Source organism: Comamonas kerstersii (genome assembly GCF_002056725.1).
In the GTDB taxonomy this organism is placed as follows: domain Bacteria; phylum Pseudomonadota; class Gammaproteobacteria; order Burkholderiales; family Burkholderiaceae_C; genus Comamonas; species Comamonas kerstersii.
Genome location: NZ_CP020121.1, coordinates 2,530,518 through 2,642,140, shown reverse-complemented (window position 1 = coordinate 2,642,140; position 111,623 = coordinate 2,530,518). Strand labels below are relative to the sequence as shown.

The 111,623-nt window shown below is 59.3% G+C and carries 111 protein-coding genes, 5 tRNA genes and 3 pseudogenes (2 of these 119 cut by a window edge); 59 read left to right on the top strand and 60 right to left on the bottom strand.

Annotated features, from left to right (window positions below; genetic code table 11):
- The 11 genes and pseudogenes from thrS to B5M06_RS12375 form a co-directional block, all read right to left on the bottom strand.
- Positions 1-1,649, bottom strand: partial view of a threonine--tRNA ligase gene (gene thrS, locus B5M06_RS12420; RefSeq protein ID WP_054067705.1) — the 5' portion only. 271 nt of this gene lie to the left of the window's left edge; only the first 1,649 of its 1,920 coding nucleotides appear in the window; the start codon lies at positions 1,647-1,649; its stop codon lies off the left edge, out of view.
- 273 nt (positions 1,650-1,922) lie between these two features.
- A complete protein-coding gene (locus tag B5M06_RS12415) occupies positions 1,923-2,435 on the bottom strand; it encodes a disulfide bond formation protein B (protein ID WP_054067704.1) in 513 nt (170 codons plus the stop codon).
- A gap of 74 nt (positions 2,436-2,509) precedes the next feature.
- A complete protein-coding gene (locus B5M06_RS12410) occupies positions 2,510-3,637 on the bottom strand; it encodes a sulfate/molybdate ABC transporter ATP-binding protein (RefSeq protein ID WP_054067703.1) in 1,128 nt (375 codons plus the stop codon).
- Between the two features lie 42 nt (positions 3,638-3,679).
- Entirely contained in the window at positions 3,680-4,651 is a 972-nt protein-coding gene (gene cysW / locus B5M06_RS12405; RefSeq protein ID WP_077345588.1) for a sulfate ABC transporter permease subunit CysW, read from the bottom strand.
- Positions 4,648-5,535 (bottom strand): sulfate ABC transporter permease subunit CysT, encoded by an 888-nt coding sequence (gene cysT / locus B5M06_RS12400; RefSeq protein WP_054067702.1) that lies wholly within the window; start codon positions 5,533-5,535, stop codon positions 4,648-4,650. The genes cysW and cysT overlap by 4 nt, the downstream gene beginning before the upstream one ends.
- Before the next feature lie 74 nt (positions 5,536-5,609).
- Entirely contained in the window at positions 5,610-6,611 is a 1,002-nt protein-coding gene (locus tag B5M06_RS12395; protein WP_054067753.1) for a sulfate ABC transporter substrate-binding protein, read from the bottom strand.
- Positions 6,612-6,948: 337 nt separating this feature from the next.
- Entirely contained in the window at positions 6,949-8,148 is a 1,200-nt protein-coding gene (locus B5M06_RS12390; RefSeq protein ID WP_054067701.1) for a zinc ribbon domain-containing protein, read from the bottom strand.
- 162 nt (positions 8,149-8,310) lie between these two features.
- A complete protein-coding gene (locus B5M06_RS12385; RefSeq protein WP_162777468.1) occupies positions 8,311-8,946 on the bottom strand; it encodes a hypothetical protein in 636 nt (211 codons plus the stop codon).
- 65 nt (positions 8,947-9,011) lie between these two features.
- Entirely contained in the window at positions 9,012-9,419 is a 408-nt protein-coding gene (locus B5M06_RS12380) for a hypothetical protein (protein WP_054067699.1), read from the bottom strand.
- 3 nt (positions 9,420-9,422) lie between these two features.
- Positions 9,423-9,485, bottom strand: a pseudogene (locus B5M06_RS17770) (zinc-ribbon domain-containing protein); the annotation flags it as partial.
- A 148-nt stretch (positions 9,486-9,633) separates the two neighbouring features.
- The gene (locus B5M06_RS12375; protein ID WP_054067698.1) at positions 9,634-10,518 is read right to left on the bottom strand and encodes a pirin family protein; all 885 of its coding nucleotides are present in this window, start codon (positions 10,516-10,518) and stop codon (positions 9,634-9,636) included.
- 102 nt (positions 10,519-10,620) lie between these two features.
- On the opposite strand from B5M06_RS12375, the gene B5M06_RS12370 reads away from it, so the two are divergent.
- On the top strand, positions 10,621-11,100 hold the full coding sequence (locus tag B5M06_RS12370; RefSeq protein WP_054067697.1) for a DUF192 domain-containing protein: 480 nt from the start codon (positions 10,621-10,623) through the stop codon (positions 11,098-11,100).
- 66 nt (positions 11,101-11,166) lie between these two features.
- On the opposite strand, the gene B5M06_RS12365 is transcribed toward B5M06_RS12370, so the two are convergent.
- The 4 genes from B5M06_RS12365 to xseA form a co-directional block, all read right to left on the bottom strand.
- Positions 11,167-12,141: a Bug family tripartite tricarboxylate transporter substrate binding protein gene (locus B5M06_RS12365; RefSeq protein ID WP_054067752.1), complete on the bottom strand. Its 975-nt coding sequence runs from the start codon at positions 12,139-12,141 to the stop codon at positions 11,167-11,169.
- Between the two features lie 277 nt (positions 12,142-12,418).
- Positions 12,419-14,656 carry an NADP-dependent isocitrate dehydrogenase gene (locus tag B5M06_RS12360; protein WP_054067696.1) on the bottom strand — a complete coding sequence of 746 codons (2,238 nt, stop codon included), beginning with the start codon at positions 14,654-14,656 and terminating at the stop codon, positions 12,419-12,421.
- A gap of 360 nt (positions 14,657-15,016) precedes the next feature.
- Entirely contained in the window at positions 15,017-15,601 is a 585-nt protein-coding gene (locus tag B5M06_RS12355) for a superoxide dismutase (protein WP_054067695.1), read from the bottom strand.
- Positions 15,602-15,790: 189 nt separating this feature from the next.
- A complete protein-coding gene (xseA, locus tag B5M06_RS12350; RefSeq protein WP_054067694.1) occupies positions 15,791-17,110 on the bottom strand; it encodes an exodeoxyribonuclease VII large subunit in 1,320 nt (439 codons plus the stop codon).
- A gap of 200 nt (positions 17,111-17,310) precedes the next feature.
- On the opposite strand from xseA, the gene B5M06_RS12345 reads away from it, so the two are divergent.
- From B5M06_RS12345 to adk, 6 genes are all read left to right on the top strand, one after another.
- Positions 17,311-17,943 (top strand): MotA/TolQ/ExbB proton channel family protein, encoded by a 633-nt coding sequence (locus B5M06_RS12345; RefSeq protein ID WP_054067693.1) that lies wholly within the window; start codon positions 17,311-17,313, stop codon positions 17,941-17,943.
- 25 nt (positions 17,944-17,968) lie between these two features.
- On the top strand, positions 17,969-18,394 hold the full coding sequence (locus B5M06_RS12340; RefSeq protein WP_054067751.1) for an ExbD/TolR family protein: 426 nt from the start codon (positions 17,969-17,971) through the stop codon (positions 18,392-18,394).
- A 7-nt stretch (positions 18,395-18,401) separates the two neighbouring features.
- On the top strand, positions 18,402-19,421 hold the full coding sequence (lpxK, locus tag B5M06_RS12335; RefSeq protein WP_054067692.1) for a tetraacyldisaccharide 4'-kinase: 1,020 nt from the start codon (positions 18,402-18,404) through the stop codon (positions 19,419-19,421).
- A 21-nt stretch (positions 19,422-19,442) separates the two neighbouring features.
- Positions 19,443-19,625: a Trm112 family protein gene (locus B5M06_RS12330; protein ID WP_054067691.1), complete on the top strand. Its 183-nt coding sequence runs from the start codon at positions 19,443-19,445 to the stop codon at positions 19,623-19,625.
- A 5-nt stretch (positions 19,626-19,630) separates the two neighbouring features.
- A complete protein-coding gene (gene kdsB / locus B5M06_RS12325; protein WP_054067690.1) occupies positions 19,631-20,392 on the top strand; it encodes a 3-deoxy-manno-octulosonate cytidylyltransferase in 762 nt (253 codons plus the stop codon).
- A 403-nt stretch (positions 20,393-20,795) separates the two neighbouring features.
- Positions 20,796-21,452, top strand: coding sequence for an adenylate kinase (gene adk, locus B5M06_RS12320; RefSeq protein ID WP_054067689.1), 657 nt, complete (start codon positions 20,796-20,798; stop codon positions 21,450-21,452).
- A 57-nt stretch (positions 21,453-21,509) separates the two neighbouring features.
- On the opposite strand, the gene B5M06_RS12315 is transcribed toward adk, so the two are convergent.
- Positions 21,510-22,487, bottom strand: a complete 978-nt coding sequence (locus tag B5M06_RS12315; RefSeq protein ID WP_054067688.1) for an asparaginase — start codon at positions 22,485-22,487, stop codon at positions 21,510-21,512.
- A 68-nt stretch (positions 22,488-22,555) separates the two neighbouring features.
- On the opposite strand from B5M06_RS12315, the gene lexA reads away from it, so the two are divergent.
- The 8 genes from lexA (at position 22,556) to B5M06_RS12280 (ending at position 28,453) form a co-directional block, all read left to right on the top strand.
- Positions 22,556-23,227, top strand: a complete 672-nt coding sequence (lexA, locus tag B5M06_RS12310; protein WP_054067687.1) for a transcriptional repressor LexA — start codon at positions 22,556-22,558, stop codon at positions 23,225-23,227.
- 103 nt (positions 23,228-23,330) lie between these two features.
- On the top strand, positions 23,331-23,555 hold the full coding sequence (locus tag B5M06_RS12305) for a hypothetical protein (protein ID WP_054067686.1): 225 nt from the start codon (positions 23,331-23,333) through the stop codon (positions 23,553-23,555).
- Positions 23,556-23,594: 39 nt separating this feature from the next.
- Positions 23,595-23,759 (top strand): hypothetical protein, encoded by a 165-nt coding sequence (locus tag B5M06_RS17045; RefSeq protein ID WP_162777467.1) that lies wholly within the window; start codon positions 23,595-23,597, stop codon positions 23,757-23,759.
- 559 nt (positions 23,760-24,318) lie between these two features.
- Positions 24,319-25,347, top strand: a complete 1,029-nt coding sequence (locus B5M06_RS12300; RefSeq protein ID WP_054067685.1) for an ABC transporter substrate-binding protein — start codon at positions 24,319-24,321, stop codon at positions 25,345-25,347.
- Between the two features lie 60 nt (positions 25,348-25,407).
- Entirely contained in the window at positions 25,408-26,235 is an 828-nt protein-coding gene (locus B5M06_RS12295) for an ABC transporter ATP-binding protein (protein ID WP_054067684.1), read from the top strand.
- A gap of 18 nt (positions 26,236-26,253) precedes the next feature.
- Positions 26,254-27,030 carry an ABC transporter permease gene (locus B5M06_RS12290; protein WP_054067683.1) on the top strand — a complete coding sequence of 259 codons (777 nt, stop codon included), beginning with the start codon at positions 26,254-26,256 and terminating at the stop codon, positions 27,028-27,030.
- A 147-nt stretch (positions 27,031-27,177) separates the two neighbouring features.
- Positions 27,178-28,014 (top strand): urease accessory protein UreD, encoded by an 837-nt coding sequence (locus tag B5M06_RS12285; RefSeq protein WP_054067750.1) that lies wholly within the window; start codon positions 27,178-27,180, stop codon positions 28,012-28,014.
- Between the two features lie 127 nt (positions 28,015-28,141).
- On the top strand, positions 28,142-28,453 hold the full coding sequence (locus B5M06_RS12280) for a hypothetical protein (protein ID WP_054067682.1): 312 nt from the start codon (positions 28,142-28,144) through the stop codon (positions 28,451-28,453).
- Positions 28,454-28,531: 78 nt separating this feature from the next.
- Here the strand turns inward: B5M06_RS12280 and urtE are convergent, their stop codons facing one another.
- The 6 genes from urtE to B5M06_RS12250 all read right to left on the bottom strand — a co-directional run bounded on the left by urtE (position 28,532) and on the right by B5M06_RS12250 (position 34,967).
- Complete coding sequence (gene urtE, locus B5M06_RS12275) at positions 28,532-29,224, bottom strand: urea ABC transporter ATP-binding subunit UrtE (RefSeq protein ID WP_054067681.1); 693 nt, start codon at positions 29,222-29,224, stop codon at positions 28,532-28,534.
- A gap of 282 nt (positions 29,225-29,506) precedes the next feature.
- The gene (urtD, locus tag B5M06_RS12270; protein WP_054067680.1) at positions 29,507-30,379 is read right to left on the bottom strand and encodes an urea ABC transporter ATP-binding protein UrtD; all 873 of its coding nucleotides are present in this window, start codon (positions 30,377-30,379) and stop codon (positions 29,507-29,509) included.
- The gene (urtC, locus tag B5M06_RS12265; RefSeq protein ID WP_054067679.1) at positions 30,376-31,566 is read right to left on the bottom strand and encodes an urea ABC transporter permease subunit UrtC; all 1,191 of its coding nucleotides are present in this window, start codon (positions 31,564-31,566) and stop codon (positions 30,376-30,378) included. The genes urtD and urtC overlap by 4 nt, the downstream gene beginning before the upstream one ends.
- Positions 31,567-31,780: 214 nt before the next feature.
- Positions 31,781-33,322, bottom strand: coding sequence for an urea ABC transporter permease subunit UrtB (urtB, locus tag B5M06_RS12260; RefSeq protein WP_240183918.1), 1,542 nt, complete (start codon positions 33,320-33,322; stop codon positions 31,781-31,783).
- A 173-nt stretch (positions 33,323-33,495) separates the two neighbouring features.
- Positions 33,496-34,767 carry an urea ABC transporter substrate-binding protein gene (gene urtA / locus B5M06_RS12255; RefSeq protein ID WP_054067677.1) on the bottom strand — a complete coding sequence of 424 codons (1,272 nt, stop codon included), beginning with the start codon at positions 34,765-34,767 and terminating at the stop codon, positions 33,496-33,498.
- Positions 34,764-34,967 carry a hypothetical protein gene (locus tag B5M06_RS12250; RefSeq protein WP_130932688.1) on the bottom strand — a complete coding sequence of 68 codons (204 nt, stop codon included), beginning with the start codon at positions 34,965-34,967 and terminating at the stop codon, positions 34,764-34,766. The genes urtA and B5M06_RS12250 overlap by 4 nt, the downstream gene beginning before the upstream one ends.
- A 183-nt stretch (positions 34,968-35,150) precedes the next feature.
- On the opposite strand from B5M06_RS12250, the gene B5M06_RS12245 reads away from it, so the two are divergent.
- Genes B5M06_RS12245 through ureC form a run of 4 tightly spaced genes read left to right on the top strand, consistent with a single transcriptional unit; the run spans position 35,151 to position 38,158 of the window.
- On the top strand, positions 35,151-35,453 hold the full coding sequence (locus tag B5M06_RS12245; protein WP_054067675.1) for an urease subunit gamma: 303 nt from the start codon (positions 35,151-35,153) through the stop codon (positions 35,451-35,453).
- Positions 35,454-35,502: 49 nt separating this feature from the next.
- On the top strand, positions 35,503-36,120 hold the full coding sequence (locus tag B5M06_RS12240) for a HupE/UreJ family protein (protein ID WP_054067674.1): 618 nt from the start codon (positions 35,503-35,505) through the stop codon (positions 36,118-36,120).
- 14 nt (positions 36,121-36,134) lie between these two features.
- Positions 36,135-36,440 (top strand): urease subunit beta, encoded by a 306-nt coding sequence (locus B5M06_RS12235; protein WP_054067673.1) that lies wholly within the window; start codon positions 36,135-36,137, stop codon positions 36,438-36,440.
- Positions 36,440-38,158: an urease subunit alpha gene (gene ureC / locus B5M06_RS12230; RefSeq protein ID WP_054067672.1), complete on the top strand. Its 1,719-nt coding sequence runs from the start codon at positions 36,440-36,442 to the stop codon at positions 38,156-38,158. Before B5M06_RS12235 ends, ureC begins: the two co-directional genes overlap by 1 nt.
- Here ureC and B5M06_RS12225 read toward each other — a convergent pair.
- On the bottom strand, positions 38,143-38,652 hold the full coding sequence (locus B5M06_RS12225; protein WP_054067749.1) for a gamma-glutamylcyclotransferase family protein: 510 nt from the start codon (positions 38,650-38,652) through the stop codon (positions 38,143-38,145). The two genes, ureC and B5M06_RS12225, sit on opposite strands and share 16 nt — an antisense overlap.
- Positions 38,653-38,738: 86 nt before the next feature.
- On the opposite strand from B5M06_RS12225, the gene ureE reads away from it, so the two are divergent.
- The 4 genes from ureE to ureG are packed head-to-tail and all read left to right on the top strand — an operon-like array spanning position 38,739 to position 41,088.
- Positions 38,739-39,392 (top strand): urease accessory protein UreE, encoded by a 654-nt coding sequence (gene ureE / locus B5M06_RS12220; RefSeq protein ID WP_054067671.1) that lies wholly within the window; start codon positions 38,739-38,741, stop codon positions 39,390-39,392.
- On the top strand, positions 39,389-39,715 hold the full coding sequence (locus tag B5M06_RS12215; protein ID WP_054067670.1) for a DMT family transporter: 327 nt from the start codon (positions 39,389-39,391) through the stop codon (positions 39,713-39,715). Before ureE ends, B5M06_RS12215 begins: the two co-directional genes overlap by 4 nt.
- A gap of 3 nt (positions 39,716-39,718) precedes the next feature.
- Complete coding sequence (locus B5M06_RS12210; protein ID WP_054067669.1) at positions 39,719-40,426, top strand: urease accessory protein UreF; 708 nt, start codon at positions 39,719-39,721, stop codon at positions 40,424-40,426.
- Positions 40,423-41,088, top strand: a complete 666-nt coding sequence (gene ureG / locus B5M06_RS12205; protein ID WP_054067668.1) for an urease accessory protein UreG — start codon at positions 40,423-40,425, stop codon at positions 41,086-41,088. The genes B5M06_RS12210 and ureG overlap by 4 nt, the downstream gene beginning before the upstream one ends.
- A gap of 113 nt (positions 41,089-41,201) precedes the next feature.
- Here ureG and B5M06_RS12200 read toward each other — a convergent pair.
- The 6 genes from B5M06_RS12200 to tolB form a co-directional block, all read right to left on the bottom strand.
- A tRNA-Lys gene (locus tag B5M06_RS12200) sits at positions 41,202-41,277 on the bottom strand.
- Positions 41,278-41,342: 65 nt separating this feature from the next.
- Positions 41,343-41,418, bottom strand: a tRNA-Lys gene (locus tag B5M06_RS12195).
- Between the two features lie 86 nt (positions 41,419-41,504).
- On the bottom strand, positions 41,505-42,329 hold the full coding sequence (locus tag B5M06_RS12190) for a tRNA threonylcarbamoyladenosine dehydratase (protein WP_054067667.1): 825 nt from the start codon (positions 42,327-42,329) through the stop codon (positions 41,505-41,507).
- The gene (gene ybgF / locus B5M06_RS12185) at positions 42,329-43,081 is read right to left on the bottom strand and encodes a tol-pal system protein YbgF (protein ID WP_054067666.1); all 753 of its coding nucleotides are present in this window, start codon (positions 43,079-43,081) and stop codon (positions 42,329-42,331) included. Before ybgF ends, B5M06_RS12190 begins: the two co-directional genes overlap by 1 nt.
- A 3-nt stretch (positions 43,082-43,084) precedes the next feature.
- On the bottom strand, positions 43,085-43,603 hold the full coding sequence (gene pal, locus B5M06_RS12180) for a peptidoglycan-associated lipoprotein Pal (protein ID WP_054067748.1): 519 nt from the start codon (positions 43,601-43,603) through the stop codon (positions 43,085-43,087).
- Positions 43,604-43,676: 73 nt separating this feature from the next.
- On the bottom strand, positions 43,677-44,930 hold the full coding sequence (gene tolB, locus B5M06_RS12175; protein WP_077345597.1) for a Tol-Pal system beta propeller repeat protein TolB: 1,254 nt from the start codon (positions 44,928-44,930) through the stop codon (positions 43,677-43,679).
- A 213-nt stretch (positions 44,931-45,143) separates the two neighbouring features.
- On the opposite strand from tolB, the gene msbA reads away from it, so the two are divergent.
- Complete coding sequence (gene msbA / locus B5M06_RS12170) at positions 45,144-46,922, top strand: lipid A export permease/ATP-binding protein MsbA (protein ID WP_054067664.1); 1,779 nt, start codon at positions 45,144-45,146, stop codon at positions 46,920-46,922.
- A 144-nt stretch (positions 46,923-47,066) separates the two neighbouring features.
- On the opposite strand, the gene B5M06_RS12165 is transcribed toward msbA, so the two are convergent.
- The 6 genes from B5M06_RS12165 to mltG form a co-directional block, all read right to left on the bottom strand.
- Positions 47,067-47,747, bottom strand: coding sequence for an ankyrin repeat domain-containing protein (locus B5M06_RS12165; RefSeq protein ID WP_054067663.1), 681 nt, complete (start codon positions 47,745-47,747; stop codon positions 47,067-47,069).
- Positions 47,744-48,553: a TatD family hydrolase gene (locus tag B5M06_RS12160; protein ID WP_054067662.1), complete on the bottom strand. Its 810-nt coding sequence runs from the start codon at positions 48,551-48,553 to the stop codon at positions 47,744-47,746. The genes B5M06_RS12165 and B5M06_RS12160 overlap by 4 nt, the downstream gene beginning before the upstream one ends.
- Positions 48,554-48,623: 70 nt before the next feature.
- Positions 48,624-48,983, bottom strand: a complete 360-nt coding sequence (locus tag B5M06_RS12155; RefSeq protein ID WP_054067661.1) for a PilZ domain-containing protein — start codon at positions 48,981-48,983, stop codon at positions 48,624-48,626.
- Positions 48,984-49,001: 18 nt separating this feature from the next.
- Positions 49,002-50,012 (bottom strand): DNA polymerase, encoded by a 1,011-nt coding sequence (locus B5M06_RS12150; protein WP_054067660.1) that lies wholly within the window; start codon positions 50,010-50,012, stop codon positions 49,002-49,004.
- Complete coding sequence (gene tmk / locus B5M06_RS12145) at positions 50,009-50,686, bottom strand: dTMP kinase (RefSeq protein ID WP_054067659.1); 678 nt, start codon at positions 50,684-50,686, stop codon at positions 50,009-50,011. The genes B5M06_RS12150 and tmk overlap by 4 nt, the downstream gene beginning before the upstream one ends.
- A gap of 65 nt (positions 50,687-50,751) precedes the next feature.
- Positions 50,752-51,699 (bottom strand): endolytic transglycosylase MltG, encoded by a 948-nt coding sequence (gene mltG, locus B5M06_RS12140; RefSeq protein WP_420809985.1) that lies wholly within the window; start codon positions 51,697-51,699, stop codon positions 50,752-50,754.
- Between the two features lie 94 nt (positions 51,700-51,793).
- Between mltG and ygfZ the strand changes: the two genes are divergently transcribed.
- Positions 51,794-52,699 carry a CAF17-like 4Fe-4S cluster assembly/insertion protein YgfZ gene (gene ygfZ, locus B5M06_RS12135; protein WP_054067657.1) on the top strand — a complete coding sequence of 302 codons (906 nt, stop codon included), beginning with the start codon at positions 51,794-51,796 and terminating at the stop codon, positions 52,697-52,699.
- A gap of 74 nt (positions 52,700-52,773) precedes the next feature.
- On the opposite strand, the gene B5M06_RS12130 is transcribed toward ygfZ, so the two are convergent.
- Positions 52,774-53,868, bottom strand: a complete 1,095-nt coding sequence (locus B5M06_RS12130; protein ID WP_054067656.1) for an NAD(P)-dependent alcohol dehydrogenase — start codon at positions 53,866-53,868, stop codon at positions 52,774-52,776.
- Between the two features lie 130 nt (positions 53,869-53,998).
- Entirely contained in the window at positions 53,999-54,160 is a 162-nt protein-coding gene (locus tag B5M06_RS17040) for a hypothetical protein (protein ID WP_162777466.1), read from the bottom strand.
- 16 nt (positions 54,161-54,176) lie between these two features.
- Between B5M06_RS17040 and B5M06_RS12125 the strand changes: the two genes are divergently transcribed.
- The 7 genes from B5M06_RS12125 (at position 54,177) to B5M06_RS12095 (ending at position 58,093) form a co-directional block, all read left to right on the top strand.
- Positions 54,177-54,253: transfer RNA gene (locus B5M06_RS12125), tRNA-Pro, on the top strand.
- Between the two features lie 95 nt (positions 54,254-54,348).
- Positions 54,349-54,699 (top strand): single stranded DNA-binding domain-containing protein, encoded by a 351-nt coding sequence (locus B5M06_RS12120; protein WP_054067655.1) that lies wholly within the window; start codon positions 54,349-54,351, stop codon positions 54,697-54,699.
- Between the two features lie 117 nt (positions 54,700-54,816).
- Positions 54,817-55,608, top strand: a complete 792-nt coding sequence (locus B5M06_RS12115) for a MetQ/NlpA family ABC transporter substrate-binding protein (RefSeq protein WP_054067654.1) — start codon at positions 54,817-54,819, stop codon at positions 55,606-55,608.
- A gap of 155 nt (positions 55,609-55,763) precedes the next feature.
- Entirely contained in the window at positions 55,764-56,036 is a 273-nt protein-coding gene (locus B5M06_RS12110; protein WP_054067653.1) for a (2Fe-2S)-binding protein, read from the top strand.
- Between the two features lie 147 nt (positions 56,037-56,183).
- Complete coding sequence (locus B5M06_RS12105) at positions 56,184-56,927, top strand: energy transducer TonB (protein ID WP_054067652.1); 744 nt, start codon at positions 56,184-56,186, stop codon at positions 56,925-56,927.
- 20 nt (positions 56,928-56,947) lie between these two features.
- Positions 56,948-57,679, top strand: a complete 732-nt coding sequence (locus B5M06_RS12100; protein WP_054067651.1) for a MotA/TolQ/ExbB proton channel family protein — start codon at positions 56,948-56,950, stop codon at positions 57,677-57,679.
- 3 nt (positions 57,680-57,682) lie between these two features.
- Positions 57,683-58,093, top strand: coding sequence for an ExbD/TolR family protein (locus tag B5M06_RS12095; protein ID WP_054067650.1), 411 nt, complete (start codon positions 57,683-57,685; stop codon positions 58,091-58,093).
- Between the two features lie 211 nt (positions 58,094-58,304).
- Here the strand turns inward: B5M06_RS12095 and B5M06_RS12090 are convergent.
- Positions 58,305-59,271 (bottom strand): annotated as a pseudogene (locus tag B5M06_RS12090) (IS30 family transposase).
- Positions 59,272-59,417: 146 nt separating this feature from the next.
- On the opposite strand from B5M06_RS12090, the gene hemP reads away from it, so the two are divergent.
- Positions 59,418-59,621 (top strand): hemin uptake protein HemP, encoded by a 204-nt coding sequence (hemP, locus tag B5M06_RS12085; protein ID WP_054067649.1) that lies wholly within the window; start codon positions 59,418-59,420, stop codon positions 59,619-59,621.
- Between the two features lie 171 nt (positions 59,622-59,792).
- Here hemP and B5M06_RS12080 read toward each other — a convergent pair whose 3' ends face one another.
- Positions 59,793-60,200 (bottom strand): GlcG/HbpS family heme-binding protein, encoded by a 408-nt coding sequence (locus B5M06_RS12080; protein ID WP_054067648.1) that lies wholly within the window; start codon positions 60,198-60,200, stop codon positions 59,793-59,795.
- 215 nt (positions 60,201-60,415) lie between these two features.
- Between B5M06_RS12080 and B5M06_RS12075 the strand changes: the two genes are divergently transcribed.
- A complete protein-coding gene (locus B5M06_RS12075; RefSeq protein ID WP_054067647.1) occupies positions 60,416-61,108 on the top strand; it encodes a Bax inhibitor-1/YccA family protein in 693 nt (230 codons plus the stop codon).
- Between the two features lie 104 nt (positions 61,109-61,212).
- Positions 61,213-61,578: a hypothetical protein gene (locus B5M06_RS12070; protein ID WP_054067646.1), complete on the top strand. Its 366-nt coding sequence runs from the start codon at positions 61,213-61,215 to the stop codon at positions 61,576-61,578.
- A 90-nt stretch (positions 61,579-61,668) separates the two neighbouring features.
- Here the strand turns inward: B5M06_RS12070 and rlmD are convergent, their stop codons facing one another.
- Positions 61,669-63,126 carry a 23S rRNA (uracil(1939)-C(5))-methyltransferase RlmD gene (gene rlmD, locus B5M06_RS12065; protein WP_114070964.1) on the bottom strand — a complete coding sequence of 486 codons (1,458 nt, stop codon included), beginning with the start codon at positions 63,124-63,126 and terminating at the stop codon, positions 61,669-61,671.
- Positions 63,127-63,520: 394 nt separating this feature from the next.
- Between rlmD and B5M06_RS12060 the strand changes: the two genes are divergently transcribed.
- The 5 genes from B5M06_RS12060 (at position 63,521) to B5M06_RS12040 (ending at position 69,417) form a co-directional block, all read left to right on the top strand.
- Complete coding sequence (locus B5M06_RS12060; protein WP_205245386.1) at positions 63,521-63,802, top strand: YtcA family lipoprotein; 282 nt, start codon at positions 63,521-63,523, stop codon at positions 63,800-63,802.
- A gap of 4 nt (positions 63,803-63,806) precedes the next feature.
- Positions 63,807-64,862, top strand: a complete 1,056-nt coding sequence (gene mdtN, locus B5M06_RS12055) for a multidrug transporter subunit MdtN (protein ID WP_054067644.1) — start codon at positions 63,807-63,809, stop codon at positions 64,860-64,862.
- A complete protein-coding gene (locus tag B5M06_RS12050) occupies positions 64,859-66,652 on the top strand; it encodes an FUSC family protein (protein WP_054067643.1) in 1,794 nt (597 codons plus the stop codon). The genes mdtN and B5M06_RS12050 overlap by 4 nt, the downstream gene beginning before the upstream one ends.
- A complete protein-coding gene (locus B5M06_RS12045; RefSeq protein ID WP_054067642.1) occupies positions 66,652-68,265 on the top strand; it encodes a TolC family protein in 1,614 nt (537 codons plus the stop codon). The genes B5M06_RS12050 and B5M06_RS12045 overlap by 1 nt, the downstream gene beginning before the upstream one ends.
- A 75-nt stretch (positions 68,266-68,340) precedes the next feature.
- Positions 68,341-69,417, top strand: a complete 1,077-nt coding sequence (locus B5M06_RS12040) for a linear amide C-N hydrolase (RefSeq protein WP_054067641.1) — start codon at positions 68,341-68,343, stop codon at positions 69,415-69,417.
- Between the two features lie 78 nt (positions 69,418-69,495).
- Here the strand turns inward: B5M06_RS12040 and B5M06_RS12035 are convergent, their stop codons facing one another.
- On the bottom strand, positions 69,496-71,214 hold the full coding sequence (locus tag B5M06_RS12035; RefSeq protein ID WP_054067640.1) for a thiamine pyrophosphate-dependent enzyme: 1,719 nt from the start codon (positions 71,212-71,214) through the stop codon (positions 69,496-69,498).
- Between the two features lie 147 nt (positions 71,215-71,361).
- Between B5M06_RS12035 and B5M06_RS12030 the strand changes: the two genes are divergently transcribed.
- Both B5M06_RS12030 and B5M06_RS12025 read left to right on the top strand, forming a co-directional pair.
- Complete coding sequence (locus B5M06_RS12030) at positions 71,362-72,120, top strand: SDR family NAD(P)-dependent oxidoreductase (RefSeq protein WP_054067639.1); 759 nt, start codon at positions 71,362-71,364, stop codon at positions 72,118-72,120.
- 398 nt (positions 72,121-72,518) lie between these two features.
- Positions 72,519-73,499 carry a Bug family tripartite tricarboxylate transporter substrate binding protein gene (locus tag B5M06_RS12025; protein WP_054067638.1) on the top strand — a complete coding sequence of 327 codons (981 nt, stop codon included), beginning with the start codon at positions 72,519-72,521 and terminating at the stop codon, positions 73,497-73,499.
- A 59-nt stretch (positions 73,500-73,558) separates the two neighbouring features.
- Here B5M06_RS12025 and B5M06_RS12020 read toward each other — a convergent pair whose 3' ends face one another.
- The 3 genes from B5M06_RS12020 to B5M06_RS12010 form a co-directional block, all read right to left on the bottom strand.
- Entirely contained in the window at positions 73,559-74,062 is a 504-nt protein-coding gene (locus tag B5M06_RS12020) for a hypothetical protein (protein ID WP_054067637.1), read from the bottom strand.
- A gap of 83 nt (positions 74,063-74,145) precedes the next feature.
- On the bottom strand, positions 74,146-78,195 hold the full coding sequence (gene hrpA, locus B5M06_RS12015; RefSeq protein WP_054067636.1) for an ATP-dependent RNA helicase HrpA: 4,050 nt from the start codon (positions 78,193-78,195) through the stop codon (positions 74,146-74,148).
- A 93-nt stretch (positions 78,196-78,288) separates the two neighbouring features.
- Positions 78,289-78,648 carry a hypothetical protein gene (locus B5M06_RS12010; protein WP_130932682.1) on the bottom strand — a complete coding sequence of 120 codons (360 nt, stop codon included), beginning with the start codon at positions 78,646-78,648 and terminating at the stop codon, positions 78,289-78,291.
- Between the two features lie 214 nt (positions 78,649-78,862).
- Here B5M06_RS12010 and B5M06_RS12005 point away from each other — a divergent pair, with 214 nt between their 5' ends.
- Entirely contained in the window at positions 78,863-80,035 is a 1,173-nt protein-coding gene (locus B5M06_RS12005) for a metallophosphoesterase (RefSeq protein WP_054067634.1), read from the top strand.
- Between the two features lie 82 nt (positions 80,036-80,117).
- On the opposite strand, the gene B5M06_RS12000 is transcribed toward B5M06_RS12005, so the two are convergent.
- From B5M06_RS12000 to B5M06_RS11985, 4 genes are all read right to left on the bottom strand, one after another.
- Entirely contained in the window at positions 80,118-82,178 is a 2,061-nt protein-coding gene (locus tag B5M06_RS12000; RefSeq protein ID WP_054067633.1) for an FUSC family protein, read from the bottom strand.
- Positions 82,175-82,666 carry a MarR family winged helix-turn-helix transcriptional regulator gene (locus tag B5M06_RS11995; RefSeq protein ID WP_054067632.1) on the bottom strand — a complete coding sequence of 164 codons (492 nt, stop codon included), beginning with the start codon at positions 82,664-82,666 and terminating at the stop codon, positions 82,175-82,177. Before B5M06_RS11995 ends, B5M06_RS12000 begins: the two co-directional genes overlap by 4 nt.
- Before the next feature lie 177 nt (positions 82,667-82,843).
- The gene (locus B5M06_RS11990; protein WP_205245388.1) at positions 82,844-83,419 is read right to left on the bottom strand and encodes a flavin reductase family protein; all 576 of its coding nucleotides are present in this window, start codon (positions 83,417-83,419) and stop codon (positions 82,844-82,846) included.
- 66 nt (positions 83,420-83,485) lie between these two features.
- Entirely contained in the window at positions 83,486-84,694 is a 1,209-nt protein-coding gene (locus B5M06_RS11985; RefSeq protein ID WP_054067631.1) for a serine hydrolase domain-containing protein, read from the bottom strand.
- 149 nt (positions 84,695-84,843) lie between these two features.
- Here B5M06_RS11985 and B5M06_RS11980 point away from each other — a divergent pair, with 149 nt between their 5' ends.
- Positions 84,844-85,791, top strand: coding sequence for an alpha/beta fold hydrolase (locus B5M06_RS11980; RefSeq protein ID WP_054067745.1), 948 nt, complete (start codon positions 84,844-84,846; stop codon positions 85,789-85,791).
- On the opposite strand, the gene phnE is transcribed toward B5M06_RS11980, so the two are convergent.
- The 3 genes from phnE to B5M06_RS11965 all read right to left on the bottom strand — a co-directional run bounded on the left by phnE (position 85,771) and on the right by B5M06_RS11965 (position 89,304).
- Entirely contained in the window at positions 85,771-87,336 is a 1,566-nt protein-coding gene (gene phnE / locus B5M06_RS11975; protein ID WP_054067630.1) for a phosphonate ABC transporter, permease protein PhnE, read from the bottom strand. The genes B5M06_RS11980 and phnE overlap by 21 nt on opposite strands.
- The gene (locus B5M06_RS11970) at positions 87,336-88,142 is read right to left on the bottom strand and encodes a phosphonate ABC transporter ATP-binding protein (RefSeq protein ID WP_054067629.1); all 807 of its coding nucleotides are present in this window, start codon (positions 88,140-88,142) and stop codon (positions 87,336-87,338) included. The genes phnE and B5M06_RS11970 overlap by 1 nt, the downstream gene beginning before the upstream one ends.
- Positions 88,143-88,422: 280 nt before the next feature.
- Positions 88,423-89,304: a putative selenate ABC transporter substrate-binding protein gene (locus tag B5M06_RS11965; RefSeq protein ID WP_054067628.1), complete on the bottom strand. Its 882-nt coding sequence runs from the start codon at positions 89,302-89,304 to the stop codon at positions 88,423-88,425.
- A 415-nt stretch (positions 89,305-89,719) separates the two neighbouring features.
- Between B5M06_RS11965 and B5M06_RS17660 the strand changes: the two genes are divergently transcribed.
- The 4 genes from B5M06_RS17660 to B5M06_RS11950 all read left to right on the top strand — a co-directional run bounded on the left by B5M06_RS17660 (position 89,720) and on the right by B5M06_RS11950 (position 94,856).
- Positions 89,720-89,845: a hypothetical protein gene (locus B5M06_RS17660; protein WP_275886662.1), complete on the top strand. Its 126-nt coding sequence runs from the start codon at positions 89,720-89,722 to the stop codon at positions 89,843-89,845.
- A gap of 165 nt (positions 89,846-90,010) precedes the next feature.
- Complete coding sequence (argA, locus tag B5M06_RS11960) at positions 90,011-91,357, top strand: amino-acid N-acetyltransferase (protein ID WP_054067627.1); 1,347 nt, start codon at positions 90,011-90,013, stop codon at positions 91,355-91,357.
- A gap of 522 nt (positions 91,358-91,879) precedes the next feature.
- Positions 91,880-94,282: an adenosylcobalamin-dependent ribonucleoside-diphosphate reductase gene (locus B5M06_RS11955; protein ID WP_054067744.1), complete on the top strand. Its 2,403-nt coding sequence runs from the start codon at positions 91,880-91,882 to the stop codon at positions 94,280-94,282.
- 247 nt (positions 94,283-94,529) lie between these two features.
- Positions 94,530-94,856, top strand: a complete 327-nt coding sequence (locus tag B5M06_RS11950; RefSeq protein ID WP_054067626.1) for a type 1 fimbrial protein — start codon at positions 94,530-94,532, stop codon at positions 94,854-94,856.
- A gap of 100 nt (positions 94,857-94,956) precedes the next feature.
- On the opposite strand, the gene B5M06_RS17730 is transcribed toward B5M06_RS11950, so the two are convergent.
- From B5M06_RS17730 to B5M06_RS11930, 4 genes and pseudogenes are all read right to left on the bottom strand, one after another.
- The gene (locus tag B5M06_RS17730) at positions 94,957-95,091 is read right to left on the bottom strand and encodes a hypothetical protein (RefSeq protein ID WP_080025370.1); all 135 of its coding nucleotides are present in this window, start codon (positions 95,089-95,091) and stop codon (positions 94,957-94,959) included.
- A gap of 191 nt (positions 95,092-95,282) precedes the next feature.
- A pseudogene (locus B5M06_RS11940) lies at positions 95,283-96,701 on the bottom strand (ATP-binding protein); the annotation flags it as partial.
- A 500-nt stretch (positions 96,702-97,201) separates the two neighbouring features.
- Positions 97,202-97,861 (bottom strand): hypothetical protein, encoded by a 660-nt coding sequence (locus B5M06_RS11935; RefSeq protein WP_054067624.1) that lies wholly within the window; start codon positions 97,859-97,861, stop codon positions 97,202-97,204.
- Positions 97,776-98,897, bottom strand: coding sequence for a hypothetical protein (locus B5M06_RS11930; protein WP_054067623.1), 1,122 nt, complete (start codon positions 98,895-98,897; stop codon positions 97,776-97,778). The genes B5M06_RS11935 and B5M06_RS11930 overlap by 86 nt, the downstream gene beginning before the upstream one ends.
- A 333-nt stretch (positions 98,898-99,230) precedes the next feature.
- Between B5M06_RS11930 and B5M06_RS11925 the strand changes: the two genes are divergently transcribed.
- Positions 99,231-99,911: a response regulator gene (locus B5M06_RS11925; RefSeq protein WP_054067622.1), complete on the top strand. Its 681-nt coding sequence runs from the start codon at positions 99,231-99,233 to the stop codon at positions 99,909-99,911.
- 51 nt (positions 99,912-99,962) lie between these two features.
- On the opposite strand, the gene B5M06_RS11920 is transcribed toward B5M06_RS11925, so the two are convergent.
- The 4 genes from B5M06_RS11920 to B5M06_RS11905 form a co-directional block, all read right to left on the bottom strand.
- Positions 99,963-100,039, bottom strand: a tRNA-Pro gene (locus B5M06_RS11920).
- Between the two features lie 149 nt (positions 100,040-100,188).
- Positions 100,189-100,265, bottom strand: a tRNA-Pro gene (locus B5M06_RS11915).
- Between the two features lie 70 nt (positions 100,266-100,335).
- Complete coding sequence (gene infA, locus B5M06_RS11910; RefSeq protein ID WP_054067621.1) at positions 100,336-100,587, bottom strand: translation initiation factor IF-1; 252 nt, start codon at positions 100,585-100,587, stop codon at positions 100,336-100,338.
- Positions 100,588-100,887: 300 nt separating this feature from the next.
- Positions 100,888-101,979: an HPP family protein gene (locus B5M06_RS11905; protein ID WP_420809984.1), complete on the bottom strand. Its 1,092-nt coding sequence runs from the start codon at positions 101,977-101,979 to the stop codon at positions 100,888-100,890.
- A gap of 243 nt (positions 101,980-102,222) precedes the next feature.
- Between B5M06_RS11905 and asd the strand changes: the two genes are divergently transcribed.
- Positions 102,223-103,071, top strand: coding sequence for an archaetidylserine decarboxylase (gene asd, locus B5M06_RS11900; protein WP_054067742.1), 849 nt, complete (start codon positions 102,223-102,225; stop codon positions 103,069-103,071).
- A gap of 36 nt (positions 103,072-103,107) precedes the next feature.
- Here asd and B5M06_RS11895 read toward each other — a convergent pair whose 3' ends face one another.
- Positions 103,108-103,305 (bottom strand): hypothetical protein, encoded by a 198-nt coding sequence (locus B5M06_RS11895; RefSeq protein WP_240183916.1) that lies wholly within the window; start codon positions 103,303-103,305, stop codon positions 103,108-103,110.
- Between the two features lie 167 nt (positions 103,306-103,472).
- On the opposite strand from B5M06_RS11895, the gene B5M06_RS11890 reads away from it, so the two are divergent.
- The 9 genes from B5M06_RS11890 to crcB all read left to right on the top strand — a co-directional run.
- Positions 103,473-104,468 carry a bile acid:sodium symporter family protein gene (locus B5M06_RS11890; protein ID WP_054067619.1) on the top strand — a complete coding sequence of 332 codons (996 nt, stop codon included), beginning with the start codon at positions 103,473-103,475 and terminating at the stop codon, positions 104,466-104,468.
- Positions 104,469-104,617: 149 nt separating this feature from the next.
- A complete protein-coding gene (locus tag B5M06_RS11885; protein WP_054067618.1) occupies positions 104,618-104,974 on the top strand; it encodes a ComEA family DNA-binding protein in 357 nt (118 codons plus the stop codon).
- Between the two features lie 130 nt (positions 104,975-105,104).
- A complete protein-coding gene (locus B5M06_RS11880; RefSeq protein WP_054067617.1) occupies positions 105,105-108,035 on the top strand; it encodes a monovalent cation/H+ antiporter subunit A in 2,931 nt (976 codons plus the stop codon).
- Entirely contained in the window at positions 108,035-108,400 is a 366-nt protein-coding gene (locus B5M06_RS11875) for a Na+/H+ antiporter subunit C (protein WP_054067616.1), read from the top strand. Before B5M06_RS11880 ends, B5M06_RS11875 begins: the two co-directional genes overlap by 1 nt.
- Positions 108,397-110,103 (top strand): monovalent cation/H+ antiporter subunit D, encoded by a 1,707-nt coding sequence (locus tag B5M06_RS11870; protein WP_054067615.1) that lies wholly within the window; start codon positions 108,397-108,399, stop codon positions 110,101-110,103. Before B5M06_RS11875 ends, B5M06_RS11870 begins: the two co-directional genes overlap by 4 nt.
- Positions 110,100-110,591, top strand: a complete 492-nt coding sequence (locus B5M06_RS11865; protein ID WP_054067614.1) for a Na+/H+ antiporter subunit E — start codon at positions 110,100-110,102, stop codon at positions 110,589-110,591. Before B5M06_RS11870 ends, B5M06_RS11865 begins: the two co-directional genes overlap by 4 nt.
- Positions 110,588-110,866, top strand: coding sequence for a K+/H+ antiporter subunit F (locus B5M06_RS11860; protein ID WP_054067613.1), 279 nt, complete (start codon positions 110,588-110,590; stop codon positions 110,864-110,866). Before B5M06_RS11865 ends, B5M06_RS11860 begins: the two co-directional genes overlap by 4 nt.
- Entirely contained in the window at positions 110,863-111,285 is a 423-nt protein-coding gene (locus B5M06_RS11855; protein WP_054067612.1) for a monovalent cation/H(+) antiporter subunit G, read from the top strand. The genes B5M06_RS11860 and B5M06_RS11855 overlap by 4 nt, the downstream gene beginning before the upstream one ends.
- A gap of 44 nt (positions 111,286-111,329) precedes the next feature.
- Positions 111,330-111,623, top strand: the 5' portion of a protein-coding gene (gene crcB, locus B5M06_RS11850) for a fluoride efflux transporter CrcB (protein WP_054067611.1). Its footprint extends 81 nt past the window's final position; the window shows 294 of its 375 coding nt (coding positions 1-294); the start codon lies at positions 111,330-111,332; its stop codon lies beyond the right edge, outside the window.

Here is a 111,623-nt window from a genome sequence, read left to right as displayed (position 1 = left end):
TGAGAATCGGTGATATTGAGCACGGCAACCTGCTCTGGAGCCAGCCACACAGGCAGCGCTCCAGCAAATTGCTCGATCAAAATACCGATAAAGCGCTCCAGCGAACCCACGATCGCACGGTGCAGCATCACAGGGCGGTGACGATTGCCATCTTCACCCACGTATTCCGCATCCAGACGCTCTGGCATGGAGAAGTCCACCTGAATGGTGCCGCACTGCCACTGACGGCCCAGCGCATCCTTGAGCGTGTATTCAATCTTGGGACCGTAGAAAGCACCATCACCGACAGCAATCTGGTATTCGCAGCCAGAAGCCTTGAGCGCATCAAACAGCGCCTTTTCGGCCTTGTCCCAGATTTCATCAGAGCCAATGCGCGCTTCAGGGCGGGTCGCCACCTTGTAGATGATGTCGGTAAAGCCAAAGTCGGCGTAGACCTTTTGCACCAGCTGGTTGAAGTTCAGCACTTCCTGCTGAATCTGGTCTTCAGTACAGAAGATGTGACCATCGTCCTGGGTAAAGCCGCGCACGCGCATGATGCCGTGCAGGCCACCTGTGGGCTCATTGCGGTGGCACTGACCGAACTCGCCAAAACGCAGAGGCAAGTCGCGATAGCTCTTCACACCCTGCTTGAAGATCAGAATGTGGCCAGGGCAGTTCATGGGCTTCAAGGCATAGTCACGCTTTTCGGACTCGGTCACGAACATGTTGTCGCGGTACTTGTCCCAGTGACCCGTCTTCTCCCACAGGGTCCTGTCCAGAATCTGCGGTGCCTTGACCTCTTCATAGCCATTGTTGCGGTAGACGGCGCGCATGTACTGCTCCACCTCCTGCCACACACGCCAGCCCTTGGGGTGCCAGAAAACGGTACCAGGTGAGCATTCGTCGATGTGAAACAGATCCAGCTCACGGCCCAGACGGCGGTGGTCGCGCTTTTCTGCTTCTTCAATGCGAGTGATGTAGGCCTGCAGGTCTTTCTTGTCTGCCCAGGCAGTGCCGTAGATACGCTGCAACTGCTCGTTCTTGGCATCACCGCGCCAGTAGGCACCTGCCAGCTTGGTCAGCTTGAAGACCTTCAGGAAGCGGGTGTTGGGCACGTGAGGGCCACGGCACATGTCGATGTACTCCTGGTGGTAGTACAGACCCATGGCCTTTTCGTCAGGCATGTTTTCGACCAGACGCAGCTTGTAGTCTTCGCCGCGCTCGGAGAACACCTTGATGACTTCCGCACGGGGCGTCATCTTCTTGATCACGTCATAGTCCTGCGCAATCAGCTCCTTCATGCGCGCTTCGATGGCGGCCATGTCTTCCATGGTGAAGGGACGCTCGTACGAAATGTCGTAGTAAAAGCCCTCATCGATCACAGGACCAATCACCATCTTGGCAGTGGGGTACAGCTGCTTGACAGCGTGACCTACCAGGTGGGCGCAGGAGTGGCGAATGATTTCCACACCTTCCTGGTCCTTGGGGGTGATGATTTGCAGCTGTGCGTCTTGCTCGATCAGATCGCAGGCGTCCACCAGACGGCCATTCACCTTGCCCGCCACGGTGTTCTTTGCCAGACCGGGGCCGATGGACTGCGCCACCTGCATGACAGTAACTGGGCCTTCAAATTCGCGTTGCGAACCGTCGGGAAGCGTGATCTTTAACATGAAATTCCTTAAGTATCTTTGTATGAAACAGGGGCCCGCAGACTGCTTACAAAGCAAAAGCGCGGATCAGTGTCCGCGCTTGAAGATGACCAAGATTCCGGGCAGGCGCGAACGTGCAGCCTCAGCAGCTGCGTAGCATCTCCTGCATCGTCGTTCGCGGTGTCATAACCAAAATGCCTTTCTCGCCCTTGTGAGTGAAATACTGAAATATCGGGATATTTTAACCCTTTGCCAACCACGGCGCAGGGCATCAATCCCGTTGTTCAGAAAAGCTTATGCCCGACGGCGCAGCCCCATGACCAACAGCGCCAGCATCAGCGCCGCAAAGCCTGTAAAGCACAGGAATGACCAGTTGGCGATGGTGCCACCAAGGAAAGTCCAGTCCACTGCCGTGCAATCACCGGAGCCACGAAAGATCATGGGAATGGCGCGGCTGATGGGGTAGTTTTCGATCATGCCGTAAAAATCTCGGCCACAGCTCGCAAACTCTGGCGGATACCACTGCAGCCAGCTCTGGCGTGCTGCCACAAAGGCACCAAAGCCAGAGGCTGCAAGCGCCAACACACTCCACGACATCCACCAGCCTTTTTGCCCTCTAAAGCTTGCCAGTCCTGCGAAGACAGCTACCAAAATCAGCGCATAGCGCTGCACGATGCACATGGGGCAAGGCTCCAGCCCCACCACATGCTGCAAATACATGCCAAAGGCCAGCAAGGCCACACAGCACAAGGCAATCAGCGCCAGCACGCGGCGCGGGGCATCCGCCATCCAATTCAAAACCTGCATATTGCTCTCAAGTAAACCATGCAAAAAGGGCGACCCGAAAGCCGCCCTGCTGTATGAATTGCAAGAAATGGCGTTCAGATACCCGCTGCCTCATCCAAGAATACCTTAGCACGACGCGGTGTAACCACCAGTGTCTCACCTTCACGCAGCCCCATTGCATGGAACTGCTGTGCAGGAATTTGCGCCTCGATCACTTGCTCAGCTTCGGCATCGTGAGATGCTTGAGTCTCTTCGGCCAGAACAAGTTCCAGACGCGCAATCGGCCCGACCACAATTGCACGACTGAGCTGCACCACCAGACCTGTGGTGCGCCCCGTACCATCGGTGTTCTGACCGGGCGAGTAGCGCTCCACTTCCAGATCATGGGGGCGCACATAGGCAAAGGCATTGCGGTCCACCACACCCTCAAGCTCGGAGCAGTCCAGCTGCATGCCGTCTTGCAGCTCCACGCGGCCATCCTTCGCTCGGCCCTTAAACAGGTTCACATCACCCAGGAAGCCATAGACAAAGGGGCTGGCAGGGCTGTCCCACACTTCCTGGGGCGTGCCCTCCTGCTCGATCTTGCCTTGATTGATCACGACCACACGGTCTGCCACTTCCAGAGCTTCTTCCTGATCGTGCGTCACAAAGATAGATGTCACATGCAGCTCGTCATGCAGACGGCGCAGCCAGCGGCGCAGCTCCTTGCGTACCTTGGCATCCAGCGCCCCGAAAGGTTCATCGAGCAGCAGTACCTTGGGCTCCACCGCCAGCGCACGGGCCAGCGCAATACGCTGGCGCTGACCGCCCGAGAGCTGCGAGGGATAGCGATCGGCAATCCAGTCCAGCTGCACCAGCTTGAGCAGGCTCATCACCTTCTCCTTGATCTGGGCTTCGCTGGGACGCTCCTTGCGGGGCTTGACGCGCAGGCCAAAGGCCACGTTCTCAAACACCGTCATGTGACGGAACAGCGCGTAATGCTGGAACACAAAGCCCACATTGCGGTCACGCACATGCACATCGGTCGTATCTTCACCACTGAAGTGGATGCTGCCCACATCGGGCGACTCCAGGCCCGCGATGATGCGCAGCAACGTGGTCTTGCCGCAACCCGAGGGCCCGAGCAAAGCGATCAGCTCGCCCGACTGGATGTTCAGACTCACATCGCGCAGCGCCTGGAAATCTCCGAACTGCTTGCTGACATTGCGAATTTCGATACTCATGGTAGGTCTTCTTCTGTTCTGACTTGGGCGCAGACCCAGGAATTACGGTGTCACACGGGGCGATGGACGCTCAGGCGGCAGGTTTTCTGCAGCCTTGCGCTGGTTTTCCACCTGCCACTCAGCAATCGATTTAATGGCCAGCGTCACCAGTGCCAGCAGCGCCAGCAGCGAGGCAGCAGCAAAGGCAGCCACCGACTGGTATTCGTTGTAGAGAATTTCCACATGCAGCGGAATGGTGTTGGTCTGCCCGCGGATGTGGCCGGACACCACAGACACCGCACCAAACTCACCCATGGCGCGGGCGTTACACAGAATCACGCCGTACAGCAGGCCCCACTTGATATTGGGCAGCGTCACCTTCCAGAAGGTTTGCCAGCCGCTGGCACCCAGCACAATGGCAGCCTGCTCTTCGTCATTGCCCTGCGCCTGCATCAGAGGAATCAGCTCACGGGCAATAAAGGGAAAGGTCACAAACACGGTGGCCAGCACAATGCCGGGCACGGCAAAAATGATCTTGATATCGTGCTCTGCCAGCCATGGTCCAAACCAGCCATGAGAACCAAACACCAGCACGTACATCAGACCCGCCACCACAGGAGAGATAGAGAAAGGCAGGTCAATCAGCGTGGTCAGGAAAGCCTTACCTCTGAAGTTGTACTTGGCAATACACCAGGCAGCAGCCACACCAAACACCAGATTCAGTGGCACGGCAATGAGTGCCGTCAGCAGCGTGAGCTTGATGGCCGACCAGGCATCGGGCTCTTTCAGACCTTCCAGATAGGCATCCAGCCCCTGGCGCAGCGCCTCCGTAAAGACCGCTGCCAGCGGCAGCACCAGAAACAGCAGGATGAAGGTCAGCGCCACACCGGTGATCAGCCAGCGCACAGCACGCGGCTCGGTGGTGGTGATGGGGGTGCGGTGCTGCGTGGCGCGCGGAGCGGTGATCTTGTAGGCAATCAATACCGCAGCCAGCACCAGTACAACGAGGAGCAGCAAAATGGTCCAGGATGTCATATGCGTGCTCCCGAATGGCGACGCTGCCAGGCCTGCAGGCCATTGATAACGAGCAGCATGATGAAGGCAAAGAACAGCATCACAACAGCCACGGCAGTAGCACCTGCATAGTCATACTGCTCCAGCTTGCCAATGATGATCAGTGGCGTGATTTCCGAGACCATGGGCATATTGCCGGCAATAAAAATCACCGAGCCATATTCACCCAGTGCACGCGCAAACGCCATGGCAAAGCCCGTGAGCAATGCTGGCGTGATGGTGGGCAGCAGCACCTTGTAGAAAATCTGCCAGCGCGATGCCCCCAGACTGGTTGCTGCTTCTTCCAGCTCTTTTTCAGAGTCTTCCAGCACAGGCTGCACCGTGCGCACCACAAACGGCAGGCCGATAAAGATCAGCGCAATCACGATGCCATTGGGGTTAAAGGCCAGCTGAATGCCCAAAGGCTCCATGAACTGCCCGACCCAGCCATTGCCAGCGAGCAAGGCCGTGAGCGAGATACCTGCCACGGCAGTCGGCAGCGCAAACGGCAAGTCCACCAACGCGTCCACAATCTTTTTTCCGGGGAACTGATAGCGCACCAGCACCCAGGCAACCAGCAACCCAAACACCAGGTTCACGAAGGCCGCCAGCAAAGAGGCACCAAAGGTCAGCTTATAAGACGCCACCACGCGCGGCGCACTGACGGCCGTCCAGAACTGCTCCCAAGTCAGCTCGAACGTCTTGAAGAACAGCGCCACGATGGGGATCAGCACGATGACGCTCAGATAAAACAGTGTGTAGCCCAAGGTCAGCCCAAAACCGGGCAAAACACGCTGAGCGCCACGCCCACGGCGCACCGGGGTTGCGGCACTCGCACTTGGACTGACGGGGGATGCAGCAGACATGAATTTCCCTGACAGCCTGGTTGTTGTTATGGATTGCGAGCAAGGTGCCCTGAGGCACCTTCTGGATAGCTTGCTTACTTACCTGGGGTGTAGAGTTCGTCGAACTTGCCACCGTCATTGAAGTGCACTTTCTGCGCTTCGCTGAGCGAGCCGAAATACTTGCCCACGGTGAACTGCTGGATGGGCTTGAACACATCAGCGTGCTTCTTCAGCACGGTTTCGGAGCGGGGGCGCAGGGCATGCTTGGCGGCGATTTCCTGTGCTTCGTCCGAGTACAGGTAGTCCAGATAAGCCTTGGCCAGATCACCCGAGCCCTTCTTCTCTACGGTGCGCTGCACCACGGCCACAGGGTTCTCCGCCACGATGGAGGTCGAGGGGTATACGGCTTCTACCTTGCCCTTGCCAAATTCACGCTCCACCGACACCACTTCAGATTCAAACGTGATCAGCACGTCGCCAATATTGCGCTGCAGGAAGATGGCGGTGGCATCACGGCCGCCCTTGCCCAGCACGGGGACGTTCTTGTACAGGTCTTTCACAAAAGCCTGCGCATCAGCTTCTGTACCACCGTTTTCCAGCACCGAGCCCCAGGCTGCCAGATAGGCGTAGCGACCATTCCCACCGGTCTTGGGATTGACCACCACCACCTTGACGTCAGGGCGTGTCAGGTCTTTCCAATCCTTGATGTTCTTGGGGTTACCGTCACGCACCAGGAACAGCATGGTCGACGTGGTGGGCGATGCATCGTGAGGGAACTGCTTGGCCCAGTCTTTGCCGACCACGCCGTTGTTGGCCAGGAATTCAATGTCGGTGGTGGTGTTGAAAGTCACCACATCAGCGGGCAAACCGTCATTGACTGCACGCGCCTGGGCGCTGGAGCCACCGTGCGACTGGTCAATCTTGACATCCTTGCCTGTGGTCTTCTTGTAGTGGTTCACAAAGGCCTGGTTGTAGTCCTTGTAGAACTCACGTGCCACGTCATACGAGACATTGAGCAACTGATCCTGCGCGCTGGCCATGCCACCCGCGGCCAGTGCAATCGTTGCCAACAGCGTCTTGAGCTTCAAAGATTTCATGGTGTTGTCGCCTTTGTTCACACGGTGCAATAAATGGATGCCGTGGATTGTGCGCAGCACACCTTAAAACTCAAAAGAATATATTTTTCTAAATTTATCCGATTTTTGAATATAGAAATCTTGTGCGGCTAAACACATGATCAGCACGCAAAAGATGGAATCTGTCTGCAAGTTGCCGTCAAGCTAGCGTGGCGTACCTTCTGTCTCAACGGCAAAGAATCATGCTTGAAAAAATGGTCTTGCTCTGATCGAGGTCTGCCCAAGCCCTCCCTTGACACAAACACCGGCACAAAAAAGCGCCCTTGCGGGCGCTGACCAAGCATGCATGTAGGATGCATCAAGCCTTCAGCTTGTGTCCGCATTCACAGCAAAATGCATCCTGAGGCAGCACCAGAGCCTGGCAGGCTGGGCAATGCAGCTGCGCAACGGCAGCAGTAGCAACAGGCGGCTCCGACTGCGGAGCAGCGGCAGCAGCGCTATGGGCAGCTCTCGCAGCAGCTGCACGCTCGGCGGCCACCTGCTGGGCACGAGCTGCAGCGGCGACGGCGCTTTCCTTGGCAGTTTCGGCGCGGTGCTTGATGTTGGCCATCACCTTCCCCAGATCTTGGGAAGCTTCTGAGAGGTCAATGCCATTGGCAGCCTGGAGGTACATCAGGTTAAAGCCCATGATCCACACCTGTGCAATCAGCACACCGACCACCATCATCAGCACCGCCATGCCAGCCATGGCACCAGCCAGTGCACCGCCGCCCAGATCAAAACGCCCCATCATGAAAGACATGCCGGTATTCATCAGCATGCCGAAAACATTGAAGAAACTTGAGGGAGACAGAATGCCCGCGGCCATGGAACTCATCAGCGCCGTGGCTGGCACCAGCCCCAGCATCAACAGACCTGCCACCACCATCACAACCAGGTACAGCACGATCAGCATCAGCACCACCTGCACCAGGCGTTTTCTGGCAATCGCAATCAGACTGGTCATGGCCCGACGAAAGCTCAGGCCAGACCACACCGCAGGCGCAAACAAGGGAATCGCCACGAAGCTGACTGCAACCATCAAAAATGCAGTCAGCAGCACCAGTGCCGGATGCACAAAAAACGCCAGCAAAGCACCCAGAAAAGGTATTTTGCACAGCAGATACAGCAAAGTTGCAACCAGCCCTACAGCCAGCGTCAGCACCGCCAGCATCAGCACAAACAACAAGAAGCGGGGAATGCACAGCACGCCCAGCGTCATGGCATCCGTCAGTGAACGCGCAGGCAGATTGCGTGCCTTGTCCATGAGCATGATGCCCACGGCGGAAAAGCCACCAAACATGACGACCAAGGCCAGCAGCCCCAGCAAACCGGCCAGTACCACGCCAAAGAAATTGCCAAGAGCCGCCATGGCTGCGCCACTGATTCCCATCAGCACACCACATAGCAGCAGACTGCCAAATCCCACCAGCATGGGACGCCATTGCGTCAAACCTTCTGTAGCGCGCGCCAATTCACCAAACTCAACGCCATGGGATGCCTTGCTGTGATTACTCATTGCTCACTCTCTCTTTAGGTTGTGAAAAACGCTGCCCGCCTCTCGGCAGCACAGCGTTAGCTCATGAAGCGCCGCCCTGACAGCGCCGAGCGCTCTTCAACTTGCAGCCAGAGAACGCACCGCCTGCCAAGGACGGACCCTCCCAAAAAACACGGTGTGAAATTACAGCTGGCCGCGGATTTCTCCGGCCTTGACCACGTAGCGCTCCATGCCAACAGGCGTATTGCTGTCTGCCTGCTTGCGCACATATACAGGCTTGCCGGAGAGGCTTTTGAGCACTGTTTCTGCAGGATTGGCGCGCCCTGCACTCACATCGGCGGGGTTCTGATAGACGATGACGCTGGAGCTGCCCCGGTTGTCTGCCACCAGGTTGGCAAAGTCCAAAATGGCATTGAACGTAGCCTGGTGTCCAGGCAGGCCTTTGCCTGCCAGCGGCAGATGGACGGCCACCGTATCCAGCGTGCGAATGGATTGCTGCTGTTGCGTCTGGCTGTCTGTAATCAGCACATTGATGGTGTTGACTGCACCTGCCGTAGCGCGCTGGCGCGGGGGCAGGCTGGCGCTGCTGGCAACTGCTTTTTGCTGGGCAGCACGTGCTTGCTCAATTTCCTCATCAAACGCCAGCTGTACACGGTCCCAGCGGCTGGCGTCATTCGCAGCCGATGGCTGCACAGTCGCCTCACAGGGCTGCCCCATCATGCGTCCAAGACTGCACTGCAGGGACTCTCCACCGGTGGTGGCACATCCGGCCAAGAGCGTGGCCATGACCGCAGCCGTTGCCATAGGGAATAAACGCATGCTGTCTCCTTGTTGCTATGTAATGAGTGGGCTAATGAACCGGCCGAAGGCAGCTTCAGCGGCGCTTAATAAATCAGTGCGCGATCACCAGACAAATTCTTCTGGGGCGCAGCAGGTGCTGGCTGTGTCTGCGGAGCTGCGGGCTGTGTTTTTTCCTGCACCACAGGTGCTGCCATTTCTGCAGCGTCAGGCACAGCCGTTTGCTGTGCGGGCACCACAGTGGAAGAAGCCATCTCTGTATGGGATTCCCCCCTTGAGCCATCCAGAGAAAACGGCGTCTCAGAAAGAGTTGGCTGGTGCGCTGGCGTTTTAAACACCTTCGAGGCTGAATCCCGCATCATCAGCCAGGTGCTCACAGCCAGTACGACCAGCAGCGCTACAAAGGCCAGCAACAGCTTTTGCCACAAAACCAAGCCAGCCAGCCCGGTCCTGCGCGGCTGCGCTGGCTGCACATCGTTTTGCATGCTGGTCATGGCAAAGCCACAGTGTCTGCAAAATTTGTCGGTTGCTGAAAGCGCTTGCGCACATTGAGGGCACATCATGTTTTCCTTCTACAGCGGCCAAGCACCTGAGGGTGGCGTTGTGCCAATTTGAAAAATATACAAGAGCCGTCAAGCAATCACCAAGCATGCCAAGCCAGCGTGCAGACACTCTGTGGGTCAGCAGCGGGCTTGCCGAGCAGCGGCCTCAGGGCAGCGCAGGTGCGGCAATTCTGTGCTGCAGCGCCTGCAGCGGCGGGCCAAAACGCACATCGCCCTGCTCCCACTGCGCGCGGTATGCACGTATGGAAACCCAGTCCGCCCCCAGAAAATTCCACCACATGAGCACAGACTCACCCAGTGGCTCGCCACCAAGCACCAGCAGTCGGGTACCCGCTTGCAGCCGGACGTGTACCGCGCTCCCGCCGGGCGGCAGGTACAGGAGTTCATCTGCGGCCAGCGCCATGTTCTCCACGGCAAAGCCGCCTTCCAGCGCCACTAGTCCATATTCAAACGATGCATCCAGGGTCAGCTGCACTTCACAGGTCTCGCTGGCCAGCACTTCCATGCCCAGCAAAGGGCTGAACAGCCGCGTAGGTGCTGTGTGGCCCGCGTAGTGCCCAGCCATGAGCACCCAGTCACAGCCCTGCTCACGCCACTGCGGCACCTGGGCGTAGTGCTCAAACGCGGGAGGCTGATCGGCCACAGCCTGCGGCAGTGCAATCCACAGCTGCACGGCGTGCAGTCGATCGCCATCGCGCACAGTGTCTTCGGTATGCGCAATGCCGTGCCCCGCCGTCATGAGATTGACCTGTCCTGCACGGATCACCTGCTCCGATCCCAGGCTATCGCGGTGCAGGATTTCGCCTTCTATCATCCAGGTGAAAGTCTGCAAGTGTGTGTGCGGATGTGCCCCCACATGCATGCCCTGCCCAGCAGGAAAGGCCACGGGCCCGAGATGATCCAGAAAACACCATGCGCCCACCATGCGCCGCTCGCGCGTGGGCAGCAGCCGCGCGACTTCCACGCCTTCTGCCAGGCGCCCTTTGCGCGCTGCAATACGCTGCCACTGGGGGTGATCTGCTGCTGACATGTTCTGTTCCTTTCACCGGACGGAGCAGGCCGTAGCCCACATTGGGTGCTTTGCAAGCACAATACAGGTCATTACACCGCATTCCTTTTGCACGCTCACCGCATGAATACTGCTTTTTTCCATCGTTGCTCTGTGCGTCTGGCGCTGTCTGCATGGCTGGCTGGCCTGGGACTGGCCCATGCGCAGGCATCTGCTCCAGAGCCCCAGTTGAACCTGCCCCGCACAGAGCTGCGTGCAGGCATGTACCGCATTGATGCGCAAGTGGCCGCCCGTTTTCATGAACGCCAGATCGGGCTGATGCACCGCAAGTCCATGCCCCAGCACGAGGGCATGCTGTTTGTGTTTGAGCAGCCCGGCGTGCAGTGTTTCTGGATGAAGGACACACTGATTCCGCTGACTGCAGCCTTTCTTGCCGATGATGGCCGCATCGTGAACCTGGCCGACATGCAGCCGCTGGACGAGCGCTCGCACTGCTCGACTGAGCCCGTGCGCTATGTGCTGGAGATGAACCAGGGCTGGTTCCAGTCCAAGCACATCAAGCCTGGCAGCAAGATCACTGGCGCGCCCTTTCAGCAGCCGTAAAACCCGCCAAGAAAAAAGGCCTTGCAGTGCAAGGCCTGGTTGTTGCATCACTTTTGATGCGCAGCCTCAGACGCTGGAGGCATTGAGCTGCTTGAGCGCCTCACGCTCCAGCGCTGTGGACTCGCTGGCAAAGGCCTTGTAGTCCGCGCTGTTCATATAGATAGGCAGCATTTCAAAGCGCTTGAGCATGGTCTGGTAGCTTTCCATTTCCATGGCCTGCTTGAAGGCGTCATGCAGCTTGGCCTGCACGCTGGCAGACATGCCCTTGGGGCCGACCAGGCCAAACGGCGAATACTGGGTCGTAGGCAGGCCCAGCTCCATCAGCGTGGGGGTATTGGGCAAGGTGGGCAGGCGCTTTTCGGTCCAGACGTTCAGCGCCACCATGCGCCCTTCGTCCACATAGGGAATCACGGCGCTGGTATCGGCGGCAACCATCACTTCCCCCGCCATGGTCGCGCGCATCAGCTCGGCCGAACCCTTGTAAGGCACATGCACCACATCCAGCCCCAGCTGCTGGGCGATGATGGCGCTGGTCACATGGGGTGAGGTGTAGGTGCCGGTATTACCGATAGTGAGCTTGCCCGGATTGGCCTTGGCCCAGGCCACCACATCATCCCAGGACTTCAAGCCCGACTGGGTGCTGGCCACCATGCAAAACGCGTAGCCGGTGACGTTGAGGATGTAGCTCAGGTCTTCCACCGGGTTCCACTTCAGCCCCGTGGTGAAAGGCAGGCGCATCACGCTCATGGGCAGCTGGGCAATGGTGTAGCCGTCTGCCGGGGTGGACTGCAACTGCGACGCGGGCAAAGAGCCCGAAGCGCCGGGGCGGTTTTCCACAATGATGGGCTGACCCAGAATTTTGGAAGCGTTTTCCGCCAGCTGGCGCATGGTGATGTCTGTGGGGCCACCTGCGGGAAATGCCACCACCAGCTTGATCGCACGGCGGGGAAAGCTGTCATCTGCCCATGCCAGTGCGGGCATGCCTGCCAGTGTTCCGGCCATGGCGGCAAGCCCTGCCTGCAGGCAGGTTCTGCGACGCATTGTCATTATCTTTGTCTCCCATTTCGTCATTGAACGACATTCAGTCTAGGAGCAGACAGGCACAAAACCCTCCCCAAAAAACCCTTAAGGGAAAACCCACCACAGCACAGCCACCAAGGCAAAACACAAAAAAAGAGAGCTGCTTGCGCTTGATTTACAAGGTTTTCAGATACTTTTCGCTCTGAAAACCAGTAAATATCTGCGCAAGCAGCTCTTGTTTTTCATGATCTGCAGCCGGGTCTGGCTACAGATCATGCAGCTTCAGGTGATCAAACGATCAGGCCTTCAGCAACTCCACCACTTTGTTGAAGGTGGTGCTGGGGCGCATCACAGCGTCCAGCTTGGACAGCTCAGGCAGGTAGTAGCCACCGATGTCGGCTGGCTTGCCCTGCACAGCCAGCAGCTCCTGCACGATCTTGGCTTCGTTCTCTGCCAGGTACTTGGCAATGGAGGTGAACTTGGCAGCCAGTTCCGCGTCTTCGGTCTGCTCGGCCAGCGCCTGTGCCCAGAACAGGGTCAGGTAGAACTGCGAGCCACGGTTGTCGATCTGACCCACCTTGCGCGAAGGCGACTTGTTTTCGTCCAGCAGACGGCCGGTAGCCTGGTCCAGGGTCTTGGCCAGCAGCTTGGCGCGGGCATTGTTTTCCTTGATGCCCAGGTCTTCCAGCGACACGGCCAGCGCCAGGAATTCACCCAGCGAGTCCCAGCGCAGGAAGTTTTCTTCCACCAGCTGCTGCACGTGCTTGGGCGCAGAGCCGCCTGCACCGGTTTCGTACATGCCGCCGCCAGCCATCAGAGGCACGATGGACAGCATCTTGGCCGATGTACCCAGTTCCATGATGGGGAACAGGTCGGTCAGGTAGTCGCGCAGGATGTTGCCGGTCACGGAGATGGTGTCCAGACCGCGCACCACGCGCTCCAGGGTGTAGCGCATGGCGCGCACCTGGCTCATGATCTGGATGTCCAGACCGGTGGTGTCGTGATCCTTCAGGTACTTTTCCACCTTCTTGATCAGCTCTGCTTCGTGGGGACGATAGGGATCCAGCCAGAACACAGCAGGCATGCCGGAGTTGCGGGCACGGGTCACGGCCAGCTTCACCCAGTCACGGATGGCTGCGTCCTTGACCTGGCACATGCGCCAGATGTCGCCAGCTTCCACGTTCTGGGACAGCAGCACTTCACCGGTTTCGATGTCCACGATGTTGGCCACGCCGTCTTCGGAGATTTCGAAAGTCTTGTCGTGCGAGCCATATTCCTCAGCCTTTTGTGCCATCAGGCCCACGTTAGGCACGGTGCCCATGGTCTTGGGGTCGAAGTTGCCGTGCCACTTGCAGAAGTTGATCATCTCCTGATAAATACGGGCAAAGGTCGACTCAGGCATCACGGCCTTGCAGTCGTACTGCTTGCCGTCAGCGCCCCACATCTTGCCGCCAGCGCGAATCATGGCAGGCATGGAAGCGTCCACAATCACGTCGTTGGGCGAGTGGAAGTTGGTGATGCCCTTGGCAGAGTCCACCATGGCCAGCGCAGGACGGTGTTCCTGGCAGGCGTGCAGGTCGCGGATGATTTCTTCGCGCTTGGAAGCAGGCAGGGTCTCGATCTTTTCGTAGAGCGTAGCCATGCCGTTGTTGACGTTGATGCCCAGCTCGTCAAACAGCTTGCCGTGCTTCTCGAAAGCTTCCTTGTAGTAGATCTTCACGCAGTGACCGAACACGATGGGGTGCGAAACCTTCATCATGGTGGCCTTCACGTGCAGTGAGAACAGGATGCCAGCTTCCTTGCAGTCTTCCAGTTCCTTTTCGTAGAAGTCGCACAGCGCCTTCTTGCTCATGAACATGGAGTCGATGATCTCGCCATCCAGCAGCGCCACCTTCTCCTTGAGCACGATGGTCTTGCCAGACTTGGTCTCCAGCACCATCTTCACGTTGCGCGCCTTGTCCAGCGTCAGCGACTTTTCGCCGTGATAGAAGTCGCCTTCGTGCATGTGGGACACGTGGGTCTGCGACCATGGTTTCCACTCACCCATGGAGTGGGGATGCTTGCGGGCATAGTTCTTCACCGCGGCAGGCGCGCGGCGGTCAGAGTTACCTTCGCGCAGCACGGGGTTCACAGCCGAGCCCAGGCACTTGGAGTAGCGAGCCTTGATTTCCTTTTCCTGCTCGTTGGTGGGCTGGTCAGGATAGTCGGGCACGTTGTAGCCCTTGGCCTGCAATTCCTTGATGGCAGCAGTCAGCTGGGCCACGGACGCCGAGATGTTGGGCAGCTTGATGATGTTGGCATCAGGCTCCAGCGTCTTCTTGCCCAGTTCGGACAGCGAGTTGGGCACGCGCTGCTCTTCCGTCAGATAGTCTGGGAATTCACCCAGAATGCGCGCAGCGACCGAGATGTCGCTGGTTTCGACATTCACGCCAGCGGTGGAAGCAAAAGCTTGCACAACGGGCAAGAATGCACTGGTGGCCAGACGGGGAGCTTCATCCGTCAGGGTGTAGATGATGGTGGATTGCTGAGTTGTCATCTTCTTGCTTTTGGCTCGATGGATTGCAGGGATGTGGATAGGCACCAAGGCCTGCTCCCGACAGGGTCGCCCGCTGTGGTGCTTGGCTCCTGATTGGCATGAAATGCAAGGTCAGAAATTTCGCATGCTTAAAGCGGACTCCCACTATGCAAAATTCTAACCCTTGATCCACACTTTTTATCAAGTCTTGTACAAGAGTTGATCAAAAACTCTTCTATAAGACTTAGATTGACGCCAGCATGTTTTCATGCTTGCCAGGCCCAATCTACCAGTGACGCAAAAGAAAAGCCCACGGGCTTTCACCAGTGGGCTTGGGCCGACCTCATGATCGGCGTTGACAGCGATCTGTCAGGCAGAGGCTCAGGCTGCGAAGTTTTCTTCCGCGAACTTCCAGTTCACCAGGTTGTTCAGGAAGGCTTCCAGGAACTTGGGACGGGCATTGCGGTAGTCAATGTAGTAAGCGTGTTCCCACACGTCCACAGTGATCAGAGGCTTCTTGCCGTCAACCAGAGGGTTGCCCGCAGCGCCGGTGTTCACGATTTCCACGGAACCGTCGGCGTTCTTGACCAGCCATGTCCAGCCGGAGCCGAAGTTGCCAGCAGCAGACTTGGCAAACTCAGCCTTGAAGTTATCGAAGCTGCCGAACTTGGCATTGATGGCGTCAGCCAGCGCGCCAGCAGGAGCGCCGCCGCCGTTGGGAGTCAGGCACTTCCAGAAGAAGCTGTGGTTCCAGTGCTGGGCAGCGTTGTTGTAGATACCGCCGGAGGACTTCAGAACGATTTCTTCCAGAGACAGGTTTTCAAACTCTGTACCCTTGATCAGGTTGTTCAGGTTCACCACATAGGTGTTGTGGTGCTTACCATGGTGGTATTCAAAAGTTTCTTTGCTGTAGTGGGGCTCCAGAGCGTCGATGGCGTAAGGCAGCTGTGGCAGGGTATGTTCCATTTTTGAATCCTCGTGGTGGTTGAAATTCTTGAAAAGTGACCGCCATACATGGGCGCTTTCGGCAAACAGGCTCAACACGTGTTTTGACCTGGCGCAATGCATGGCTCGTATTCCATTGTAGGAACAAGCCAAGCGCATTGCAGCCTAAAAGGCGTACTTTCTCCAAGCGCTTTGCACGCACGGCAAGGCTTACAGCAGCTTGGGCTGGGTCACGGTCACGTCCAGACTACCATCCGCCACCATGGCTTTCAATGGCGTGCCCACAGGGGCCTGGTCTACGCTGGCCACCACTTTCCCTTCCTGCGTCGTGAGCACGCTGTAGCCACGCTCGAGCACACGCTGCGGATTGAGCAGCTCCATGCGCACGCTCAGCTGCTGCAGCCATTCACGGCTGCGCTCCAGGCGGCGCATGGTTTTTTGCTTCAAATCTCCCTCCAGCGCTTGGTATGTCTGCCCCTGCTGCTGCACTTTCATGAGTAAGCCATGGCGTGTACGCTGCCCCAGCTGTGACAGCTGCAGGCGCTGCTGCGCCAGTTTCTGGCTGGGCCTGCCCAGGCGCTGCGCAGCCACATCGAGGCGCTGTGCGTGCCGGTCCAGCTGACGCAGCAAGGCAGACTGCATGCGCTCTTGCAGCAGATCCAGCCCATCGAGCCATGCCTGGCGTGGCTGCGCCACCAGCTCTGCCGCCGCCGTCGGCGTAGGCGCGCGCAAGTCAGCGCAAAAATCGGCAATGGTGAAGTCGGTCTCGTGCCCCACCCCGCTGATCAGCGGCACCGGGCTTTGCACAATGGTGCGCGCCACCTGTTCATCGTTAAAGGCCCACAGGTCTTCCATGGAGCCACCACCGCGCACCAGCAAGATCACATCGATGTCAGGCACACCGGGCTCGCCCTTGCGCTGTGCCAGTGCATACAGCTGCTGCAGCGCCTGCACGATGGAAGCGGGAGCCTCTGCGCCCTGCACCAGCGAGGGCACAATCAGCACCGGAATATGCGGCACGCGTCGGCGTAAGGCGGTTGCCACGTCATGCAGGGCTGCTGCGCCCAGCGAAGTCACCACACCAATGCCTTTGGGCATGACGGGCAGGGCACGCTTGCGCTGCGCATCAAACAGCCCTTCGGCTTCCAGTTGGGCTTTGAGGCGCAGAAACTGCTCAAACCACGCGCCCTGCCCTGCACGCTGCAGGCTGTCGACGATGAGCTGCAGGTCACCGCGCTGCTCGTACACGCCCAGCTTGCCACGCACCTCCACCAGCTCACCATCGCGGGGCATGAAGTCCAGCGCCATGGCAGCGCGGCGGAACATGGCGCAGCGCAGCTGACCGGCGGCATCCTTGATATTGAAGTAGCAGTGGCCACTGCCTGCGCGCGAAAAGCCAGTGATCTCACCACGCACAGAGACCGGGTTAAAGCGGGCCTCCAGACTGTCAGCAATGGCGCGGCACAACGCACCTACCTCCCAGACGCGGGAGCCAGCCGTCACCGCAGCAGTGTGATCAAAGAAAGACATGAGAGGCCAACCAATTCCCAAATAGTCCACATCGCGCAGACAAGGCTGAAAACAACAACACAGCACGGCAGCAAGCGCTTAAGCTTTGACGCTCGCAAAAGACGCAAAGACGCCAGCGCTGCAATCTCCAAAGGGGTGCAGGGGCTGCGCGATAATGCAAAGCTTGCACGCTCACAACAACACAAGCACGGGAGAAAAAGTTGCTGTCGATCATACAGGCCGCTGGCTGGCCCATCTGGCCCCTTATTGCATGTTCCATCCTCGCTCTAGCCTTGATTTTTGAGCGCTTCATGTCATTGAAGACGGCGCGCGTGGCGCCGCCCCAGTTGTTGGATGAGGCTATTACCGTCTCCAAGGACCGCCTGCCCTCTAACGAAGTGATTCAGCAGCTGGCACAAAACAGCGCACTGGGTGAAGTACTGGCCAGTGGCATGCAGCAGCTCAGCGCCCACCCTCACAGCTCAGAAGAAGACCTGCGTGCGCGCATGGAAGGCGCAGGTCGCGCCGTGGCGCACCGCCTGGAAAAATACCTGGGCGCACTGGCCACCATCGCCTCTGCCGCGCCCTTGCTGGGCCTGCTGGGCACGGTGATCGGCATGATTGAAATCTTTGGCTCACAGGCTGGCGGTGGTGCGGTCGGCACGGGCAACCCTGCACAGCTGGCCCACGGTATTTCCATCGCGCTGTACAACACGGCATTTGGTCTGATCGTGGCCATTCCCGCGCTGATCTTCTGGAAGTACTTCCGCGCTCGTGTGGATGCCTACCTGCTGCAGCTGGAGCTGGCCAGCGAGCAGTTTGTGCGCCACCTCAACCGCCTGCGCAGCAAGTAAAGCAAAGGCAAGGCACACCATGGCCATGAATTTCCGCCCTCGCCGCTCGGAAGCGCCAGAGATCAATCTGATCCCCTTCATCGACGTGCTGCTGGTGATCCTCATCTTTCTGATGCTCACCACCACCTACAGCAAGTTCACGGAGCTGGAGCTGACCCTGCCTACGGCCGATACCACGCAAATGCGTGACCGCCCCCGGGAGGTCATCATCTCCATCGCCGCCGATGGCCGCTACGCCGTGGACAAGACCGCGCTGGAAGACCGCTCCGTGGAAGCTATTGCCAGCGCGCTGGTGGGCGCCGCACCTGCGGGCGCTGAGAGCATCGTCATCATCAGCGCAGATGCATCGGCACCGCACCAGTCCGTGGTCTCTGCCATGGAAGCCGCGCGCCGCGCAGGGCTGACGCAAATCACTTTCGCGACCCAGTCCACAGCAGGCAGCGGCCAGTAAGCCCGGCATGTCCTCCCCTGCACACCACAGCACCAGCTCTGAACGGCTGCGCCGCATCTGGCGCAGCCGCGGCCCTGCTGCCTGGGCTTTGCTGCCACTGGCCGGTCTGTACGCAGCGCTGTCCGGGCTGCAGCGCAAGCTGTACGCCTGGGGCATCAAGTCCGCTGAACACCCGGGTGTGCCCACCATCGTGATTGGCAATGTGATTGCCGGTGGCGCAGGCAAAACGCCCGTTACGCTTGCCACCGTGGAGCATCTGCGCGCCCGGGGAGTGCAGGTGGGCATCATCTCGCGCGGCTATGGCCGCAAGAGCACACAGTGCCAGCAGGCCACGCCCGAGTCCTCACCAGAAGCTGTGGGCGATGAACCCCTGCTGATGGCGCGTAGCAGCGGCGTTCCCGTGTTTGTGGCGCAGCGCCGCATCGAGGCTGCACGCGCCCTGCTACAGGCCTATCCAGCCACACAGGCACTGGTCTGTGACGATGGACTGCAGCACCTGGCCCTGCAGCGCGATGTGGAAGTCTGCGTCTTTAACAACGAAGGCATTGGCAATGGCTGGCTGCTGCCCGCAGGCCCTTTGCGTGAACCGTGGCCGCGCAAGGTATCTGCCGTGCTGCACACCGGCGCACTGCCCGCACACACGCCTGCCAGCACCCCCAGCTTTGGGCTGCAGCGCCAGCTTGCCTCCTATGCCATCAATCAACTCGGCGAGCGCATGCCGCTGGATGCGCTGCGCAGCCAGCCGCTGCATGCCGTAGCAGGCATTGCCCGGCCTGAGGATTTCTTCCACATGCTGCAGGCCGCTGGCTTGTCACTGCACAGCACCGAAGCTTTGCCTGACCACTACAATTTTGAAAGCTGGCAGCGCCCGACTGATGAGCGTCTTGCCGTGATTTGCACAGAAAAAGATGCCGCCAAAATCTGGCAGCATCTGCCCCATGCCTGGGCCGTCCCCCTGCAAGCGCAGGTGGAATCCGGGTATTTCGATCTGCTGGATCGTCTGCTGTGCCTATCATCCACCCATTAAGAACACAACTGCGACACCGCCATGGATCCCAAACTGCTTGAACTCTTGGTCTGCCCCGTCACCAAAGGCCCACTGCGCTTTGACAAAGAACGCCAGGAGCTGATCTCCCAGAGCGCACGTCTGGCCTATCCCGTGCGTGACGGCATGCCCATCCTGCTCGAAAACGAGGCCCGTCCTCTGGAAGACAGCGAGCTGGAAGGGTAAGCGCCATGGCGTTCATCGTATTGGTTCCGGCACGCCTGGCCTCCAGCCGCCTGCCTAACAAGCCGCTGGCAGATATTGCCGGGCTGCCCATGGTCGTGCGCGTAGCCATGCAGGCGCGCCAGAGCGCGGCAGCCCGCGTGGTTGTCGCTGCCGACAGCGATGCCATCGTGCAGGCCTGCGCCGCCCATGGTGTGGAAGCCGTGCTCACGCGCGCTGACCACCCCAGCGGCAGCGACCGTCTGGCTGAAGCCTGCGAAAAACTGGGCCTCAGCGGTGAAGATATGGTGGTCAATGTGCAAGGTGACGAGCCATTGATCGACCCCGCGCTGATCGATGCCGTGGCCCAGGTGCTGGCTCAGGCACCGCAGGCCAGCATGGGCACAGCCGCCCACCCCATCGCCAGCCGGGATGAATACCTGAACCCCAACGTGGTCAAAGTGGTCTGCAACGCTGCGGGTCTGGCCAGCTATTTCAGCCGTGCCCCCATTCCCTTTCACCGCGACCGCGCCAGCGAGCAGTGGTGGAGTGCAGACAGCAGCTTTACCCCGCTGCGCCACATCGGCATATACGCATACAAGGCAGGGTTTTTGCGCCAGTTTCCACAGCTCACGCCTGCGCCCACGGAGCAGACAGAGTCGCTGGAGCAGCTGCGCGCACTATGGCATGGTCACCAGATTGCCGTGCATATCACGCAGCAGGCCCCGGGCGCTGGCGTGGACACACCCGAAGATCTGGAACGCGTACGTGCCCACTTCCAGCATGACTAAGGCTTTCATATTTCAGTAATTTCTGAAATATTCAATTAAAATAGGAGCAGTTACCGCTTGCTGCTTCTATGTTTGCAAAACATTTGTTTTGCAAACCGTGTAAAAACTAGCGCAAGCCGCTCTCTTTTTTGATAGTTGCTTGCCGCTGTCATGGCTTTTCATCGGCGGATGAGAAAACCCTGACCTATACCCGATACGCATCACAGCAAGCACCCCAATGCATAGTTGTCAAGCGCCTGCGATGGCCGCACGAAAACAGCCTGCCCGTGCAAATTGGCCGCGCTGTAAGCCCCTGACAAGGCCGTGCGTGCTATCCTTGAGCGGATAACGTGCGGCTGCCGCCTGCTTTTTCCATCTGAAAAAGCCCCGCTCCGCCAAGAATTTCTACATATCGAGGATCTCCATGAAACTGATTTTGTTGGGCGCACCCGGCGCCGGCAAGGGCACGCAAGCCGCCTTCATCTGCAAGAAGTTCGGCATCCCCCAGATCTCTACCGGTGACATGCTGCGTGCTGCCGTCAAGGCTGGCACTCCTCTGGGCCTGCAAGCCAAGGCCGTGATGGAAGCTGGTCAGCTCGTGAGCGACGACCTGATCATCAACCTGGTCAAGGAACGCATTGCGCAGGCTGACTGCGCCAACGGTTTCCTGTTCGACGGCTTCCCCCGCACCATCCCCCAAGCTGACGCCATGAAGGCTGCTGGCGTGGATCTGGACTACGTGCTGGAAATCGACGTGCCTTTTGAAGCCATCATCGAGCGCATGAGCGGTCGCCGCTCGCACCCCGCTTCGGGCCGTACCTACCACGTCAAGTTCAACCCACCCCAGGTGGAAGGCAAGGACGACGTGACTGGCGAGCCTCTGGTGCAGCGCGACGACGACAAGGAAGAAACCGTCAAGAAGCGTCTGGACGTGTACAGCAGCCAGACCCGCCCTCTGGTGGACTACTATCAGAACTGGGCCAAGGAAGAGCCTGCCAAGGCTCCCAAGTACCGTTCCATCAGCGGCATGGGCAGTGTGGATGAAATCACCGCTCGCGTCTTTGCTGCACTGGACGCCTGATCCTCTGCGTGACACGCATTTGCAAAGCTGCCCTCGGGCAGCTTTTTTCATGCCTGTCTACAGGCTGTGTGGCGCTTGCTGCAGCAACGCCAGCATCAGGCTGATGCGCGCCTTGACGGGGCTGAGTGCCACCACATTGGCATCTCGCTCACCATCGGCCAGCACAATCACACCTTGCTCACAGCGCGTGCAGCGCCACACTGGCACGCCCTGCGCCACGGCGCGCTGCAATGCCTCCAGCAGGCGCTGGTGGATAGAACCATTGCCCGTACCTGCCACCACCAGGCCCTGAACCCCTGCAGCCACCAGTGCATCCACAGCTTCTGGCCGCGCCAGCGCAGTGCTGGTGACGATTTCCACCCACGGCCACTGGGCAGCAGGCCTATCCCAGACTGCAGCCGGTAGAGCCTGCTTCACAGTGCATGCCTGTGGCTGCAGCTCAGAAGCCCAGCGCACACGCCCTTCTTCCACCCAGCCTGCAGGCCCTTGCGCACCCGAGGCGAATGCGTTGACACGATAAGGATGCACCTTGCGCACCCACTGCGCACTGTAAATTTCTCCCACGGCGGTCATCCATACCCCTGCCACACTGCTGGCGGCACAGATCAGCGCATCCCGCAAATTCGCAGGACCATCGGCAGAAAGCGCGGTGGCCGGGCGCATGGCGCAGGTCAGCACCACAGGCTTGGCTGGCTGCAGTGCCAGCTGCAGAAACCACGCGGTTTCTTCCAGCGTGTCTGTGCCATGGGTAATGACGATGCCTGCCACATCCTCCTGTGCCAGCCACTTCTGGCAGGCCTGCGCCAGCTGCTGCCAGGTCTGCACATCCATGTCTTTGCTGTCGAGCTGTGCGACCTGCTCTACCTCCAGCGCAAAGTGCTCCTGCAAGGCCAGCTGTGCAATGGGCTGTAGCAGCTCAGCAACACCAATTTGCCCCGCCTTGTAGCCCACGCTGCCGCCCATGGCTGCGCCCTGGCCTGCAATCGTCCCCCCGGTCCCCAGGACCACGATTTTTCTTGTTGCTAACACTTGCATCCCTTATGGAACTGGTTAAAAATACAGGTACTGGATAAACACACAGTTATCCTTTCTGAAGGACAGGCATGGAGCACACCACACTCACCCCCCGGCAACAGCAAATTTTGGACCTCATCCAGGACGCCATTGCACGCACGGGCGCACCACCCACCCGTGCAGAAATCGCACGCACCCTCGGTTTTAAATCGGCCAACGCCGCAGAAGAACACCTCAAGGCCCTGGCACGCAAGGGCGTGCTGGAGCTGGTCAGTGGTACCTCGCGTGGCATTCGCCTGGTCAGCGACACCGTGCGCCGCATCAATGCCGCACGTGGCACCCACTTTGATCTGCCCATGCCTGAGATGCAGCCCATGCTGCTGCCTCTGGTAGGCCGCGTGGCTGCTGGCTCACCCATTTTGGCGCAAGAACATATTGACCAGAGCTTTGCGGTGGAAAGCAGCATGTTCCCCACCAAGCCTGACTACCTGCTGCGCGTGCGCGGCATGTCCATGCGCGATGCGGGCATCCTGGACGGCGACTTGCTGGCCGTCAAAACCACGCACGAAGCACGCAATGGCCAGATCGTTGTCGCCCGTCTGGGCGATGAGGTCACCGTCAAGCGCCTGCAGAAAACGCCCCATGGCATTGAGCTGCACCCAGAGAACCCGGACTACCCCGTCATCCACGTCCGCCAGGAAGAAAGCTTTGCGATTGAAGGTCTGGCCGTTGGTCTGATCCGCAACAGCCTCCAGCTCTAAACCGCCACCCGCTCCTTTTTCCCGTTTTGCCATGCTGCGCACACGCGCCGCAGGGAGAGTTTTTGCCTGCTCTAGCCTGTCCTCTGCTTCTCAGGAGACCACCATGTCCATGACTTTCTGCCAGCTGCCTATGTCTCGCATCACCACGGCCACCATGGCCAGCAATGAGGCGCACTTCTTGCCTCAGGCGCTGCCCCACAACGTGCGCCTGCTGCGCCGTGCCCACGACCCGGATCGCACCCGCTTTGTCATGAGCGGTCGGCTGTCAGACGTCTGCGCTGCTTTGGAACAACTGGCAGAGCAGGAGCAGCGTAATGTCTGTCTGTAGCGCAGGTACTGTGTGTACCTGACACAAGGAGCTCGCAGCATGAACACGCCAGACACTCCAAAGCCACGCCAGCCCGTGCAACCCAGCACTGGTGGACTGCTGGGCCGCCACTTCACCTACCGCCCCGCGGCACAGACCGATGTCCGCGTGACCTGGGAGCGGGCCAAAAAACAGTCGCCCCACCCGCAGCCGCCTGCACGCTAGCCGTCCTGCACTGCAGGCTGCCAAAGATGTGAGACAGCCGTCTCGGCCTGCCACGCAAGCGCCCACCTCCCCCCTTCAGAACAGCCGTGCGCGCCCATGAGAGCGCTACTGGCGCAGGCGGAACGACCACAACGCAGATCAGGCGCAGATCATCCACACCACCTCACAGCGGGGTTGCACAACTGCTTCAATCAGCCTGCCAACACCTGAATACATAGCAGCCAGCGCCTATGTATGAATGATTTCAGGCTCAAAACTATCTAAAACCCTGTTTTTACGAGCGCTAGCTGCTATTTATTTTTAAGCATTCGCTATCCACAACGGTAAGCGACGTGCACACATACCAGCGCTCCCAAGTATCTGTACCTCCACAGCGCTTCAAAACAGTGCATGCCATCACACTGACTGCACCAGTACAGACCAGCTGCGCAAGCAACATACAAAAACTGCATACAAAAAGCAGGCATAGCTTTTGCTGAATCTGGAGACCCAACACTGCCGCCAGCACCTCCATACCGTGCTGCGGCTGTTTTGACCACCACATACATCGGGAGTCTCCATGCACAAACGCACTTTCTTGCAAGCAACCGCTGCACTGGCGCTGGCTGGCAGCTTTGGCCTCGCTCATGCCCAAAGCACGCCCATCAAGTTTCTGCTGGACTGGCGCTTTGAAGGGCCTTCAGCCCTGTTCCTGCAGCCTGCCGCCAAGGGTTACTTCAAACAGGCGGGGCTGGATGTATCGATTGACGCAGGCAGCGGTTCGGGCGCAGCCGTGCAGCGTGTGGCCTCTGGCACCTACGACATGGGCTTTGCCGACATGGCTTCGCTCATGGAGTTCCATGCCAACAACCCGGATGCACCCAACAAGCCCGTGGCCGTCATGGTGGTCTACAACAACACCCCTGCCGCCGTCATGGCACTGAAGAAAAGCGGCATCCAGACAGCAGCAGATCTGAGCGGCAAAAAAATGGGCGCGCCCGTGTTTGATGCAGGCCGCAAAGCCTTTCCCACCTTTGCCAAGGCCAACCAGGTCAGTGATGTGACCTGGATTTCCATGGACCCACCGCTGCGCGAGACCATGCTGGTGCGCGGTGACGTAGATGCCATCACCGGCTTTACCTTCACCAGCCTGCTCAATCTGGAAGCGCGTGGCGTCAAGGCCGAAGACGTGGTGCTCATGCAGTATGCCGACCACGGCGTCAAGCACTACGGCAACGTCATCATCGCCCACCCCAAGTTGATTGAACAAAACCCGCAGGCGATCAAGCAGTTCCTGGCTGCTTTCACCAAGGGCGCAGGGGAAGTCATTGCCAACCCCGCAGACGCCATCCAGCACGTCAAAGCACGCGATGGCATTGTGAACACGGGCCTGGAAACCCGCCGCCTGCAACTGGCCATTGACACCGTGGTCAACAGCGCCGATGCGCACCAGGATGGCTTTGGCCGCCTGAACCCCGGCCGCCTTGCGCTGATGGCCTCTGAAGTGTCTGACGCCTATGGCACCAAGACCCGCATTGACCCCAAGGTTGTGTGGAACGACAGCTTCCTGCCTGCAGCCGCCGAGCTGGACATCCTGCCCCAGAAGTAAGCCCCTAACCCCGGTCTCCACGTGCCTTGTGCAGGTGGAGACCCTGAGCAAAGAACACGCATGCAAAGCGCTGCCGAACCCTATTTCGTCGATTTCCGTGATGTCTGGCTGGCTTACAACGATGAGCTGCTGGCCCAGAATCACTTTGCCGTCGAAGCCATTGACCTGCAGGTCAGGCAAGGCGAGTTCATCGCCATCGTCGGCCCCTCGGGCTGCGGCAAGTCTACGTTCATGAAGCTGGCCACCGGCCTGCGCATGCCTTCCATGGGCAAGATTGTGATTGACGGCCAGCCCGTCACCGGCCCGCTGAAGATTTCAGGCATGGCGTTTCAGTCGCCCTCGCTGCTGCCCTGGCGCACCACGGTGGACAACGTGCTGCTGCCGCTGGAGATCGTGGAGCCCCACCGCTCCCAGTTCAAGGCCAAGCGCAAGGAATACGAAGCCCGTGCACGCGCCCTGCTGCAAAAAGTGGGACTAGGCGGCTATGAAGACAAATTCCCCTGGCAGCTCTCCGGCGGCATGCAGCAGCGCGCCAGCATCTGCCGGGCGCTGATTCACGAGCCCAAGATGCTGCTGCTCGACGAGCCTTTCGGCGCACTGGATGCTTTCACGCGCGAAGAGCTGTGGTGCATCCTCCGTGACCTGCAGGCCGAGCAGCAATTCAACGTCATTCTGGTCACGCACGATCTGCGCGAATCCGTGTTTCTGGCAGACACCATCTATGTGATGAGCAAAAGCCCAGGCCGCTTTGTGGTGCGCCGTGACATTGATCTGCCCCGCCCCCGTGAGCTGGAGCTGACTTACACCAAGGAATTCACCGACATCGTGCACGAGCTGCGCGGCCACATCGGTGCCATGCGCAAGGCAGGCGCTGTCATCAACCAATAAGCAGCCGGAATTCGCGATATGTACAAGTTCGACAACAAACAAATTGAGCGCTGGTCGCCCTGGATTCTGCTGCTGGCCGTGGTGCTGCTGTGGCAGGTGCTGTGCGCGGCGCTGGATGTCTCACCCTTTATCTTCCCCAGCCCTGCGCTGATTCTCAAAGACTTCATCGAGTACCACAGCGTCATTGCCACCCACGCCTGGCGCACCTTCTGGGTGACCATGGCTGGCTTTGGTCTGGCGATTGTGGTGGGTGTGCTGCTGGGATTTCTGATTGGCAGCTCCCGCCTGGCCTATGCCGCCGTCTACCCACTGATGACGGCCTTTAACGCCCTGCCCAAGGCCGCCTTTGTGCCGGTGCTGGTCGTGTGGTTTGGCATTGGTATTGGCCCGGCCATTCTGACGGCCTTTCTGATCAGCTTCTTTCCCATCACCGTCAATATCGCCACGGGCCTGGCCACGCTGGAGCCCGAGCTGGAAGACGTGCTGCGCGTGCTGGGCGCCAAGCGCTGGGACGTGCTGATCAAAGTCGGCCTGCCCCGCTCCATGCCCTACTTCTACGCCTCACTCAAAGTGGCGATTACGCTGGCCTTTGTGGGCACCACGGTGTCTGAGATGACGGCCTCCAATGAAGGCATTGGCTACCTGCTGATCTCAGCGGGCTCGTCCATGCAGATGGGCCTGGCATTTGCGGGGCTGCTGGTGGTGGGCGCCATGGCCATGGCCATGTATGAACTGTTCAGCTGGGTGGAAAAACGCACCACAGCTTGGGCCCACCGTGGTTCGCAAAATCACTGATGCACGGCCCCACGATGCACAGACACCTGTTTTCGGCGACGTGAACTCCTCGCACCTCGACTTGGGCCAGCCATGCGCTGGCCTTTTTTTGTGTCCAGCATTGCCCAATATTGGTGCATCAGGCGCAGTTTTTGCTTGTATGCAGCCATGCCCTGGCTTGCTCAACTTGAACTGGATTACACCCTCGCCGCAGCGCGCACCCGCCTGCACTTTCGCCATGACGGCCCATTGCGCGTGCTGCGCAGCCTCTACCCCGAAGGCGATGGCATCTGCCACAACGTACTCATCCACCCGCCCGGAGGGCTGGTCAGCGGTGACACGCTGGACATTCGCTGCCGCGTAGGCACTGGGGCCCATGCCCTGGTCACTACGCCGGGCGCCACACGCTTTTACAAAACCGATGCCCAGGGCGCTGTGGCCCAGCAGATCACCCACTTGCAGCTGGAGTCCGGTGCGCGGCTGGAATGGCTGCCCCTGGAAGCACTGGCCTATAACCAGTGTCAGGCCCAGAACCTGCTGCATCTGGACATCGCCCCTGGCGCAGAACTCATGGCCTGGGACATCACCGCCTTTGGCCTGCCCCACGCCCATGAGCCCTTTGTACAGGGCAGCTTTACCCAGCACATGGAGTGGCCAGGCCTCTGGCTGGAGCATGGCACGCTACGCGCCGAAGATGCACGCCTGATGGATGGGCCCCTCGGCCTCGCAGGGCAGCGTTGCATGGCCAGCATGGTGCTGGCCTGCGGCACGCCTTTGACCCGCACCCAGCGCGAACACCTGCTGGACGCCACGCGAGCAGTGCTCGACGCTCATCCGCAGGGCAGCTGGTGCGGAATTACCGCCCCCAACGACCACATGCTGGTACTGCGCGGCCTGGCGCCTGTCGTGGAGCCACTGATGCAGCTGTGGCAACAGGTGCGTGTGTGCTGGCGCAAGGAGCACTGGGGGCTGGAAGGCAGCATGCCGCGCATCTGGAACATGTAGCCGCAGCGCATCCCCGCTGCCCGCTCTGGCAGGCATGGGCATACCTGTGGGTGATTGACTGACAGTGCTGGCACAGCCCTGCTTTTAGACTGGGTGCTCAAGTGTTTCACCACAACCAGGAGACCGCATGCCCGCACCCCGTATTGCAGAAAAAGAATTACTCACCGCTGATGAAATGGCCCTGTTTACGCTGAGCCAGGACAGCGCCAGACTGGCCCAGCACAGCCATGCCCAGCTGCGCGACCATATTGCCCGCGCCCGCAATCTGCGTGACCGGGCACGCGACATGTACCGCCGCCAGGTGGGCCGCACACGCTCAGCCACCGGCAACAAGCGCGGCTTCAGCGGCATGGCCAATGAGCGAACCCGCCAGAAAGGACAAGTGCTGCACGGCGTGGTGGAGCGCTTGGTCGAGGCGCGGGACAAACTCGCGGCTTGAAAGCGCTGCCCTCTCAACAAAAAACCGCGCCTCGAAAGCGCGGTTTTTTTGTGGTTCATCCTGAAGTGAAGGACGTGCTCAAATCGCCACCAGCTTCTGAATCTGCTTTGCCTGCATCTCCGAGCCCGGCCCACGTGCAATCACCTCACCACGCTCCATGACCAGGTATTCGTCGGCCAGCTCTTCGGCAAAGTCGTAGTACTGCTCGCACAGCAGCACGGCCATGCCGCGTTCCTTGGCCAACATGCGGATCACACGGCCAATGTCCTTGATGATGCTGGGCTGAATACCTTCAGTGGGTTCATCCAGAATCAGCAAACCCGGCGCAGGCGCCAAGGCGCGGGCAATGGCGAGCTGCTGTTGCTGACCACCAGACAGGTCACCGCCGCGGCGGTGCAGCATCTGCTTGAGCACGGGGAACAGCTCGTACAAGTCGGCAGGAATGGGCGTGCTGCCGCTTTTGTAGGCCAGGCCCATGCGCAGGTTTTCTTCCACCGTCAGACGCCCAAAAATCTCGCGCCCCTGGGGCACAAAGCCGATGCCCGCGCGGGCACGGTCGTAGGGCGAGAGCTTTTCGATGGGTTTGCCGTTCCATTCGATGCTGCCGCTTTTGATGGGCACCAGTCCCATCAGACTCTTGAGCAGCGTGGTCTTGCCCACGCCATTGCGCCCCAGCAGCACGGTCACTTTGCCTGCTTCGGCTTGCAGGCTGACATCGCGCAGGATATGAGAGCCACCGTAGTACTGGTGCAGGTTTTGAACTTTGAGCATTTTTCGCCTCCAGCGCAGATCCTGTCTGCGCAAGCAGCTCTCATTTTTCAGAGAACTGCTTTTCTATCTTGATAGCTGCCAGCGCTTGTCAATGCTTGATTTCACAGAGAAAACTATCTGAAATCATTGATATTCAAGCGCTAACTGCTATAGCTTCTACACAGATATGCAGATCAGCCAGCACCTCGCAGAGGTGCGTTTGAGACGAGGCGCAAAGCCGCAGACAGTAGCAGCGCTACGGCAAGGCTTTGCAACGACGTATCAAGGCTGATATGCATATCACTACCGTCCTAAGTAGACTTCGATCACGCGCTCATCGGCTTGCACCTGGGCCAGCGTGCCTTCGGCCAGCACGCTGCCATCACACAGCACCGTCACCTTTTCGCTGATGGTGTTGATGAAGGACATGTCGTGCTCCACCACCATCAGGCTGTGCTTGCCCTTGAGCGTGAGGAACAGCTGGGCCGTGCGGGCGGTTTCGTCGTCCGTCATGCCGGCCACGGGTTCATCGAGCAGCAGCAGCTTGGGCTCCTGCATGAGCAGCATGCCAATCTCCAGCCACTGCTTCTGGCCGTGGCTGAGCACACCTGCCTCGCGGTTCACTTCTGCGGCCAGGTGGATGGTGTGCAAGATGTCGGCCAGCCGGTCTTTTTGCGCGCTGTCGAGCTTGAAGAACATGCTGTGCTTGACGCCCTTGTGCGTCTTGAGCGCCAGCTCCAGGTTCTCGAACACCGTCAGCTGCTCGAACACCGTGGGTTTCTGGAACTTGCGGCCAATGCCCAGCTGGGCAATTTCGGGTTCGTTATGGCGCAGCAGGTCGATGGTCGAGCCAAAGAACACCGTGCCTTTGTCCGGCCGCGTCTTGCCGGTGATGATGTCCATCATCGTGGTCTTGCCTGCACCATTGGGTCCGATGATGCAGCGCAGCTCGCCGGGCGCGATGTCCAGGTTCAGGCCGTTGATGGCCTTGAAGCCGTCAAAGCTCACATGCACATCTTCCAGGTACAGGATGCGGCCATGGGTCACATCCACCTCACCGGGCACGGCAATGCGTTTCATGCTGGCGCTGCGGCCGCCGGATTCGGTATTGAGGGCCGCTTTTTCCACGGCCGCACGCATGCGGGCAGCGCCCGCTTCCATCAGGTCCGGGGTCATGCCGCACCTCCTTCCTTGCGCACAGAGGTTTGATTGGCTTCGGTCGCGGTGACTGGCGCCGCTGGCGTCTTCTTGCGGCGCAGCTTGCGCACCAGACCGACGATGCCATCGGGCATCCACAGCGTCACGGCAATGAACAGCGCGCCGAGGAAGTACAGCCAGATCTCAGGCGCTGCCACCGTCAGCCAGCTCTTGGCTCCATTGACGGCAAAGGCACCGACGATGGGGCCAATCAGGCTGGCGCGGCCGCCCACGGCCGTCCACACCGCGATCTCGATGGAGTTGGCGGGTGACATTTCCACGGGGTTGATGATGCCCACCTGCGGCACATAGAGCGCACCTGCCACACCGCACATCATGGCGCTGATGACCCAAATGGTCAGCTTGTACGGCAGGGGCGAGTAGCCCGAGAACATCACGCGCGACTCGGCATCGCGGATGGCCTGCAGCACGCGGCCAAACTTGCTGCGCACCAGCCAGCGCGCCAGCAGGAAAAAGCCCAGCAGCGTGCAGCCGGTGATGACGAACAGCGCCATGCGCATTTCCTGCGTAGCCAGCGGCATGCCGAGGATGCTTTTGAAGTCGGTAAAGCCGTTGTTGCCGCCAAAGCCGGTCTCATTGCGAAAGAACAGCAGCATGGCCGCATAGGTCAGCGCCTGCGTGATGATGGAGAAATACACCCCCTTGATGCGCGAGCGGAAGGCAAACCAGCCGAACACAAAGGCCACGAGGCCGGGCACGGCAAAGATCAGGATGAAGGTGGCGATAAAGCTGTCGGACAGCGCCCAGAACCAGGGCAGCTCCTTCCATGCCAGAAACGTCATGAAGGCAGGCAGCGCATCCGGCCCGGCCGACTGGCGGCTCAGGTACATGCCCATCACATAGCCACCCAGCGCAAAGAACAGGCCGTGGCCCAGACTCAGAATGCCGGTGTAGCCCCAGATCAAGTCCATGGCCAGTGCGCAGATGGCAAAGCACATGATCTTGCCCAGCAGCCGCACGGCATAGTCAGACAGGTGGAGCGCACTGCCCTCTGGCACCCAGAGGTTGAGCACCGGCGCTACAGCGCAGACCACGATCAGCGCCACCATAAAGGCGGACCAGCCCGCCTTGCTCAGCAGCGGCTTGCGATCGGGCAATTCCACCGGCACAAATACGCTGCTCTTTAATGTTGTTGAAGCATTCATAACTTGGTTCCTTCAGCATGCGCATAACGCAACCCACATTCGCCAGAGACAGCGAGCAAGGGCCGCCCCGCAGCGAGGCTGTCGTTCCGCTTCTCGCACAGCGAGAAAGGGGGCTGAGTGCCGCGGCTCCAAGCCTGCCTGCGCAGGCTTGGACGGCAACGAAGAGCAGCCGCCTCTGGTGGCTGCACGTGGGCAAAGCGATTCAGGGGGTGTTTCATGTTTCCGCGCTGCGTCCCTTCATCGCGAAGATGCCTTGGGGCCGCTTCTGGATGAAAGCAATGATGAAAACCAGCACCGCGATCTTGGCCAGCACCGCACCGGTCCAGCCTTCGAGGAACTTGTTGAGAATGCCTAGCCCCAGCGCGGCATACACCGTGCCAGCCAGCTGGCCCACGCCGCCGAGCACCACCACCATGAACGAGTCCACGATGTAGCTCTGCCCCAGGTCCGGCCCCACATTGCCCACCTGGCTCAGCGCGCAGCCCGCCAGCCCGGCAATGCCGCTGCCCAGTGCGAAGGCCATGGTGTCCACGCGTGCGGTGTTCACGCCCATGCACGAGGCAATCGGGCGGTTTTGCGTCACACCGCGCACAAACAGACCCATGCGTGTTCTGGCGATGATGTAGGCCACCCCTGCCAGCACCGCAAAGGCAAAGGCAATGATGATCAGGCGGTTGAACGGCAGTGTCAGATTGGGCAGCACCTGCCAGCCGCCGCTCATCCACACGGGGTTTTCCACGGCCACGTTTTGGGCACCAAAGACGCTGCGCACCAGCTGCATCAGCACCAGCGAAATGCCCCAGGTGGCCAGCAGCGTCTCCAGCGGACGGCCGTAGAGGAAACGCAGCACGCCACGCTCCAGCACCGCGCCCACCAGGGCCGAAGCCATGAAGGCCACAGGCACGGCAGCCAGCAAATACCAGTCAAAAAAATCGGGCAGATAGCTGCGGAATACGCCCTGCACCACAAAGGTGGCATAGGCGCCAATCATCATCAGCTCGCCGTGGGCCATGTTGATCACACCCATCAGGCCGTAGGTGATGGCCAACCCCAGCGCCACCAGCAGCAAGATGGAGCCCAGACTCACGCCGGTGAAAGCAACCCCAAGGCGCTCGCCCCAGGCCAGCTTGTCTTCTACTTCAGCCAGCGCACGCTTGAGGGCTGCCTTGACCTTGTCATCCTGCTCGCTGGATAACTGTTCGTTGAGCAGCAGGCGTGTCTGCGGTGAGGCTTTTTGCGCCAGCTGCACGGCTGCTGCCATGCGCTGCGCTGCGTCGGCACTGCCCAGCAAGGCGGCAGAGCGTGCCAGTTCCAGCTCTGCACGCACCGCTTCATGTTTTTCCTGTGCCAGCGCCTTTTCCAGCGTGGCAAGGCGATCCGGGTTGGCGCCCTTGAGCATGGCGCGCGCAGCTTCCAGGCGCTCGCTGTCTGTGCCCACCCACAAATTCAGTTCTGCCAGCGCATTGGCAATTTCACGGCGCAGGCGGTTGTTGGTGCGTGCGTCTTCTGCCGCCGCAGGCAGACTGGTAGCAGTGCCGCTGACAGGGTCGATGGCCGCACCACCACGCACGATGAAAGCACGGCCTTCGCCATGCTGCACTTCGCCATCACGCAGGGCATTCAGAAACTGCGCCACGCGGGCAGCGTCACCATGGGCGACAGCGTCCTGCATGGCCGCAATACGGCTGTTGTTGTCGCCATCGGCCATGGCCAGGGCTTGTTCCGCCGTGAGCGCATGGGCCGGCAGCTGGCTCATGGCGGCAGCCGCTATGGCAGCTCCCAGCCAGGGCCTGATAAGGCGCAAGAGAGGTAAAAACATAAGCAGTCCAATCAACAAAAAGCCCGTCACTCCGGACGGGCCCTTGCAACAGAGATTCCGGGTCTGACACAGCCTTGCAACAGCTGTGCCAGATTCGGTGTTTGCAGCGCTTACTTTTTCTCTGGCTCGTCCTTCTTCTTGTCGTTGCCTTCAATGAAAGGGCTCCAGGGCTGGGCCTTGATCGGGCCCTTGGTCTGCCACACCACGTCAAACTGGCCGTCAGCCTTGATCTCGCCAATCAGCACAGGCTTGTGCAGGTGGTGGTTCTTGGGGTCCATGGTCAGCACATAGCCGCTGGGTGCCTGGAAGGTCTGGCCCGCCATGGCGGCAATCACCTTGTCCGGATCGGTGCTCTTGGCCTTTTCCACGGCCTGCTTCCACATGTTGATGCCCACGTAGGTGGCTTCCATGGGGTCATTGGTCAGAGGCTTGGTGGACTGGCCAGGCAGGTTCTTGGCCTTGGCGTAGTCGCTCCACTGCTTGATCCAGGCTTCGTTGGTGGGGTTCTTCACGCTCATGAAGTAGTTCCACGAAGCCAGATGACCCACCAGCGGCTTGGGGTCCAGACCGCGCAGCTCTTCCTCACCCACGGAGAAAGCCACCACGGGTACATCGGTGGCCTTCAGGCCCGCATTGCCCAGTTCCTTGTAGAAAGGCACGTTGGAGTCGCCATTGATGGTGGAGATCACCGCTGTCTTGCCACCGGCAGAGAACTTCTTGATGTCCGCCACGATGGTCTGGTAGTCGCTGTGGCCGAAGGGGGTGTAGGCCTCCATGATGTCCTTGTCATCCACACCCTTGGACTTCAGGAAGGCACGCAGGATCTTGTTGGCTGTGCGGGGGTAGACATAGTCTGTGCCCAGCAGCACCCAGCGCTTGGCAGCACCACCGTCTTCGCTCATCAGGTATTCCACGGCGGGAATGGCCTGCTGGTTGGGCGCTGCGCCGGTGTAGAACACATTCTTGCTCAGCTCTTCGCCTTCGTACTGCACGGGGTAGAACAGCAGGGCGTTGTTTTCTTCATAGACGGGCAGCACGGACTTGCGGCACACCGAAGTCCAGCAGCCAAAGGTCACAGCCACCTTGTCCTGGCTGATCAGCTGCTTGGCCTTTTCTGCCGCCAGCGGCCAGTTGGAGGCGGTGTCAATCACCACAGGCTCCAGCTTCTTGCCCAGCACACCGCCCTTGGCGTTGATTTCCTCAATGGTCATCAGGGCCATGTCCTTGAGCGCAGTTTCCGAAATGGCCATGGTGCCCGACAGTGCATGCAGCACACCCACCTTGATGGTGTCTGCCGCCTGTGCAGCCAGACCAGTAAAACCCAAACCTGCAACAGCTGCAGCAGCAGCCAAAGACTTCAAAGTGAAACGACGCTGGGTCATGGAAAGTGCTCCTCAATGGGCTGTATGAAGTATTCGCTGGCCTCCCTGACCAGCTTGCTGCACTTCAAAGCAAGCGGTGTGCCACTTTCAGTCCAATCCATGCAATTCACGCTATTGGTGCGCCCCATCCAGCGATGCACCACAACAGAACGCAGACGCACCAACTGCGCCACGGGCACATCCAGAGCGCGTCCAGTCATGGCACCAAAAAAGACAACGCCACGCACCACAACAGCGCTTGGCACGCCTCTTGCAGATTGCATAGCAAGGGGCACAGATGCCCCACACCAATACGTCTACCGACGAGGGAATCGAAACGATGGAATTAACTCCCCGCGGTCAGTCGGCGCAGCCGACTGCTCGGACCCATTAAGGAAGCTGTAATGGAATTGACGCCAAGAGAAAAAGACAAGCTGCTGATCTTTACCGCAGCCCTGCTGGCCGAACGCCGCAAGGCCCGAGGCCTGAAGCTGAACTACCCCGAAGCCGTGGCCCTGATCAGCGCCTTTGTGATGGAAGGCGCACGCGATGGCAAGACCGTAGCCCAACTCATGAGTGAAGGCCGCACCGTGCTGACGCGTGAGGACGTCATGGACGGTGTGCCTGAAATGATTCCCGACATCCAGATCGAAGCCACCTTCCCAGACGGCACCAAGCTGGTCACGGTGCACGAACCCATTGTTTGATTACAAGCCTTTTTGGCCTCCAGCCCTTATCCCATCTGCGCTAACAGCTATGAAAACTAAACACCTGATTGCCGCTTCCGTTGCCACAGCTGCAGCCCTGCCTCTGACCGCCCTCGCCCATGTGGGCAGTGATGGCGGCGGCCACCATACTTTTCTGGACAGCTTCACCCACGCCATTGCCCACCCCTTTGGCGGTGCCGACCACCTGGCCGCCATGCTGGCAGTCGGTGCCTGGAGTGCACTGGCCTTTGGCAAGTCAGGCAAGGCCTGGGCCGCGCCTGCAGGCTTTGTGGCACTCTTGGTTGCAGGCTGCCTGGCAGGTTTTGCTGGTCTGCAAATCCCTGCGATCGAGCCCATGATTGCTGCCTCCGTGCTGGTGCTGGGGCTGCTCGTGATGGTGCAGCAGAAGATGGCCGCAGGTGCGGCAGCTGGCCTGGTGGGCGTGTTTGCCTTCTTCCACGGCGCAGCCCACGGCTATGAGCTATTTGAAGAGTCCTTGGCCCCTGCAGCGGGCGTCATCGTGGGCATGGCCGCAGGCTCTGCCATCTTGCACCTGGCTGGCATGGCAGTGGGCCACCAAGTCATGCGGCGCTTTCAGACTTTGGCCAAAGTGGCTGGCGGCCTGACCGCTGCGCTGGGCGCCTTCATGCTGACCCGTCTGGCTTGAAGAAAGGGCTTGCCATGATTCCCGGAGAAATCTTGGTCGATGAGGGCGTACACGTCCTCAACCCCGGTCGCCCAACTCTGACGCTGGTGGTCAAGAACGCCAGCGACCGCCCGATTCAGGTTGGCTCGCACTATCACTTTGCCGAGACCAATGCAGGCCTGGAATTTGACCGCCAGGCAGCCCACGGCAAGCGCCTGAACATTGCCAGCGGCATGGCCGTGCGCTTTGAGCCGGGCCAGCAGCGCACGGTGGAACTGATTGATCTGGCAGGCAACCGCAAGGCCTATGGCTTTCGCGGCCTGGTGCAAGGAGATTTGTGATGGCTAGCATGGACCGACGCGCCTACGCCGAAACCTTTGGCCCCACCGTGGGCGACCGCGTGCGGCTGGCAGATACCGACTTGCTGATCGAAGTGGAGAAAGACTTCACCCTGAACGCGGGCGGCTATGGCGAGGAAGTGAAGTTTGGCGGCGGCAAGACCATTCGCGATGGCATGGCACAAAGCCAGCGCTCACGGGAACAAGGCGCCATGGACACGGTACTGACCAATGCGCTGATCGTGGACCACTGGGGCATTGTCAAAGCCGACATCGGCTTGAAGGACGGGCGCATTGCAGCCATTGGCAAGGCCGGCAATCCTGACACGCAGCCGGGCGTGGACATCATCATTGGCCCGGGTACGGAAATCATCTCCTGCGAGGGCAACATCGTCACCGCCGGCGGCATCGACACCCACATCCACTTCATCGCACCCCAGCAGATTGAAGAAGCGCTCACCAGTGGTGTGACCACCATGATCGGCGGCGGCACGGGCCCGGCCACAGGTACTTTTGCCACCACCTGCACGCCTGGCCCCTGGAATATGGAGCGCATGCTGCAGGCCGCGGACGCCTTCCCCATGAACCTGGGTTTTCTGGGCAAGGGCAATGCGGCGCTGCCAGCAGGGCTGCATGAGCAGATTGCCGCCGGTGCCATTGGCCTCAAACTCCACGAAGACTGGGGCAGCACGCCTGCGGCCATCAGCAACTGTCTGGATGTGGCTGAGGAAACCGACACCCAGGTGGCCATCCACACCGACACGCTCAATGAGTCTGGCTTTGTGGAAGACACGGTGGCAGCGTTCAAGGGCCGCACCATCCACACCTTCCACACCGAAGGCGCGGGCGGCGGCCATGCACCGGACATTCTGAAAGTGGTGGGTGAAGCCAATGTGCTACCGTCTTCAACCAACCCCACGCGCCCCTACACCATCAACACGCTGGACGAGCACGTGGACATGCTGATGGTCTGCCACCACCTGGACGCCAGCATTGCCGAAGACCTGGCCTTTGCCGAAAGCCGTATCCGCAAGGAAACGATTGCGGCCGAAGACATCCTGCACGACATTGGTGCCATCAGCATGTTCAGCTCCGACAGCCAGGCCATGGGCCGTGTGGGGGAAGTGATTCTGCGCACCTGGCAAACCGCCCACAAGATGAAGCAGCAGCGCGGCCAACTACAAGGCGACAGCGCGCGGCACGACAACTTCCGCGTCAAGCGCTACATCGCCAAGTACACCATCAACCCCGCAATCGCCCACGGCATCAGCCACGAAGTAGGCAGCATTGAAGTGGGCAAGTGGGCCGATCTCGTGATCTGGAAGCCTGCATTTTTTGGCGTCAAGCCCTTTTGCATTCTCAAGGGTGGCTTCATCGCCATGGCCGCCATGGGTGATCCGAATGCCTCCATTCCCACGCCCCAGCCTGTGCACTACCGTCCCATGTTTGGTGCATTCGGTGGCGCCATTGCCAAGACCTCGCTGACGTTTGTTTCGCAAGCTGGTTTGGCCGCAGGCATTAGGGAACGCTTTGGGCTGCACAAAACGCTGTCCGCCGTCAAAGGCATTCGCGGCGTGCAAAAGCAGCACATGATCCACAACGATCTGGCGCCACGCATGGAAGTGGATGCACAGACTTATGCCGTGCGTGCGGACGGGCAGCTCCTGACCTGTGAACCAGCAAGGAGCCTGCCCATGGCCCAGCGCTACTTCCTGTTCTGAAGTGTGTTGAGCGTAAAGGCCGTACCAGGATGCTGAACACCCTTGCCCGCATACCAGGCCAGCCAGTCGCTGGCAGGCACCACAGGCGCATGCTGCACCGTGGTGGGCAAGGCTTCATAGACCAGCACGGCCATCATCTGTGTGCCGCCACCGGTCAGCGCCACAGGCACGGTCAGAATGCGTTTGGTGTATTCGCCCACATCGGTGGGCCACAGGCCTTCGATGCCATCGAGGGCCTGTTCCAGCGCCGCATCAAGCGGATACACCTCTGCCAGCACCTGCTGCGTGCCTACCAGCTGCAGGCCCGGGTAGTAGCCCAGATCATGCAAAGTGCCTGTGAGCGTGGTGCGCCCTATGCAGGCAATGCCCGGACGCAACCGTGCAATGTCGTTGATGCCACCGGCACGCAAGGTCCCGTACACCGCCACATGGCCCACACCACAAGGCTGCCAGTCCGTTGCAGCCACCGAAGAAAGTGCAAAAGGGGTTGACATGTCTGTCATGCTATCAAGTGATGAAAACCGTGCGAGATGCACGATTCGCGCCAGTTTGTAGCTCCCCTTTTGAAAGTAAGCAACCTATGTTGACCATCAACAAACTCCTTCCCCAGGGCCAGGGCCTGGCCCGCGTGCTGCTCCAGCGTGCTGCCACCGTGGAGCTGGACTGGGATGTGCGCCAGAAATCGCGCTTTGCCGCCACCGACAGCCAGGGCCGTGAACTGGCCATCTTTCTGCCACGCGGCCAGGCCGTGCGCGGCGGCGATGTGCTGGTCGCCGAAGATGGCTCCATGGTGCGCGTGATTGCCGCACCGCAAAAGGTGCTCAAGATCACGGCCTGCGCCGAACACGGCACAGCCTTTGACCTGATGCGCGCTGCCTACCACCTGGGCAACCGCCATGTACCCATTGAGCTGCAGCCCGACCACCTCAAGATTGAACCCGACCACGTGCTGGCCGACATGCTGCGCAGCATGCACATGACGGTGGTTGAGGCTGATCTGCCGTTTGAGCCCGAAGGCGGCGCCTATGGCGGCCATGTGACCAATGATGGTCACAGCCACCACCATCACAGCCACACACACGATCACGGCCATGGGCATGACCACGGACATGCACAACACCAACACGCCCATGACGAAGGCTGCTGCGGCCATGGCCATCACCATGCGCATCTGCATGAGCATGAACACGGTCACTGCTGCGACCACTCCCACGGCAAAGGTTGTGGTGGATGAGCTGGGTCTTTCTGATCGCTGCCGGTCTGTGTGAAATCTTCTATGCGGCTGCCATGCCACGCACGGAAGGTTTCACGCGTCTGTGGCCCAGCCTGTTCTGCTTTGCCTTTATTGCGGCCAGCATGTATTTGCTGTCGCTGGCCACACGCAGCATTCCGGTGGGCACGGCCTATGCGGTCTGGGTGGGCATTGGTGCCGTTGGCACTGCAGCCTACGGCATGCTGGTTCTGGACGAAGACCGCAGCGTGGCCCGCATGGCCTGCTTTGGTTTGATCATCATGGGCATTGTGGGACTGAAGTTCCTCAGCCTGCACGGAGACTGAGACATGCCACTGACCCCTTTGCACCTGACCTCAGGCAGCTTTCTGCAGCTGATGTGGCTGGCCTCTCCGGCGCTGCCCATTGGAGGATTCTCCTATTCAGAAGGCCTGGAAGCAGCGATCAATGCTGCCCTGGTCACTACAGAAGATGAAGCGGCGCGCTGGCTGGTCGATCAACTGCACCTCACCCAGTCACGTGGCGATATGGCAGCCATTGCCCAGGCCATGCCTGCCTGGGCCACGGATGACCACACACGCCTGCAAGCACTGAACACCTGGGTACGTACCACACGCGAGAGCAGTGAACTGCGCCTGCAGACCGAGCAAATGGGCCGCTCGCTCATCGAATGGCTCAAGACCCGCTACGCCGATACGCCTGAAACGCTGGAGCGCGTGCAATGGCTGGGCGCGCAGGACGCCAGCTACCCACTGGCCTTCTCACTGGCCGCCATGCTGGCCGGTGCCACGACACGCGATGCCCTGCTGGCCTATGCCTTTGGCTGGGCCGAGAACATGACGCAGGCGGCCATCAAGGCCGTGCCACTGGGCCAGAGCGCTGGCCAGCGCATCCTGGCACGGCTGACCCACGAAATTCCTGCCGCCGTTGAGCATGCCCTCACCCTGCCCGACGGAGCACGACAAGCTTTTTCGCCCATGCTGGCCATTCTTTCGGCACGGCATGAACACCAATACTCACGCCTCTTTCGTTCATGAGCACTGCACTGCATCACATTCCCAACCGTACCAAGAAACTGCCACCACTGCGTGTAGGCATTGGCGGCCCTGTCGGCTCCGGCAAAACCACCATCCTCGAAATGCTGTGCAAGGCCATGCGCGAGAAGTGGGACCTGATTGCCATCACCAATGACATCTACACCAAGGAAGACCAGCGCCTGCTGACCATCAGCGGTGCCCTTCCGCCCGAGCGCATCATGGGTGTGGAAACCGGTGGCTGCCCGCACACAGCCATCCGTGAAGACGCCTCCATCAATCTGGAAGCCATCAACCGCATGCTGGTGGATTTTCCGAATGCAGACATCATCTTTATCGAATCGGGCGGTGACAACCTGGCAGCGACCTTCAGCCCCGAGCTGTCCGATCTGACCATCTACGTGATCGACGTAGCCGCAGGCGAAAAAATTCCACGCAAAGGTGGCCCCGGCATTACCAAGAGCGACCTGTTCGTCATCAACAAGACCGATCTGGCGCCGCACGTGGGCGCCAATCTGGACATCATGCGCAGCGACACCATCAAGCAGCGCACCACACCCAAGGGGCTCAAGCCCTTTGTGATGACCAATCTGAAGACTTTGGATGGGTTAGAGGAAGTGATTGCGTTTATCGAAAAACAGGGCTTGCTGGTGAGCAACAGCTAATTGCTGCACGACTGCGTGGGGAGCTGCGGCTCCCACTGTACCCTCGTCCAGCGTGACAAAGCACAGAAAAAACAAAAAAGCGCCACAGCTCTTGGAGCTATGGCGCTTGATGGTGGTGGGTCCTGAGGGATTCGAACCCTCGACCAACGGATTAAAAGTCCGCTGCTCTACCGACTGAGCTAAAGACCCGCCCGAAACTTTCAAATGAATAACAAAGCCCTGCTATTTTTACAGTAGCAGGGCTACAAATCTTTTGGTGGGTCCTGAGGGATTCGAACCCTCGACCAACGGATTAAAAGTCCGCTGCTCTACCGACTGAGCTAAAGACCCGACCTACTAATCAGAAAAGCAAGCTGTGCTGATCAGCGAATAAATGAATTGTAGCAGCACTTTTTTGGTGTTTTTGAAAAAACGTGCTACTTTTTCGGGTTCTTCGCAATCTCATCCAGCACCCAGCCCACGGCGCACATGCCAAAGGCGGCGGTCACAGACACCACCGAGCCATAGCCGCTGCAGTTGAGTGTGCCGTCTGCCCCAGACATCTGGCACGATGCATCGGGCTGCATCACGGTCTCGCGGCTGAAGACGGTCACAACCCCCATCTTCTTGCCATCGCGGGGAGCGTTGAATTCCTTGCGCAGGCGATAGCGCAGCTGGGCCAGCAATGGGTCATGCGTGACCTGAGACAGATCATCGACCTCTACCTTATGGGCCAGACGCTTGCCGCCGGCTGCACCCACCGTAATCAACATGCGCTTGTTTCTGCGTGCCCACTGGGCCATGGCCAGCTTGGCCTTGACCTGGTCACAGGCATCAATCACCGCATCTACACCCGCGGGCAGGATCTGCGGCCAGTTCTCAGGCTCCACAAAATCTTCAATGCAATGCACGACACAGGCTGGGTTGATCTGTGCAATGCGCTCACGCATGGCCTCTACCTTGGCCTTGCCCAGTGTGTCAGTAAGCGCATGGATCTGGCGATTCACATTGGACTCGGCCACATTGTCCAGATCAATCAGCGTGAGACTGCCAACGCCACTGCGTGCCAGTGCTTCTGCCGCCCAGGAGCCCACGCCCCCTACCCCGATCACAGCGACATGCGCACCACGGATGCGTGCTGCACCATCTCTGCCGTACAGGCGCTCCAGCCCGCCGAAGCGGCGCTGCAAGTCTGCACCCTCTAAAAAACTGTCGCCAGCAGAACTGGCGACAGAAGCATTCGAATGTTCTGTGGAACTCATTACTTCAAACGTTGCAGACGCTCTTTGGCCACGGTTGCGGCCTCGGTGCCGGGGTAGTTCTTGACCACTTCCCCTAGCGTCTGGATAGCACCCTTGGTGTCTTTCAGCTCCAGCTGGCAGTTCGCAATCGACAGCGTTGCGTCTGCGGCGCGCTCATGCTGAGGGGCAGCTCTGAGCATGGACCTGAAGTTGGCAATGGCTTCCTTATAGTCACGTCCTGCATACTGGGTATTGCCCAGCCAGAAGCGCGCCGAAGGCATGTAGCCACTACCTGGATAGGTATTGACAAAATTCGCAAAAGCCTTGCGCGCGTCTGCAAAGTCACCGGCGCGGAACTTTTCCAGCGCAGCATCAAAATCGCGCTTTTCTGCAGGGTCTGCCGAGAATTCCAGGCCGTCCATCTGCACCTGTACAGGCTCAAACTTGCTCAGACGCTCATCCAGCCCTGTGGCCAGATCTTTCTGACGGCGCTGCAGCTCGGAGATTTCACGTTCCAGCTGTTCCTTGGTGCCTGTGAGCTGCGCAATATCGCGTCGCATGGACTCGATCTGCGCCTGCAGATCCAGCATGCCTCGGCGCATGGCTGCCGTTTCTTCGGCATTGGCATCGAAACGCTGACGCAGCTCCAGAATCGCACGACGAGCTTCTGCATCTTCCAGAAATGCATGTGCAGGCGTCATGAATGCCGTGCACAGGCTGGCGGCAGCCAGTGCACGGACACCCATTCGCAAAGTGAGATTGCGAATGTTCATGCTTTAACGGTAGGAGATTTCAGCACGACGGTTCTGCGAGTAAGCAGATTCGTCATGGCCCACGGAAGCAGGCTTTTCTTCACCATAGCTGACGGCTTCCACCTGGCTGTCGCTCACGCCCAGCAGGTTCAGCGAACGACGCACAGCTTCGGCACGCTTTTGGCCCAGCGCCAGGTTGTATTCACGACCACCGCGTTCGTCGGTGTGACCTTCAACGGTCACCTTGCGCGCAGGATCAGCCTTGATGAAGCGGGCATTGCCTTCCACCAGTGCCTGGTCTTCGGGCTTGACGACAAAGCTGTCAAAGTCGAAGTACACCACACGGCCTACGCCCTTAGGGCCACCGTCTGCGTCGATTTGCATACCGGTCAGATCCACACCGGTCACGCCGCTGGCTGCGCCGGAAGTGGTGTCGCTGCCGTTGGCACCGTTCGCGTTTTCATCCAGCTTCACGCCGGACGAGCAACCGGCCAGCAAAGCCGCAACAGACAGTGCAATAGAAACACGTTTAAAAGTAAACATCATTTTTTCCTCTCCTAGGAATGCTAGGTAAGTCTTGTAACGCGGCGCGATGACAAAGGTTTACCTGTCGCAATCAATATTTTTGATAAGGACCCCAGTCAGGCTCTCGGATTTCGCCGCCTTTGCCTGCCAGACGTGCTTTGATCTTGCCGTCCAGTGTGGTCGTCATCAATGCTTCACGACCGCCTTGCTTGGTCGCATACACAATCAGGCGGCTGTTAGGCGCGAAGCTGGGGCTTTCATCCTCGGAGGTATCGGTGATCGCAGACAGCTGACCGTTTTCCAGATCCATGACGTGCAGCTTGAAAGCTCCACCCACACGCGAGATGTACGCCAGCCAGCGGCCATCGGGGCTGACCGCAGGCGAAATGTTGTAGTTACCGCTGAATGTGACACGCTGCGCGCTGCCACCACTGACGGGCACCTTGTAGATCTGGGGAGAGCCGCCGCGGTCGCTGACAAAGAAAATCGTCTGGCCATCTGCCGAGAATGCGGGCTCGGTATCGATGCCATTGCTCTGGGTCAGACGCTTGGGCTCCCCACCGTGCGAGCTGATGGTGTAGAGCTGGGACAGGCCATCGCGCGTCAACGTCACAGCCAGTGTCTTGCCATCGGGCGACCAGGCTGGCGCACTGTTGGAGCCACGGAAGTTCGCCACCAGACGGCGGCGGCCCGTTGCCACTTCGTGCACATAGATCACGGGCTTGCGTGCCTCAAAAGACACATAGGCCAGCTCTGCCCCGTTGGGTGACCAGGCCGGAGAAATAATGGGCTCAGTGCTCGACAACGCAGACTGGGCATTCTCGCCATCGGCATCGGCCACCCACAGCACATAGCGCTTGCCCGCCTTGGTGACGTAGGCAATGCGGGTGGAGAAGATGCCTTTTTCACCCGTCAGTTTTTCATAGATGAAGTCAGCAATGCGGTGCGCCACCAAACGCAGATCACCCTGCACCACGACAAAGCCCTGCCCGCCCAAGTCCTGGGCCTTGACCACATCCCACAGGCGGAAGCGTACGTCATAGCGGCCATCGGTCAGGCGTGTCACGCTGCCCGTTGCCAGGGCATCAGCGCCACGCTGGCGCCACTCTGCCATGTCAGGACGCGAGGTTTCATCCAGTGCCTGTCCCGTAGCCGGGATATTGCGAAACAGGCCACTGCGTTCCAGGTCGGCGCGAACGATCTCAGAGATCTTCTGCGACACGCCCTCTTCGCCACGGAATGCTGGCAAGGCAATCGGAATCTGCGTCAGACCAACGCCACTGACTTCGACACGGAATTGCGCCAGCGCTGGCATGGCCGGCACAGCCGCCAAAGCCCCGAGCATGGATCGACGCGATGCAAGTGCAGTGCTTGCACTGGAGATAAAAGCTTGGAATGGGTATTCAGTATTCATGCGCAGCCATCATGTGCCGGATTAGGCTCCCGGTGTAATGTGGGAATGTTACACACAGTTCAGTGCCCGCGAGCAAACCATTGCTGTGTCAATGTGTATGACTGCGTAAGCGCCCGAGAGAGCGCACGTAGAATCGGCGGCGACATGCAAAGCAATTCCCCCCATATCCGCATGGCAGCCCCTGCCTCCACTGATTTGCCCCTGCGCCAGCGCCTGGCTCGCGTTGCGCCCTACTTTGGCAATCAGCGCATGGCGTGGAGTCTGGCCATCATTGCCACCCTGGTTGGCTCAGCGACAGAGCCCTTGATTCCCGCCCTGCTGCAACCACTGCTGGACAGCGGCTTTACCAAGGGCACGCTCAACCTGTGGCTGGTGCCCGTATTCATCATCGGGCTTTTTTTCATTCGTGGGCTGGCCCAGTTTGCCGGTCAATATGCACTCTCGCGCATTGCCAATGAAGGCATGCTGCGCCTGCGCAAGGATTTGTTCGAGCGCGTGCAGGTGGCGCAGATGGACTTGTTCTCCAAGCAGTCGGCCAGCGCCCTGTCCAATACCGTGGTGTATGAGGTGCAAACCGGCGCTACGCAGCTGGTGCAGGCATTTCTGGCCATTTCACGCGATGGTTTCACGCTGATCGCGCTGCTGGGCTATCTGCTGTATCTGAACTGGCAGCTTACGCTGGCTGTAACCTTCATCGTTCCCACCGTGGGCTGGATCATGAAGACCCTGTCGCGCCGCCTGTACCGCATCACCAAGAGCAGCCAGCAGGCTACCGATGCACTGGCCTATGTGGTGGAAGAAAATGTGCTGGCCCACCGCATGGTGCGCCTGCATGGTGCACAGCAGTCCCAGACCAACCGTTTTGTGGAACTCAGCCGCCAGCTGCGCAAGCTCAATATCAAGTCCACCATCGCCTCGGCAGCCATGACACCGACCACCCAGCTGATGGCGGCCGTTGCCCTGTCTGCGGTGATCTGCATCGCCTTGTGGCAGGGGCGCAATGAAGACGTTACCGTCGGCAGCTTTGTGGCTTTCATCAGCGCCATGCTGATGCTGATTGCGCCGCTGCGCCGTATGGCCGATGTGGCCAACCCCATCACGCGTGGCGTGGCTGCCCTGGAGCGCGGCCTGGCGCTGATGGAAGACAGCACCGCCGAGCAAGGCGGCTCGCAGCGCCCAGCCAGCGTCAAAGGCAAGATTGAGCTGTGTGATGTCAGCGTCTCTTTTGGCGAAGACAAGCCCCCCGCACTCAGCCGCGTAAACCTGACCGTTCACCCTGGTGAAGTCGTGGCGCTGGTTGGTCCGTCCGGTGCGGGCAAGACCACGCTGGTCAATCTGCTGCCACGCTTTCTCAACCCTACTGCGGGCGAAGTGCGCATGGATGGGCTAGCCCTGCCGCAGTGGGACCTGAACTATCTGCGCCAGCAGTTCGCCATGGTCAGCCAGGATGTGGTGATGTTCAATGACACTGTGGCCGCCAACGTGGCTCTGGGGCTGGAGGTGGATGAAACCCGCGTCTGGTCCTGCCTGGAGGCCGCCAATCTGGCCGAGCATGTGCGCCAGATGCCCAACGGCATCCACACCGAAGTGGGCCACAACGCCACGCAGCTCTCAGGCGGTCAGCGTCAGCGCCTGGCCATTGCACGCGCGCTGTACAAGAATGCGCCGATTCTGATTCTGGACGAGGCCACCTCTGCGCTTGATACCGAGTCCGAGCGTCTGGTGCAGCAGGCCTTGCAGACCCTGATGCAGGGCCGCACCACCCTGGTGATTGCCCACCGCCTGTCCACCATTGAACATGCCAACCGTGTCGTGGTCATGGAACGTGGCCACATTGCCGAGCAAGGCACCCACGCCGAACTGATGGCCATGGGCGGTCTGTACGCCCGACTGCAGGCACACACGGGCAGCCAAGGCAACTAAAGACAGCTCTGAAAATCAAAGCGCCTTGCGCTGATTGCAAGCCACTTTCAATATGAAAACTATCTGAAAGTGAATATGGATCAGCGCAAGGCGCTATTTTTTTATAGAGTTTGAGCTTAAGCTTTTGCTCTGGCCCTGCAGTGCTTACCAGCTGGCCTTGGAGCGGCGTGTGGCCTGGTAGGCCTCATCCAGCATCTTGACCATGAATTCCCGCTCGGAGCGACGGGCAAAGTCCACGGCGCTCAGCCCCTGCTGGTTGCGCAGCTGTACATCAGCGCCCCCATCCAGCAGCAGCTTGACCATGCCCTCCGAGCCATACTGCGCAGCCAGCATCAGCGGCGTGCTCTTGTTGGGTGACTCCGCATCGATGTAGGCATGGTTTTCCAGCAGCAGGCGCACAATTTCCGTGCTGTGCTCGTGGTTGGCGCTGGCGGCATAGTGCAGCGGCGTCCAGCCTGGCTTGTTGACCGAAGCCCCCATGGCCAGCAGCCGCTGCACCAGCGCCAGATTGCCCTTGATGCTGGCGTACATCAGCGCGGTTTCGCCTGAAGGACTGGCCAGATCGACCTTGATCTTGGGGGAATTGAGCAATTCATCCGCCACACGCAGAGACTCCTGCTGCATGGCCTTGACCAGCATGGGCACGCCCTGGCGGTCTCGTGTATTCGGGTCCAGCCCCTGCCGCAGCAAGTCGCGCATGCCCAGATAGTCATCACGAATGACCAAGGTGTGCAAATGCGAGCCCAGATCGGCCGCCTGCACCCATGGCATTGCACCTATCCACACACTGGCACTCAGTGCCTGCAGCAGGGTTCTGCGTTTCATTCCGTCACCACACCTTGAAAGAGTTGGTCAAAGTTCCTACTGGTCAATGCTGCCACGGCTTCCACCGTCATGCCGCGCACTTCAGCGACCTGCTTGGCCACATAGGGGACATAAGCAGGGGTATTGGTCTTGCCGCGGAAAGGTACAGGCGCCAGATAAGGACTGTCGGTTTCAATCAGGATACGGTCTGCAGGCACATAGGCGGCCACTTCACGCAGGTATTGCGCACTCTTGAAGGTGACGATCCCAGAAAACGAAATGTAAAAACCCAGATCCAGCGCCTGCTTGGCCACTTCCATGCTTTCAGTAAAGCAGTGGAACACGCCACCTGCGCTGCCTGCAGAGCCGTCTTCGCCCTCTTCCTTGAGGATGCGGATGGTGTCTTCCTGCGCCGCGCGGGTGTGAATCACCAACGGTTTCTGTGCCTGCTGCGCCGCACGGATGTGGGTGCGAAAGCGCTCACGCTGCCACTCCATATCCGCAATCGTGCGCCCGCCCTTGCGGTCTTCCATGCCGTAGTAGTCCAGCCCTGTCTCACCAATGCCCACCACACGAGGCAGCCCTGCCAACTTGACCAGATCGTCCACACTGGGCTCGGTCATGTGTTCGGTATCAGGGTGCACGCCGACGGTACACCACAGGTTGTCATGCGTGGTGGCCAGGGCATGCACATCCGGGAACTCTTCCATGGTGCAGGAAATGCACAGCGCACGCGTGACCTGCGCCTGTGCCATGGCTTCTTGAATCGCAGGCAGATTGGCAGACAGTTCTGGGAAATTCAGATGACAGTGAGAATCGGTAAACATGAGAAATCAAAGGCACAAAAAACAATGCCGGCCGAGGGTCCCCCTGGCCGGCATCGGAAAGAGAAATGGCTTACACCGTCTGCGTCGCCCGGTCAGAGCCCAGTGACGTGCCCAGCATCTGCTCAATCTTGGCCTTGAGCTGGACAGACTTGTCGTCCTTGGGAAAGCACACACCAATGCCCTGCGCGCGGTTGCCTGCAGCACCTGCAGGCGTTACCCAGCCGACCTTGCCAGCAATGGGGTAGCGCTGAGGGTCATCTGGCAGGGTCAGCAACACATAGACATCGTCGCCCAGACGGAACTGGCGGTTGGTCGCCACAAAGATACCGCCATTGGCAAACAGCGGGATATACGCTGCATACAAAGCCCCTTTTTCCTTCAGGGCAAGCTGCAGAACACTGGGGCGAGGTGGCGACGACTGCATATTCATAAAGTGTGCAACAACAGGTTAATGCCTGGAGTTTAGAACCGTGCACGCCTGCGCCACAAGGGCTTCAGTCATGAGGTTGGCATTAAATGGGTGCTCCGCCGTGCGCGCTTCCTGCGCCAGCGACTTGGCCCAGCGCGCCAGCACCATCACGGAAGGCGCGCGCGGCAAGTCCTGCGCAGCAAAGTAACGTGGGGCCGCGCCCTGTGCCACACACATCAGGTCATGGCAGAGCTTTTGCAGCCACTGCACCACTTCAGGCGGCGACATCTCCGCAAACACGGCCACATCCCCGCTGGCCACTGCCTTGGGCAGACGTGCAAAAACGCCCATGCCTTTGCCGGACTGTGCCATCTGCCAGGCATCAAAAGGCCGACCACCTGCCGCACGCAGGCAGACCTCGGCATCCTGCTGCGAAACGCCCTGCTCCTGCAGCCACTGCAGCATCTGCGCCTGCTGTGGCCAGAGCATGGTGTGGGCCAGACAGCGGCTGCGGATGGTGGGCAGCAACTGGTGCGCCGCTTCCGTTGCCAGCACAAAGCGCACATCGCCCGGCGGCTCCTCCAGCGTCTTGAGCAAGGCATTGGCCGTGACCGCATTCATCTGCTCGGCCGGGTAGACCAGCACCGCCTTGCCGCACCCTCGCGCCGAAGTGCGCTGCGTGAACTCCACGGCATCGCGCATGGCATCGACGCGAATTTCCTTGCTGGGCTTGCGCTTCTTGTCGTCAATTTCAGACTGCGCCTTTTCACTCAAAGGCCAGCCGCGCGCCATCATGTCCACCTCGGGCATCAGCACAAAGAGGTCAGCATGGGCATGCACATCGATGCTGTGACAGCTTGCGCAATGACCACACGCAGCGCCATCGGCACCCGGCTGCTCGCACAGCCAAGCACGCACCAGCGCCATGCCCAGTTCAAACTGCCCCATGCCGGATGGTCCCTGCAGCAGCCATGCATGACCGCGCTGCGCCAACAGACTCTGGCGCTGCTGTGCCAGCCAGGGAGCGAGTGTGCTGGCGGCTGCGCTCACGCTGCAGCTCCTGACTCTCCGGGCAGATAGCCACGCGCCACCAGCACATCGGCCACCTGCTGCCAGACCGCTTCACGGCTGCAATTGGCATCAATGCGCGCAAAGCGCTGGGGAGCAGCCGCACAGCGGCGGGCATAGCCATCAGCCACTGCCGCAAAAAAGTCCTGAGGCTGCGCCTCAAACCTATCAGGCACGCGTGCACCTGCCAGCCGCCCAGCAGCTACGGCAGCAGGCAGATCGAACCAGATGGTCAGATCAGGCTCACGCATCAAATCTGCTTGCGGGGCGCACCCCGTCTGCGCCATACGCTCCAGAATTTGAAGCTTTTCCCAGTCAAAACCACGGCCTGCGCCCTGGTAGGCAAAGGTGGCATCGGTAAAGCGGTCGCTGACCACCACCTCCCCGCGTGCCAGCGCAGGCTCTATCACCTGCACCAGATGGTCGCGGCGTGCAGCAAAGGCGACCAGCGCTTCGGTCAGTGGGTCCATGGCCTCGTGCAGCAGCAGCGCACGCAGCTTTTCGGCCAGCGGCGTGCCACCGGGTTCACGCGTGAGCGTGACCGTGCGCCCCGCGTCACGGAAAGCCTGCGCCAGCGCTGCAATATGCGAAGACTTGCCGGCGCCATCAATGCCTTCAAAACTGATAAACAGGCCGGTTGCTTGTGTATGTGTCAAAACAGAGTCTCAGATTCAGAAAGGCTGGCACATGCTGCCAGCCGGTAGTGCCTCTACCCGTGCAATTACTTACCTCCGCGCTGATAGCGGTTGACGGCACGGTTGTGCTCGTCCAGTGTCGCGCTGAAGTAGCTCGTGCCATCACCGCGCGCCACAAAATAATAAGCCTTGGTCGGTTCAGGCTGCACGGCAGCCATCAGCGACGCCATACCGGGCATGGCAATCGGCGTGGGTGGCAGCCCAGCACGGGTGTACGTGTTCCAGGGCGTGTCCGTCTGCAGGTCACGTTTACGCAGATTGCCATCAAACTTTTCGCCCAGTCCATAAATCACAGAGGGGTCGGTCTGCAGGCGCATGCCAATACGCAGGCGGTTGCTGAACACCCCGGCAATCTGACCGCGGTCGCTCTCACGCCCAGTTTCTTTTTCTACGATGCTGGCAAGAATCAGTGCCTCATACGGCGTCTTCAGGGGCGAATCCGCACTGCGCTGTGCCCAGACTTCGTTCAGGCGTCGCTCCATGGCATGCATGGCACGGCGCAGTACTGCCAGCTCACTGCTGCCTTTGGCATAGGTATAGGTGTCGGGGAAGAACATGCCCTCTGGCGCCACGCCGGGCTTGCCCAGAGCCGCCATCAGTTCAGCATCCGTCATGCCTTGCGTGTCATGCTTGAGAAACTCGTCTCTGGCGATCTGGGCGCGCATCTGACGGAAGGTCCAGCCTTCCACAAAAGTAATGGCGCGCAGGCTTTCTTCTCCGCGCACCAGCTTTTGCAGCAAAGAGCGTGGCGTCACGCCTGCCTCCAGCTCATAGTTACCAGCGCGAATCTGGCGATCCTGGCCAGAGACCCGGAACCAGTAGTACAGCAGGCGTGCATCGGTATCCACCCCAGCAGCGACTACGGCCTGCGCCACACCACGCGGAGAAGTGCCTGCTTCAATGTCCAGCTCCACCGTGGACTGAGCCAGTTTCAAGGGTTGCCCCAGCCACCATGCAGCTGCGCCGCCCCCCATGGCCACCAAAGCCACCACCACCAAGAAAACTACGAGTAAACGTCGCACAACCTTTTTGCGTCCATAGAAAAAGATCGGGCATCATAATTCACCCATGACCGAGACCCTTCAAGGCATTGCTCCTATTTCGCATCTGGGCATCATCCGTGTGCAAGGTGATGATGCTGCCAGTTTCCTCCATGGCCAGCTGACCAACGACTTCGTGCTGCTGGACCAGCAGCACGCCCGTCTGGCAGCCTTCTGTTCGGCCAAAGGCCGTATGCAGGCCAGCTTTATTGGCTTCAAGCGCGCGCCAGACGACATTCTGCTGATCTGCAGCCAGGACCTGCTGACACGCACGCTCAAGCGCCTTTCCATGTTTGTGCTGCGCGCCAAGGCCAAGCTCACGGATGCCAGCGCCGACTTTCAGCTGTTCGGCCTGATCGGCAACGCTGTTCCAGCGACCGAAGCCCCCTGGACGCTGCACACACAGGCTGATGGCAGCCATCTGGTACACCTCTACCCTGCGGCAGGTCAGCCTCGCGCCCTGCTGGTAGCTCCCGTGGGCACACCTGCGCCGCAAGGTACAGTGCTGACACCCGAGCAGTGGCTGTGGACCGAGGTAGCCAGCGGCATCGCCATGGTGTCCGAGCCCGTATTTGAGCTGTTCGTGCCACAGATGCTGAACTACGAATCCGTAGGTGGCGTGAATTTCAAGAAAGGCTGCTACCCCGGCCAGGAAGTGGTGGCTCGCAGCCAGTTCCGTGGCACGCTCAAGCGCCGCGCCTACATCGTGCATGCAGACCAACCATTGAACGCAGGCCAGGAAGTGTTTGCGGCCAGCGACGCCGAACAGGCCACAGGCACCGTGGTGCAGGCCGCCCCTGCCCCACAGGGCGGCTGGGATGCCATTGTCAGCATGCAGATTCAGTCGGCACAGGAAGCACTGACGGCAGGCAGCCCTGAGGGCGTTGCTTTGACGGTCCAGTCCCTGCCCTACGCGCTGCTGGAAGATATCTAAATCTACAGAGCACAAAGCGTCGCATAAAAAGAACGCCACCCGAAGGTGGCGTTCTTGCTGGAGCCGTTACTGCATCAGGGCTTGATGGCGATCTTGAGCACGCCATCGCGCTGGTTGGCAAACAGATCGTAGGCCTCCACGATGTCGTCGAGCTTGCGCTGGTGCGTGACCAGCACACCCAAGTCGAGCCGGTTGCCCTGAATCACATTCATCAGGCGGCGCATACGCTCTTTGCCGCCGGGGCACAGGGCGGTACGGATGGTGTGGTCGCCCAGCCCCGCTGCAAAGGCAGACAGCGGAATCTTCACATCTTCGGAATACACCCCCAGGCTGGACAGCGTGCCACCGGGCTTGATCACCTTCATGGCCTGCTCAAACGTAGCCTGTGTGCCCAGCGCTTCGATGGAGCTGTCCGCGCCCTTACCACCCGTCAGTTTCATGACTTCGCTGATCACATCCACATTGCGGAAGTTCAGCGTCACATCTGCGCCCATTTTTTTCGCAATATCCAGACGGTGGTCATTGCCGTCCACAGCAATGATGGTGGTTGCGCCCAGCAGGCGTGCACCAGCTGTTGCACACAAACCAATAGGACCTTGCGCAAACACCACCACGGTGTCGCCAATCTTGATGTTGGCGTTTTCTGCACCGACAAAACCGGTAGACATGATGTCCGGGCACATCAGCACCTGCTCGTCAGTCAAACCATCAGGGATAGGTGCCAGGTTGGCCTGCGCATCAGGCACGAGCACATATTCCGCCTGGGTGCCATCAATCAGGTTACCGAAGCGCCAGCCTGCCGTGGCCTTGTAGCCATGGCAACCGCACAGCCCGCGTGGCACCAGATAGCTGCCATCCTGGCTGGGATAGCCATCTTGCGCAGCGTAGCTGTTGAAGTTGGGGCAAATCGCACCAGCAATCACGCGCTGGCCTTCCTGGTAACCCTGCACTGCGCTGCCCAGCTTTTCAATCACGCCCACAGGCTCGTGCCCCACGGTCAGACCTTTTTCCACAGGGTATTCGCCCTTGAGGATGTGCACGTCTGTGCCGCAGATGGTCGTGGTAGTGATGCGGATCAGCGCATCATTGGGCCCAACGTCAGGGATGGGTTTCTCGACGATTTCGATGCGACCTTTTTCCAAAAAGGCAGCTGCCTTCATCATTGCCATATCTATGCTCCTTACCGGTATCGACTGCAGCCAGCCGTGCAGTTCATGTGCCAGACACTGTGTCTTGGCTTTACATACTACGGGCTTTGCACCCCACTACACACCATGCCAAAGTTTGTCTTGACTCCTATCAAGAAGCAGACAATTCACCCCAGACCATCCGCTCAGGCTCTGCCATCTCCAGTAAAATAAACAGCTTGTCCAGCGCACTGGCTTGTACGCCACGACTGGGCATGTTGGCCAGAATCCGAAAATTTCCTGCTTGAATTTTTATTAGGCGTTTTTTCGGCATATAATCTAGGTCTTGTCGGCGTGTAGCGCAGCCTGGTAGCGCACTTGCATGGGGTGCAAGGGGTCGCGAGTTCGAATCCCGCCACGCCGACCATTGATATAGAAAAAGGCTAACAGCGTGCTGTTAGCCTTTTTTGTTTTTTCATTTTTATTTTTAGCCCCCACTGGGCTGCGAGAGTGCTATAGAAAATGATTGAAGGTTTGATCACCGGACGCTTGACCACAGACCCTAGCGAGCGCGTAGACCGTTTTGGCAAAACATTCATGGTGGCCCGTATGCGCGCCACAGTTGGTGACGGTGGATTGCGAGCCAATTCGGGCGACGGCCCCAGCAGCCTGTTTGTCAACGTGGTGGCATTCGACCCCGTACCCTGCGCACAGCTGCGCGAACTGATGGAAGGCGATGTGGTGTCGCTTGTTGGCCCCATTACCCCCAAAGTCTGGACTGATCGCCAGGAAATCAGCTACCCCGCGCTCGATGTCGTCGCCTATCGCGTGATGGCCCTTCCCAAACCACGCACACCCGAGTACGACATCTAAGCCCAAGCAAACAGCTACTTATATTCATTTTTGAATATAAAAATAAGAAAATATTCATCCGAAGAATATATTTACCGTATTACATTCTTCGCATCTGCATATTTTTCGTAGACTGAGATGCTCAACAAACGCCTGTTCCTCCAAGCCGCTCTGGCCATTGCCGCTGCTGGCGCATACACCGCACATGCACAAGACGCGATCAAGGTCGGCGTCACAGCGGGCCCTCACGCGCAAATCATGGAGCACGTGAAAAAAGTGGCTGAAAAAGACGGTCTGAAGATCCAGATCATCGAATTCAGCGACTACGTGCAGCCCAATGCAGCACTGTCCTCCGGCGATCTGCATGCCAACAGCTATCAGCACCAGCCCTATCTGGATGCGCAGATCAAGGACCGTGGCTACAAGTTTGTGAAGCTGGCCAACACGGTCAACTTCCCCATCGGCCTGTACTCCAAGAAGTACAAAAACCTGAACGACCTGCCCAAGGGCGCCAAGTTCGGTATCCCCAACGACCCCACCAATGGCGGCCGCGTGCTGCTGCTGCTGCAGGAGCAAGGTCTGCTCAAGCTCAAGCCCAACGCGGGTCTGAAGGCTACGCCTCTGGATGTGGTCGAAAACCCCAAGAAGCTGAAGTTTGTAGAGCTCGATGCAGCCCAGCTGCCCCGCTCGCTGGATGACCTGGATGCCTCGGCTATCAATACCAACTTTGCCATCTCCGCTGGCCTGAACCCCAAGCGTGATGCGATTGCACTGGAGCGCGCAGACAACCCCTACGTCAACATCCTAGTGGTGCGCGAAGGTGAACAAAATGCCCCATGGGCCAGCAAGCTGGTGAAAGCCTACCAGGATGCCTCCACCAAGGAATTTATTGACGTGACCTTCCAGGGTTCCGTCTTCCCCAGCTTCTAATCGCTGAAACACTTGATCCAAAGCCTTTGGCCCAGCCAAAGGCTTTTTTCATGCCATATGCATAACCTGACTGGGAGGAAGTGTTTGCAAATGCGATGAATTCGCATTTATAATTCTCGCATCACATCAATAGCCAGCCACAACTGCCTGTAGCCATGATCGTTTGTGTATGCCACCGAGTTTCTGATCGCGAAATTGCTCGCCACGCCAATGCCGGCATGAGTTTCGACGAAATCCAGTTTGAACTGGGTGTTGCCACACAGTGCGGTCGCTGCGAGACTTGCGCACGCGACGTAGTGGCCAGATGCGGTGCCCATGGGGGCGCTGCGGCCATCTACAACGAAGTCGCTGCCCAGCCAGTTCAGCTTGCCACCCCTATTCTGGAGAGCAAAGCATGGCCTTCTTCTCAGTTGCTGCAGGCAGCCTGATCCTCGTACTCGGTTGTTCCCTGTGGATCTTTCGCAAATAATCTTCGCTTGCGTCTGCCAGATTCACATTCACGATTGCCCCATTCCCAAGGCCGGATGACCTGCACTGGCCAGCCCAGCGCCCCGAAACTGGTTGTCTGATCTTCTATGTCTTTTCCCGAACATTTCGCCCCCGGTGCTCTCAAGCAAAGAGCCATCATCATTGGGGCCGTCCTGGCTCTGCACGCGGCAGCCATATGGGCACTGCAGCATGGGATGAGCAAACCATCTGCACAGCCGCAGATCATTCCCGCAGAAGTCATTGCGCAGTTCATTGCCCCTCCTGCGCCTGAGCCTCCGGCCCCTGCTCCTGCTCCTGCTGCACCACCCACACCTGCGCCTCCAAAGCCTCAACCCAAGCCCAAGCCGCAGCCGCCCAAACCTGCACCCAAACCCGTGCAGAAGGCCCCTCCTTTGCCTAAGGCGATTGCAGACCCCACGCCTGCACCTGATGCCCCCACAGGCACGCTGGAAAGTGAATCTGCACCCGTGGCAGATACCGCACCACCTGCGCCACCCGCTCCAGCACAGGCCGCACCCACGGCTGCAACGCCGTCCGGCGCACCTGAGGTCGTACTGCCTTCAAGCAATGCGTCCTATCTGAACAACCCACGGCCGTCCTACCCTTCGATCAGCCGTCGCATGGGGGAACAGGGCAGGGTCATGCTGCGTGTGCTGGTCAACACCGATGGCCGTGCCGAGCAAATCGAACTGAAAGAGTCCAGCGGTTTTGACCGCCTGGACAAGGCCGCCATCGCTGCCGTCAAGAAGTGGCGTTTCGTGCCAGGTAAACGCAACGGTGTTCCCGAAGCCATGTGGAACATCGTGCCCATTAATTTCGTTCTCGAATAAACAGTTACTCAGGAGTTTTCATGGAATCCCAATTCGGCATTGCCCACGTCTGGGCGCAAGGCGACTTTGTCACCCGTGGCGTGGCCATCTTGCTGCTGCTCATGTCCGTGGCATCGTGGGTAGTCATCATCGTCAAGGCCCTGGGTCTGATGAAGTACAAGAAGTACGCCAATGAATCCAAGGACTTCTGGCACAGCGAAGACTTTGGCAGCGGCCTGACCAAACTCAGCAGCGATCCCGCCAACCCTTTCCGCTATCTGGCACTGGAAGGCCGTGAAGCCATTGCCCACCACCGCAAGACCAGCGCACACCTGCATGACACGCTGGATGTGTCTGACTGGGTCACCCGCTGCCTGCGCAACGGCATCAACGAGTTCACATCGCGCATGCAGGCAGGTCTGGCGATTCTGGCCTCCGTCGGCTCCACCGCACCCTTCGTCGGTCTGTTTGGCACGGTCTGGGGCATCTACCACGCCCTGATCGTGATCGGCACATCCGGCCAGGCCTCCATCGACAAGGTGGCTGGCCCCATTGGCGAAGCGCTGATCATGACCGCCTTCGGTCTGGCCGTGGCCATTCCCGCCGTGCTGGGCTACAACGCCATCGTGCGCGGCAACAAGGGCGTGCTGAACACCCTCAACAGCTTTGCCCACGACCTGCACGCCTACTTTGTGACCGGCGCCCGCCTGACGGTAGACACCACAGGCGCCAACCCTGACAGCAAAGTACTCTCCATGAAGAAAGGCGCCTAAGCCATGTCTTTCGGCACCCAAGACGACAACGATGAAGTCATGAACGAAATCAACATGACGCCCCTGGTGGACGTTATGCTGGTGCTGCTCATCGTCTTCATCATCACCGTGCCCGTGATGAAGCACGCGGTCAACGTGGACCTGCCGCGCGCTTCGAACGAGCCAGAAGTGGTCAAGCCCCAGAACATCAGTCTGAGCATTGATGCCCAGGGCCAGTACCACTGGAACAAGGAAGCCATCAGCGATGAGCAGCTGGTCGAGCGCCTGCAGGCCGAAGCCGCCAAGGACCCTCAGCCAGATCTGCACATCCACGGCGACAAGGAAGTGCGCTACGAACGTGTAGCCAAGGCCATGGCTGCCGCACAGACCTCTGGCATCCGCAAGATCGGCTTCATCACCGAGCCTGAAAAATAAGCGCGGCTACCGCACTCCTGAACCGCCACCAGCCCTGCACGCCTTGCGCCTGCAGGGCTTTTTCATTGCTGAGCTTCTCTTAAAAAAATAGCTGCTTGCGCTTGAATTTTCTTGTTTTCAAATACTTTTATATTTCAAACCATTGATAAACAAGCGCAAGCAGCTCACTTTTTAATGGCGGATTCAAGACCCAAGTGCAACACCCCTAGGTTTAATGAACGAGGGTGGAGTGTTGGGGTGAGTTGATTAACAACTCACGGTACACGGACAGCGGCGATCGTACCCCAAGCCCCTTGCGAGGGCGGTTGTTGGTCCGTGCCTTTGGGCAGGTACTGCCTCACAAGGCCATTGGTGTTTTCGTTGGAGCCTCGCTGCCAAGGGCTGTGTGGGTCACAGAAGTACACCGCCATACCCGTGTTCTGGGTGAGTTGTTTGTGTAGCGCCATTTCTTTGCCTTGGTCGTACGTCATGCTTTGGCGCATGGGCTGGGCAATGCCGAGCAGCTTGTCCGTGAAGGCTTGCATGACGTTGACTGCACTGGCCGGCTGGAACTCAGGGAGTTTGACCAGCATGAGCAAGCGGCTCGTGCGCTCGACCAAGGTCCCCACAGCGCTGGCGTTGCCAGCGCCCTTGATGAGGTCTCCTTCCCAGTGCCCTGGGAACTGGCGGGCTTCAATCTCGGGCGGGCGCATATGGATGCTGAGCATGTCCGAGATCTGGCCACGGCGGTCTTTGCCCTTGCTGCGAGGCAAGCGTTTGTTCTTCGCTTGGCGCAACTCGCCCACTGGCTGAGCATAGATGCAGTTGTAGATGGTTTCGTGTGACACGCGTAGCTCATGGCCTTTGGGATACAGGTGGGACAGTGTCAACGCAATTTGCTCAGGTGACCAGCGACAGCGCAAGAAATGAACGACCAATTGCCATAGAAGGCTTTGCGGATGCAGCTTGGGCTGAGGTCTTGCGCAGCGCCTTCTTTGTTCGCTGCGCTGCTGAGCGGGTGTGCTTGCATATCCTTGCCCAGACACGCTGTTACGAGCAATCTCTCGACTGATGGTGCTGGCACAGCGGCCTAATATTCGAGCAATGCCACGTACGCTATAGCGCTGCTGTAGCAAGCTGGCGATGGTGAGGCGATCTTCGGGTTGGAGTTGGCTGTATGGCGAACGACTTGCAGACATCTGCTGACCTTAACAGTTGCAGGTGTTGCAGTTCAGATTCGAATCCGCCAATAAAACACTGTCAGAGTTATGGACTAAAAAAAGCTTGCACTTCAAATAAGAATCGTTATCATTAACAACATTCAACGCCATCACTGTTTCACACCATGCAAGTCACACTTCCCCTCCCAAGCACACGCCGCGCCCATTCCGCACCGCCTGCTGTGGCAGACAGTGCGCCTGCATCCAAGGAGCTGTGCCTGGACAGCGAAGCCCTGCTGCGCGGCAACAAGTCCGTCTCTATTGCACACAATGGCGCCATCTACCGCCTGCAGGCCACCAAGCTCGGCAAGCTGATTCTGACCAAGTAAACACATTCATTGTTCATCGTGGGGCGAGGCGGTTTTTCCGTCTCGATTGGACCAGCCAACAAGGCATTCATCGGGCATTGCGTAGCCAGTCTCTTTTTTCCACGACACACAGCCAACAAAAAAAGCGACCACCAGGGTCGCTTCTTTGTTTTCAGGCTTGCAGACTGAGGCTTACAGACCCAGTGCCGCAATACCGGCCTGTGCCACCTGTGCATCTTCGCTGGACTTCACACCAGACACACCGACAGCGCCCAGCACCTGGCCGTCCTTGACGATCATCACACCGCCTTCGAGCAGTCCGTCTACATAGGGCACGCTCAGGAAAGCGTTGCGGCCGTTGTTGATCATGTCTTCAAACGCCTTGGTGTCCTTGCGGCCCACAGCAGCAGTGCGAGCCTTGGCGGGTGCGATGTGCGAGGAAATAGGCGCTGCACCATCCAGACGCTGCAGCCACAGCAGATGGCCGCCATCGTCCACGATGGCAATCGTCACCGCCCAGTTGTTCTTCAGCGCTTCTGCTTCAGCCGCAGCAGCGATTTTCTTGACGTCAGCCAGCTCCAGTTCGTACTTGTTTTTCATTGCTCAGGGTCCGTAGTAAGTTACAGCGCCTGAGCATACTGATAAAGTGTGAGCTCGCCTGATCCTTGTGCGCAAAACATTCCATACAAAAATAAACAAGGCAAAACCTGCATTCCGCGCATCAGCAATGACGCCGGAACTTCTTGCGCCGCTCGCCACTCTTAGAATGTGTGCCGAAAGCGCATCGCTTTTTTGCAAACAGGAGAAATCACACAATGAACCACCCTATCAACACTTGGGACACTGCAGGCTACGGCATCTCGCAGCAGCAGCGCCACAGAGTGCTGCGCAACACCTACTGGCTGCTGGCCCTGAGCCTGCTGCCAACCGTGTTAGGCGCATGGGTTGGCGTGGCAACCGGCATTACTGCCGGTCTGACAGGCTTCATGGGCCTGATCGTCTTTATGGTCGGTGCCTTTGGCTTCATGTTCGCCATTGAAAAGACCAAGCACTCCGCCGCAGGCGTGCCCGTGCTGCTGGCCTTTACCTTCTTCATGGGCCTGATGCTCTCGCGCCTGATCGCCATGGTGCTGGGCTTTAGCAACGGCTCGCAGTTGATCATGACTGCCTTCGCTGGCACCGCTGGTGTCTTCTTTGTCATGGCATCGCTGGCCACCGTCATCAAGCGCGACCTGTCCGGCATGGGCAAGTGGCTGTTTGTGGGCGCCATGGTGCTGATGGTGGGCGCCATCATCAACGTGTTTGTGGGCTCCTCCGCAGGCATGATGGCCATCTCCATGCTGGCGATCGGTATCTTCTCGGCCTACATGCTGTATGACATCAAGCAGATCATCGACGGCGGCGAAACCAACTACATCAGCGCCACACTGGCACTGTATCTGGACGTCTTCAACGTGTTCCAGAGCCTGCTGGCACTGCTGGGCATCATGGGTGGCGAGCGCGACTAAGCTGGCGCACATGCACCTGCAAGGCTCCTTCGGGAGCCTTTTTCATGCCATGCACACAACAAAATGCTTAAGTTTTTATTCTCCGCTGCCGATAATTGAGCCACATGCCAAAGATGATTCACTCCATTCGTCCTGCTTTCTTGCTGTTGCCAATGACTGCAGCGCTGCTGGCAGGCTGTATCGAACAAGTCCCAGGCCTGGGCCCGGACCCGCGTACCGTAGTGCGTGAAAACGAAGCCAAAGCCATCGGTGGTGCCTGCCGTCATGCCATGCGTGGAATTGAGGACTGCTATGCCCTGAACCCGCAGGCACCCAAGTCCATGATTTTTACGGGCTGGAAAGAGATGGATGAATACATGCGCGAGCACAAGATAGAAGGTATCCCTTCCGTGCTGCCACCCAAAGCCCAGACCCCTAAGCCTGCCGTCGAAGACGAAATAGAGACTGAGTACAAAAGGTCTCGCAGCTAAAGCGCCGAACTTTTTGCTGCGCAGACAAGCAAAGAAAAGCCCGGAAGGCATACACCTTCCGGGCTTTGCCGTTTCAAATCTCAGAACTGCTTATTCAGCGCGCTCGAAGACGGCCATGGACTCCACGTGTGCCGTATGCGGGAACATGTTCACCACCCCCGCAGCCACGCAGCGGTAGCCCGCCTGGTGCACCAGCAAGCCTGCATCGCGCGCCAGGGTGGCAGGATTGCAGCTCACATAGACGATGCGCTTGGGGAACTGCCAGTTCTCGTGGCCCTCCGGCAATGGCGGCAGCAAGTCAGGCTGTTCTTCAGTAGCCACGCCGGTCTGCTTGGCGCCAATACGGATCTGGTGAATATCTGCCAGCGCTTTGGACAGTGCAAACGCACCTTCGCGGGGTGGGTCTACCAGCCACTTGTCCGCATTGCCGTCTGCCATCAGCAACTCAGGTGTCATATTGAACAGATTGCGGCCCACAAAGGTGGTGGGGGCCAGCTTGTCACCTTCAACACGCTGTGCATTGTTGGCAGCATAGTTTTCGTGCGAACGCTGCACCAGCGCATCCGAGCCCTCAATACCCAGCACTTCGCGCGCCATGGTCGCAATGGGCAGGGTGAAGTTACCCAAACCACAGAACCAGTCGATCACGCGCTCGTCCTTCCTGGCATCCAGCAGACGCAGAGCCTTGCTCACCAGCACACGGTTGATGTGCGGGTTGACCTGCGTAAAGTCCGTGGGCTTGAAGGGCATGGTGATGCCAAAGTCAGGCAGGCTGTACGACAGCTGCGCTGTGGGCGCATCCATCAGGTGCACGGTGTCCGGCCCCTTGGGCTGCAGCCACCACTGCACGTCGTACTGCTTGCCAAAGTCACGCAGGCGCTGCTTGTCTGCATCGCTCAGCGGCTCCAGATGGCGCAGCACCAGGGCCGTGACATGGTCACCGCAGGCCACTTCAATCTGGGGGCAGGTTTCGCGTGCATCCATGCTGGCGATCAACTCGCGCATGGGCAGCAGCATGGCGTCCACATGGGGGGGCAGCACCTTGCAGGTTTCCATGTCGGCGATGTAGCGGCTCTTGCGCTCGTGGAAGCCCACCAACACCTTGCCCTTCTTGATGACATAGCGCACTGCCAGACGGGCGCGGAAGCGATAGCCCCAGGTGGGCCCCTCGATGGGGCGCATCATGGTCTCGGGCTTGACCTTGCCCAGGTGCCACAGGTTGTCCTCCAGCACGCGCTGCTTGATCGCCACCTGGGCGCTGACATGCATGTGCTGCATCTTGCAGCCACCGCAGGCACCTTCGTGCAGCCCAAAGTGGGGGCAGCCTGGCTGTACACGCTGCGAAGACTCGCGCTTGACTTCCAGCAGGCTGGCTGCCTCCCAGTTGTTTTTCTTGCGGTGCACATTGGCCGTGACCAGCTCTGTGGGCAAGGCGCCATCGATGAACACCACCTTGCCATCAGGCTTGCGGGCCACACCCTTGGCCTCCATGTCCATGGAGATCACTTCCAGCCAGCCCTCAGGCAGGCTGGGATCACCAGCAGGCATGTCTACGTAATTCGAATCGGGGGAAAGCTTGTCGTTCTGGTCACTCATGATGGGCAACATTGTCTCAGGCTCAGGGCGCTTGTAGACATTGCCCATCAGGAAAACCTGCTGCCGCGTGACATCAAGCACCGGCACTGCCCACCAACGTGGCATGCAACACCTGCGAGCCATCCGTGTGAAATACATGCCCCTGCTGAAGGCGTGCACAGTGCCTGATCAAGTAAGCTTGGCAGTATCCATACTGCCCTGCCATCGCATGCCTGCTCTTTATTACGCCCTATCCCCTCGCTGCTGAGCGCGCCTTTGCGCCAACGTCCTACCGCTTCAGTCAAAGCCTGAGACGTACAGTCCATGCTGTTTCCATGGGTCAGCCATTGCAAGAATGGGGGATGTCTTGAATAAGAAATTCAAAAAAAAATCGGCCATATACGCCACACTCGTGCCACTTTTTTCTGGATGCACCGGCACAGGGCAGGCACCAGACTTTCTGATACTGAACTCCTACTTTCCAAGCTGGCTCGTCGGAGCCCTTGTGTCCATGGTGATCACGGTCTGCATTCGCGTGCTGCTCATCAAACTGGATCTGGATGACTATCTGCCCTTCAGATTTTTTGTCTACACAGCGCTTTGGCTGAGTATTTCCATCGTATTTACCTATATTTATTCGCCAAGGTGAAGCCATGACCAGCACCACAGAGTCTGCCAGCAAAAAGCCTTTGGCGGCCAAACTCATTGCCGTATTGATTTTTCTGGGCCTGCTAGGAAGTCTGCTCTTTTTCCACCGCCACCAGGAGGACAATGTTTCTTCGGATGATGCGGTCATACAGGCCAATGTCGTCCACATCAGCACAGCCGTACCCGGCAAGATTGCAGAGCTACTGGTGCAAGACGGTGCCCGCGTCAAGCGTGGCGATGTGCTTTTCCGCCTGGAGCCAGAGTTGTACCAGTGGCGGCTGGAGCAGGCACGTGCCGAACTGGCCATTGCCCAGGCTGCGCTGAACACCAAGGGCAGGGTCATCAAGGCCGAATCTGCCAACGCCACCATTGCCCAGGAGCAGATCACACGCGCCAGAACCAACCTGGCACTGGCCAAGCGCACGGTAGAGCGCCTGCGCCCTCTGGTTGCACAAGGCTATGCCACGCAGCAGGAACTGGACATTGCACTGACGGCCGAGCGCGACGCGCAGATCAGCCTGTCCCAGGCTGGTTCACAGAATCAGGCAGCCCAGCATCTGGTCGGTCAGGCCGATGCCGCACTAGCCGCCGTGCAGGTGGCTGAGGCTGCCGTTGCCATCGCCGAAAAAGCACTGCAAGACACCGAAGTCCGCGCCCCGCATGATGGCCTGGTCGTTGGCTTGCGCGTGGCAACCGGAGAACGCCTGCTGCCCGACCAGTCACTGTTCACACTGATTGAGACACAAAGCTGGTATGCCCAAGCGCTGTATCTGGAAACCGAGCTGACCGACATTCCACTGGGTGCCTGTGCATCCGTCTACGTGCTGGCTGATCCCAAGCGAGAGATCAAAGGCAAGGTCGTCAATATTGGCTGGGGGGTGAACAGTGAAGAAGTCATCAACCTGCCACGCAGCCTGCCCTATGTGCAAAAGTCGCTGAACTGGGTACGTGTGGCACAACGCTTTCCGGTACGCATCCAACTGGACAACCCACCTGCTGATCTGATGCGCATGGGTGCGTCTGCCACCGTCACCATTCGTGCACAGCAGACATGCGAATGAGCGGTTCCACACTGCAGCACTTCCTGCGCACGGAACTGGCGCCTTACGAAGGGCGCCTGGCCATGACCTGGCGCACGGCACTGGTCTGCGCCCTGGTAGCCATGGTCTTCATGGTCTACCAGATTCCACTGGCGCCTATTGCCTGCTATCTGGTGCTGTTTGTCGTCAAGCCCAACTCCACCGACAGCCTGCTCATGGGCATAGGCGTCATTGTGCTGGTGGGCATCATGATTCCCATTCTGGTGGGGCTGGCTGTGCTGTCGGTCGACAGCCTGCTGGTGCGCATGCTCATCCTCTGCATTGGCTCCTTTCTCTTCATGTACCTGAGCGTGGCCAGCAAGGTGGGCGAAGTGGGCAGCATCGTGGCACTGGTGATTGGCTTCATCATGACCTTGGTCGGCATTGCGCCCTTTGGTGAACTGCTGACCCGTGCCATCCTGTACGCGGCACTCATGGCCGTGGCTCCCATGGCCATCATGCTCATTGTGCTGGCCATGCTGGGCCCCTCGCCTGCACGTCTGGCACAGCGCCACCTGCTGCGCCGCAGCCAGACGCTGGCAGCCGTTGTCAAAGGCCATGCGCCTGCCACCGAGCTGCTGCCCTTTCTGCGCGAAGGCAATGCAGACATCGACAAGATGCTGCTCTTCACCACGCTGTTTTTCCTGCTGCCCAGGCAGCGCCTGCAGCAGCTCAAGCAGCTTGCACTGAGCCAGTACCAGCTCATGGCGGCCTGGAGTGCACTGCCGCCAGACAGCGTGCCCACCGAACTGCGCACCCGCTGGGGCCAGTATTGCGACCATGTGGCCGATGCTCTGCAGCACGGCCGCTTGCTCGACAAGCCTGCCCACGTGAGCAGCGACCAGCCTCTGCCTGCGCTGCTGCAGGATGTGGAAGCCCGCTTTCAGCATTTGCCAGCCCTGCCGCCCTATGCCATTGAAAAGTCACCACTGCCCAAGGATGGCTTTTTCAACCGTGATGTCGCACACAACAGCAGCTATGCGGAATTCGGCACCAAGGTCACCTTCTGCGCCGTGGTCTGCTACCTGACCTATACCGCGCTGCAATGGCAAGACATTCACACTGCCATGATCACCTGCTATGTCGCTGCACTGGGCACCGTGGGCGAGACCATTCACAAGCTGGTCCTGCGCATCTGTGGATGTCTGGTGGGCGCGGCCATGGGCATTGCATCGATTTACTTTTTGATGCCACACATGACCAATATCGGCCAGCTCATGGCACTGGTATTTGCGGGCTGCATGGTGGCAGCCTGGGTGGCCCAGGGCTCGGAGCGCATCTCCTACGCCGGGGTGCAGATTGGCCTGGCCTTTGTGCTGACCGTGCTGCAGGGCTTTGGACCAGACGTCAAGATTTCCGTAGCCCTGGACCGTATCTACGGCATTTTGCTGGGCAACTTCATGCTGTTTATCGTGTTCACGCAGATCTGGCCCGTCAGCTCGGCCTCACGCGTGATCAAGATGCTGCGCCAGCATATTCGCGGGCTGGACCTGTTCATCCACAAGCCCCAGGCTGCGCTGCAGATGCAGGCTGCATTGCCTGAGCTGCTGCCGCAGCTGCAGACCCTGCGCGAGCAGGTGATCTCCAGCAAATACGAAGCGGCCGTGCTGCACATTCCCGTCTCCGAGCAAACGCGCATGCAGCAAAGCATCAACGCGCTCGAGAGCATTTATCTGCAAACTGCTTTTGGCGAACTATCGCTCGAAGACCCCAAGATTCAAGAACAAGTCCATGCCCTGCAAAACAAAGTCATGGCTGGAGGACTAAGCTGATGCCACTACGCACCTGTTTCCGCTACGGACCTGCAGGCCTTGCTGCCCTGACACTGGGCGCACTGACGGGCTGCACCACACCCGCCGATCTGCGCCTGCCCGAAACACCTGCACAGGCCTGGCAGGCAGACAGCAGCGCCTGGGATCTGCCTGCCCAGTCCAGCACTGTCCACACAGCTGGTGAAAGCCAGGTGTTTACCATCCCTGCTGTTCCAGCGCTGCAGACCTTCAAGCCCAGCGCCATCTACCCCAGCGACACGGCGCTGACCCTGCCGCAGCTGATTGATATCGCCCAGCGCGAGAACCCCAGCACCCGGCTGGCATGGAACCGTGCACGTGAGGCAGCCCTCTCCATCGGCCTGACCGATGCACTGTTTTTGCCTTCGCTGACCGCCAGCGTCATCACTGGCGAGCAGCGCCTGCGCATTCCCGTCAAGCTGCCACTGGAGCTGGGCACGGTGGATGTCGACAACAAGGTCAGCGGCACCACGCCCATGCTGACGCTGACCTGGCTGCTGTTTGACTTCGGTGAGCGCGATGCCATTCGCGAAGGCACGCAGTACACGGCACTGACCACGAATATTCTGTTCAATGCCGCACACCAGAAGGTCATCCGTGACGTCACGGATGCCTACTACCGCTACAACGCTGCGCGCACCAATACGCAGCTGGCGCACAAGTCGCTCAAGCAGCACGAGCATGTGCTGCAGGCGGTCACTGCCCGTCTGGAAGGTGGACTGGCTACCCGCATTGATCTGGCGCTGGCCAAACAGGCACTCGCACAGGGCAAGCTCAATGTCGTCACCCATGAGGGACTGGAGCGCTCCAGCTATCTGGCACTCATGCAGGCTGTGGGGTTGCCGCCCGACACCCAGCTGCAGGTGGCAGCGCCAGGACTGCAGGAACTGCCCGCCTCCTCCGCCCCCCTGACGCAACAGCGCATCGAGCAAGTCATTGCCCAGCGCGCAGATATCGCCGCCGCCTATGCGGCCGTCAAGATTGCCGATGCTGGTCAGCGTGCTGCCAAAGCCGCCTTCATGCCCAAGGTCTACATGGGTGCAGGGCTGGCCAAGAACAGTTCCACCTTCCAGGCCGGCAATCTCTCAGGCCTGGGCGTGCAGAACACAGGGTCTGGCGTGCTGCTGGGTATTTCCATTCCGCTGTATGACGCCGGCCTGCGCTCTACCCAGCTGAGCAAGGCCGAGCTGGCCAAAGAGCAAGCCCAGCTGCAACTGGAGCACCTGCAGATGACGGCCGTGCGCGAAATTGTTGCGGCAGAGCAGGTACTTCAGACGGCACTGCAAAGCCATGAAGCAGCCACAGAGCTGGTGGAAACCGCTAGCGTGGTGCACGATGCCTCACTGGAGGCCTACAAAGTCGGGCGCATCAGCACCGTGCTGCTGACTGAGTCAGCCATCCAGCTCAACAAAGCCAACCAGGCTCTGGCTGAAGCGCAATATGCGGCCGTAGCCGCCGCAGCCAATCTGGCCTTTGTCATGGGCACCATGGTGTCTGCCGATGCCAGCTGGCTACCCACGGCTAGCAGCACCTCTTTGCCAGAGACGCCAACCGCTACCATGCTGCCTGCACTGCCCAGCCGTTCACAGCCATAACTGCCTAGACCCAGCACACCAGCCCTGCCATGCCGCCTTGTTGCGCCATGCACCGATTTCTTTGAGGAGAACACCATGTGCACATCGTTGCTCTACACAGATGCCAACCATGCCCCCTATGCCGGCCGCACCATGGAGCTGCCCATGGAGCTGCCCTACAAGCTGGCCTACTTTGCGCCAGGCTCCGAGTTTCAATCCACGGTCAAAGGCCATGCCCCACTGAACTACCAGTCGAAATACGCCTTCATTGCCGTGACCGTGCCTGACCCTGTCTCCAAGGACCAGAAGGTGGCAGAAGGCATGAATGCAGCCGGCATGAGCTTCAGCCTGCTGGCCTTTGCCAGCACCGAAGGCCCACAGGACCAGCTGGACAAGACACAGTCAGCGCTGGCAGCTATTGATCTGGGAGCATGGACACTCGCCAATTTCGCTACCGTGGCCGAGGTCAAGCAGGCACTGGAGCAAACGCCCGCACTGGTCACCGCACTGCTGCCCTTTGGCGTGCTCAAGACACCATTCCACTACACCCTGCACGATGCCACGGGGGCTTCCATCGTCATCGAGTTCGCCAACGGGCAGCAGAACGTCATCGACAACCCGATTGGCGTGATGACCAACGGCCCGGAATTCCAGTGGCATCTGACCAATCTGAACAACTACACCTTTCTGAGCAACAAGGACCAGTCCAGGCTCACCATCAAAGGCGTGCAACTGCAGCAGCCAGACTCTGGCATCGCCACCGTGGCTCTGCCTTCGTCCAACACCTCGGTCGGTCGCTTTGTACGTGCTGTGTACTACGCCACATTTGCCGAGAAAGCCAAGACGCCAGAGCAGGCACTGGTTACGCTGGCGCATGTGATGAACAACTTCGACCGTCCGCGCGGCATCACGGTGGATGAGCGCTTCAAGGCAGGCCTGCAGGACATGACCGCCCCCGGCGTCACAGGTAGCCCACGCTATATCTCGGAGTACACCTCCTGGACGGCGCTGTCGGATCTGAAGCAGCGCAAGTTCCACATCCGCAGCTACAACGCCTTGAACTACATCAGCATCGATCTGCAGCAGCTGCAGCAATCAAACGCAGCCAGCAAGTACCTGGAGCTGGCCACGTTTGCCACGCAGGCAGGCGACATCACCAGCGCCTTTCAGTAAGCAAGCCTCCGCCATCAAAAAAACCTGCATCGAATACCGATGCAGGTTTTTTTACGAGAAGCACTCGGCAAGCTGCGATTACTTCACATAGTTATCGACCAGCAGATGCTCCACGTCTTCTGCGCGGCCGCTGATCAATGCCTTGGCGGCGTACAGCGTGGTGCTGACCACCTGGCTGGCCTGCACCGTAGGAGGCATGACCAGCTCAAACGGTGAGGTATGCACGCTCAGCAAGCCCGGGCCGGGCTGTGCCAGCAGCTCACGCACGCCGGCTTCCACCTCATCGGCCTTGCGCACACTGTGGCCCCACATGCCCAAGGCCTGCGCCACCGCACCAAAGTCAGGATTGACCAGGTCGGTGTAGTTGTTCAGCAGGCCATCGACCTTTTGCTCCAGCTCCACAAAATTGAGCGAGCCATTGTTGAGCACCACGATCTTGATGGGCAGTTTTTCCTGCAGCGTAGTGAGCAAGTCGCCCATCAGCATGGCCAGACCGCCATCGCCCGACACGGAAATCACCTGCCGCCCGGGGAATGCCTTCTGTGCGCCCAGCGCCTGTGGCATGGCATTGGCCATGGTGCCATGCAGCATGCTGGTGAGCGTGCGGCGTTTGCCGTTGACCTTGAGGTGACGCAGCAGCCAGGCCATGGAAGAGCCGCAGTCGGCTGCAATGATGGCGTCTTCTGCCGCCAGTTCGCTGATCACACGGTAGACATGCTGGGGGTGAATCACATCACCCTTGCCCACGCGCTCCTGTGCCTCCAGCGTCTTGAGCGCATGTTCACGGTGCTTCAGACAGGTCTGCAGGAAGCTGTCATCGGTCTTTTCGGTCAGCAGCGGCAGCAGGGCCTGCAGCGTAGGCACGATATCGCCCACCACACCCAGATCCACCGGATGGCGGCGGCCCAGGTGCATGACTTCCTTGTCCACCTGGATGATGCGCGCCTTGTTCGGGTAGAACTGTGACCAGGCAAAGTCCGCGCCGAGCAGCAGCAGCGTGTCGCACTGCTCCATCATCTCGTAGCCAGAGGAAATGCCCAACAGCCCCGTCATGCCCATGTTGAAGGGGTTGTCGTATTCCACAAAGTCCTTGGCGCGCGAGGTATGGCCAATCGGGGCCTTGAGCTTGCAGGCCAGCGCAATCAGCTCATCGTGCGCACCTTCCACGCCAGAGCCACAGTAGATGGCGACCTTTTTGCCCTCTGTGAGCAGCTGTGCCATGGCCTGCAGCTCGGTATCGGAAGGACGCACCACAGGCTGCGGCACATGCACGTTAAAAGGCAAGCCTTCCGGCACCTCGGCACTGCTCACATCCACCGGCACGACCACCAGCGCCACGCCACGCTTGTTCAGCGCAGCCTGGCAGGCCTGCGTCAGAATGCGGCGCGCTTCGCTGGGGTGGTTGATCTGCTGGGCAAATACCGTGCACTCACTGTAGACCTTGAGGAAATCCACCTCCTGCGGGAACTGCGTGCCCAGCTGCGGCGTGCCCAGCTGGCTGGCAATCAGCACCAGTGGCGAGCGGTTGCGGTTGCTCTCAAAAATACCATTGATAAAGTGCAGGCTGCCTGGGCCACATGAACCCGCACACACCGCCAGCTGCCCTGTCAAAAGGGCATCAGCACCTGCGGCAAAAGCACCTGCCTCTTCATGGCGCATGTGCACCCATTCCAGCTTTTTGCTCTTGTGGATGGCATCTGTAAAGTAGTTCAGCGTATCGCCCACAATGCCATAACAGCGCTGCGCACCTGCCTGCGCCAGAATCTCCACCATCAAATCCGCTACACGTTGGGTCATTCCTGCTCCCTTTGAGTCACTTGTTAAAACCAGTTGCATTGGTTGCCTGACGCATTGATTGTTCAAGCCTGAACTGCTGCAGGCTGTCAGCCAATCCCTGATATGCCAACTGTTTGTACAGCAGGCAGGCGCGTTACGATCCAGCCCATGAAACCTCAGCTCTACATACTTACTGGCGCTTCACGCGGAATGGGTCTGGCCATGGCCCGTCAGATCCTCGAACAGGGCCACCACCTGATCACCATGGCACGCCATCGCAATGACGCACTGGAAGCCGTGGCCCAGACCCACCAGGCCACGCTGCAGCAGTGGCAGCATGATCTGTCTGCTCCCGATACGGCCGCCCAGCAACTGCGCAGCTGGCTGGCTGCACAGGAAGCCAGCCGTTATGCCCGTGTGGTGCTGATCAATAACGCTGGCGTCATTCCCCCCATTGCACCGCTGTCGCATACGGACTGGAGCGCTATCAGCCACGCATTGCGTGTGGGTCTGGAAGCCCCCATGCTGCTGACCTCGGCATTTTTGCAGGCGACGGAAAACTGGAGCATTCCCCGCCGGGTGCTCAATATTTCCTCTGGCCTGGGCCGCCGCGCCATTGCTTCGCAGGCCACTTACTGTGCCGCCAAGGCTGGCATGGACAACTTCTCGCTGTCCGTAGCGCTGGATGAAGCCAGCAAGCCCCATGGCGCCAAGATCTGCTCACTGGCTCCTGGAGTGATTGATACTGACATGCAGTTGCAGCTGCGCAGCGCCAGCGTGGAGGACTTTCCGGGCGTCGGCCGCTTTGCGGACCTCAAGGCCAATGGCCAGCTCACTTCGCCCGAAGCAGCAGGCGCCCGCGTTCTGGCCTGGCTGGAGCGCGAGGACTTTGGCGATCCTGTGATTGCGGATGTGCGACAGGCCTAAACTTGGTTGATTGGCTCTGCTTGATTCGCGCTGCATGGCTTCGTGCGATGCGCACAGAACATCCTGAGCCGATGCCGAATCGGAATGTATTTTTTGCAGCGTTTGACCTTGTACAAACAATTACGGCGCTAACATTCACACATCCCAAGAACCTGTCTGAGTCAAGTGGGCCACACCGCGCTGTGCGATCTGATCGGTCAGCACAGCCCGTGATCATCCCGCAGGCAACCCCTGCGGGCTATATACAGACAGGTTCCATAGAGGAACTCCGCGCCAGATGGTGAACACCCTTTCGCTGTCGACAGGCCCACAAATTTGCTTGAAAGCAGTTTCCGCTCTGCTGTGTGTTGCACAGGGCCTGCTGCTGTTTTAGATACCTGTGTTCTGGAGAGACTCTCATGTACCGCAAACTGATCACCTGCACTGCCTTGGCGTTGACTGCAGGTGTTGCCGCCCCTGCCTTTGCCCAAGACGCTGCAGACTATCCCAGCAAGGCCATTCGTCTGGTGATTCCATTTCCTCCCGGTGGCGGCACAGACATTCTCTCCCGCGTCGTCGCCAACAAGCTGACCGAAGCCACTAACTGGACCGTTGTTCCCGAAAACAAGGCTGGCGCAGGCGGCACCATCGGCATTACGGAAGCTGCCAAGGCTGCACCTACCGGCTATGAGATGGTGATGGGCCAGAAAGACAATCTGGTGCTTGGCCCCTACCTGTACAAGAGCCTGCCCTGGCACCCCGTCAAGGACCTGACCCCTGTGGCACACGTGGCCTATACGCCTGTGATCATCGCCACCAGCGTGAACTCCCCCTACAAGACGATTGCAGATGTGGTGGCTGCCGCCAAGGCCAAGCCCACCCAGATCACCTACGGCTCGCCTGGCAACGGCACCAGCATTCACATCGCTGGCCACCTGTTTGAAAAGGCTGCCGACATCCAGCTGACCCACGTGCCCTACAAGGGCTCCAACCCGGCGCTGATGGATGCCATCGCGGGCAATGTGGACCTGCTGGTGTCTTCCGTGCCATCGGCCATTGGCCAGATCAAGGCTGGCAAGCTGCGCCCCCTGGCTGTAACTTCTGCCCAGCGCGCCACTTCGCTGCCTGATGTGCCCACCATGCAGGAGCAAGGCATCAAGGACTTTGACGTGAGCACCTGGTACGGCCTGTTCATGCCCGCTGGTACACCTGCAGCCATCACCGCCAAGATGAATGCCGAAGTGAACAAGCTGCTGGCCCAGCCCGCCGTGCAGGAAGCCATTCTGGCCCAGGGCGCAGAGCCCAAGGCCATGAGCATTCAGGAGTTTGAGACCATGTTCCGCGAGGACTTTGCCAACTCCGAAGCGGTGGTGAAAGCCTCTGGCGCCGTGATCCAGTAAACACAGGCCACTTGCCTGTCAAACCCCTGCCTCATCCGCAGGGGTTTTTTATTGCCCGCTTAAAGGCCCAATTCTTTCGCCGCTGCCTTGATCTCCGCCAGCTGGAACTCCTGCACCGTGTGCCTGGAAGCAATCGTGCGGTTCTCAGGGCCTGCTACCAGCAGCCAGGCAGTTTCACCCTCTTCCACGGGGTGGGGCATGGCAAACATCAGAAATTCGCAGTCAATGGCCCAGACGTCGTCCACCTCCATGTCCTTGCACTCGGCAGGAATGTGCATATAGGTGACCTGGTGCGAGACAGCGCGCAAAAAGTTGTCGCTTTGCACTTCATCGGCGTCAGCCGCGCCTTCTACAGGGTTGACGTAGCGAATCAGCGGCGTGCTGCTGAAGGCGTTGTGCTCCCATTCTTCGTGCTCGCGCTGGAACATCAAGGTGGCCTTGCCGGTGAAAGCAAAACCTGAGGGGTCATCGCCCATGCGGTAGGCGCGTGCAGCGGCCACGGCCTGGGCGTAGCTGTCGTTGTCAATGGCGACCACGCGCAGGTCCTGGGTGATATCGGTCATGAAAAGTCCTTAAAAAACAAGCCCGACCCAGCAGTGGATCGGGCTGTGGTGTGGGTGATGGTGTTTTTTGGCTGAAGTGACGCTCAATACTGCAGCTGCGCCCAGACCTTGTCCAGACGCTTGGCGCTGACCGGATATGGCGTGCGCAGCTCCTGCGCAAAAAAGCTCACGCGCAGCTCTTCCAGCATCCAGCGGTATTCCTGCATGCGTGCGTCCACCTGCCCCTTGCGCTCGGCCACGAGACGCCAGTAGCGTTGCTCCAGCGGTTGCAGCTCCTTGAGCTTGGCGGCATCACGCGCAGGGTCGGCGCGGTATTTGTCCAGGCGCGCAGTGATGGCCTTGAGGTAACGCGCATAGTGGCCCAGCTGCGTCCAGGGTGCCACGGCGATGAAGTGCTTGGGCATCAGCTTGCCCAGCTGCTCTGCCGCATCCTTGGTGGCATCCGGCGCGTTCTTGGTGTCCTTGATCTTGCGCGCCGCCGCAGCGTACTCGGTCAGGATGACACCGGCCATGCGCGCCACTTCGTTGGCAATCAAGGTCAGGCGGCCACGGCCATCCTGCACACGCTGCTTGAAGTCGGCTTCGCTGGCAGGCAATGGGTCTTGCAAAAAGGCACGGTCAATGGCCACATCAATGATCTGCTGGCGCAGCTCTTCCTGCGTGCCCAGCGGCATATAGGCCACGGCCATTTTCTGCAGGTCGGGGATGTTCTTTTCCAGGTACTTGAGCGCATCCTTGATCTGCAGCGCAAACAGGCGGCGCAGGCCCACGCGGTGCTTGGCGGCGGCCACTTCAGGCTCGTCAAACACCTCAATGCCAACTTCGGTGCCGTGGTCGATCAGGGCGGGAAAGCCAATCAGCGTGGTATTGCCCTTGCTGATTTCCATCAACTCTGGCAGCTCACCAAAGGCCCAACTCGTGTAGCGCTGCTCGGCTTTTTGCGTGGGAGCAGCCTTGGCCGGCTTCTCATTTTTAGGAGCTGCTTGCGCTTGCTGCTGCTTGTTTTCAGATACTTTTCTATCTGAATTGCTTGATTGATCAGCGCTAGCAGCTACTTTTAATGCAGCAAGCGCCTGAAAAGCACCACGCGCCTTGGCACCCCACTCTGCCTTGAGTGCAGCCAGATTGCGGCCCTGGCCCAGTTGGCGGCCATGCTCGTCCAGCACGCGGAAGTTCATGAACAGGTGCGGGCTGAGCATGTCCAGCTTAAAGTCTGCGCGCTTCACATCCAGCGAGGTCTCATCGCGCACCTGCTTGAGCAGCACATCAATCAGGCTGCCCTTTGCCCAGCGCTCGGGCTGGGTGAACAGCTCGGCCAGCCGCGTCGCGCTTTCAGGCAGCGGCACAAAGCGGCTGCGCGGGCGCTGCGGCAAGCTCTTCAGAAGCGCCTGAATCTTGTCCTTGAGCATGCCGGGCACCAGCCACTCCGCACGCTCTTCGCTCACCTGATTGAGTACAAACAGCGGCACGCTCACCGTGATGCCATCGCGTGCGTCACCGGGGCTGTGCAGGTAGCTGGCCGTGCAGTCCACACCGCCGAGCTTGACTACCTTAGGGAAGTTTTCGGTGGTAATGCCTGCGGCCTCATGGCGCATCAGCTCATCCCTGGACAGGCGCAGCAGCTCCGGCTTGCCCTTGCTTTCCAGACGGAACCACTTGTCAAAGGTAGCGCCGCTGTAGATACCCTTGGGGATGTGCTGCTCGTAGAAGGCGTAGATCAACTCATCGTCCACCAGCACGTCCTGGCGGCGAGACTTGTGTTCCAGGTCCTCAATCTTGCGCACCATCTTCTGGTTGGCCGCCAGGAAATGCCAGTGCGTATCCCACTGCCCTTCGACCAGCGCCTGGCGGATGAACATGGTGCGCGCCGCATCGGGGTCCACGCGGCCATAGCTGACGCTGCGGTTGTTGTAGACCACGATGCCATAGAGCGTGGCGCGCTCCTGCGCCACCACATCGGCCTGCTTCTTAGACCAGTGCGGATCGAGCAGCTGTTTTTTCAGCAGATGGGCGCCGACTTCTTCCAGCCACTGCGGCTCAATCGCCGCAATGCCACGGCCATACAGGCGCGAGGTTTCGACCAGTTCGGCCGCCACAATCCAGCGCCCGGGCTTTTTGGACAGGTGCGCACCGGGGTGTGGGTGGAACTTGATGCCACGCGCGCCCAGATAGGCTTCGCTTTCTTCGCCCTTGTAGCCAATATTGCCCAGCAGGCCAGACAGCATGGACAGGTGCACAGCGTCATAACCTGCAGGTTCGTTATTGATGAGCCACTTCTGCTCTTTCACCACGGTGAGCAGCTGGCTGTGAATATCACGCCACTCGCGCACGCGCCGGATGTTGATGAAGTTCTGGCGCAGCAACTGCTCCCACTGGCGGTTGCTGAGCTTGTGGGTGTCGGCCTCCTGGTCTTCCGCCGGGTTGAACAGCGCCAGGCGTTCTTCCACCGAGCCTTCCACCTGCGCACCGCTGGCACGCTGGCTCACCGGCAAAAAGGACTGGTTGCGTGCGTTGGGTTTGGCAGCGGGGGCATTTTGTGCGGCCATTTCCTTGCGGCTTTTGGCCACCACCTTGCCGCCGCGCGCATCCTGCAGCCACTTCCACAGGCGCAGATAGCCGGTGAACTCGCTCTTGTCGTCATCAAACTTGGCATGCTGCTGATCGGCCTGCTGCTGCGCTTCCAGCGGCCGGTCACGCACGTCCTGCACGCTCAGCGCCGCGGCAATGATGAGCACTTCAGCCAAGGCCCCGCGCTCGCGCGCCTCCACAATCATGCGGCCCACACGCGGGTCCAGCGGCAGGCGCGACAGCTCCTTGCCCATGTGCAGCAGGTTGCCGCGCTCGTCCACCGCGCCCAGTTCGGCCAGCAGCTGGTAGCCGTCAGCAATCGCGCGGCCAGAAGGAGCTTCAAGGAACGGGAAGTTCACCACATCGCCCAAACCCAGCGACTTCATGCGCAGGATCACGCCCGCGAGCGAAGAACGCAGGATTTCCGGGTCGGTAAATGGGGGACGGCTGCTGAAGTCTGCCTCGTCATACAGGCGAATACAGATACCGTCTGCCACGCGGCCACAGCGGCCTGCGCGCTGGTTGGCTGCTGCCTGCGAAATCGGCTCGACCAGCAGCTGCTCCACCTTGCTACGGAAGGAATAGCGCTTCACACGCGCCGTGCCTGCGTCAATGACGTATCGGATACCTGGAACTGTGAGCGAGGTTTCGGCCACATTGGTGGCCAGCACAATGCGGCGGCCCGTGTGGCCATCAAAAATACGGTCCTGCTCGGCCTGTGACAGGCGCGAGAACAGGGGCAGTACCTCGGCACTGCGCAGTGCAGGCTGGTGTTGCAGATGCTTGCGCAGGTGATCGGCCGCCTCACGGATCTCACGCTCACCGGGCAAAAAGACCAGAATATCGCCGCCCTTGGCGCCGCCGTTCCACAACTCATCCACGCCATCGGCAATGGCGTCATTGAGGTCGTAGTCTTTCTTTTCCTCAAACGGGCGATAGCGCACTTCCACCGGATAAGTGCGACCCGAAACCATGATGACCGGCGCTGGCCCCTTGGGGCCTTCAAAATGCTTGGCAAAGCGCTCGGCATCAATCGTGGCCGAAGTCACCACCACCTTCAGGTCGGGGCGCTTGGGCAGGATCTGCTTGATGTAGCCCAGCAAGAAGTCAATGTTCAGGCTGCGCTCGTGCGCCTCGTCAATGATCAGCGTGTCGTACTGTTTGAGCAGCGGGTCGGTCTGCGTCTCGGCCAGCAAGATGCCGTCCGTCATCAGCTTGACGGAAGCGCCCTTTTGCAGCGTGTCCTGAAAACGCACCTTGTAGCCCACCACCTCGCCCAGCGGCGTGTCCAGCTCTTCGGCAATGCGCTTGGCCACGGATGACGCCGCAATACGACGCGGCTGGGTGTGGCCAATCAGATGGCCTCTTACCTGGCCATTGGCATCGGGCTGCGCATTGACCTTGCCTCTGCCAAGTGCCAGCGCAATCTTGGGCAGCTGTGTGGTTTTACCCGAACCCGTCTCACCACAGACGATGATGACCTGGTGGCGGTCCATGGCCTCCATGATTTCTTCACGGCGGCTGGATACGGGAAGCGATTCGGGGAACGTGATCTTCAAAGGCATAAGGGGCGTAATTATCCCCGTTGCAGCTCAGCCATGCTGCCTGCAAGCCTTGCAACCTGCGAGCAGGAAGCTTGGGAATCCAGGGAGTGCGGATCAGTCGCGCTTTTTGCTGTCTACAAAACCCAGCCCCGCACCAAAGTCTGCGCCCTGCTGGGTAAAGGAGTAGCCAATGTCAGCGCCAATATAGGTTTTGTGCTTGGCCAGATAGGCCAGCCCCACATTGGGGCGCAGGCCATGGTCACTGAATGAGTAATCCACCCCGATATAGGCGGCACCCTTTTGTTCCTTGTCGGTAGAAAACAGCTTGATGCCTAGCGCTGGCCCCGCCATGGGCTTGGGGCCGCCGAAAGTCCAGGTCACCCCTGCCCCCACGGCAGTCCCTGCCATGGCCGAGGCAGATACCACCACGGCAGCCAGCGCCAGCCCCAGCTGCTTCATGCATTTGTATGGCATTGCAAACCTCCAGTTCCTGTTGCACCGTGCATCCCGCGCCCATGCCGGGCACGTATGTGCGCATGGTGTACCAGCCTGCATAGCCGTTTTGTCAGGCAAGGTGCAGGATGCATTTCCTTACGGTCTGGTGCGCAGGCTCTGGGGGTTCTGCAGCTGTTGCTATGCTCTGCGGCTCTGTCCTGCGCTGACTATCCGAATCCTTCCGGTTTTCATCATGGTTTTTCTGATTGCTTTCGCGGCACCACTGCTGGCCCTGTGGCTGTGGTATCCGCTGTTTCGCGCCCAGCGCCGTGCTTTCTGGTGGCTGCTGGGCATCAGCACGCTGCTGATCATCAGCCCCGCACTGCTGATTCTGGCCATGCGCAACGAATGGCTGCCCTATGAGCAGCTGGCGCCCCTGCAGCTCATCTGCGGCGGTCTGTTTGCTGCAATGGGCATGGGGCTGGTCTGGGCGCTAGTGCGCGATGTGCTGGCCCTCATCCTGCGTCTGGCACGCGGGCATGGTGGTGCACGCCCCGTGCTGGCACCACGCAACACCTGTGTGGTGCTTGGCATCAGTCTGCTGCTGTGCGGCTATGGACTGATCCAGGGCACGCGTGTACCAGAGGTGCGTGAGCACCGCATTGCCCTGCCCAATCTGCCTGAGGCGCTGGAAGGCCTGCGCATTGGTGTGCTGGCAGATATCCATGCCACCCCCGTCAACAATGCCGAATATGTGCAGGCACTGGTCGAGCGCCTGAATGCTGCACAGCCCGACATAGTGGTGCTGCCCGGCGACATGGTCGATGGCGATGCAGCCACCCAGTCCAAAAATATTGCCCCACTGGCTGGCCTGAAAGCACCTCTGGGCGTATGGGCTGCCCCCGGCAACCACGAGTACTACAGCGGCTTTGATGCCTGGGCCAAGGTTTATGGCCAGCAGGGCATGCACTACCTGGTCAACCAGGCCCACGTCATGGACGTGCGTGGCCACAGGCTGGCCATTTCTGGCGTGGGCGATCCCGCCTATGGACGCCTTTCCCGACAAAACGCAGACCCCAGCAAGCCCGAAGGCGTGCCGCCTGATATTGAAGCCGTGGCCGCACAGGCCAAGGCCGCAGGGGCTGAGTTCCACATCCTGCTGGGCCACCAGCCCAAGATGGCACGCAGCTATGCCCCGCATGGGGTGGATCTGCAAATTGCCGGGCATACCCATGGCGGTCATATCAAGGGCATGGACCAGTGGCTGGTCGCCCCCGCCAATGACGGCTTTGTCAGCGGTCTCTATGAAGTGGGCCCCATGCGCCTGTTTGTGAGCAATGGCGCAGGTCTATGGCCCGGTTTTGCCGTGCGACTGGGTGTGCCTTCGTCGATTGATGTGCTGGTGCTGGAGCGCGCCAGCCTCTGATCGGCTTCGCCCTGCCCCCGTGATGCCAGACAAAAAGCCCAGGTGCATGCACACCTGGGCTTTTTTGCGCCTGCTGCGGCCATTATTTGGTCTGTAGTGCCTGCTGCAGCTGGGCCAGCACCGCCAGATCATGCCCGGCTACGCGCCGTACCTTGGCCGCCAGTGCGGGGGGCAGTCCAGGCTGCTGGGCCAGTGCCTGCCAGGCCTGCTGCAAGCCTTGCGGAACACCCCCTTCTGCGCGCTCCAGCTGCCACTTGGACAGTCGGCGCAGCGCCAGCTCTGCGCGCCGCAAGCTACGGGCGGGGGCCTGCGCACCCTGTGTGCTGCGCCAGTGCTGCAGCTGTTCCACGACGGACTGCGTGCTGCGCAGCGCCATGCCATAGCTGGGCAGCAAGGAACGGCTGGCCCACTGCGTCTTGTCTGCCCAGCGCATCAGGCGCAGCACCCGGTGGTGCAGCTGTGCGCGCCACTGCGCATCGGGCGTGCCGCCCTGCAGTGCCTGTACGGCGGCAGCAGGCAGCTGCTGCCACATCATGCTCAGCAGGTGGCGCATGCGCACCACAGCCTGCGTGGGGTAAATCAGCCGGTAAATGCCCCAGGCCAGCGCAGGGCCGGCCACAATGGCCAGCGCCAGACTCAGATGGGCCTGTGCGCCCAGGGTGTCCGGAAAGCGTGGCGCCAGCAGGATAAACATCACCATATTGGTGTCCATGGCCCCCATGGCCGTGCGGCGGTGGGCAAACAGCAAGCCGCCCATCAGGGCAAAGGGCAGCGTCATCCAGACCATGTCCCAGGAAGATGAGGCCAAGGGCCATACGCACAGCTGGCAGATCAATGCCAGCACCGCACCAATAATCTGGCCGCGCAGCACATACAGCATGGTGCGGCTGGGGCTTTCAAATGAAGAAAACACCAGCAGCATGACCGACAGCCCCAGCAGACAGAAAGCCATGACGCTGGAGCCCGTCCAGGCCCATGCCGCCCCCACCAGCAGCATGGTGCCGCCGGTGCGCACACTCGCCTGGCGCGCACCCATCCAGTCACGGTGCAAGGGTGTCACAGGAATGGAAACACTGGTGCCCTCACCCACTTCCTGCTGCCCCAGATCATGCTGCTCGGCATGCAGCCCCGCCTGCACGGCCTGCAGCAGCGCCGCCACCTGGGCCAGCACCTGGTTGCCCACCGTGTCAGCAGCTATCTGGCGCTGCACCAGCTCGCCCGCCTGCTGCACGACACGGTAAAGCTGCGCTTCGTCCGTTCCAGGCGCGTGCTGCAACTGCTGCACCACGGCCTGCAGTACAGGCAAGAGCTGCGCCGCTGCGGTGGGCGTACACAGTGTCTTGCTGGACAGCCCTTGCGCCAGCCATTGCAGCTGGTAGAGCAGCTCCATGGCCTGGCTTTGCTGCCAGTGGATGGCCTGTGCCGTGCGGCGTGCACGGGTCGAGCCTTCGGGGTACAGATCCAGCAACTCATCCACCTCGGCCAGGCGGCTGAGCAACACAGCGCTCTCGCAGCCTGCAGGGCGTGGTTGGCCCTGCATCTGCGCCATGGCAGCCTGCAGCACCTGGGCCAGCGTCTGGCGGCTCTGACCAATCAGCACCATGGCCTTGCGCCGCGGCGCAAAGCACCATGACACACACAGTGCCGCAGCCACGCCCGTCACCACGGTGAGCATGCGGTCCCAGGCCAAGTCGGTAATGCTGGCTGCCGGGCCGTGGTGCAGCAGCACCACCATGGCGGCCGAGTAGCCCGCCAGCATCCAGCCGTAGACCATGAAGCCGCGCTGTGCATTGCCCCAGAAAGCGCACAGCGCGCCCCACACCGCCAGGCCCAGCGCCAGCAGCCACAGGTTGTCCTGCGCCAGCAGCACCAGACCCACGGCATAGATCACCCCCAGCAGCGAACCGGCAAAGCGGTACATACCGCGCGAGAGCAAATGCTCGCGCAAGGGCTGGCTGGAAGCCCAGGCCGACATGGCCGCCCAGTTGGCATGCTCCAGCCCCATGGCCTTGGCCACCACAAAAGCCACAAAGGCGGCCAGCGCCGTGCGCAGGGCAAAGACCAGCACCTGCGAGTTAAAACCTGCACGCTGCGCCCATTGCTGCCAGCCAGGCTGCGCGGCAGCAGAAACCGTGACACTCATGCCGCCACTCCTTCTGCACGGTCTTGCTGCTGCAGGGCGCACAGGCGCTCGTGCAGCAGCATCATGCCAGCGTACAGCTGTTCAATGACAGCGCTATCCATGCCTGCGAGCAGCTGGCTTTCGGCCTGTTGCAGCTTGGCACGCACATCCGCCACCATCAGATGGCCCTGCTCGGTCAGCAGCAGCTGCTTGTTGCGCCGGTCTGCCGCATCCTGCTGGCGCTGCAGCAGGCCGCGCTGCTCCAGCACATCCACCACCCGCACCAGGCTGGAGCTGTCCAGCCCCACGCGCTGGGCCAGCTGCTTGAGGTTCAGGGGCTGGGCTGCGGCATGCAGGTGAAACAAAGGTGCCCAGGTGGCATCCGTGAGCCCCAGCTCACGCAGGCGCACTTCCAGCACGCTGCGCCAGGTACGGCTCACGCCCATGAGCAAATGACCAAAAAAAGGCTGCTCAGTGGCAGCCTGTGTGTGCATCACAGAAGAAGACATGCGTTCAGTTCGAATACGGATAAATAATTTGCATTGCAAACTATTTTATTCGCCAAGCATTCAAACCGCTGGTGCGCCAGGCCTTCCCCCTTCAAAATATAGCGGTTTGCGCAGATCTATACAGCGTTTGCAAGCATTTTTCATCTCAAATCCGCATAAAACCTGCGCTATCCGCTATCAGTTTTCCACCTCCACCACAGCCCCTGTCGCGTAGAAATGGCCGCCAGCCACATAGTGCAGGGTGCGCAGTGCATCCGGGGCGTGCTCAAACTGCCAGTGCCCGTTGGCAAACACGCGCACATCAGCCCAGGCGCCCTCCACTTCGCCAATGAACAGGTCATAGGCCTGCTGGTTGTGCGACTCAGGAATCAAACGGCACTCCAGCCACGCAGCACAGCCGGCCACCAGCGGCGTGCCATGCAGGGGTGAGGCAAACAGCGGCACGGCGTGCTGCTGCAGCTTGTCGGGCATCTGGTGGGCGGAGGTACTGCCCAGCGCCACCGTCAGCGCTGCCTGCGGCACCGTAGGCAACTGCAGGGCAAAGCGGCCGGACTGCTCAATCAGCCCGCGTGTGAAGGCGGCCTTGTCAATCACCACCGTCACCTTGGGCGGGTGGAAGTCCAGCGCACAGGCCCAGGCGGCTGCCATCACATTGGCATGCCCATCATGCTGGGCCGAGACCAGCACCGTGGGGCCGTGGTTGAGCAGGCGGTAGCACTTGTCCAGCGCCACAGGCGCAAAGTGCTCGGGCAAAGAAGCAGAGAAATCAGAACTTGGCATGGCTGCCATTGTGGCGCGGCACAGCCATGGCCTGCAGCGTCAGTCTTTGCTGCGCTGCTGTTCGGCATCCACCGCCTGCTGCACCTCACGGTAGAACTGCTCGCGCGCCTTCATGGCAGCCGGGTCACACGCGCCACCGGCCCAGTTGGCGTTCGTGACAATCACCAGCTCGCGCTGGGGGTCGATAAAGATGCCCTGCCCAAAAATGCCCCGCGCGGCGTAGCTGCCATCGTCATTGGTCCACCACTGGTAGCCATAGCCATGCCCGGGCCGGCCAATGTCGGCCTGCTTGGTGGTGGCAGCCTCCCACCAGCCATCAGGCACGATGCTTTGGCCATCCACCTTGGCACCATTCAGAATAAACAGGCCCATGTGGGCATAGTCACGTGGTGAAGCCTGGATGCAGCAGCCGCCAACTTCCTGCCCGGTCTTGCTCACCAGCCAGGTGGCATCGTGCTCCATACCGGCTGGCCCCCACACCTTTTCGGCCAGATAGGTGGCCAGCGGCTTGCCCGTGGCCTGCTGCACCAGCGTGCCCACCAGATTGGTTTCCCCTGTGCTGTACAGCCAGCGCGTGCCGGGCGGCGCTGCGCGCGGCAGCTGGCGCATATAGCTGACCAGGGCTTCCTGCCCCGCTTCGGGCTGGTGGTTGTTAAAGCGCGCAACATCGGACTGCGGGTCGGCATAGTCTTCGTTCCACTGCACGCCAGACGTCATGGTCAGCAGCTGGCGCACGCTGACATCGTCATAGGCCGAGCCCTTGAGGTCAGGAATGTAGTCACTGACCTTGTCATCCAGACTGCGGATATAGCCATCCTTGAGCGCAGCGCCGACCAGCGTCGAAGTAAAAGACTTGGCCACGGAAAAGCTGGTCCAGCGGCCCGCGCCATCAAAGTCCAGCCCATAGCGCTCCAGCCGCAGTTTGCCGCCCTGCACGATGAGCAGCGCGGCACTGCGCTGACCCGCCATGAAGGCATTGATATCTGTGCGCAGCGGCAGCGGCTCTCCGGGCGGCAGCGGTGATGGCGTGCCGCTCGCTGGCACCATATGCGAGCGCGCCAGCAGCGGAATGCGGTCCAGCGCACGGAAGGCCGCATCGCGCTGCGGCTCAGACCAGAACAGCAAATCACGGTTCGTCGGGAACGTAGCCAGCAGGCCCCGCGTTTCCTTGTCCAGACTGAACCATCCCCCTACGGCAGCGGCCCCTGCCACCACCAAAGCGCCCAGCGCTAATTTTTTCCACTGCACCTGTGTCTCCTGTCTCCGCCTTGTTCCGGCTTTGCCTGCATTGTGCGCTGTGGCTGACCAAAGGGCATGGGGCCTATCCTCTACCCGGCCTCTTGCCTTTTGCAGCTGCCGCCACAATGTGGGCCTTTGTGTCATTTGCGCTTTCACCCATGCAGCACGCCTTGCCTCTTGCCGACCCAGCTTCCGACCAGTTCGCCACCTTGCCCAGTGGCCTGCAGCTGTGCTATCGCAGCTATGGCCAGCCCGAACACCCGGCCATCGTGCTGATTGCCGGGCTGGGGCTGCAGCTGGTGTCCTGGCCCATGGCATTGATCGACGGGCTGGTACAGGCGGGGCTGCGGGTCATCACGCTGGATAACCGTGACGTCGGGTGCTCCAGCCATCTGCCGCAGCTGCCGCCGCCACGCTGGCGTCTGCTGCTGCGCAGCGTGCCGCCCGGGCACTACCACATTCGCGACATGGCAGACGATGTGGCCCAGCTGCTGGATGTGCTGGGCATTGCACGCGCCCACGTGCTGGGCATGTCCATGGGCGGCATGATTGCGCAGAACCTGGCCGCGCAATATCCAGACAAGGTGCTGTCACTGACGTCCATCTTTTCCACCACGGGCAACCCGCGCGTTGGTCAGGCCGCAGGCTCCACCGTGCTGCGCATGCTGTTCAGCCGCGCCGCGCAGACGCTGGAGCAGGCCCAGGAGAACTATGTGCGCATCATGCGCCACATTGGCGACCCCAAGGTGCCGGGCATTGAGGACGCGTGGCGCAACTATGTGGCCCAGGCCTGGCAGCGCATCCCTGACCCGGAACAGGCGCGTCTGGGCTATGAGCGCCAGGTGACGGCCATTCTGGCTGCAGGCGACCGCAGCGCCGCGCTCTACCGCATCGAAGCGCCGACGCTGGTCATCCACGGTGACAAAGACCGCATCGTCCACCCCGGCGGCGGGGCAGCAACTGCTCGCTCGATTGCCGGGGCGCAGCTGCACATCATTCGCGGCATGCGCCACCAGCTGGATGCACAGATCAGCCCCGTGCTGCTGGAGCTGATCGTGCCGCACCTGCGCAATGCGCAGGCCGCATCAGCGCATGCTGCGCCGTAACCACGCACTGGCCTGATCCACTGCAATCGACAGCGCCAGCATGGCGATGATGACGGTGCTGGCCTCGGCGTAGTGGAACAGCGAGAGCTTGAAATACAGCAGCTGCCCCAGACCACCTGCACCCACAAAGCCAAGGATGGCGGCCATGCGGATGTTCATCTCCCAGCGGTACAGGGTGTAAGCCACCAGCTGCGGCGCAGCCCCCGGCAAGGTGCCATACAGAAACGCCATGGCGCGGCTGCTGCCTGTGCGGCGCAGGGCCTCCGCGGGCTGGCTGGGTGCGTTCTCCAGCGCTTCGGCATATAGCCGCCCCAGCACGCCTGCCGTGTGCAAAGCCAGTGCCAGTGCACCCGCAAACGGCCCCAAGCCCACGGCCAGCGCAGTGATGGTGGCCCAGACCAGCTCAGGTACGGAGCGCAGCACATTCAGCAGCACATTCCACGGTGCGCGAAATTTAGGCAGCGCCAGCAGCAAGCCAGCGACAGCCGCCAGCAAAGTGCCGACCACCGAGATGGCCAGCGTCTCCCAGATACCGACCAGCACCTGCCACAACCATGCACGGCTGGTGTCTGGCGGGAAAAAACCGGAGACAAAGTCGCCCATGCTGGAGGCCGCATCGGCCGTGAACAGCGCGCCCAGATCCATGTCCAGCAGCCGCCAGCTGGCCACCACACCCGCAGCCACGGCCAGCAGTACCACCACACTGCGCACACCAAAGGCTGAAGTGCGCGCAGCGGGCGGCACATCCAGACTGCGGCGCAGCCAGCCCGACAACGCATCGGCCAGCAGCACCAGCACCACGAACACCAGCAGAATGGAGCAGGCCTCACCGCCATTGAGCATCTTCATGGCCTGATCCATGAGCTGGCCCAGCCCCCCGGCCCCCACAAAGCCCATGACCACCGAGGCGCGAATCGCACATTCCCAGCGGTAGACCGTGTAGGACACCAGTTCCTTGGAGGCCAGCGGCAGCAGGCCATACAACAAAGCCAGCGCGCGTGGGCTGCCAGTGCGCAGCAAGGCACGGGCGGCGGCGCCGTCTTCGCTTTCCAGAATTTCGGCATAGACCTTGCCGAGCATGCCGCCGTAGGTCAGCCCCAGCGCCAGCACACCGGCCGCTGGCCCGAGGCCAAACACGCGCACAAACACCAGTGCCCAGACCAGTTCGGGGATGCCGCGCAGCACCGTCATCACCGCACGGGCTACCGGGTTCTGGCTGGCACGTTCACGCACGGCACTGGTAGCCAGGTACGACAGCGGCACCGCCAGCACAAAGGCCAGCAGCAGCCCCAAGGTGGCAATGGCCAGGGTTTCCAGCGTGGCCTGCCACAGATAAGCAGCGAATTCAGCACTGGTGTCTGGCGGCAGAAAGTTGGCGAGAAAGCCGCCAATCACCCGCAGGTTGTCTGCATCGAACAATGCCGAGACACTGACGCCTGCACCATCGAACAGCGGCCACAGCACCACCACGGCCAACACAGCACCCCACAGGCGCGAACGCGCGGCGGGGTCACGCAAAGCGATCGACTGCTTGCTACTCGGCATCAGCGGCACCCATGCAGTGGCAAGGCAGGTTCTGCGCCCGGTGCTGCTTCAGCCGCCACGGCAGTGGGCTGCGCGGCATACAGGGCCTGCAGCTGGGCTGGTGTGACCTGAGCAGCAGGCAGATCAAAGGCAATGCGCCCATCGCGAATACCCACAATGCGCTCGAAGCAGCGCAGCGCCAGCTCCACGGTGTGCAGACTGGCCACCAGGGTGGCGTGGCGTGCCTTGGCTTCATGCACCAGCAGCTCAATCGTGTCCAGCGCCAAAGTCGGATCGAGCGCAGACACAGGCTCGTCCGCCAGAATCAATTGCGCCTCCTGGTACAGCACCCGCGCAATGCCCACGCGCTGCAGCTGCCCGCCCGAGAGCTGGTCGCAGCGCGCAAACAGCTTGTCGGCCAGATGCACCCGTGCCAGCGCAGCCTGTGCGCCGGGCATGTCCTGCGGGTGGATGAGTGACAGCAAGGACTTATACGCTGGCCACTGCCCCAGCTTGCCTGCGAGCACCGCCGTCACCACCCGCTGGCGCGGCGGAATGGGTACGGCCTGATGCACCGTGCCAATGCGCGCGCGCAGTTGACGCAGGCCGGATCTGGAATCAAAAGGCACGGCCTGACCCAGCACTTCGATCTGCCCCAGCGTCGGTGGCAGCGCCGTGCCCAGCGTGCTCAGCAGCGTGGTTTTGCCCGCGCCCGAGGGGCCAATCAGCGCAATGCTCTCGCCCTGCGCGGCACGCAGCGTGATATCGGCCAGCGCCACATGGCCGTTGGCATGGGTCAGCCCCAGCCCCTGCAAAGAAAAGCTCATAGCGTTACTCCGCAAAATATAGCTGCCAGCGCTTGCTACATCAGCGTTAGATGCCAATTTGGCTTGTAATCAAAAAAACAGAACGGCACCAAGAACCGCTGGCACAACCCAGCAAACCACAGGTTTGCGTTTGAGACGAGGCCGGGCCGCGCTGGAGCGAAGCCGCAGGCAGTACAAGTCGTACGACAAGGCTGAGCAACGACGTATCAAGGGTTGTGAAGCGGGTTGAACGCCACAAGCCAGCGCAAAGGCTGGCTTGTAGGTCGCACAAAAGCAGCAATTACTTGAGCAGGCCTGCGGACTTGGCCGCTTCTTCAATGCCTGTGTAGTTCTCTGGCTTGGTGGGAATAAATTTGGAAGCTCGCTGCAAATCCATGATGGCCTTGTGTTCAGGATTGGCAGGGTCCAGCTTGAGGAAAGCCTCGGTCAGCTTCTTGGTGATTGCTGGGTCCAGATCACCGCGCACCGTCCAGTTGTAGTCGAAGTACTCTGGGGTGGAGGCAAACACGCGCACCTTGGCAGGGTCCACCTTTTTGGATTCGACCAGCTTGTCCCACACGGAAGTGTTCAGCACACCGGCATCGGCCTTGCCCGCAGCCACAAAGGCCACGGTGGCATCATGTGCACCCGAGAAAGCCACATTCTTGAAGTCTTTTTCAGGCTGGAGACCGGCTTGCTGCAGGAAGTAGCGCGGCATCAGGCTGCCCGAAGTGGACGAAGGCGCGCCAAAGGCAAAGGTCCTGCCCTTGAGGTCTTGCAGCGACTTAATGTTAGGGTCTGCCGTGATGAAGCGCGAAGTGAACACAGCATCTTCCGCACGCTGCACGATGGGGTTGGCCGTGCCATTGGTGCGAATCTTGGCCTGCACAAAAGTGAAGCCGCCCAGCCAGGCCATGTCCAGCTTGCCGGTGGCCAGCGATTCAACCACGGCGGCATAGTCGCTCACAGGTGTGAACACGACCTTCATGCCGGTTTCCTTGGACAGGTATTCACCCAGAGGCTTGAACTTGCGCTGCAGTTCGGTCGGCGCCTCATCAGGAATCGCGGACACGCGCAGCACCTTGTCGGCAGCAGAGGCCGAGAAAGCAGTCAGGGCAGAAGTTGCGGCAACGGCAAGCAACGCCTGCTTGATCACCAAGCGGCGGGCAAAAGAAGTAGTCATGAATGATCCGTTTCTTGAATCCACCACCGAGACGGAGCACTCGGCAGCTTAATAAACAGCCCACACGGGGCATGGAATAAGGGCGGTACGACTGACCGCTGGCGGCGATTCTCACACGGGCTGCTTCGGTACAGCACGCCGCCTGGCTTTTAACCATGCTGCGTCTGGCCCCATAGAGCCCAGCGTGAAAGCTATGAATTTGAAAGCTGCTAGCGCAAGTATTTCAATGTTTTCAAATATAAAAGCATCTGAAACACAGGTATGTCAAGCGCTAAAAGCTATGTTTTTAAAAGCAAAACCGTAACATGAGCAGCATGCGACTTTTGCCTACATGCCCCTGTGAACCACCGCACTAAGGTAGTAGTGCACATGCGGGGCGCCGTATCCGCTGCCCCCCCCCCGGAAGGAATACGCCATGCTTGAAAGTATTGCTCTCCAAAGCTTGATGCCCGCTGCGTTGTACTACGTCAGCCCTCTGCTTTTGCTGGCCGGGCTGGTGGGACTGGTCATCTGCATCACCCTGTGGCTCACGCAGCCATAGCGTCCTCACGCTCTGCGCACGCTTGCCATACAGATTTACGCAGACGCCTGGCTGCGAATAAACGCTGCAGCACGCACACAGGCCGCTACACTTCACACTGGCTTGCATGTTCTGTGCGCGTACAGGACATGCAAGCCTTTCGTCCCTTTGCAGCCTTGTACGCCCATGTCCACAGTCTTCAACTTCACCTTTGTTCCCTGGTTCCGGTCCGTGGCCCCCTATATCCACAAGTTCCGACACCAGACCTTTGTGGTGGGCATCACAGGGGAAGCCATTGCTGCCGGCAAGCTGCAGGGCATCGTGCAGGATCTGGCGCTGATCCAGGCCATGGGCGTGAAGATCGTGCTCATCCACGGCTTTCGCCCGCAGGTGAACGAGCAGCTGCGCATCAAGGGCCACGAGCCCCAGTATTACAACGGCGTGCGCATCACCGACAGCGTGGCCCTGGACTGCGCCCAGGAAGCAGCAGGCCAGCTGCGCTTTGAAATTGAAGCCGCCTTCAGCCAGGGCCTGCCCAACACCCCCATGGCTGGCGCACGCGTACGCGTGATCTCCGGCAACTTTCTGACAGCCCGCCCCGTAGGCATCGTCAATGGGGTGGACTTCATGCATTCCGGCCTGGTGCGCAAGGTCGACGGCGAAGGTATTCGCCGCGCGCTGGAGTCTGAGGCCATGGTACTGATCTCACCCTTTGGCTTTTCGCCCACAGGCGAGGCCTTCAATCTGGGCATGGAAGAAGTGGCGACCCGCGTGGCCTGCGAGCTCAAGGCGGACAAGCTGATCTTCCTGACCGAAGTGCCCGGCGTGCGCGCCAAGCCGCACGAGCCCGCAGGCGAAGACAACCCCATCAACACCGAGCTGCCACTGGCACAGGCCCGCCGCATTCTGGCCGAGCTGCCACCCGCACAGCGGCCTACCGACACAGGCTTTTACCTGCAGCACTGCGTGCGTGCCTGCGAGCACGGCGTGGAACGCAGCCACATCCTGCCCTTTGCCATTGACGGCGCCCTGCTGCTGGAAATCTATGTGCACGATGGCATAGGCACCATGGTCATTGACGAAAAGCTCGAAGAGCTGCGCGAAGCCACCATTGATGATGTGGGTGGCATCATCCAGTTGATCGAGCCTTTTGAGAATGACGGCACCCTGGTCAAGCGCGACCGCACCGAAATCGAACGCGACATTGCCAGCTACACCGTGATCGAGCACGACGGCGTGATTTTCGGCTGTGCCGCCCTGCACCCCTATCTGGAAGCGCAGACCGCAGAGATGGCGGCCGTGACGGTATCGCCCAAGTCACAGGGCACGGGCGATGGAGAGAAGCTGCTCAAGCGCATCGAGCAGCGCGCCCGCGCTCTGGGCTGCAAGACGCTGTTTGTGCTGACCACCCGCACCATGCACTGGTTCATCAAGCGGGGCTTTCAGCCCGTCAGCCCCGACTGGCTGCCCGAAGCACGCAAGGCCAAATACAACTGGGACCGCAAGAGCCAGGTCCTGGTCAAGCAGCTGTAAGTCTTCCACTCGCAGCCAGCGTCTTGTGGATGCATACAACACATTTAGTGTGTCACCCACAAGACCACACTATTTATGTGTGGCAATTCACCACAAGAATGAAAAAATGTTTAGCACTGAAATTCTCAATAATTTCAATGCTATGCGTTGTCATGTATTGATTTTTTGCTATCTTTTTTGATAATTTGCTGGCCGTAGAATACGTCTGCATATCCCCTTGGTTCTGACCTAAGACATTCCCCTAGCCCGTGCGGTTTTGCTTCCAGGTGCTCTTGCACTAGACTGTCTGGGTTCGCGTGATGACCTTGCAGACAGCACTACATATTGTGTATTGATACGCAAAACAGGCTAGATTTAGGTAAAACTCGGGCCTTCGCCCATTCGATGGGATAGGCCCTGGCAGCTCCGATTTCTACCCAGGCCGGGCGACGAACGTCCGGCTCTTTCTTTTTGTAACGCGCCTGTGCACGCCTATTGCTTGGCATCGGCGCAACCATGTTTATCTTCACTCACAAAGACGCAATGACTTCTTTGAACACTCAACCCATCAGCCAAGACGTATTGGCTGAAAAATACCTGGCCGCGGGCGAGCAAACCGCCGAAGATCTGTTCCGCCGCGTCTCCAAAGCCCTGGCTGACCAAGAAAAGCCAGAACTGCGCGCAGAGTGGGCAGAGAAGTTTTTCCAGAACATGCAAGCCGGTGCCATCGGTGCAGGCCGCATCATGGCCGCAGCCGGCCTGGATACCAAGGCCACACTGATCAACTGCTTTGTGCAGCCTGTGGCCGATGCCACCAACGGCTTTGACGAGCACGGCAACCCCGGCATCTACACCGCGCTGTCGCAGGCAGCAGAAACCATGCGTCGCGGCGGCGGCGTTGGTTACGACTTCTCTAACCTGCGCCCCAAGGGTGCCAAGGTCAAGGGCACGAACTCCTTTGCCTCTGGCCCCTGCTCCTTCATCGACGTGTTTGATGCATCGTGCACCACCGTGGAATCGGCCGGTGCACGCCGTGGCGCACAAATGGGCGTGATGCGCATTGACCACCCCGATGTGCTGGACTTCATCACGGCCAAGCGCCAGAAGGGTCGCTGGAACAACTTCAACGTCTCGGTGGGCGTAACCAGCGCTTTCATGCAGGCGGTGGAAAGCGACGCTCAGTGGGAGCTGGTGCACATTGCCACCCCTTCTGACAACCAGATCGAAGAAGGCGCCCACCAGCGTGAGGACGGCAAGTGGGTCTACAGGACGGTTGCCGCACGTGAGCTGTGGGACACCATCATGAAGTCCGCCTACGACTTCGCCGAGCCCGGCATTCTGTTCATCGACAACATCAATACCGACAACAACCTGTACTACGCAGAGACCATTGCCGCTACCAACCCCTGCGGTGAGCAACCTCTGCCACCCTACGGCTGCTGCGACCTGGGCCCCATCATCCTCACCAAGTTTGTGCGTGACGCGTTCACCGAGAACGCCCACTTCGACTTTGAAGCCTTCCGCGCCGCTGTCTCCATTCAGGTGCGCATGCTGGACAACGTGCTGGACGCTACCGTCTGGCCCCTGCCCGAGCAGCACAAGGAATCGCAGCAAAAGCGCCGCATCGGCGTGGGCTTCACCGGCCTGGGCGATGCGCTGATCATGCTTGGCCTGAAGTACAACAGCGAAGCTGGCGTGGCCCAGGGCGAAGAAATTGCCCGCAACATGCGCGATGCAGCCTATTTGGCTTCTGTCGAGCTGGCCAAGGAGAAGGGCGCCTTCCCGCTGTTTGATGCAGACAAGTACCTGCAAAGCGGCTTCACCCAGCGCCTGCCCGAGGAAATCCGTGCAGCCATCCGCAAGCATGGCATCCGCAACAGCCACCTGCTGTCCATCGCACCAACAGGCACCGTGTCGCTGGCCTTTGCAGACAACGCCTCCAACGGCATTGAGCCCCCCTTCTCCTGGACTTACCAGCGCAAGAAGCGCACGGCCGACGGCGGCAATGCCTTCTACACCGTGGAAGACCATGCCTATCGCCTCTACAAGGCAAAGTTTGGTGCTGATGCAGAACTGCCAGCCTACTTCGTCAGCGCACTGGAGATGACTGCGGCTGAGCACGTGGCCATGATGCGCGCCGTGCAGCCCTATATCGATACAGCCATCTCCAAGACCGTCAACATTCCTGCGGACTATCCTTTTGAGGACTTCAAGAACCTCTATATGGAAAGCTGGAAGGCTGGTCTGAAGGGCTGCGCCACCTACCGCCCCAACGACACACTGGGTGCCGTGCTGTCGGTAGAAGCCCCCAAGACCGAAGAAAAGCCTGCACCGCAGCCTGCTGCTGCCCACACCAGCGGCCTGTCCGCCGTGGTGGAACGCCGCCCCGAAGGCCCACTGAACGCGGTCGTTGACAAGATCGAGTACTACACCCACGACGGTGTGCGCCGCCTGTACCTGGTGGTGAGCTTCATGTACGTCAATGGCGTAGAGCGCCCCATCGAGTTCTTCATGCCTGTGGGCCAGACCGGTGAGAGCCAGCAATGGATCACCGCCACCATGCGTTCGCTGTCGCTGGCAGCACGCGGCGGCTTCCTGGACAAGGCGCTGGATGATCTGCGCAAGGTGGCCTGGGACCGCGGCCCCATCCGCTACGGCTGGCGCGACAAGGAAGACGGCACCCGCATCCCTCTGTGGCACGACAGCGAAGTGGCACTGCTGGCCTACGCCATCCAGTCCATCATTGCCAACCGCGCAAGCCAGGAGCAGCAACCTGCCCCCATCAATCCCGCAGCGCCTGCAACCGTAACTGCCACACCTGCTGCAGCCACACCGGCCCAGGCCATGAGCGGCACCAAGTGCCCTGAGTGCGGAGCCCATGCCGTCATCAAGAAGGATGGCTGCTCCTTCTGCACATCCTGCGGCTATATTGGTGCCTGCGGCTGATGCAGCCTACCTGAGCAGCTATCAAATCTAAAGCAAAGCCCACTGGTGATTTCCGCCAGTGGGCTTTTTTACGGCTATGGCCTCCACATCATGTGAAACAAGTTTAGGACTATTCCTATGAAATAAAGCATTCACTTAGTTTTTGTCAGATAGCCAGCCGCAGAGACAGTTTTTACACTAGCGGTCACCTAATCACGGTTTGTTACGAACTGCAGTTACAGGCCCTCTTACTGTCAAAAGGTTGACCATGAAAAAAGCATCCCTCGCTCTGGCTTTCTTGCTCACTGCTGTACTGGCACAACCTGCCTTGGCACACAAAGAGAAAATTGGTGGAATCATCCATTTCTCGGGCCAGATCGTTCACGGCACCTGCACCCTCAACTATCCCACCGCAACCCAGAAGGACATGCAGATTCAGCACTGCACTGGCGTAGAACCTCAGGTGGAACTGCAGCACAAAACAATTCCTGTGGAGCAACCCAGCGCAATGGCTGCATCCTCTCAACCCGTCCTGATTGCCAGCGCCGCAGGCTCTACCAAGTCCGTACCCTACTATTTCATCAGCTACCCCTGATACCAAGAACGGCAGCGGGATAGCCAAGGCGCCCCTGCTGCCGTACGAGCCCTAGTTTATTCTTGGGGCTTCGCAACTATTCGGCGGCCTGATCCTTAGGTCATCCATCCAGCACCTGCTTCACAGCAGATGCCAGCACTTCCAAGGCCTGCGCTATTTCAGTAGTAGGTGCCTGCCCCTCCACCATTCGTTCCAACGCTGTGGTTTGCTCCACCAGTGCATGGGCACGCAACATGGCAAAGCTGCCTTTGATAGCATGCAACCCACGCTGGAGCACTGCATATCACCTGCATGCAAGCCTTGGTGCATGCTGTGCATATACATCTCACAGGCATCTCTGACTGCCTCCAGCACCTCTGGCGTTACTGCTTTTTCGGGCACATCTGCAACCGCAGCCTGCCCTGTCAAAGTAGCCAACATATGCGCCAGCTGTTTCATGGACAGAGGCTTGAACAGCACCTCATTGATGCCAGAAGCCTGACACATGCTCCGCTCCGACTCGCCCGCATGAGCGGTAAAGGCCCAAATAGGCTGCAAAGCGCCCTGCGCTCTTAGCGCCTTGGCAAGGGCGTAGCCATCCATACCCGGCATGTCCAGATCCGTCAGTACCAGATCGAATGACTGGGTATTGAACAGCTCCAGTGCACGACCACCGCTTTCAGCCATCACTACGTCATGCGCCAGCAAGTCCAGCTGCTCTTGCAGCAATCGCCGATTTGCCGGATTGTCTTCTGCCACCAGAATCCGTAAGCGAGGCGCAGATTCCTGATGAGGCAACATACCCGTTGCCTGGACGTCATCGATGCTCGCTAGCCGCTGCGCTGGCTCTACAGCAAGGGATTCATAAATACCTGCCAGCGAATAGCAGGAAACTTGCACCCAACCATCGCGCCTGAGGGGATGAGTCGGACCACTTTCCTGCACATCGATCACCGCAGGCACAGCCTTGATGGCGGCATCTTCCAGGACGAACGGCCAAGTACGAGGATTGCCCAGCAGCACCAGAGCATCAACCTCGCTCAATGCATTCAATGCTCTTTCGCAGGAAATGCTCTCCACGCCCCAATACGACCAGTACGGAGCCAATGCAGCTTGCCATTGCGGGTTATCACACCAGATCGCAATCCGTTTGCCCGACCAGTGACTGGACTGCAGTTTTTCATGTTGAATGCCATGTGCCAGTGGCAGCTCCAGCACAAAAGTACTCCCTTGCCCCAGCGTACTTTCTGCACGAATGACACCCCCCATCAGGCCAGCAATTCTTTGACACAGTGCCAACCCCAGACCAGAACCACCAAACTCACGGGCAATGGACGAGCTGGCCTGCGTAAACGGTGTAAACAACTGTGCCTGCTGTTCTGGGCTCATACCAATGCCGCTGTCTTGCACTGTCAGCCGCAGCAAACGCTGCCCATTCACCACCCAAGAATCTACAGTGACCAGTACATGCCCGTCCTGCGTAAATTTGATGGCATTGCTCAGCAAGTTCCCGAGAATTTGCCGAAGACGGAACGGGTCCCCTTCGCATGCAGAAATCCCAGGCATGATGCGACAGTAGAGGGCAAGGTCTTTGGCTTCTGCACGCGGCAAAAAGGTCTGCACCACACTTTCTACCTCCTGCGTGATATCAAAAGCTTGCATCTCCAGCGACAGCATTCCGGACTCAACCCTGGACAAATCCAGAGTATCGTCAATCACGCGCAGCAAAGTCCTAGACGCAGAAGAAACAATCTGCACTCGCTCTTGTGCACGCAGCTGCAACTCTTCACGCTCCAGCAGTTCCAGATTTCCCAGAATGGCATTCAAAGGCGTGCGAATCTCATGGCTGACAGCCGCTAAAAACATGGATTTTTCCTGACTCGCCCGCTCTGCAGTCAGTCGCGCATGCTGCAACGCATGCTCAGCCTTTTTGCGCTCTGTGATATCCAGGACACTGCTGAGCAAAGCTGCCTGCCCCTGGTAATAGCAAGGCGCCATGTGCACCAGCAGGTCTGCCGGCTGCAGTGCTTCATCCAGAGCATTGATTTCACGTACAAGCTCTACATTCTGCGCGCCTATTTCCTGCTGATAACGTCCAAAAAGATATGCCGCCAAAGGCATACCCTCAATGGTATAGCGCTCCATGGCCTTATTCTCGAGCAGCACAAGACCCGAACCTTTGCTCAACAGCCCAAGCCCCACATGAGCCATGCTCAAAATACTGCGACTAAGTTTTTCACTTTCATATATTCTTTGAGAATTTTGATATGCAGGCAAAAAGAAACGGTAATGAAAGACAAAAACAGCCGCCCATAACACCAAAAGCATTCCCAACGCAATCGCGCCATACAAAGAAAGTGGCCCCTTCAATGCCTGAACGCCACCCCAGCATGCAGCATTTCGTGGAAAATGGTCTGCACAAAGTCCAACCCATCACTATGAGCATCCGCAAACAGGTACACACGCCCGTCAATCAGCGCACCCTTTGGTGTGTCGGGGGGAAGCGAGACACCAAGCTGCCGCGCGCTATTCAGCAAGATAAAGTCTTTCGCCAGTGGCAGCTGGGCCGCCACTCCATCGAGCAACGCACGCGCTTCGGTATACGAGACTGGCTGCTGGCGCTGGCCATAGTGGCTGTCCTGGCTGCCATTTGCTGGTACGCTGCGCGCTGAGCGCGCCAGCACCACGTTCTCACGCATCACCTCGACACCCAGCGTCATGGCTGCAGACAGCGCATTGGTAGAGTTGGCAGGCAGCCCCAAAATGCGCTTGAGCACGCGAATCAGCGAATCCCACGCACTGCGCAGCGTGCTCTGAGGCGGCGCGCTCATGCCCTTGAGGGCGCGCTGGAACTCGGGGTTAGTGAACGCCTCGGCCACAAACTCGCGCACGTTCTTCATGCCGTATTGGCCAGCAGCACCCCCTTGTTTCTTCACGTGCTCATACAAGCGGCGCATCTGCATCGATGCCAGCCCCTTGGAATCCAGCGCCTTGAGCGTGGCCGCATGCACCAGCTCGTGCAGCATGATCTGCTCGGCCCATGGTCTTCACGGTGTAGGCATAGACTGCAAACCACTCCGTATCTCCCAGCGGCTGACTCACAGTAAACAAACCTCGTGAGTAATGTACTTTCAAGTTGGGACCGGGCAGTTGCCACGCCTTTGTCTTCTTGAGTATTTGCGCCATGGCGGCCATCTCTGCATCATTGGTTTTATCACCAGTGCTTTGCAGAAGTATTTGCCCATCATTGCTTACAACAAAAAAAGTCCCATCAAAATCGCTGCGCTGCAAGTTTGCCTTCAATCTGTCCACAGCCAGATCACTGGCATAAACCATGAATACCTCATCCCCATCAAAAGCTGGCTGCACCAGCCGAATCACCTGATCTTCCAGCAGCAGACCCTCTCCTGGAAGAAGCCACTTGGTTGCACGACTTTCTTTCCATGCTTTACGTACTTCCGGATCACTGAGATCACCCAGGTCCAGCGAAAACTTCTGCATTAACTGAGGAATTTTTTCACGTTCAATAAGCTCAATGTTTTCCACCGATGGAGGCATAAATGCCATATAGCTTCCATCCGGAGTGTAGTGATAACTATGCAAAGGACTTTTTGTGGCCGAAACATCTCCTGTTGCAATTTTTGCGAGACGTTCACTGAAACGAATATAATCATCAAAATATTCAACCGAATGATTATCTACATCAGCCTTTGCAAAAACTTCAAAGAAGCTCGGCTCATCCTTTATATAAATATAATCCTTTGCTTCACCAAATTTCGGCAAAGCACTGGATGACACAGAAGCTTGCCTTTCGTTGGCCCATAGCATTTCTGCATGGCTAATACCTCTCCTGACTGAAGCCTGCTTGGCATCCAGCTCTGCCTGGATCAACGTTTTTTGCGCACTAAAAATCAGACGTGCATTGGATACATACCCCAGAATTTTCACCATTGCACCCACACAAAACACAGCAACTATCAAGAAACTTATAAATGCAGCGCCCCAAAAAAGAATTTTTTCTCCAAAAAATCTTTTTACATCAAAAAAACTGAAAAAAACCATTCGTATTTTTTTGCTTCACAATATAAAAATATAACAGTATTTACCGCATTAGATCAAAAAACACATCCTGACAGAAAAATCCTACTCATACGATAAGAAAATTCCTATTTCTATATAGAAATAATGCTTTTCTTAGAGTTTAAATATGATTTACTTGTAAAAAATCAAAAAATCGTATCTGATCAGGAACTATTGCAATAACCAGCTTGTCAAGTAAGTACAACGAGCAAGCTCTGGCTGCACATTAAACGCTGACCGACTGCTTGCTGGAGTGCTCTATCGGCCCCAGAAACAGCAGCCCCCTCCAAATAGACTCTACAAACCCACTCCACAATGTCTGCTTCCATCAAAATTTTGCTGGCCGATGACCACCCTGCACTGATGCTTGGCCTGCGCAGCGTTGCTCTGACAAACAACACACTGTCTCTGATTGGAACGGCGTCTGACTCAACAGAAGTGATGAATATCCTGGAGCAGCATGACTGCGATGTTCTGGTGACAGACTACATCATGCCCGGCGGCCAGTACGGCGATGGCATCTCCATGATCACTTTGCTGCAGCGGCGATTCCCTCATTTGCGCTTTGTAGTGCTAAGCATGCTGGACAACCCAGCCATTCTGAAAACACTCATGGACGCACAAATTGCCTGCATTCTGAGCAAAGCCGATGACCCCAACCACATCGTGCCCGCCATCCATGCCGCATACGCCTACGGCAGCTATTACTCACCCAGCGTGCGACAGATTCTAGAAAGCACCGCTTTCTCCAACCACTCGCGCCAGGGAGCGACCGCCCTGTCACAACGAGAGACCGAAGTTATTCGCTTGTTTGTTGCCGGACTGTCTATCAACGAAATTGCAGATCGCCTGCACCGCAGCAAACAGACCATCAGCACACAGAAAAACAACGCCATGCGCAAGCTGGGACTGACACGCGATGCCGATTTGTATCGGTATGCAATGAGCACCGGCCTGCTCACGCAAACACCGGCTACGCCACAAGATCCAAGCTAAGCAGAAAAAGTAAAAGGGCTAGATCTTGCGATCTAGCCCTTTTCAATGTGATGGTCGGAGCGGCGGGATTCGAACTCGCGACCCTCTGCTCCCAAAGCAGATGCGCTACCAGGCTGCGCTACGCTCCGACGATGGATAAATTATACGCGCAAAAAATCAGGCTTCGTCGAAATTTTTTATTTTTTGATAGCACTCTTGGCTGACTATACAAGCGCTGCAACCGAAAACACCAAAAACGAGAAAGGGCCAGATCTTGCGATCTGGCCCTCTAATCTTATGGTCGGAGCGGCGGGATTCGAACTCGCGACCCTCTGCTCCCAAAGCAGATGCGCTACCAGGCTGCGCTACGCTCCGACAAGACGCAGATTATATACAGATTTTCGAAGCCATTTTGAAAACTTCAAAAAATCTGCACATTCCATGCTTAGCGCGATGTCGTGGGAGCTGGGCCACGATTGGGCAGATGACGGAATGTGATACGACCCTTGCTCAGGTCGTAAGGAGACATTTCCAGAGAAACACGGTCACCCGCAAGGATACGGATGTGGTGCTTGCGCATCTTGCCACCGGTGTAAGCAATCAGCTGGTGGCCGTTTTCCAGGGTCACGCGAAAACGCGAGTCGGGCAAGACTTCAGTGACCTGGCCTTGCATTTCAATCAATTCTTCTTTCGCCATGTTCAATTAGCTCTTAAGGATAGGTATATGCTTGCGGCGCCTTTGCTTCAAAACCACGCTGCCCTCGCAACAACACAAGGTATGTGTGCATCTGCGCGGCAGGAAAAGTGCGCAGGGCGCAAACCGAACAGAGGGCCTCAACGGAATATGTCGCGTGGCATATTCAGCCACAAAAATAACCGCTAATTGTAGCGGCTCGGCATGAATCCTTGCAAAAACAACGCAGTTTTCCGCATACAGCTACGTGCAATTCTTGTCATAACCAGACGGCCACACGCAGCGCGCCGTAGCGCCTCCACACTACTGCGCAGGCATATTGATGGCCGCTCCCAGTGCGCGAATCAGATCAGTCTGGGTAACGATACCAACCAGCTTGCGCTGCGCATCCACAACCGGCAGGTGGTGGCAATTCCCTGCAGAAAACAAAGGTATCAAGTCAACCAGCATGCAGTCCACCTGCACCACTGGTGCATCCGCATCCATCAGCTCCTGGACCTTGCTTTTATTGACACCACGACCTGTCACGAGGTTACGCAGCTTCTGCACCATGCCTTCTGGTGTTTCCATATTGGCCTGACGCACAAAATCTGCCGTACTCACCATCCCCAGCACCTGGCCTTCACTATCCACAACCGGCAGTGCCTTGACGTGCTCCTGCCGCATCAGCGCCCACGCTTCCTTTTGTGAGACACCCGGCTCCACGGCAAACACCGGCTTGGTCATGATGTCCACGCAGCGCAGATTGCCAAAATTGCGGTTGAATGCCGAACGAGCAGCCACATGCAGCAAGCCCTCCAGATCTGCACGACTGACGTCCAGCACCTGGTTGTAGTGACGCAGTGCAGCGTCCACGTCAGCTGCAGTAAAGGTCTGCAAGCCTCCGGATGCGCTGTCCGGCTTCAGGCTGTGCTGAGGGTGTGGATAGCGTCGCCCCGTCAAAGCGTTGTAGAGGACCGCACACACCAGCAGTGTGGTGATATTGAAAAGGATGGGGAACATCACCAGCCCCACACCATCCAGGTGCTCCAGAACCACATAGGCGGCAAAGCCGGCACCAGGCGGATGCATGCAGCGCAAGGGAACCATCAAGATCACAGAAAGGCCCACAGCCAGCGCACAGGCCACAGCCGTATCTGACACCACCATCTGCACCAGAGCTCCAACCAGCGCAGAAACAATGGTTCCCACCAACACCGGCCATGGCTGCGCCATAGGGCTGGCTGGCATACCGAAGAGCAATACAGCACTAGCCCCCAGAGAGGACACCATCCAGATATTGTCCGGATTCCCACCCCACCACCTGGACAGCCAGCCGGTAATCAGCACCCCGAGCGCAACACCAAGAGCAATGCGAAAAGCCTCTGCATAGCCAATGCGTACCGAAGCTGGCAAAAAATTACGCAGCCAAAGTGCCCACCTGCCAAGCTGTGCATGGTGAGCGTCCAGTGTGGTCGAAGACTTTCTCAGGGGATCCATAAAAGCACTAACACCTTGTTCATATCGGGCCGCCTCTGTTTATGACAGCACGGCGACATTGTGCAGAACTCGGCCATATGTCGCAGTCGTGCGGATCACATGGCCCCTGCCACACCCTATAGAATCCCGAGTCCTTTGCCTTTTCTTCGTAGATTGCACGTGTCTGATCGCCTCGCGGTTCTTCCGCAATACCTTCTTCCCAAGCGCGCACTGACGCAGCTCATGGGCTATCTTGCCAGCCGAGAAGCTGGTGCAGTGACTACCGCAGTCATTCGCTGGTTCATCCGTCGCTACCAGGTCAACATGGCCGAAGCCCTCAACCCGGACCCAGCTGCCTATTCCAGCTTCAACAGCTTTTTCACGCGAGAACTCAAGCCAGGCGTACGCCCACTGGCCGACTCAGAATGGATCTGCCCCGTAGATGGTGCAGTCAGTCAGCTCGGACGCATTCAGGGCGATCAGATTTTTCAGGCCAAAGGACACTCTTACTCCACGCAGGCACTGGTGGGTGGCGATGCGCAGCTGGCAGCACAGTTTCAGGATGGTCACTTCGCCACCATCTACCTTAGCCCTCGCGACTACCACCGCATCCACATGCCCTGCGCAGGCCGTCTGCTGCGCATGATTCATGTCCCGGGCGACCTGTTTTCAGTGAACCCCACCACCGCCCGAGGCGTACCCGGTCTGTTTGCACGCAACGAGCGTGTGGTGTGCGTGTTTGAAGGCAAGCATGGTCCCTTCGTCATGGTGCTGGTAGGTGCCACCATCGTCGGCAGCATGGCCACCACCTGGCATGGTGTAGTGAACCCGCCCCGCCCTGGACACGTGCGTGAATGGAACTACGCGGATAAAAACATACACCTGGAGCAAGGTGCTGAAATGGGACGTTTCCTGCTCGGCTCCACGGTCGTCCTGCTCACACCGCCAGGCCCGCTGCAATTCAATGCAGACTGGTGCGCGACAGCACCCGTACGCCTGGGCGAGGCGATGGCCAGTCAGCAGCCGTAAAAAAAAGCTCCATGGATTCAACATGGAGCTTTTTTCTCAGAGATACCAGTGCAGAGTCTCAGGCCTGCGGGTCGTAGTGAACCAGGTAGGCGTCAGACTCAGGTGTTCCGGCTTCACAGGCTCTTCCTTACCAACCAGATACACCATCATCTCACGCCTGCGCAGCACCACATGGCTGACAACTTCCTGTCGGCCACCTTGCATGACCTGCACCCCGGGCTTGAAAACAGGCATCTGAAATACCGTGGAGCGCTCATGGTGCGTATGAACAGAATCTGTAGAGCTTGGGCTGACAAGCAACATAAGGCAGTACCTTTAAGACGACAAGTTACCTCCGTATCGGCAGCTTGCAGCAAATATTTAGCACTTTTTACTCCGCAATCACAGGAGTCCATCCAGCGATGAGCCTTTTCCAACGTCTGAGACCTGACAACTTCACCATCGCCCTGGCAGCCACTGTCCTATTAGCCAGTGTGCTTCCTGCTTCCGGCCAGTTTGGCGACATCCTGGACAAGATCACCAGCGGCGTCATCGTGATGCTGTTCTTCCTGCACGGCAGCAAGCTCTCGCGCAGCGCCATCTGGGCCGGCATCAGCCACTGGCGGCTGCATCTGGTGGTCACCCTCACCACCTTTGCCTTTTTCCCGCTGCTGGGCTGGCTGGCACAGCCATTACTCAGACAGTTGCTGCCAAGCGAGCTGGTATTTGGCGTACTGTTCCTGTGCACCCTGCCTGCAACGGTGCAGTCTGCCATTGCACTGACCACGCTCTCTCGCGGCAATATTCCAGCAGCCATCTGCAGTGCCTCTGGCTCCACGCTGATGGGTATTGTGTTTACGCCGCTGCTGGTGGGTATTTTGCTGGCGCAGGACGCCAGCATTGGCAATCCGCTCGAATCCATAGGCAAGATCGCACTGCAACTGCTGCTGCCCTTTGCACTGGGCCACTGGCTGCGCCCCTGGACCTCTGGCTGGCTGCAAAAAGCTGGCAGCAACATCAAGCTGCTCGATCAGGGTTCGATCTTGCTGGTGGTCTATGCCGCGTTCAGCGGCTCCGTAGTCGCAGGCTTGTGGAAGCAACTGCCCCTGAGCGCCCTGCTCATGCTGCTGCTGGTCTGCGCAGGTTTGCTGATGTGCGCCATGTCCTGGTGTGTCTGGATCAGCCGCCGCCTGGGCTTTGACGCCAGCGATGAGGCCTGCATCTTGTTTTGTGGGGCTCAGAAAAGCCTGGTCAGCGGCATTCCGATTGCCAACGTCCTGTTTCCTGCAGCCATCGTCGGCCCCATGGTTCTGCCCATCATGCTGTTTCACCCCATGCAGCTGATGGTGTCCGCCGTCATTGCTGCGCGTTACGGGAAAAATGCCGAAAAACGCACCAATTTACGCAAAAATGATTGACCCACAAGGCCATTAAACCGGATCTGTGCCGATCAGCCAGAAACCAGGCAGACCCCATACCATTTGATGTCACAGCTTCTTAACATGCAGGCTGCACGGCACACGTGCTTCTGTTTCCACAACGTTCCGTAACGGAGGGAGATATTCGCATGCTCAAGAAACTGCTTGTTTTGTTTACTGCGCTGTATGCCACACTGGCCATGGCGGCCGTCGATGCCAACAAAGCCTCGGCCGATGAGCTGACCTCAGTCAAAGGCATTGGTCCGGCGACCGCCTCTCACATCGTCGAAGCACGCCAGCAAGGACAGTTCAGGAACTGGGATGACTTTATTGCGCGCGTCAAAGGTGTTGCGCACACATCTGCAGCCAAACTGTCTGAAGCCGGGCTGACCATCAACGGACAGACCTATGGCGCCACGCAAAAGGCCACCCAACAGAGCAACAAGCCTGCAGAAAAATCCGCAAAACCCGCACAAAGTGCAGGCAAAAAACCAGAAAAAAGCTAGTTTTCTCCATTATGCTTAGTACACGCCCGCCGATGGCGGGTTTTTTTGTTCCCAAATTTCCTAGCGTGCGTGCCCCACACGCTTTATTTCGTTCCATACGCAAAGATATCTGGCCCTTGAATACACATTCATGCCTCTGATCTCCCTCATACTTCTCCCTTTCATTGGCAGCGTTCTGGCTGCCGTATTGCCTGCTAACGCGCGAAATACCGAGTCCACGCTGGCCGGCATCATTGCGCTGGTCTGTACTGTTCAGGCCGCCATGCTGTTTCCAGAAGTGGCAGATGGCGGTGTCATACGCCAGGAGCTGGTGTGGCTGCCGGCTCTGGGTCTGAACTTCGTCGTGCGTATGGACGGTTTTGCCTGGATGTTCAGCATGCTGGTGCTGGGCATAGGCTCCCTGGTGGTGCTGTATGCGCGCTACTACATGTCGCCAGCAGACCCCGTCCCGCGCTTTTTCTCGTTTTTGCTGGCTTTCATGGGGGCAATGTCGGGCGTCGTGCTGTCCGGCAACATCATCCAGCTGGTGTTCTTCTGGGAACTGACCAGCCTGTTTTCCTTCCTGCTGATTGGCTACTGGCACCACCGCAAGGATGCCCGCCGCGGTGCACGCATGGCACTGACCGTCACGGGTACTGGTGGTCTGTGCATGTTCGCAGGCATGCTGATTCTTGGTCATATCGTGGGCAGCTATGACCTGGAGAATGTGCTGGCAGCTGGTGAGCAAGTGCGTTCGCACGAGCTTTACACCCCGATGCTGGTGCTGATCCTGCTGGGTGCACTGTCCAAGAGCGCGCAGTTCCCCTTCCATTTCTGGCTGCCGCATGCCATGGCAGCTCCCACCCCCGTTTCGTCCTACCTGCACTCGGCCACCATGGTCAAGGCTGGCGTGTTTCTGATGGCCCGACTGTGGCCCGTGCTGTCCGGCACCGATCAATGGTTCTGGATTGTGGGCGGTGCTGGTGTGGCCACCTTGCTGCTCGGTGGCTTTCTGGCCATGTTCCAGCGTGACCTCAAAGGCTTGCTGGCTTACTCCACGATTTCGCACCTGGGTCTGATTACCCTGATGCTGGGCCTGAACAGCGCCTTGGCCGCTGTGGCGGCCGTGTTCCACATCATGAACCATGCCACCTTCAAGGCGTCCTTGTTCATGGCAACAGGTATCGTGGACCACGAAAGCGGCACACGTGACATGAACCGCCTCTCCGGCCTGCGCAAGATGATGCCCATTACGGCCACCCTGGCCTGTGTGGCCAGTGCGGCCATGGCGGGGGTGCCACTGCTCAACGGTTTCCTGTCCAAGGAAATGTTCTTCGCAGAAACCGTGTTTGTGGATGCTGACCACTGGGTACGCGTAGCCCTGCCTCTGGCCGCCACGATTGCCGGCATGTTCAGCGTAGCCTATTCGCTGTGCTTTACGGTGGATGTGTTCTTTGGTCCCAAGGCTACAGATCTGCCACGCAAGCCCCACGAGCCGCCCCACTGGATGCGCGTCCCCGTGGAGCTGCTGGTGCTGATCTGCTTGCTGGTGGGCATCTTCCCTGCCTGGACTGTAGGTGCTTTCCTGAACGCCGCCGCCTTGCCGGTCGTTGGTGGCAATCTGCCCTACTTCAGTCTGGCGGTCTGGCACGGCATCAATACACCGCTGATCATGAGTATCGTCGCCCTGCTGGGCGGCGTGGTGCTCTACATGGCCTTGCGCTGGCTGCGCAAGCAGGAAGTGCTGGGTGACGAGGCACCACTGTTTTCACGCATCGATGGCCAGCGCGTATTCGAGAACCTGCTGGCCCGCACCACCTTGCTGGCGCGTGACACACGCCGCCTGCTCAATACGCAGCGTCTGCAATGGCAAATGCTGTGGCTGGTGCTGATTGCGCTGCTCGCCGGAACGCTGCCGCTGTGGCTGCAGGGGCTCACGATTGGTCATCGCGCCAATCTGCCACTATCACCCGCCTTTGTGCTGCTCTGGGTCATCGGCTGTGCCTGTGCCCTGGGCGCGGCATGGAAAGCCAAGTACCACCGAATGGCAGCGCTGATCATGCTTGGTGGCTCGGGCCTTTGCACCTGCATCACCTTCCTGTGGTTCTCTGCCCCTGACCTGGCGCTGACCCAGCTGGTCGTGGAAGTGGTTACCACCGTGCTGATTCTGCTGGGCCTGCGCTGGCTGCCCAAGCGCGACAAAAACCTGCAGGCGCCTGCCCTGTCTACTGATCTGACCGTGCGTGCACGCCGTTTGCGTGACTTGCTGATCGCGCTGGCCGCAGGCGGCGGTGTGGGCTGGCTGGCCTTCACCATGATGAGCCGCCCCTTCCCGGAAAGCACCTCAACTTTCTTCCTGGAGCGCGCCCTGTCTGAAGGTGGTGGCACCAACGTCGTCAATGTGATGCTGGTGGACTTCCGCGGCTTCGATACCTTTGGCGAAATCGTGGTGCTGGGCATTGTGGCGCTGACTGTCTATGCCCTGCTGCGCCGCTTCCGCCCTGCACGTGAGACCATGGATTTGCCCGAGCAGCAGCGCTACATTCCGGGTGACCTGCAGACGGATCTGGTCAACCCCCGCAATGCAGCCGACACTGCCGTGGGCTACCTGATGGTGCCTGCTGTGCTGGTGCGCCTGCTGCTGCCTTTTGCCACCATGGTCTCCATCTATCTGTTCATCCGTGGCCACAACGAACCTGGCGGCGGCTTTGTGGCTGGGCTGGTGTTCTCCGTAGCACTGCTGCTGCAGTACATCATCTCTGGCACGCAATGGGTCGAGGCGCATATGCCGCTGTACCCACGCCGCTGGATTGGTCTGGGGCTGCTGTTTGCGCTCTTGACGGGCCTGGGTGCCATTACCGCAGGCTATCCCTTCCTGACCAGTCACACCTTCCACTTCAGCCTGCCATGGATCGGGCAGATCCACCTGGCCAGCGCTACCTTCTTTGACATAGGAGTATTTACCTTGGTTGTGGGTTCTACCCTGCTGATCTTGACCGCCATTGCCCACCAGTCCGTGCGCGGCCATCGCTATCACGCACGCATGCAAGAAGAGCAAGCAGCTCAGGAAGGAGGCCGCTGATGGAAACCGTACTCGCTATTGCCATTGGCGTGCTGGCCGGCTCCGGCGTATGGCTGCTGCTGCGCCCACGTACCTTTCAGGTCATTGTGGGCCTGTCGCTGCTGTCCTATGCCGTCAACCTGTTCATCTTCAGCATGGGGCGTGAAGGTCTGGCCATCGACAAGGAACCCGTGCTGCGCCCCGGCGTGCCAGAAACACTGGCGCACTATGCGGACCCCATGCCACAGGCCCTGGTGCTGACAGCTATCGTGATCGGCTTTGCCATGACGGCACTGTTCCTCGTCGTGCTGCTGGCTTCGCGTGGCATGTCGGGCACCGACCATGTGGACGGCGTGAAGTCGCGTGACGTGCAGGAGATGCCATGAGCTTGATCCTGCAATGGCTGGCATCGCTGATGCCACACCTCATGCTTGGCCCCATCTTGCTGCCCATGCTGGCTGCAGCGCTGATGCTGTTGCTGCGCGAAGAGCGCCTGACCATCAAGATGGTGATGAACGTGGGCGCTACCGCGCTTGGCCTGCTTATCTCCATTGCCTTGCTGCTGTGGACCAACCAGTCGGGCTCCACCAGCACCATGGGCGTTTATCTGGGCAGCAACTGGCCTGCGCCCTTTGGCATTGTGCTGGCCGTAGACCGGCTCACCGCCCTCATGCTGGTGCTGACCTACAGCATTGCGCTGGCGGCCAGTCTGTTTGCGACCGCACGCTGGCACAAGGCGGGGGTACATTTCCACCCGCTGTTCCAGCTGCAGCTCATGGGTCTGAGCGGTGCTTTCCTGACGGCCGACCTGTTCAACCTGTTCGTCTTCTTTGAAATCATGCTGGCAGCTTCCTACGGGCTGCTGCTGCATGGATCGGGCCGCCAACGCGTGCAGTCGGGTCTGCACTACATCGCCATCAATCTGGCAGCTTCCTCGCTGTTCCTGATTGGTGTGTCCATGCTCTACGGCATTACCGGCACGCTGAACATGGCGGACCTGGCACAGGCCATTCCCAATGTGTCTGATGCAGACCGCGGGCTGCTGCACACGGCAGCCGCCGTGCTGGCTACGGCCTTTCTGATCAAGGCTGCCGTCTGGCCGCTGAACTTCTGGCTGGTACCCGCCTACAGTGCAGCCACCGCCCCTGCAGGTGCGCTGTTTGCGCTGATGACCAAGGTGGGCATCTACACCATCTTGCGGCTGTGGACGCTGATGTTCTCGAGCGAAGCTGGTGACTCTGCCCTGTTTGGCGCCATGTGGCTGATTGCAGGCGGCATGATCACCATGATCTTTGGCGGCATTGGCATGCTGTCTGCTACACGCCTGACGCACCTGGCCGGTTACGCAGCCATTCTGTCTTCCGGCACGCTGCTGGCGGCCATTGGCTTTAACCAGAACATGCTCACAGCCGGTCTGCTGTATTACCTGCCCAGCTCCACACTGGCCGTGGCCATTCTGTTCATGCTGGCCGACATCATGGATCGCTGGCGCAATGACGGCAACGTAGACATTGACGATGAGGAAGCGCCCTTCCTCAACTCAGAGCTGGTGCCTGCCCAGAACATCAACCTCGACGAAAACGAGCAGGTGCTGATCGGCCGCGCCATTCCAGCGTCTGCCGCCTTCCTGGGTCTGGCTTTCATCATGTGCACGCTGGTGGTCTCCGGCCTGCCTCCGCTGTCCGGTTTTATCGGCAAGTTCGCCATGCTCAGCAATCTGATCAACCCTGTGGGGCTGGGTCAGTCTGCGGGCTACCAGGCAGGCTACTGGGGCTGGGTGCTGATGGTGCTGATGATCAGCACCGGACTGATGGCACTGATTGCACTGACCCGTGCTGGCATCCGCCACTTCTGGGCCACGCACGAACGCGACACGCCTGAACTGCGCGTGGCCGAAGGTCTGCCCATTGCCGCGCTGATGGCGCTGTGCATCATCCTGACCGTCAAGGCCGATGCCGTGATGCAGTTCACCCAGAGCACGGCCAATGCCCTGCACTCGCCCGGCACCTATATCCAGGCAGTCATGGGTACCCGCCCTGTTCCCAACCCTGTTGCTGCTCCTACGAAGGAACCAGGAGTTCAGCCATGATGAAGCTACTCTTTCCTGCCCCTCTGCTGTCGATTGCCCTGTTCATTCTGTGGCTGCTGCTGAACCACTCAGTCAGCCGTGGTCACATCGTGCTGGGCGCCATTCTGGGCCTGTTGATTCCCATCATCACGCGCGGCCTGCGTCCTCTGCCAGTGCGTGTGCGTCACCCATGGACCATCTTCAAGCTGTTCTGTACCGTGGTGGTGGACACCTCGATCTCGAACTTTCAGGTCGTGCGCTTTTTGCTGTTCCCATCGCTGCGCAGGCATCCAGCAGCCTTTGTGCACATTCCGCTGGAGCTCAAAGACCCCAACGCACTGGCCGTGCTGTCCATGATCACCTGCATCACGCCGGGCACTGCCTGGGCTGAGATTTCGCGCGACCGCTCCATGCTGCTCATGCATGTACTGGAAGTCGATGACCCACAACAGGTGATCGACCATGTCAAAAACAGTTACGAACGTCCTTTGATGGAGATTTTCGAATGAGTCAATGGCTGGTCTGGGTGCTGTCGGTCGCCCTTTTCATGCTTGTGCTGGCCATGTCCTTCACCCTGGTTCGCCTGTACCGTGGCCCTTCTGCACAGGATCGCGTGCTGGCACTGGACTGCATGTACCTCAATGGCATGCTGGTCATGCTGGTGCTGGGCATTCTCTATGGCTCGTCCATGTACTTTGAAGCCGCACTGCTGATTGCGCTGTTTGGCTGCGTGGGCTCAACCGCCATGGCCAAGTTCCTGCTGCGTGGCGAGGTGATCGAATGAACGAATTTGTCCTGCCCCTGTGGGCTGAGATTCTGATTGCCGTGCTGGTGCTCGGCGGCGCTCTCATCGCTCTGCTGGGCTCCCTCGGCCTGATGCGGCTGGAGAGCTATTTCGAGCGCGTACACACGCCCTCCATCATTGCCACCATGGGCTGCTGGCTGATCATGTGGGCCACCTTTGTGTTCTTCAGCGCTACCGGTCAGGGACTGGCACTGCACGCCCTGCTGATTGCCATCTTCATTGCTGTGACCGTGCCTATCACCACCATCTTTCTGATGCGTGCAGCCCTGTTCCGTGCACGCCGTGCCGGACAGAACGTGCCTCCCAGTGTCAGCCGCATTGTTCCCAATGCGCCTCAAACGGCAGAGGAAGCAGAGGCAGAGTCCACCGCGGAAGCTAAACAAAAAATGAGCGCCTAGCGCTTGCTGCACAAGGCTTAGAGGCTTTTTTAACGCTCAAAGTCATGCTTGCCGTTCTTGCCATCTGTACCGGAGCCAGCCTGGGCGCATTGCTACGCTGGCAACTGGGCCTGTGGCTCACTGCCCCGGGGCAACTACCCTGGGGCACCTTGGCCGCCAATGCCATCGGTGGCTATGGCATTGGGCTGGCCATTGCATGGCTGGATGCCTCACCCCAGCTCGACCCAGTCTGGCGGCTGGCCATCATCACTGGCTTTCTGGGCGCACTGACCACCTTCTCCTCTTTCTCGGCCGAGGTCGTCGGCCTGCTGCAGGCGCAGCGCTGGGGCATGGCCATA

What these genes read in the sequence shown, in the direction of transcription:
- B5M06_RS12415 (WP_054067704.1), bottom strand. Translation starts at nt 2,435, where the DNA reads ATGCAGGTTTTGAATTGGATGGCGGATGCCCCGCGCCGCGTGCTGGCG.
- B5M06_RS12410 (WP_054067703.1), bottom strand. Translation starts at nt 3,637, where the DNA reads ATGAGTATCGAAATTCGCAATGTCAGCAAGCAGTTCGGAGATTTCCAG.
- cysW (WP_077345588.1), bottom strand. Translation starts at nt 4,651, where the DNA reads ATGACATCCTGGACCATTTTGCTGCTCCTCGTTGTACTGGTGCTGGCT.
- cysT (WP_054067702.1), bottom strand. Translation starts at nt 5,535, where the DNA reads ATGTCTGCTGCATCCCCCGTCAGTCCAAGTGCGAGTGCCGCAACCCCG.
- B5M06_RS12395 (WP_054067753.1), bottom strand. Translation starts at nt 6,611, where the DNA reads ATGAAATCTTTGAAGCTCAAGACGCTGTTGGCAACGATTGCACTGGCC.
- B5M06_RS12390 (WP_054067701.1), bottom strand. Translation starts at nt 8,148, where the DNA reads ATGAGTAATCACAGCAAGGCATCCCATGGCGTTGAGTTTGGTGAATTG.
- B5M06_RS12385 (WP_162777468.1), bottom strand. Translation starts at nt 8,946, where the DNA reads ATGCGTTTATTCCCTATGGCAACGGCTGCGGTCATGGCCACGCTCTTG.
- B5M06_RS12380 (WP_054067699.1), bottom strand. Translation starts at nt 9,419, where the DNA reads ATGACCAGCATGCAAAACGATGTGCAGCCAGCGCAGCCGCGCAGGACC.
- B5M06_RS12375 (WP_054067698.1), bottom strand. Translation starts at nt 10,518, where the DNA reads ATGTCAGCAGCAGATCACCCCCAGTGGCAGCGTATTGCAGCGCGCAAA.
- B5M06_RS12370 (WP_054067697.1), top strand. Translation starts at nt 10,621, where the DNA reads ATGAATACTGCTTTTTTCCATCGTTGCTCTGTGCGTCTGGCGCTGTCT.
- B5M06_RS12365 (WP_054067752.1), bottom strand. Translation starts at nt 12,141, where the DNA reads ATGCGTCGCAGAACCTGCCTGCAGGCAGGGCTTGCCGCCATGGCCGGA.
- B5M06_RS12360 (WP_054067696.1), bottom strand. Translation starts at nt 14,656, where the DNA reads ATGACAACTCAGCAATCCACCATCATCTACACCCTGACGGATGAAGCT.
- B5M06_RS12355 (WP_054067695.1), bottom strand. Translation starts at nt 15,601, where the DNA reads ATGGAACATACCCTGCCACAGCTGCCTTACGCCATCGACGCTCTGGAG.
- xseA (WP_054067694.1), bottom strand. Translation starts at nt 17,110, where the DNA reads ATGTCTTTCTTTGATCACACTGCTGCGGTGACGGCTGGCTCCCGCGTC.
- B5M06_RS12340 (WP_054067751.1), top strand. Translation starts at nt 17,969, where the DNA reads ATGAATTTCCGCCCTCGCCGCTCGGAAGCGCCAGAGATCAATCTGATC.
- lpxK (WP_054067692.1), top strand. Translation starts at nt 18,402, where the DNA reads ATGTCCTCCCCTGCACACCACAGCACCAGCTCTGAACGGCTGCGCCGC.
- B5M06_RS12330 (WP_054067691.1), top strand. Translation starts at nt 19,443, where the DNA reads ATGGATCCCAAACTGCTTGAACTCTTGGTCTGCCCCGTCACCAAAGGC.
- kdsB (WP_054067690.1), top strand. Translation starts at nt 19,631, where the DNA reads ATGGCGTTCATCGTATTGGTTCCGGCACGCCTGGCCTCCAGCCGCCTG.
- adk (WP_054067689.1), top strand. Translation starts at nt 20,796, where the DNA reads ATGAAACTGATTTTGTTGGGCGCACCCGGCGCCGGCAAGGGCACGCAA.
- B5M06_RS12315 (WP_054067688.1), bottom strand. Translation starts at nt 22,487, where the DNA reads ATGCAAGTGTTAGCAACAAGAAAAATCGTGGTCCTGGGGACCGGGGGG.
- lexA (WP_054067687.1), top strand. Translation starts at nt 22,556, where the DNA reads ATGGAGCACACCACACTCACCCCCCGGCAACAGCAAATTTTGGACCTC.
- B5M06_RS12305 (WP_054067686.1), top strand. Translation starts at nt 23,331, where the DNA reads ATGTCCATGACTTTCTGCCAGCTGCCTATGTCTCGCATCACCACGGCC.
- B5M06_RS17045 (WP_162777467.1), top strand. Translation starts at nt 23,595, where the DNA reads ATGAACACGCCAGACACTCCAAAGCCACGCCAGCCCGTGCAACCCAGC.
- B5M06_RS12300 (WP_054067685.1), top strand. Translation starts at nt 24,319, where the DNA reads ATGCACAAACGCACTTTCTTGCAAGCAACCGCTGCACTGGCGCTGGCT.
- B5M06_RS12295 (WP_054067684.1), top strand. Translation starts at nt 25,408, where the DNA reads ATGCAAAGCGCTGCCGAACCCTATTTCGTCGATTTCCGTGATGTCTGG.
- B5M06_RS12290 (WP_054067683.1), top strand. Translation starts at nt 26,254, where the DNA reads ATGTACAAGTTCGACAACAAACAAATTGAGCGCTGGTCGCCCTGGATT.
- B5M06_RS12285 (WP_054067750.1), top strand. Translation starts at nt 27,178, where the DNA reads ATGCCCTGGCTTGCTCAACTTGAACTGGATTACACCCTCGCCGCAGCG.
- B5M06_RS12280 (WP_054067682.1), top strand. Translation starts at nt 28,142, where the DNA reads ATGCCCGCACCCCGTATTGCAGAAAAAGAATTACTCACCGCTGATGAA.
- urtE (WP_054067681.1), bottom strand. Translation starts at nt 29,224, where the DNA reads ATGCTCAAAGTTCAAAACCTGCACCAGTACTACGGTGGCTCTCATATC.
- urtD (WP_054067680.1), bottom strand. Translation starts at nt 30,379, where the DNA reads ATGACCCCGGACCTGATGGAAGCGGGCGCTGCCCGCATGCGTGCGGCC.
- urtC (WP_054067679.1), bottom strand. Translation starts at nt 31,566, where the DNA reads ATGAATGCTTCAACAACATTAAAGAGCAGCGTATTTGTGCCGGTGGAA.
- urtB (WP_240183918.1), bottom strand. Translation starts at nt 33,322, where the DNA reads ATGAGCCAGCTGCCGGCCCATGCGCTCACGGCGGAACAAGCCCTGGCC.
- urtA (WP_054067677.1), bottom strand. Translation starts at nt 34,767, where the DNA reads ATGACCCAGCGTCGTTTCACTTTGAAGTCTTTGGCTGCTGCTGCAGCT.
- B5M06_RS12250 (WP_130932688.1), bottom strand. Translation starts at nt 34,967, where the DNA reads ATGACTGGACGCGCTCTGGATGTGCCCGTGGCGCAGTTGGTGCGTCTG.
- B5M06_RS12245 (WP_054067675.1), top strand. Translation starts at nt 35,151, where the DNA reads ATGGAATTGACGCCAAGAGAAAAAGACAAGCTGCTGATCTTTACCGCA.
- B5M06_RS12240 (WP_054067674.1), top strand. Translation starts at nt 35,503, where the DNA reads ATGAAAACTAAACACCTGATTGCCGCTTCCGTTGCCACAGCTGCAGCC.
- B5M06_RS12235 (WP_054067673.1), top strand. Translation starts at nt 36,135, where the DNA reads ATGATTCCCGGAGAAATCTTGGTCGATGAGGGCGTACACGTCCTCAAC.
- ureC (WP_054067672.1), top strand. Translation starts at nt 36,440, where the DNA reads ATGGCTAGCATGGACCGACGCGCCTACGCCGAAACCTTTGGCCCCACC.
- B5M06_RS12225 (WP_054067749.1), bottom strand. Translation starts at nt 38,652, where the DNA reads ATGTCAACCCCTTTTGCACTTTCTTCGGTGGCTGCAACGGACTGGCAG.
- ureE (WP_054067671.1), top strand. Translation starts at nt 38,739, where the DNA reads ATGTTGACCATCAACAAACTCCTTCCCCAGGGCCAGGGCCTGGCCCGC.
- B5M06_RS12215 (WP_054067670.1), top strand. Translation starts at nt 39,389, where the DNA reads ATGAGCTGGGTCTTTCTGATCGCTGCCGGTCTGTGTGAAATCTTCTAT.
- B5M06_RS12210 (WP_054067669.1), top strand. Translation starts at nt 39,719, where the DNA reads ATGCCACTGACCCCTTTGCACCTGACCTCAGGCAGCTTTCTGCAGCTG.
- ureG (WP_054067668.1), top strand. Translation starts at nt 40,423, where the DNA reads ATGAGCACTGCACTGCATCACATTCCCAACCGTACCAAGAAACTGCCA.
- B5M06_RS12190 (WP_054067667.1), bottom strand. Translation starts at nt 42,329, where the DNA reads ATGAGTTCCACAGAACATTCGAATGCTTCTGTCGCCAGTTCTGCTGGC.
- ybgF (WP_054067666.1), bottom strand. Translation starts at nt 43,081, where the DNA reads ATGAACATTCGCAATCTCACTTTGCGAATGGGTGTCCGTGCACTGGCT.
- pal (WP_054067748.1), bottom strand. Translation starts at nt 43,603, where the DNA reads ATGTTTACTTTTAAACGTGTTTCTATTGCACTGTCTGTTGCGGCTTTG.
- tolB (WP_077345597.1), bottom strand. Translation starts at nt 44,930, where the DNA reads ATGCTCGGGGCTTTGGCGGCTGTGCCGGCCATGCCAGCGCTGGCGCAA.
- msbA (WP_054067664.1), top strand. Translation starts at nt 45,144, where the DNA reads ATGCAAAGCAATTCCCCCCATATCCGCATGGCAGCCCCTGCCTCCACT.
- B5M06_RS12165 (WP_054067663.1), bottom strand. Translation starts at nt 47,747, where the DNA reads ATGAAACGCAGAACCCTGCTGCAGGCACTGAGTGCCAGTGTGTGGATA.
- B5M06_RS12160 (WP_054067662.1), bottom strand. Translation starts at nt 48,553, where the DNA reads ATGTTTACCGATTCTCACTGTCATCTGAATTTCCCAGAACTGTCTGCC.
- B5M06_RS12155 (WP_054067661.1), bottom strand. Translation starts at nt 48,983, where the DNA reads ATGAATATGCAGTCGTCGCCACCTCGCCCCAGTGTTCTGCAGCTTGCC.
- mltG (WP_420809985.1), bottom strand. Translation starts at nt 51,699, where the DNA reads ATGGGGGGCGGCGCAGCTGCATGGTGGCTGGGGCAACCCTTGAAACTG.
- ygfZ (WP_054067657.1), top strand. Translation starts at nt 51,794, where the DNA reads ATGACCGAGACCCTTCAAGGCATTGCTCCTATTTCGCATCTGGGCATC.
- B5M06_RS12130 (WP_054067656.1), bottom strand. Translation starts at nt 53,868, where the DNA reads ATGGCAATGATGAAGGCAGCTGCCTTTTTGGAAAAAGGTCGCATCGAA.
- B5M06_RS17040 (WP_162777466.1), bottom strand. Translation starts at nt 54,160, where the DNA reads ATGCCGAAAAAACGCCTAATAAAAATTCAAGCAGGAAATTTTCGGATT.
- B5M06_RS12120 (WP_054067655.1), top strand. Translation starts at nt 54,349, where the DNA reads ATGATTGAAGGTTTGATCACCGGACGCTTGACCACAGACCCTAGCGAG.
- B5M06_RS12115 (WP_054067654.1), top strand. Translation starts at nt 54,817, where the DNA reads ATGCTCAACAAACGCCTGTTCCTCCAAGCCGCTCTGGCCATTGCCGCT.
- B5M06_RS12110 (WP_054067653.1), top strand. Translation starts at nt 55,764, where the DNA reads ATGATCGTTTGTGTATGCCACCGAGTTTCTGATCGCGAAATTGCTCGC.
- B5M06_RS12105 (WP_054067652.1), top strand. Translation starts at nt 56,184, where the DNA reads ATGTCTTTTCCCGAACATTTCGCCCCCGGTGCTCTCAAGCAAAGAGCC.
- B5M06_RS12100 (WP_054067651.1), top strand. Translation starts at nt 56,948, where the DNA reads ATGGAATCCCAATTCGGCATTGCCCACGTCTGGGCGCAAGGCGACTTT.
- B5M06_RS12095 (WP_054067650.1), top strand. Translation starts at nt 57,683, where the DNA reads ATGTCTTTCGGCACCCAAGACGACAACGATGAAGTCATGAACGAAATC.
- hemP (WP_054067649.1), top strand. Translation starts at nt 59,418, where the DNA reads ATGCAAGTCACACTTCCCCTCCCAAGCACACGCCGCGCCCATTCCGCA.
- B5M06_RS12080 (WP_054067648.1), bottom strand. Translation starts at nt 60,200, where the DNA reads ATGAAAAACAAGTACGAACTGGAGCTGGCTGACGTCAAGAAAATCGCT.
- B5M06_RS12075 (WP_054067647.1), top strand. Translation starts at nt 60,416, where the DNA reads ATGAACCACCCTATCAACACTTGGGACACTGCAGGCTACGGCATCTCG.
- B5M06_RS12070 (WP_054067646.1), top strand. Translation starts at nt 61,213, where the DNA reads ATGCCAAAGATGATTCACTCCATTCGTCCTGCTTTCTTGCTGTTGCCA.
- rlmD (WP_114070964.1), bottom strand. Translation starts at nt 63,126, where the DNA reads ATGCCTGCTGGTGATCCCAGCCTGCCTGAGGGCTGGCTGGAAGTGATC.
- mdtN (WP_054067644.1), top strand. Translation starts at nt 63,807, where the DNA reads ATGACCAGCACCACAGAGTCTGCCAGCAAAAAGCCTTTGGCGGCCAAA.
- B5M06_RS12050 (WP_054067643.1), top strand. Translation starts at nt 64,859, where the DNA reads ATGAGCGGTTCCACACTGCAGCACTTCCTGCGCACGGAACTGGCGCCT.
- B5M06_RS12045 (WP_054067642.1), top strand. Translation starts at nt 66,652, where the DNA reads ATGCCACTACGCACCTGTTTCCGCTACGGACCTGCAGGCCTTGCTGCC.
- B5M06_RS12040 (WP_054067641.1), top strand. Translation starts at nt 68,341, where the DNA reads ATGTGCACATCGTTGCTCTACACAGATGCCAACCATGCCCCCTATGCC.
- B5M06_RS12035 (WP_054067640.1), bottom strand. Translation starts at nt 71,214, where the DNA reads ATGACCCAACGTGTAGCGGATTTGATGGTGGAGATTCTGGCGCAGGCA.
- B5M06_RS12030 (WP_054067639.1), top strand. Translation starts at nt 71,362, where the DNA reads ATGAAACCTCAGCTCTACATACTTACTGGCGCTTCACGCGGAATGGGT.
- B5M06_RS12025 (WP_054067638.1), top strand. Translation starts at nt 72,519, where the DNA reads ATGTACCGCAAACTGATCACCTGCACTGCCTTGGCGTTGACTGCAGGT.
- B5M06_RS12020 (WP_054067637.1), bottom strand. Translation starts at nt 74,062, where the DNA reads ATGACCGATATCACCCAGGACCTGCGCGTGGTCGCCATTGACAACGAC.
- hrpA (WP_054067636.1), bottom strand. Translation starts at nt 78,195, where the DNA reads ATGCCTTTGAAGATCACGTTCCCCGAATCGCTTCCCGTATCCAGCCGC.
- B5M06_RS12010 (WP_130932682.1), bottom strand. Translation starts at nt 78,648, where the DNA reads ATGCCATACAAATGCATGAAGCAGCTGGGGCTGGCGCTGGCTGCCGTG.
- B5M06_RS12005 (WP_054067634.1), top strand. Translation starts at nt 78,863, where the DNA reads ATGGTTTTTCTGATTGCTTTCGCGGCACCACTGCTGGCCCTGTGGCTG.
- B5M06_RS12000 (WP_054067633.1), bottom strand. Translation starts at nt 82,178, where the DNA reads ATGAGTGTCACGGTTTCTGCTGCCGCGCAGCCTGGCTGGCAGCAATGG.
- B5M06_RS11995 (WP_054067632.1), bottom strand. Translation starts at nt 82,666, where the DNA reads ATGTCTTCTTCTGTGATGCACACACAGGCTGCCACTGAGCAGCCTTTT.
- B5M06_RS11980 (WP_054067745.1), top strand. Translation starts at nt 84,844, where the DNA reads ATGCAGCACGCCTTGCCTCTTGCCGACCCAGCTTCCGACCAGTTCGCC.
- phnE (WP_054067630.1), bottom strand. Translation starts at nt 87,336, where the DNA reads ATGCCGAGTAGCAAGCAGTCGATCGCTTTGCGTGACCCCGCCGCGCGT.
- B5M06_RS11970 (WP_054067629.1), bottom strand. Translation starts at nt 88,142, where the DNA reads ATGAGCTTTTCTTTGCAGGGGCTGGGGCTGACCCATGCCAACGGCCAT.
- B5M06_RS11965 (WP_054067628.1), bottom strand. Translation starts at nt 89,304, where the DNA reads ATGACTACTTCTTTTGCCCGCCGCTTGGTGATCAAGCAGGCGTTGCTT.
- B5M06_RS17660 (WP_275886662.1), top strand. Translation starts at nt 89,720, where the DNA reads ATGCTTGAAAGTATTGCTCTCCAAAGCTTGATGCCCGCTGCGTTGTAC.
- argA (WP_054067627.1), top strand. Translation starts at nt 90,011, where the DNA reads ATGTCCACAGTCTTCAACTTCACCTTTGTTCCCTGGTTCCGGTCCGTG.
- B5M06_RS11955 (WP_054067744.1), top strand. Translation starts at nt 91,880, where the DNA reads ATGACTTCTTTGAACACTCAACCCATCAGCCAAGACGTATTGGCTGAA.
- B5M06_RS11950 (WP_054067626.1), top strand. Translation starts at nt 94,530, where the DNA reads ATGAAAAAAGCATCCCTCGCTCTGGCTTTCTTGCTCACTGCTGTACTG.
- B5M06_RS17730 (WP_080025370.1), bottom strand. Translation starts at nt 95,091, where the DNA reads ATGTTGCGTGCCCATGCACTGGTGGAGCAAACCACAGCGTTGGAACGA.
- B5M06_RS11935 (WP_054067624.1), bottom strand. Translation starts at nt 97,861, where the DNA reads ATGCTGCACGAGCTGGTGCATGCGGCCACGCTCAAGGCGCTGGATTCC.
- B5M06_RS11930 (WP_054067623.1), bottom strand. Translation starts at nt 98,897, where the DNA reads ATGGTTTTTTTCAGTTTTTTTGATGTAAAAAGATTTTTTGGAGAAAAA.
- B5M06_RS11925 (WP_054067622.1), top strand. Translation starts at nt 99,231, where the DNA reads ATGTCTGCTTCCATCAAAATTTTGCTGGCCGATGACCACCCTGCACTG.
- infA (WP_054067621.1), bottom strand. Translation starts at nt 100,587, where the DNA reads ATGGCGAAAGAAGAATTGATTGAAATGCAAGGCCAGGTCACTGAAGTC.
- B5M06_RS11895 (WP_240183916.1), bottom strand. Translation starts at nt 103,305, where the DNA reads ATGCCTGTTTTCAAGCCCGGGGTGCAGGTCATGCAAGGTGGCCGACAG.
- B5M06_RS11890 (WP_054067619.1), top strand. Translation starts at nt 103,473, where the DNA reads ATGAGCCTTTTCCAACGTCTGAGACCTGACAACTTCACCATCGCCCTG.
- B5M06_RS11885 (WP_054067618.1), top strand. Translation starts at nt 104,618, where the DNA reads ATGCTCAAGAAACTGCTTGTTTTGTTTACTGCGCTGTATGCCACACTG.
- B5M06_RS11880 (WP_054067617.1), top strand. Translation starts at nt 105,105, where the DNA reads ATGCCTCTGATCTCCCTCATACTTCTCCCTTTCATTGGCAGCGTTCTG.
- B5M06_RS11875 (WP_054067616.1), top strand. Translation starts at nt 108,035, where the DNA reads ATGGAAACCGTACTCGCTATTGCCATTGGCGTGCTGGCCGGCTCCGGC.
- B5M06_RS11870 (WP_054067615.1), top strand. Translation starts at nt 108,397, where the DNA reads ATGAGCTTGATCCTGCAATGGCTGGCATCGCTGATGCCACACCTCATG.
- B5M06_RS11865 (WP_054067614.1), top strand. Translation starts at nt 110,100, where the DNA reads ATGATGAAGCTACTCTTTCCTGCCCCTCTGCTGTCGATTGCCCTGTTC.
- B5M06_RS11860 (WP_054067613.1), top strand. Translation starts at nt 110,588, where the DNA reads ATGAGTCAATGGCTGGTCTGGGTGCTGTCGGTCGCCCTTTTCATGCTT.
- B5M06_RS11855 (WP_054067612.1), top strand. Translation starts at nt 110,863, where the DNA reads ATGAACGAATTTGTCCTGCCCCTGTGGGCTGAGATTCTGATTGCCGTG.